Genomic DNA, 111623 nt, shown 5'->3' on the forward strand with positions numbered 1-111623 from the left:
CCGAGCCGCGCCGGGCCGGGCCCACCAAGGCCGCGAACAGGCCCGTCAGGCCGCGTCGAGCAGCCGGGCGACCTCCGTCATGGCCGGCCCCAGCGGCAGGTCGAGCCGGAGCGCGGCGAGTTCGTCGCCGCGCGTCGGCCCCTGGTTGACGATCGCGACCGGCAGCCGCGACCGGGCGGCGCGGCGCACGAAGCGCAGCCCGGACAGGACCGCCAGCGAGGAGCCGAGGACCACCAGCGAACTGGCCGCGTCGACCAGTTCGAAGCAGTGCTCGACCCGGGGCGGCGGGACGTTCTCGCCGAAGAAGACCACGTCGGGCTTGAGCACTCCGCCGCAGTCCGTGCAGGCGGCGACCCGGAAGCCGTCCACCACGGGCTCCGGCAGCCGCGCGTCGCCGTCGGGCCGCAGCTCCGCCCCGGTCGGCCGGAAGCCGTGGTTGAGCTCCTCCAGCCGCCGGTCCAGCTCGGCCCGGGCGCTGGAGCTGCGACAGTCGAGACAGACCACCCGGCGGAGTCCGCCGTGCAGCTCGACGGCCTCCCGGGTGCCGGCCGCGTGGTGGAGACCGTCCACGTTCTGGGTGATGACCGCCGCGACGTGCCCGGCCCGGCGCAGCCGTTCCACCGCGTGGTGTCCGGCGTTGGGCCGGGCTCCGGCGATCGCGGGCCAGCCGCTGTGGCTGCGGGCCCAGTAGCGGCGCCGGGCGTCGGCGCTGCCGGTGAATTCCTGGTACGTCATCGGGGTGCCGCTGCGGCGGCGGCCGGTGGCGCCGCGGTAGTCGGGGATCCCGGACTCGGTGGACAGGCCCGCCCCGCTGAGCACCACCGTGCCACGCCGCTCCAGCAGCCCTACCAGGGCTTCCAGCCGCTCCCCCGGTGGCACGGCGGCCCGTCCGCCCGGGTGTTCGAACGCGTCCATACCGTCGAGGTTAGACCGACGACGGCCCCCGGTTCCCCTCCCGGCCGGAGGGATCCTCGGCGGCGCCGGTGGCGAAGGCCGCGATCCGCTCCAGGGGCGGGTTCCAGCCCCGGGTGGTGTCCACGGCCAGGCAGGGGGCGTCCAGCTCGATCGGTGTCCAGGACTCGATCGGCCGCTCGCCGCGCGCGATGCGGCGCAGCAGTTCGCCGTCCGCGTGGACGGCACGGCCGGGCGTCCCGGCGGCCCGGCGGGCGATCCGCTCGCGGGCGGCCTCCGGGTCCACGGTGCACCGCACGATGCGCAGTTCGGCGAGGTCGGCGAGCGGCGTCAGCCCGGGCCGCCACAGCCGGTCCTGGTAGGCCGCCTCGGCCACCAGGTCCGTTCCCGCGCGCAGGTGCCGCTCGGCGGTGCGGAAGAACTCGTGCAGCGTCCGCCGGTCCAGGTCCTCGGCCGGCGCCTCCCCGGCGGCGGCCATCCGCTCCTTGATCTCGTCCCGGCAGACCGCCGGCCGGCCGAGCGCGTCGGCGAGGGCGTGCGCCAGCGTCGTCTTGCCCGCCCCGGGCGGGCCGCTCACGACGAGCAGGCGCGGGCGGCGGTCCGCGGCCGGGCGGCGGTCCGCGGCCGGAGTCCGGTCCGCGGCCGGGCGGCGGTTCACGGCCGGCGCGCCCAGGCGGAGATCATCGGGGCGGTGGCCAGGTCGAGCCGGCCGCCGGCGACGTTGGCCAGGTGGCGGTCGATCTCCTCGTCCGTAGCGAGCCCTTCCCGCACCAGCAGCCCGCGGATCTGCCGGACCGTCGCGTCCTCCAGGACCGCGCAGGCCGGCGAGGTGATCGGGAAGTAGGCGTCGGCCCGGACGTCGACGAGGCCGGCCTCGCGCAGCGCCCGGGGCAGCGTCCGCCCGTACGCGAGGTCGGCGCCGCGCCCGGCCATCAGGGTGCGGAAGCCCGACCGCAGCCGGTTGGCGAGGCGCTCGTCGGGCCCGGACTCGTCCGGGCAGAGCAGCGGCTGGAGGGCCGGGTCGGCGTCCTCCAGGAGCAGCCGGCCGCCGGGGCGCAGCGCCTGGACCATCCGGCGCAGGGCCTCGGCGCGGTCGGCGACGTGCACCAGGACCAGCCGGGCGTGCACCAGGTCGAAGCCGCCGGGCGGCGGCGGGTCGGCGGCCACGTCGTGGCGCAGCACCTCGATCACGCCGCCGGCGGCGGGGGCGGTCCAGGAGACGTCGATGTCGGTGGCGACCACCGTGCCGGTCGGGCCTACGCGTTCGGCGAGCCCGAGCGGCACCGAGGGGCCGCCCGCGCCGACCTCCCAGCAGCGCATGCCGGGGCCGATCCCGAGGGCGTCGACGTGCCGGAAGGTCACCGGGTCGAACAGCTCGGCGAGGGCGCGGAAGCGGATGCCCGCCTCCGACTGGCGGTTGTCCAGGAGGTAGCCGTGGTCGCTGTCGTGCTCAGCCATGCCGGAATTCTCGCAGGCGGCGGGGCCGCCGGGTGCTCCGGTCCCTCGGGGTCGCGGGGCCGGGTCGGTGAGCCGGCGTTCAAGCCGCCTCCGGAGACGGCGAGTTGGGGTTTATTGACGAAAAGTCAGCAAGTTCGTCCCATCGCCTTGACGGCGCACGGTCACGGCTGGACCGTAGGGAAACCGGAAACGCCGCGCGCTCCCCGGTCCCCACCGCTCGGGAGCCGCGAGAGGACGTCTTCTCGCCCCTCACCGAGGAAGAGGTTTTCCCATGCGCTTCAGCCGTCACCTCGCCGTCACCGCCGCCGCCGTCTGCGCGGCCGGCGCACTGGCCGCCGCCCCCGCCTCCGCGTCGCCGCAGCCCCTCGCCGCCGGTCCGGTGCTCACCACCGGGAGCGCGGGCGGTGCCGCCGTCGCCGTGGGCGACGCGCTCGCCGCGCCGCTCGCCACCGGCACCAAGGCCACCTTCTACTCGACCGCGACCAGCACCACCGGCGTCACCTGCGCCACGTCGCAGCTCTCGGCCTCGGTGCTGGGCAACCCGGCGGCGCCGGGCAGCGCGACCGCCTCGCTGACCGGGCTGACCTTCGGCTCGTGCACCGCCAACGTCACCGGGGTCACCTCGGTGCGCAGCCTGACGGTCGGCAACCTGCCGTACGGCGTCACCGTCTCCGACGCACCCGGCCTGCCGGTCACCCTCACCGGCGGGTCCGCCGGGACGATCCAGGCCACCGCCGTCCTGGACACCTGGTTCGGCACCATCACCTGTTCCTACCAGCTGAGCGGCGCCTTCACCGGCAACGCCGACAACGCCGCGCACAGCCTGGCGTTCCGCACCGAGCACTTCGCCAAGAGCGGCGGCTCGACGCTCTGCCCGGCCGACGGCTACTTCTCCGCGACGTACGGCCCGGTGGCCGACACCAGCCAGGCGGGCGGCCCGGCGGTCTTCGTCAACTGACCGCCCCGCGGGACCACCGGGGCGGGCGCGGCAAAGCCGCCGCGCCCACCCCGGTTCCCGTCGTCCGGCCCGCGACCGGCCGGCCGCTCAGGTCCCCGGCTCCCGGTGCCGCCACCGCACCGGGTCCACGGCCTCCGCCACGCCCGGTGCACCCGCCGCACCCGGTGCGGTCCGGGCCGACGGCCGGTGGGCGGCGGTGGAGAGCACCAGCAGCTCGTTCCCCCCGGGCCGGTACTCGTAGGACACCTGCTCCACCCGGCTCGGGACGCCGAGTTCGGCCAGTTCCCCGCGCAGCCGGTCCAGCCCCTGGTAGCGGACTCCCGTGTCGTACACCACGAGCGGGAAGATCCGGACCTCCCGGCGCGCCACCCGGGCGAGTTCCAGCAGGGCCGCCCGGTGGAAGTCCTCGTCCAGCCGGTTGCCGTAGGAGAACAGCAGGTGCGAGCTGAGCACCAGGTCGAAGGAGTCGTCGGCGAAGGGGAGTTGGGGCAGCGAGCCGGCCACGTAGCGCTCGGGTCGGGCGGCGATGTCGGCGCGGAAGGTACGGGCGTTGGCGGTCCACTGGCGGATCATGTCGTCCGCGTCGGCGTACCAGGACCGGTCCCAGCCCTCGGTCTCCTTCACCAGCAGCTCGCGTTTGAACGCGGTCTCCCGCTCCACCAGCAGACCCAGTTCCTCGCGGTGCTCGGCGTACTGGAGGTCGACGGCGACGGCGTCGACACCGCGCCGCCCGGCCTCGGCGACGAAGCTCGCCGCGCCGGCCGGGCAGTCCAGGATGCGCTGCTCCAGGTCCCGCTCCCCCAGCGCGAACATCGCCCGGTACTCCGCGAAGGAGCGTGCACTGACCAGCACGGCTCAACCCCGTCCGACGAACGGCATGGTGGTCGGCAGCACCACCAGGGACTGGATGGTGGTGTCCGGCGGCTGCGAGGCCATCAGCACCAGCGCCTCGGTGAAGCGGTCCACCGGGATGGTCGCCTCGACGGCCATGGTCCGGTCGGCCTGCATCGCGGCCGGCTGCGGGCCGCCGTCCACCGGGGTGACGTTGCCGACGTCGATCTGCCCGCAGGAGATGCCGTACGGCCGGCCGTCCAGGGCGAGCACCTTGGTGAGGCCGAGGACGGCGTGCTTGGCGGCGGTGTACGCGATCGAGTTGGGGCGCGGCACGTAGGCCGAGGGCGCGCCGTTGTTGATGATCCGTCCGCCCTGCGGGGACTGGGTGCTCATCACCCGGAAGGCCTCGCGGGCGCAGAGGAATCCGCCGGTGACGATGGTGTCCAGCACCCGGTTCCAGTCCTCGAACGGGGTCTCGGCGATCGGCCGGCGCGGGGCGGCGGCGCCCGCGTTGTTGAACAGCAGGTCCAGCCGGCCGTACCGGTCGAGGACGGTGTCGAAGAGCCGGGCGACCTCCTCCGGGCTGCGGATGTCGGTCGGGACGGGCAGCACCCGGTCGGCGGCCGGGCCGGCCAGGGCCGCGGTCCCCTCCAGCGCGTCCTTGCGGCGCCCGGCGACGACCACGGTCCAGCCGGCCGCCAGCAGGGCCAGCGCCGAGGCCCGGCCCAGCCCGCTGCCCCCGCCGGTGACGATCGCCACCCGTCCGTGCGGTGCGGTCACCGCACCGGGCTCTCCTCCGGTGGTCACGGCGCCCACTCCTCCCCCTCGTTCACCCAGACCCGCAGCATCCGCCGGGAGTACGGCCCGGGCTCGTCGACGAACGGCGAACGCCCGTGCAGCACCCGGCTGTTGCGGATGATCAGCAGGTCCCCGGCGGCCATCGGCAGCCCGAAGGCGATCTCCGGCCGGTAGAGCACCTCGTCCAGCACGCCGAGCGCCTCCCACTGATGGTCCGTCAGTTCCGGCCCGCCGCGGTCGGGCGAGGAACGGACGGTGCGGGTCTGGTAGTAGCAGCCGACCGTCCCGTCCTTGCGGTCGTACAGGATGGGGGTGACCACCACCTGCGGGCCGGCCCGGCCGCTGCGCTCGAAGGTCCACTCCTCGCGGAGCGTGGCCAGCGCGTCGGGCCGCTCCCGCTGGATCAGGTCGTGCACGTGCCGGGCGCTCGCCAGCTTGGTCAGCCCGCCGCCGTCGAAGGCGGGCCGCAGGCAGAGCAGGACCAGCAGGTCGCAGGTGTCGCAGTGGAAGCCGAGTTCGGTGTTGCCGTCACCGTCCTGGTCGTGCAGCACCGAGGTGAGGTCGCCGCGCCCGTTCTGCGGGACGATCCGGCCGAAGTCCCGCAGCAGGAAGGAGAGCACCTCGGTGATCTCCTGCTCCGGGAGGGCCGGATCCACCAGACCGCTCACATGGGTGATGCCGACCGAGTCGGCGGCGTTCCGGACGAACTCCCGCAGCCGGGCCCGCACCTCCCCGGCCGCGTCCCACCGCCCGGCCCGCGCGTCGGCCCAGAGCAGCCGCCGCTCCTGCTCCCCCAGCGGGAGCGACCAGAGCTCCCGCCGGGCGTCCAACTCCAGGCTGCTCCAGCCGATTTCGGTCACCGCATCCATGTCCTCTCCTCCCTACCGGCCGCCGGCCGCGACGGCCTTCGCCCACAACTCCAGGCCCTCGTCGATCTGTTCGGCCGTGACGACCAGCGCGGGGATCATCCGGACCACATTGAGGTGGATCCCGCACAGCAACAGCAGCAGCCCGTGCTCGGCCGCGGCCTGCTGGGCGCGCCGGGCCGCCTCCGGGTCCGGCGTGCCGTCGGGACGGCAGAACTCGCTGGCGGCCATCAGCCCGAGCCCGCGGACGTCGGCGATCCCGGGCGTCCCGGCGGCCACCGCCCGCAGCCCGGCCAGCAGCCGGACGCCCTGCTCGGCCGCGTTCTCGACCAGCCGCTCCTCGCGCAGCACGTCCAGGGTCGCCAGCGCGGCGGCGCAGGCCACCGGGTTTCCGCCGTAGGTGCCGCCCTGCGAGCCCGGCCAGGCGCGCCCCATCAGCTCGGTGGAAGCGGCGATCGCGGACAGCGGGAAGCCGCTGGCCAGCCCCTTGGCGGTGATCAGGACGTCGGGACGGACGCCGGCCCCGTCCGGGTGGGCGCTCTCGTGCTCGTGGGCCCAGAACCGGCCGGTACGGCCGAAGCCGGTCTGCACCTCGTCCACCACCAGCAGGATGCCGTGCCGGTCGGCCCGCTCGCGCAGCCCGGCCAGGAAGCCGGGCGGGGCCGGGACGTAGCCGCCCTCGCCGAGCACCGGCTCGACGAACACGGCGGCCGTCTCGGCGGGCGCGGAGACGGTGGCGAGCACCTCGTCCAGTCCGCGCAGGGCGTGCGCGACCGCCTCGTCCTCGGACAGGCCCAGCCGGAACGCGGCCGGGAAGGGCGCCACCGCGACCCCGGGCATCAGCGGGCCGATACCGGCCCGGAACCGGGTGCCGGCCGTGGTGAGCGAGGCCGCGCCCATGGTCCGGCCGTGGAAGGAGCCCTCGAAGACGATCACGTTCTGCCGTCCGGTGGCGTGCCGGGCGAGCCGCAGCGCGGCCTCCACCGCCTCGGTGCCGGCGGTGGCGTAGAACAGCGAGTCCAGCCCGGGCGGCAGCACCTCGCCGAGCCGCTCCGTGAGCGTGAGGAGCTGGTCGTGCAGCACGGTGGTGTACTGCCCGTGGATCAGCCGGCCGGCCTGCTCCCGGACGGCCTCGACCACCTTCGGGTGACAGTGGCCGGTGCTGGTCACCCCCACTCCGGAGGTGAAGTCGAGGTAGCTGCGGCCGGCGGCGTCGTAGAGGTGGAGTCCTTCGCCGCGTACGGCGACGACCGGGGTGGCCTGCTTGAGCGCCGGGGAGAGCTGGGACACGGGGCCTGCCTTCACGGGTTGGTCCTGCCTTCACGGATGTCGTCACGACGTCGGTCGCGACGTTCGTCACGGATGTCGTCACGGATGTCGTCACGGGTGGGTGGGATCGGGCCGACGCCCGGCAGGTAGCCGGCCTCGGCGGCCCAGGTGAGCGCGGCCGACCACCACTGCGGGGTCGGCGCGGCGAAGCGCACGCCCAGCCGGTCGAGCACCGCGGTGGTGTACGCGCTGTCCACCAGCACCCGGCGTTCCTCCTGCGCCGCCCACGCGGCGGCCACCCGGGCGGCCGTCGGGTGGCGGCGCTCGGCCCGGGCCAGGGCGGCCGCGAAGCCCTCCTCGTCGGTGAGCCGCACGGGGTGGCCGTGCCCGGCCAGCCACCGCACCAGCTCGTCGTGCGGGACGGCGTGCGGCGTCTCCACGTGGTACGCGCCGGGCGCGGCGTACGGGTCGAGGGCGATCGCGGCGATCCCGGCGGCCACCGTGTCCACGTACGAGAACGCGAAGGCGGTGTCCGGCCGGCTCGGCGCGGCGCCGGCCAGCAGGTAGCCGCGGATCAGCTGGTAGATCCGGTTGTCGCCGGCGTTGGCCTGGAACGCGCCGGTCCGGCTGTGCGCCGCGATGTGGCCGCTGCGGTGCAGGTGGGCGGTGTGCCCGCGGGCGGCCCAGGCCCGGACGGCCTGCTCGGCCCGGTACTTGGTCCGCTCGTACGGGGTGCGGAAGTACTGGCCGATCTCCAGGTCCGCCTCGCTGAAGCGGCGCGGCGGGCCGTCGACGCCGCCGGAGACGGCGAGCGTGGAGACGTGGTGGAGCCGGGCGTCCGGCGCGTTCTCCCCGAGCCAGTCGAGCAGCCGCCGCACCGCCGTGTGGTTGGTGCGCTCCAGCTCGTCGGGCGAGGCCACCAGCCGGACGTCCGCCGCCGCGTGCACCACCAGGTGGGTGCCCCGGGCGAGTTCCAGCCCGGCCGGGGAGAGGCCGAGGCCGTCCCGGTCGATGTCCCCGGCGAGCGCGCGGACGGGGCCGGCCGCCCCGGCACCGAGCCGCTTCAGCGCCTCGGCGTCGTCCGCGGCCCGCACCAGGCAGGTGACCTCGGCGCCGCGGCGGAGGAAGGCCTCCAGCAGGTGCCGCCCGAGGTAGCCGGTGGCGCCGGTGAGCAGCACCCGGGCGGGTTCGCCCACCCTCGCCCGGGCCGCCGGGGCGACGCCGGGGTGCAGCAGCTGGCCGGAGGTGGACAGCTGCGCCCGGACGACCGGTGCGGCCTCCGGGGCCCGTGCCTCGGCCGCCACCGCCCGGGCGAACCGCCCGGTGATCCGCTCGGCGGCGGAGTGTGGCAGGCCGGGCCGCCCGTACACCAGGTCGGCGACCAGCCGCTGCTCCACCACCCGTGCGGTGAGGCGCAGTTCGTACAGCGGGTCGCCCCCGGTACAGCGGGCCGTCCCGGCCTGTTCGGCGGCGACCGTCCAGTCCAGCGCGGGTTCCTCGGGCAGCCGGAAGGTGCCGAGGAAGTTGAAGCCGACGGCGGGCCGCCCGCCGGGCGCGTCCATCGGCCGGACGGGTGCCTCGCGCAGCCGCCGCGCCACGGCGTCCGGGGTGGCCCCGGCGTCCAGAGCGACATGCTTGACGGCGGTGAACCAGCCGACGGTGTCCAGGAATTCGCCCTCGTCGCCGACCGCGTCCCGGCCGTGGGTCTCGACCTCCACCGCGAGCCGGGGACGGCCGCTGTCGCCGGTGACGGCTGCGGCGAAGGCGGCCAGCAGCACGGCCTCCAGCCCGGACCCGGCGCCGTGCCGGGCGATCAGCCGGGCGGTGGCCGCCGGGTCGAGCGCCCAGCTGAGCGCGCCGGGCTCCTGGACCTCTCCGACGGCGGGCTCCCCTATGGCGAGTTCCCCGACGGCGGGCTCCCCGACCGCGGGCTCCCCGACCGCGGGCTCCCCGACGGCGGGCTCCCCGACCGCGGGCTCCTCGGCCTCCCCGGCGACCGGCTCGACGGCGGGAGACGCGGCCGCCGCCCAGGCGTAGAAGTCCGCCGTCGGCGGCAGATCGGCCGGCTTCCGGTCGAGCACCGCCCGGTACGCGTGCGCCAGGTCGTCCAGCAGGATCCGCCAGGACAGTCCGTCGACCACCAGGTGGTGCGCGATCAGCGCGAGCCGGTCGTCGGTGCCGGGCGGACCGGTGAACAGGTGGGCGCGCAGCAGCCGGCCGGCCGCCGGGTCGAGGCTGCGGTGGAGTTCGGTGCAGACCCCGGCGACGGTGTCGGCGATCTCCCCGGCCGAGCTCGGGATCCGGGAACAGGAGACCGGGTCGAGCCCGGCCACCTCCCGGAGCTCGCCGCAGCCGTCGGGGGTGACCGGGCGGCGCAGCGCCGGGTGCCGCTCCAGGACGGCCGCGACGGCCGCCGAGAGCGCTTCCGGGTCGACGGCGGTGCGGCAGCGCAGCAGCACGGACTGGTTCCAGTGCCGCGGCTCCCGCAGCGACCGCTGCCGGTACAACCAGCGCTGCGCCGGGGCGAGTCGGTAGCCGCCGGCGTCACCGCGCGGGGCGGGGACGGACGGCGCGGCCGGGACGGCGACCGCCGCCAGGCCCTCGGCCGTCGGGTGCCGGTAGAAGTCCTCGTAGGCGACCCGCAGGCCGGAGCGCCGCAGGAAGGCGATGGTGCGCATGGCGAGGATGGAGTCCCCGCCGAGGGCGAGCACGTCGGCGCGCGGCCCGACCGCGGGCAGGCCGAGGGCGCCCGCCCAGAACCGGGCGATCTCCCCGGCCGGGCCGCTCCCGGCGGTGCCGCTGGACTCCGCCCGGGCCTCGACGAGTTCGGCCGCCAGCTCGGCCAGCCGCTGCCGGTCGAGCTTGCCGTTCGGCCCGACCGGGAACTGCGGCAGCACCAGGATCGGCTGCGGCACGGAGTAGCCGGGCAGCCGGTCCCGCAGGTGCGCGCGCAGGTCCTCCAGCGTCTCCTCCCCCGCCGACCCCACCGAATCCGCCGAATCCGCCGACCCCGTCGGCCCTGCTGCCCCCTTCGGCCCCTCCGAGCCGTCGGCGCCTCCCAACAGCCTTACCACGCCGATCAGTTGGTTGCCGAGTGCGGTCTCCCGCAGCAGCGCCGCCGAGCGGGCGACGCCGGGGTGGCCGTCCATCGCCCGCTCGACCTCGGCGAGGTCCACCCGGTAGCCGCGGACCTTCACCTGGCGGTCCACCCGGCCCAGGAAGACCAGGTCGCCGTCCGCCCGCCGGCGGCACAGGTCCCCGGTGCGGTAGACGAGTCGGCCGTCGTGCCGGACGAAGCCGCGTGCGGTCTCGGCCGGCCGGCCGTAGTAGCCGGCGGTCACGCCCCGGCCCCCGATGAGCAGTTCGCCGACCGTGCCGTCCGGTACCGCCCGGCCGGCGCCGTCCACCACGGTCAGCAGCACCTCGCCGATCCCGGTGCCGATCGGCACGGTCGGCTCCTCGGCGGGCAGTTGGCCGGCGGAGGTGACGAGCAGGCAGGTGGCGCCGACGGTGGTCTCGGTCGGGCCGTAGTGGTTGGCCAGCCGCGCGGTGGTGCCACGGTCGAGCAGGGCGGCGGCCAGCGGACGGGGCAGCGGCTCGCCGCCGAGCAGCACGGTGTGCAGCGGCGGGGAGTCGGCCGGACGGCCCTCCAGCAGGGCGGTCAGGTGCGAGGGGGTGGTCTTCAGCACGTCCACCCGGGCCCGCCGCAGCGAGGCCCAGAAGGCCTCCGGGTCGCGCACCTCGCGGTCCGGCACGAGGTGCACCGAGCCGCCGGTGGCCAGGGCGAGCAGCCAGGCGGTGTGGCCGAGGTCGGCGGCCAGGGTGGTGACGTGCGCGGCGCACGGGGCGTCGGCCTCGGTGAGGCCGAGCCGCCCGGCCAGCGCCCGGGCGTAGTGCACGGCGTTGGCGTGGGTGACGGCCACCGCCTTGGGCTCGCCGCTCGACCCGGAGGTGAAGGAGAGGTAGGCGAGGTCCTCGCCCCGTACCTCGACGGTCGCCGACCGCGGCCCCGGCAGCGCCTCGACGGCCGGTGCGACCCCGACGCCGGTGCCCGGCGCCTGCCCGGTCCCGGTGCCCGGCGCCTCGGCGCCCTCGGTGCTCGGCGCCTCCGCGTCCTCGACGCCCGGCGTCCGTCCGGCCCCGACGTCCACCACCTCCCCGCCGAGCCCGCCCTCGGTGGCCAGCACCCGGGCCACCCGCACGGACGCCAGCCGCCGGGCCAGGTCGGCCGCCGACCAGTCCGGATCGGCCAGCACGGCCGCCGCGCCCGAGCGCAGCACCCCGTACAGCAGCACCAGCATCCGGGCGTCCCGGGGCCCGACCAGGGCGACCCGGTCGCCCCGGCCGGTGCCGGCGGCGGCCAGCCTTGCGGCGATCCGGCCGGCCGCGGCGTCGACCGTGCGGTAGTCGAAGCTGCGGACCCCGTCGCCCAGGGCGGGCCGGTCGGGGTGGGCCCGGGCGAGGTGCGCGAGCAGTTCGGGCAGCGAGCGGGCGCCGCGGACGGGGTCGGCCGCGTGGCCGCGGGACGCGGAGCGGAGGTGCTGCGTCGCGGGGGTCACGCCGACTCGCCCCCCGTCCGGCCCGCCCGGGCCGGCCCGGCGACCACCGCCGGGTCGCCCACCAGGTACCCGTCGAGCAGCGCCCGCTCGGGCAGCCGTCCGGCCAATTCCCAAGCCAGCATGCGGTGCAGGCCGTCGAGGTGGATCAGCCCGGACCGGACCGCGAGGTCCCCGTAGTCGGAGTGGTCGACCGGCGCGGTGCTGAGGAAGACGGGCGTGAACGGTGCCCACCGCAGCAGCCGCAGCTTGGCCGCGCAGACCGGGTTGGCGACGGCCCAGGCGGCTCCGCCGGCGCGGACCCGCTCGGCCGCCTCGGCCACCGTCAGCCCGGAGCGCGGCACCGTTTCGAGCTCCCCGCCCTCGCTGAGGTGCCAGGGCAGCACGACGCCCAGGACGTCCGCCCGGGAGAGCCGGATCCGCCACCAGCCGCCGGGGATGCGGTCGGCACGTTCGAGGTTCTCCTCGCCGTACATGTTGCTGTTCGCCTCGTGGGCCCGCTCCACCGGGTGGTCCCGCAGGTAGGCGTCGTGGACCTCGGGGAAGGCGACGGCGGTGACGATCTCCACGGCAGTGCTCCTCAGACGGTTCCGGTGTACTCGGTGCGGGCGTGTTCGCCGGCGGTGTACTCGGTGAAGTGCCGCTCGGCGAACAGCTCGGGCCACTGGCCGTCGGCCAGGTCCAGTTCGCGGGCCCGGGCGAGCATCTGTCGCCAATAGGGCTTCACCGGACGCCAGCGCGCCCCCACCTGGCAGTAGGAGGCGTCGACGAAGTACCGGGGGTGGCCCGGTCCTTCGGGCGCCGGTCTGCGGGTGTGGAACAGCGCCGAGTTGAGCAGCACCGTCGAGCCGGGCGGCAGCCGGTCGAGGACCACCTCGCCGGGCAGTTCCGCGGTGCCGTGGTGGGCGAAGGCGGACTTGCCGACGGTGCGCAGGTGCGAGCCGGGCAGCACGGCCAGGCTGCCGACCCGCTCGTCCAGTCCGCCGAGGTAGTGCAGCGCGTGGACCATCAGCAGCGACGGGTCGGAGCGGTCGTTGGGCTCGCAGTCGTGGTGCCAGGCCTTGCCCGGGATCCCCGGGTCCTGGCGGTCGCTGTGCAGGTGGTGGAAGACGAAGTCCGGCCCGAGCAGGCGGGTCAGGGTGCGCAGCAGCGGTGGGTGGGTGAGGAGTTCGCCGTGGGCGGGCAGTTCCAGTTCCAGCAGCGGGGGCGGTCCGTGGCGTAAGGGGTCGGCGCACGCGGCGATCGACCGGGCCCGCAGGCCCTCGTCCACCCACCGGTCGACCTCGGGGGCGAGCCGTTCGCGCAGCGCTTCCGGCAGCAGGCCGGGCAGGACCAGGTACCCGGACTCCAGGAACTGGCGGCGGTGCTCGGTGTCGAGGGCCTCACGCCCTCCGGAGTGCGGCGTCACCGAACCGATCCCCTCCTTCCGTCGGGCGGGCACACACAGGGTCGTGACGCCACAGGACGTGGCGCGGGCAGTGGAGGCACACGGTGTCGTCCAGACCTCGGGTGGCGGCGGTGCGTCCGTCACGGGCGTCTCGGCCGCCACAGCTGAATCGCGATCACCACGAAGAGGCATGCGTTGATCACGCAAAGTAGTCCGCCCCAGGAGTATGAACCTGTCATCGCGTCCACGACAAGGCCTATACCAGCTCGTGGACACCTTCCCGCCACCGTGCCGTTCAGCTCCGGCCACCAGTCGGCTCCCGTCCCACGGGGAACTCCGGGCCGTTCGCGCCCCGGTGATTCGCCGCCGTCACGGCGGATGCGGCACAGTGAGGTCATGAGCGACAGGAGTCACCCCGCCCCCGGACCGGTCAGGCGCCGCCCGGTCCAGCAGCGCAGCCTGGAGCGGTACGGCCGCATCCTGGACGCCTGCGCCGGGCTGCTGGACGAGGTCGGGGCGACCGCGCTCACCACCAAGGAAGTCGCCCAGCGCGCCCAGGTGCCGATCGGCACCCTCTACCAGTTCTTCGCCGGCAAGGAGGACCTGCTGGCCGCGCTCGCCACCCGCAACCTCGACCACTACCTCCAGCGCCTGGACGCCCGGCTGGCCGCCGCCGCGCCGGTCGGCCCCGCCCTCTTCACCGACCTGGCGGTGGAGGAGTTCGTGGCGATGAAGCGGGCGGTGCCGGGCTTCGGCCAGCTGGACTTCGGCCTGGCGGGCCCGGCCGTCCCCACCGGCGTCCAGGACGACCTGCACCTGCTGGACGCGGGCGTGGACAACAACACCGCCGTGGCGCTGCGGCTCCAGGCGCTCGGCGGCGAACTGTTCCGGGCGGGCGACCCGTCGGCCACCACGCTGGCCCTGCGGGTGGCCCTGGAAGCCGCCGACGCGGTGCTCAAGCTGGCCTTCCGGGAGGCCCCCGACGGCGATCCGGCGCTGATCGCCGAGTGCAAGCGGTTGGTCCGCGGCTACCTCGCGCAACAGTCCTCCGCCCGCTGAGGCAGGGCACCGCGCCCCTCGCGCGCCCCGTCCGCCCGAGGCGTTGCGCGCCCGCCGCACCCGCAGCACAGTGGATAGCGGGAACGGCCGTGGAGGCGGCCGGGCACACGACCCGAGGGAGCAGACCATGCAGGCAGCGGTAGGTGACCAGCTCCACATCCACAGCAGGTCGGTGGGCATGGTGGACCAGAAGGGCGAGATCGTCGAGGTGCGCGGCACCGACGGACAGCCGCCGTACATGGTCCGGTTCGAGGACGGCCACGAGGGTCTGATCTACCCGGGCCCCGACTGCAACATCGAGCGTCGCGAGGCGAACCTCTGACCGACACCCCCGTCACCCCGCCCCGCGCGAGGTGGTGAGGAGCGGTGTCCGCTCCCACGACCCCGCTGCCCGGGGCACTCGCCGGGCTCGCGCCACTGCTGGACCACTACGGGTACCTCGCGGTGGCGCTGCTCGTGCTGCTCGACAACTGCGGCATCCCGGTGCCCGGGCAGACCGTGCTGGTGCTGGCCTCGGTGTACGCCGGCGCCGGGCACCTCGACTTCGCCGCCGTCCTGCTGGTCGCGACCGGCGCCGCCGCGCTCGGCAACAGCCTCGGCTACCTGATCGGCCGCACCGGCGGCCGCGCCTTCGTCCACCGCTGGGGCCGCTACGTGCTGCTCACCCCGGCCCGGATGGACCGCGCCGAGGACTTCTTCGCCCGGCACGGCGGCAAGGTGGTCACGGTCGCCCGCTTCGTGGACGGGCTGCGCCAGTACAACGGGATCATCGCCGGGACCACGGAGATGCCCTGGCGCCGGTTCCTGCCGTTCAACCTGCTGGGCGCGGTGCTGTGGACGGCGGTCTGGGGCACCTTCGGCTACCTCGCCGGGGCCAACATCGGCGCGGTGTACCGCACGGCGCTGCGCTACCAGGTCTGGTTCGCGGTCGGGCTGGGCGTGCTGGTCGCGGCCGTCCTGCTGCGGCAGGTGCTGCGCCACCGGCGCCGGCGCCGCACGGGCGCAGGCACCGGCACGGGCACTGGCACAGGCACCGGCAAGGGCACCGGCAAGGGCACCGACACCGGCACCGGGCCCGAGTAGCCGCGGGTCAGCGCAGCGGGAACACCTCGAACGGCACCGCGAAGCGCGTCCCCAGCCGGCTGCCCGCGCCCCGGCCGAAGCCCTCCAGGAACTCCCGCGGCTCCGCCATCGCCCCGCCCAGCCCGGCCAGGTACGCCTTGTGCTCCTCCAGCGAGGCGACGCCCCGGTCGAAGTGCGCGGTGGTGTCCACCGCGTGCCCGGCGTCCGGCGAGGCCACCGCCCAGATCTGCCGCACGCCGTTCCACGGCTCGTGGCCCTCGGCCAGCAGCTCGCGGAACACCCAGCGGTTCCCGGCGTCCCGGACCCCGTCCAGGGTGGCCCGGCCGACCGCGATGTGGTCGGCCTGGTTGAGGAACTGCCCGCCGTAGGTGTCCCGGAAGTTGCTGGTGATCACGATGTCCGGCCGGTGCCTGCGCACCACCCGGGCGATGTCCCGGCGCAGCGGCAGCCCGTACTCCACGACCCCGTCCGGGTGTCCGAGGAACTCGACGGTGTCGACGCCGACCACGCGCGCCGAGGCGATCTGCTCGGCCTCGCGCAGCGGGCCGCACTCGGCCGGGTCCAGCGAGTCGATGCCCGCCTCGCCGCTGGTGACCATCGCATAGACGACCTTCTTGCCCTGCGAGGTCCAGCGGGCGACGGCCGCGGCCCCGCCGTACTCCATGTCGTCGGGGTGGGCGACGATCGCCAGCGCGGTCTGCCAGTCCTCGTCGACGGGCTCGAAGGGCTCGGGGGCCTGGTCGGTCATGCTGCTCGTTCCTCTCGGTGCGGCTCACGGTCGTACGGACGCACGACAGTCGCACGGCCGTACCACCCGTGACTCTAGAAGACCCGCTTCCCCAACGCCCCGTCAGACACCGTCGCCCCGGGTCGGCTTGCCCCTGACGCGGGCGTCAGGGGTTGGCTTCCGGGCGTCCCGCGGGAGGGGTCAGCTCGGGTCGGCGGCGAGCAGCGGATCGGCGGGGGCGGCGGAGGTGTCCTGGCCGGGCCAGCGGATCCGGGTGGCGCAGAGGGAGACGACGGCCGCCGAGGCGGCGACGGCGGCCATGCCCCAGAGCAGGCTGGTGGCGCCGGCGATGAAACCGATCACGGCGGGGCCGGCCAGCAGGCCGGTGGTGCCCATGGCGGCGACCAGCGAGAGGGCGTCGGCGCCCTGCCGGGCGGCGGCGACGTAGACGCACGGGGTCACCGCGGCCACTCCGAGGCCGACGCAGGCGAAGCCGAGCAGGGTCGGGACCACGCCGCCGACCGCCAGGGCCAGGGCGAGTCCGAGGCCGGCCAGCAGGCTGCCGGTGCGCACGATCCGGCCGTCGCCGAAGCGGGTGCGCCAGCCGTCCGCGAAGATCCGGGCGCAGACCATCATCACCGAGACCACCGCGATGCCCATCGGGGCGAGCCCGGCGCCGGCGTGCACGTAGTCCTTGAGGTAGAGCGCCGACCAGTCGTTCATGGCGCCCTCGGTGACGGTGCCGAACACCATCGCCAGGCCCATCCAGAGGGTCGCGACGGTCGGCAGCACGAAGCCGCGGCGCCGCTTCCTCTCCTCCGGTTCGGCGGATTCGGCCGGCCGGTCCGCCAGCAGCCCCGGCCGGGCCGCCACGACCAGCACCGCGAGCAGCGCGGCGGCCACCCCGAAGTGCACCGCCAGGGTGCCGGTGACGGAGGTGACGCCCGAGGCCAGCAGGGCGGCGAGCAGCGAACCGGCGCTGAAGGTGGCGTGCAGCCGGGACATCGTGGCCCGCTCGAAGCGGGCCTCCAGCGCGGCGCCCTGGGCGTTCATCGCGACGTTCAGGCAGCCGACCGCGACGCCGTCGAGGAACAGCACCAGCAGCATCACGGGGTAGTTCGGCACCACCGACAGGGCGAGCAGGATCACGCCGAGGGCGAGCGCGGACAGTACCGAGAGCAGGCGGGAGCCGAGCCGCCGGGTCAGCACCGCGACCAGGGGGAAGGACACCGCCGCGCCGATTCCGCAGGTCATCAGCAGCAGGCCGATCTGGGCCTCGCCCAGGTCGAGCCGGGCCTTGAGCGCGGGTACCCGGGAGACCCAGGTCGCGTACTGGAATCCGAGGACGAAGAACAGGGCGCCGATGGCCACTTGGGACCGGCGGAAGTCGTCGCGAACGGGGGACATCGGTATCAGCCCACTTCGGCTCTGGGGTACGGCCCGCGGATCGCGGTGGAGTGCGGCAGCGGCCGGACCGGGACGGCGTCCAGCGGCATCGCCATGTAGACCGCCCGGGTGCCGTAGCTCTCGGGCAGGTCGATCTCGGGCCGGGCGCGGTAGCCCAGCGGGGTCCACAGCACGTGCGAACCGCGGACGGCGACCAGCGAGGCGCTCCGGTAGCCGGCCGTCCGGGCGGTGTGCTCCAGGTGCCGCAGCAGCCGCAGGGACAGGCCCCGGCCGCGCAGGTCCTCGGAGATCACCAGGTCGTGGGCGTGCATGTTGGTCGGCCGCTCGCCCGCGTCGGCCCCGTCCTCGCCGCGGCCGAGGTCAGGGCAGCGGAACAGCGGGTACGGCAGGGCGAGCAGGTAGCCGCCGAGGCCGCCCGGGTGCTCCAGCACGAAGCAGGTGTCCGGCGAGGCCCGGTGCCGGGAGCGCAGCGCCTCGCGGCCCTCGGACAGGCCGCTGGCGGCGTAGGCGCGCTCCTCCAGCGCGACCACGGCGTCCCAGTCCTCCTCCCGGAGCAGCCGGATGCGGTACTCGCTCATCTCTCTCCTCCCTCGCGGCGCCCGCCGATGCAGCTGTACGGCAGTGGCGCGAAGCCGTTGAACCCCTGGGTGGCGTAGGCGGTGGCGTACGCGCCGCAGGAGTGGATCCAGACCGGTTCGCCGGAGCTGATCGCGCGCGGGACGCGCACCAGGCCGCCCTCCTGGGCGTACGCGTCGTCGCTGTCGCAGGTCGGGCCGGCCACCACGGCGTTGACGAACTGACCGCCGGGGTGGGTGGGGAACTCCAGCCGGTACTGGAGCTGGTCCATCTCGTACAGGCCGTTGAACTTGCCGCAGCTGAGGTAGAGCCAGTCCTCCCGGGTGCCGTCGGGGCGGTGGCGGGAGGTGAGCCGGGAGACGTGCGCGCGGATCGCGCCGTGGTCGGCGACCAGGTGCCGCCCGGGCTCCAGCAGGAACTCCAGCGGCCCGGCGTTGACGGCGCTCAGCCGCTCCATGCCCTCGCGGATCACCGCGAACATCTTGTCCAGCGGCGGGTCGAGCGGGCGTCCGCCGCGGTCGAGGACGCCGAGGGCGGGCAGGCCGCCGCCGAGGTTGATCCGGGTCGGGGTGATGCCACGCCAGTTGAGCGCCTCCAGTACGGCGGCCAGCGACTCGACGGCGGCGCTCCAGGCCTCGGCGGTCATCTGCTGGGAACCGACGTGCACCGACAGTCCGGACGGCACGAGCCCGGCGGTGCGGGCGGCGTCGAGCACCCGCACGGCGTCCTCGGGCGAGCAGCCGAACTTGTGACTCAGGCCCCACAGCGCGCCCTCGCCGGTGGTCGCGATGCGGCAGAACACCCGTGCGCCGGGGGCGTGTTCGGCGATCGCCGCGACGTCCTCCAGGCTGTCGGTGGCGAAGTCCCGCACGCCCAGCCGGTGGGCCTCGGCGATGTTGCGGTCGGACTTGACGGTGTTGCCGTAGTGGATCAGTTCGGGCGGCACGCCGGTGCGCAGCGCCTGGGCGATCTCCTGCGGGCTCGCCGCGTCGAAGCCCGAGCCGAGGGCGGCGAGGTGGTCCAGCACCTCGTCCACCGGGCAGGCCTTCATCGCGAAGCGGACGGCCACGCCGGGCAGTTCGGCGCGGAGCGCGGCGTACTGGCGGCCGATGCCGTCGAGGTCGTAGATGATCCGGTCGTCGGTGGCGGCGGCGAGTGCGGCGCGCAGCGCGGTGCGGTCGTGCTCGTCGGCGCGGCGCGTCTCGGTGTGCACCGCGGAGACGGCCGGGGCACGGTGGGCGGGCGGGTGGGCGGCGCTGTGGCCGCCGGCGCGGCCGCCGGGGTGGCCGGCCGCATGGCCGGTGGTGTGGCCGGTGGCATGGCTGGTGGTCTGGCGTATCACGTGGAGTTCCCCGTCCGGCTAGCGTGGCCGCCGGTCGACGGGGGTGGCCCTGCTCGCCCGCACCAGCGGGCCCCACGCGTCGATCAGCGCTGCGAAGTCCTCGATGTCCGTCTGCGCCTCGTCGAGCAGGCGTGCCCGCAGGGGCGCCAGGTGGTCCGCGAACTCGGCGTACTTTCCGCCGAGGCGTCGGTAGCAGCGGTCGAGTTCGGCGAGCCTGCGGTGGTTCTCCGCGCGGTCCGTCGCGGCGCTGCGACGGGCGGATTCGGCGATCGGTTCGGGGCGGACGCGGTGCTGTTCGTCCAGCAGGGCGCCGCCGGCCGCCTCCATCTCGGAGTAGACCGGGTAGAGGTAGAGCATGGAGAGCAGGAACTTGGCGTAGCGCAGCTGGTAGGCGGTGAAGCCGGGGCCGGTGCGCCGTTCCGGGGTGTGGTAGTTGACGATGTGGCGGTTGTGGGTGACGCCCGGCAGGGTCGCGTCGCGCACCAGGTGGTGCAGGAAGTAGTCGCTGCCAATGGTGTCGGTGGCGGGCGGCAGCGGCACCCGTTCGTAGACCTCGTGGTGGAGGCCGATGTTGCACATGTCGATGTGCCAGATGTCGGGCAGGTCGAGCACCGCGCGGTCGGCGGTGAAGGGCTCGGTGCCGCCTCCGGTGAAGGACTCGGCGACGAGTTCGCGCTTCTCCTCCTCGCTCGCGCCGGTGGGCGCCCAGAGCGCGACCACGTCGTGGTGGACCTCGGGGTCGAGTTCACGGATCTCGCCGACGTCGACGGAGAGTTCACCGACGAAGGAGGCGCCGACCAGTGCGACCGGCTTGTCCGCGTGCGCCGCGTCGAGGGTGTTCTCGGTGACGGCGGCGGCCGCGTCGGCGGCCTTCAGCCCGAGCGTGGCCAGCTCGTGCTCGATCGGGAACACCGGTTCGCCGTCGAGCAGTTGGTAGCGGCTGTCGGAGTCCCGGCGGTGCACCGACTCGCAGCCGAGCGCCGCGGCCAGCAGGAACGCCCGGTTGGTGCAGGCGCCGTAGGAGACGGCGTCGGGCAGCATCAGGCGCAGCAGCCGGTCCGGGTCGGCCGCGCCGGATGCGTCGATCACCTCGCGCAGGAAGGCGCGCTGGGCGTCCTCGTCCAGGTGGTGGACGACCACGCCGTCGACGGCCGGCAGGCCGGCGAGGGCCCCGGCGTGCCGGGCACGGTCCGCGGGCTCGGCGGAGTCCAGCACCAGCAGGTGCACCCGGACGCCGAACCGCCGTACGGCGTGGGCGGCTTCGGCGCCGATCGCGGTGATGGTGTCCGCGCAGGCGCGGTTGGTGGGCAGGGTCAGGCAGACGTCGCGCATTCCCGCTCCCCCGTGTCCCCGCATTCGTCGAACGGCTTGCTGCTCCAGGACCGCAGGCCGAGCAACTTCTCCCCCAGTTCGGTGAGTTCGGCGGTTCCGTAGCGCTGCGCCTCGGGCCGGTCGGCGTCGCCGACCAGCGTGCGGTTCCAGTCCGGCGTGCCGAGCGTGCGCCAGGACTCCACCCGGGAGCGGCGCAGCTTCTCGGACTCCTCCAGCGCGGGCATCATCGACAGGTACTGCACCGCGCGCACACCGCCCGCGGAGGTGTTGGGCGCCACGCCGTGGGCGAGCAGGCCGTTCCAGATCAGCAGGTCACCGGCCTCCAACTCGGGCCGTACGACCGGGAACTCGGCGCGGTCGACGTCCGGGCGGATCGGGTCGCGGTCGGCCGGCTGGGCGGCCCGCCACTCGTCGAAGCGGCGGAACAGCTCCGGGTCGCACTGGAAGCCGCCGTGGTCGGGGGCGGTGTCGTTGAGCGCGATGATGCCCTGGACGCGCTGCGGCAGCATGTCCCGGGTGGTGTCGACGTCCCAGTGCAGCTCGATGTCGAAGCCGCGGTCGGTGGGCTCGATCAGCGCGCGGTCGCGGTTGCGGACGTTCGGCGGGTTGAGGTTGAGCCGGTCGAGGGTGACCCAGAGCTCCTCGCAGTCCCACACGTCCACGAAGGCGTCGTAGACGCGCTGCGACTGGCGGCTGTCCCAGATGAGCTGGTGGTGGTAGGCCTCGACGAAGCCGTAGACGTGCAGGTGCCGGTCGAGTTCGTCGCGGTACTCGCGCTCGCGGTACCAGTCCTCGGGGCGGTCCGGCGACAGGCCCTGGAACTCCCAGGCGAAGTCGAGCAGTCGGCGCGCGGCCCCGGCCGGGATCGCCTGCTTCACCACCACGTAGCCGTAGGTCCGCCAGAACGCGTGGTCCTCCTCCGAGAGCACCCGCAGCGGGTGCTTCTTGCGGACCTCGCGCAGCGCGGTCGGGGCGAGGTAGCTCTCGGTGTCGGCACTGAAGTAGGGGCGCTGCGACGCGGCCCGGTACAGGTATTCCCCGTCGGGTCCGTCGGGGTGTTCGGCAGGGCTCGGCATGGGCAGTCACTCCATGGTTCGTAGTCGACGCAGCGCTTCCTCGCGGGCTCGATGCGGGCGCGGCGAGTCGACGGCCGGCCACCGGCCGCAACAGGAATTCGAGTGCGGCCCGGAGGGCCGTCCGCATACGGTCCTTCTCGCCACGGCCCGCGGGCGCGGAACAGCGCCACGTCAGGGGGCCAACTCTCCCGTCCGGCAAGGCACCTCACCCCGCATCAGCCTTTGCCGAACCGCGCTCCCCATACGTTGGACTAGACCAACTAATGGTGTCAACCCTTTCCTGCGGGTTACCGATTGGGAAATCAACGCAGCTCACGACGCCTCTCGGGGTTCGCTTTATGTTTCGGAGACTGACATAAGAGCGGGTATGTTTCTGGAATTGACATATTCGCGCGCACGGTGAACCGGTCGGGCCGGCCGTACGTTGGGCTCATGGCACCCGCGCTGACGGCTCCCCCGTGGCTGACCGAGGGTCTGCGGCCCCGGGCCGCGCCCGTCCCCTGGGCCGCGGTCGCCCGCGCGTCCGTCGCCCTCGCCGCCCCGCTCGCGGTGGGCACCGCCACCGGGCGGCCCGCCTACGGCGCACTGGTGTCGATGGGCGCGCTGTCCGGAGTCATCGGGGACACCGCCGACGCGTACCGGATGCGGGTCTACAACATCGCCGTGCCCCAGCTGTTCGGCGCCCTGGGGATGCTGCTCGGCACCCTGGTGTTCGGCGCCGGCTGGACGGCCGTCGCGACGGTGACCGTCGTCGCGCTGGTCTCCGGCATGATCTCCTCGATCGGCGCCGTCGCCTCCGTCTCCGGACTGCTCCTGCTGCTCAACGCGGTCGTCGGGGCCGGGCTGCCACTGCCCTCCCCCTGGTGGCTGCCGCCCGCCCTGCTGCTGCTCGGCGGCCTGGTGGTGCTCGCCCTGACCCTGCTCGCCTGGCCGCTGCGCGTGGGCGTCCCCGAGCGGGCGGTGGTGGCCGGCACCTACCGGGCGGTCGCCGACCTGTTGGAGGCGGCCGGCACACCGGAGTACGACGGACGCCGCCGCGAACTCACCCGGTCGCTCAACCAGTCCTACGACCTGCTGCTCGCCCGCCGGGCCCGCCGGCACGGCCGCTCACCCACCCTGGTACGGCTGCTCGCCCAGCTCAACGCGGTGATCCCGGTGGTCGAGGCGGCCTCGGCGGCCCACCTGCGCCCGCCCGAGTTCGGCCCGCTGGCCGCCGGCTACCCGGCCGCCGTGCGCGCACTGGCCGACGCCGTCGAGCAGAACCGCACCGGCCCGCCCCCGCCGCTCGGCCTGCCGGTCCCGGCCGGCCCGTCCACCCGCGCGCTGGTCCAGGCGATCGGGCACGCCGCCGTGGTCGTGCACGAGGCCGCACCCGACCCGTACGCCACCGGCGACCGGCTGGGCCGCCCCGCCGGGATCGAGGTCCGGGCCCGGCGGGCGACCAGGGCACTGCTGCTGTCCGGCGCCTCCTGGCGGTACGGGCTGCGGCTGGCACTGTGCATCGGGCTGGCACAGGTGCTGGTCTCGGTGATCGAGGTGCCCCGCTCGTACTGGGTGACGCTGACCGTGACCTTCGTGATGAAGCCCGACTTCGGCTCGGTGTTCTCCCGCGCGGTGCTGCGCGCGCTCGGCACCGCCGCCGGGCTGCTGATCGCCGTCCCGGTCCTGGCCGAGGTGCCGCACGGCTGGTGGGACGTCCCGGTGATGGCGGCACTGGCGGCCCTGATCCCGGCCCTGTCCGCCAAGGGGTACGCCTTCCAGACCGCGGCCATCACCCCGGTGATCCTGCTGCTCTCCGACCTGCTCAACCACCAGGGCTTCCACCTGGTGCCGCCCCGGCTCTACGACTCGCTGATCGGCTGCGGCATCGCGCTGCTGGTCGGCTACCTGCTGTGGCCGGACTCCTGGCACACCCGGATCGGCGACCGGCTCGCCGACGCCGTCCAGGACACCGCCTCGTACGTGTCGCTGGCCCTCGCCACCGCGCCCGGACGGGACGAACCGGCCCGCGCCCGCTACCGGCGCCGCCTCTACCGGGACCTGTCCACCGTGCGCAGCGAGTTCCAGCGGGCGCTCACCGAGCCGCCGCCGGTCGGCACCCGGGCGGAGGCCTGCTGGCCGGTGGTGATCGCGGTCGAGCGGATCGTGGACACCACCACCGCCACCCGGGTGCGGATCGAGCACGGCGCTCCGGTGCCGACCGCCGCCGAGGTCGCCACCGTCACCCGGGAGCTGACCGGCCTGGCCGAGGCGCTGCGCACCGGTGGGCCGCCGCCGCCGGCGGCGGAGCCGGACGCGCTGGCGCCGGACTGCGCGCTGGCCCGGCTCCACCACGAGGTGCGCGCCGCCCGGTCGGTGGTGGCGCCGATGCCCCGAACCCCCGAGCCGGCGCCCTGAGCGCGGCCGGTCCCGGAGCCGCAGCGTCCGGTCCCGGAGCCTCGGCGTTCGATCCCGGAGCCTCGGCATTCGATCCCGGAGCCTCGGCATTCGATCCCCGACCCGCGGGTTCGGTCCCGGGTCCGCCGGGTGCGCCCCGCCGGGTTCAGTCCTGGATCCGCCGCCAGGGCCGGTCCGCCTCCAGCGCGAAGGCCAGCTCCAGCAGCAGCCGCTCCTGCCCGTGCGCCGCCGACAGGTGCACCCCGACCGGGAGCCCGCCGGGCTCGGAGCCCGCCGGCAGCGCGATGCCCGGGCCGCCGGTCACGTTGTTGACCGGGGTGAAGGCGACGTAGCGCATCAGCCGGTCCATCAGCTCGTCGAAGTCCACGTTCGGGCTCAGGTACCCGATCGGCGGGGCGGTGTGGGCGAGCACCGGGGAGAGGATCACGTCGTGGTCGCGGAAGATCCGCGCGTACACGCCCTCGGCCCGGCGCAGCCGCCGCAGCACGCCGGGGGTCTGCGGGAACTCCGCCCGGAACCGGCGGCGCAGTCCGGTGGTCAGGCCGTCCAGCTTCCCGGCCCGGAAGCTCGGGTCGATCAGCAGCCGGCCGGTGGCGGCGATGGCCCAGGCGATGTAGCCCCAGTAGCTGACGAAGTCGCGGGAGAACTCCTCGCCGAAGGGCAGTGCGGTCGGCTCGACCAGGTGGCCCATCGCCTCCAGCCGGGCGGCGGTCTCCTCGACCACCTGCCGGGTCGGCCCGTCGGTCTTGGCGATCGGCGAGTCCACCACCAGGCCGATCCGCAGCCGCCGGTCACCCGGTCCCTCGACCAGGCCGAGCGGGGGCAGCCCGGGGTTGCCGCGGTGCCGCTCGGCGGCGGCGAAGAAGGCGGCGGTGTCGCGCACCGAGCGGGTCAGCACGCCGTCGGTGACCAGGTCGATCGGCAGTTTGCCGCTCTGGGCGTTGGTGACCAGCCGGCCCCGGGTGGGCTTGAGCCCGACCAGCCCGCAGCAGGCCGCCGGGATGCGGATCGAGCCGCCGCCGTCGTTGGCGTGCGCGATCGGCACCACGCCGGCGGCCACCAGGGCCGCCGCGCCGCCCGAGGAGGCGCCGGGCGAGTGCGAGGGCTTCCAGGGGTTGCGCACCGGCTGGGCGGTGGCGAACTCGGTGGAGGCGTTGAGGCCGAACTCGGGCAGTCTGGTCTTGCCGAGGACGGCCAGGCCGGTGGAGAGGAACTGGTCGGTGAAGCGCGCGTTGCGGCGGGCCGGGCGGGCGCGGTAGGCCTCGCTGCCCATCGCGGTCGGCAGGCCGCGCAGGTCCACGTTGTCCTTGAGGTAGGTCGGTACGCCCCAGAGCGGACCGCCGATCCCCTCCCGGCTGATCCGCGGTTTGTCGTACGAAGCATGGGCGACGGGCAGCAGCGCGCCGTCCACCCGCGCGGCCCGGTCGGCGGCCGCGCCGACCAGTTCCCTCGGGTTGACCGCGCCGGCCCGGACCAGCGCGGCGAGCGCCACCGCGTCGTGGGCGCCCAGGGCGTCGTCGGCGAACGCGTGGACCCGCTCGTCGGTCATCCGAACTCCCCACTCCCTGCCGGACGTTCCACCGTCCGACGATCGCACCGGTTGGTCGTACCTGCCCGGTTCTACTGACCGGTAATCTCGCAGGGCTTCGAGTGTAGGCACGGCCGGCGGCCGGCGCCCGACCGGGGTCGACCCCGACGGGTAAACGCTCCATCAAATCTTCGAGGGCGCACGACCGTTCGGCCCGCGCCCCCGCGTTCACCCCGTCCGCCCGTCCACGATCGTTTCGCCGCACGCCGCCGGGAAAGATCACGTTCGCGATTCGTCCCGGTCCTCCCGCCCCAACCAAGGTGACGCCCGTGCCGACCCCCTTCTTCCCGACCACCCGGTTCACCGCGGCCACCGCCCCCGGCGGCCTCCCGCTGCTCGGCCACGCCCCCGCCCTCCTCCACCACCCGCACGAGTTCGTCGCCGGCCTGCCCGCCCACGGCGACCTCGTCCGGCTGCGGCTCGGCCCGCTCCACGCGTACGTGGTCTGCCACCCCGAGCTGGTCCGCCGGCTGCTCGCCGACGACCGCACCTTCGACAAGGGCGGGCCCCTCCTCGACAAGGCCCGGGAGGTCCTCGGCAACGGCCTCGCCACCTGCCCCGCCGCCGCCCACCGGCGCCAGCGCCGCATGCTGCAGCCCGCGTTCCACCGCGACCGACTGCCCGGCTACGCCGCGCTGATGGCCGAGGAGATCGACGGCGCCACCGCCCGCTGGCGCGACGGCGACGTGATCGACGTCCCCACCGCGATGCACCGCCTCTCCACCGCCGTCACCGCCCGCTGCCTGTTCGCCGCGCACGAACGGGCCGGCACGCTGCCGGTGCGCCGCTCCATCGACGCCGTCACCCGCGGCGTCGGCCGTCGGGTGATGCTGCCGCTGCCCGGTGCCGACCGCCTCCCCACCCCCGGCAACCACCGCTTCCGCCGCGCCCGGCAGGACCTGCGGGAGATCACCCGGCGGCTGATCGCCGACCACCGCGCCGCCGGCACCGACCGGCACGACCTGCTCTCCACGCTGCTCGACGCCACGGACGAGGACGGCCGGGGCCTGACCGACGCCGAGGTCCACGAGCAGGTGGTCACCTTCCTGCTGGCCGGCACGGAGACCACCGCCGCCACCCTCTCCTGGGCCTGGACGCTGCTCGCCGCCAACCCGGCCGTCCGGATGCGGCTGCACGCCGAACTCGACACCGTCCTGGACGGCCGGCCCGCCCGCCACGAGGACCTGCCGGCCCTGCCGCTCACCGCCCGGATCGTCAGCGAGACCCTGCGGCTCTACCCGCCGCCCTGGATCCTCAGCCGCACCGCCACCGCCGACACCGAACTCGGCGGCCACCGCATCCCGGCCGGCGCCACCCTGCTCTACAGCCCCTACCTGCTGCACCGCCGGGCCGACCTCTTCCCCCGCCCCGACCGCTTCGACCCCGACCGCTGGCTCACCACCGCCCGCCCCGCACCCGGCACCTACGCGCCCTTCGGCCTCGGCGCCCGCCGCTGCATCGGCGACGTCTTCGGCACCACCGAGGCCGTCCTCGCCATCGCCACCATCGCCGCCCGCTGGACCATCGCCCCCACCCCCGGCCGGCCCGTCCGCCCCACCCGCGGCTCCTCCCTCACGCCCCGGCCCTTCACCGCGACACTCACCCGCCGGGTCCGCTGACCGGACGGCGACCGGGCTCCTACGCCGTCCGCGCCGGGTCCGCCGACCGGATCCCGACCCGGCTTCGGTACTGTCCCGGCGTGGCCGGCCGCACGGGCGCCGGCCGGAACCACGCCGCTCGACCGGGACGCCACCAGACCATGAACGCTCGAACCCCCTCGGGGCTCCTGACCGGGCTGCTGCGCGCCGCCCGGACGTACCCGCGCCGCTCGCCGCTGACCTTCGGCTACGTCGTCCTGCTCCTGCTCGGGCACGTCTGGGTCGAGAACCTGCTCGCCGCGGACCGCGCGGACGCGCTGCGCGACCACATCAGCACCAACCTCGACAACCTGCACGACCACCCGGTCAGCGCCCTGCTCGGCAGCGCGCTGCTCTTCGACGGCACCCTCACCGAGATCCTCTCCACCGGCTTCGGCAGCACCCTGATCACCCTGGGCCTCGGCGTCTGCTGCTGCCTCGCCTGGACCGAGCGCCGCTTCGGCGGCCTGCGCGCCGCCGCCGTGTTCCTCGGCGGGCACATCGGCGCCACCCTGATCACCGCCGCGGTGATCCTGCTCGCCCTGCGCCACGGCTGGTACCCGGAGAGCGTCCGCGGGGCCTCGGACTACGGCATCAGCTACGGCGCCCAGACCGTCCTCGCCCTCGCCACCCTCGCCGCGCCCCGCCGGGCCCGGCTGCCCTGGGCCGCCTTCGTCGTCGCCTGGCCGCTCTCCGGCGGCGACTGGCCCGGCCCCCTCCCGGGCTTCACCACCGTCGGGCACCTCCTCGCCGCCGCCCTCGGCTTCGCCCTGGCCGCCGCCGTGGCCCTCGGCGCCTCGCGGCGCCGGCGTGCCGGGGCCGAGCGGCCGGCGGACGCCCACCCGTGACCGTCCCCCGGCTCTCCAGGGCCTCCGGGTTCCACGGCCTGTCGGGGCCGGGGGCCCGTCGGTTCCAGCGCCTGTCGGTTCCAGCGCCTGTCGGTTCCAGCGCCTGTCGGGGCGGGGCCGGTGGCCCGGGCGGCGGTCAGCCGGGCGGGCGCCGGTCGGCGGCGATGGCGGTGAGCAGCCGCTCGATCTCCTCCAGCCGGCGCCGCAGGTCCTCGACGTCGCTCCGGGTGGCGCTCTGCTCGCCCGCCTTGAGGGAGACCAGCAGCTGTCCGTCCGGCTCCAGCCGGGCCCGGGCGACGTCGCCGACCTTGTCGCCGTTCTGGATCCGGATGGCGTGCTCCAGCTCGGACGGGCGCAGCGCCAGGCTGTGCAGCGCGCCGGCGACCAGCTTGCCGTCCTTCACCACCGTGGTGGGCCGGCCCTCCAGGATCCGGGCGGCCCTCGGATCGCGCGCGAGCCAGCGGGTGACGGCGGCGTTCACCGCGATCAGGGTCACCGCCCCGATCGCGCCGCCGAGCAGGCTGTTGTCATTGCCGATGATGGCGTTCTGCACCACGTTGGAGAGCAGGAAGACGACCACCATGTCGAAGGTGTTCAGCCCCGCCAGCCCGCGCTTCCCGGCGAGCCGGAACAGCACCAGGATCAGCACGTAGACGGCGATCGTGCGGAGGACCTTCTCCACGATCGGAATCTGGACGGCCATCAGGTCGTGCCACACTGCCCCGCTCCTCCCGCCTCGACGGCTGCGAACGGGGCAGACGCTACGCCACGGTCACCGCTTGGGCCTGCCGCGCCGGGCCGCCGCGCCCCGCCCGCCGGCCTTGGCTCCCCCGGCCTTCGGCGCCCCGGCCCGCTGCCCGCCGGACTTCTGGCCGCCCGCCTTCTGCGCACCGCCCTTCTGCCCGCCGGACCGCTGCGGCTGCGGCTTGCCCCGGCCCGCCGCCGCCTTCTTCGGCTGCGCCTCCGGAGCCGCCTGCCCGGCCCCGCGGCCGCGCGAACTGTTGACCGTGCGGCCGCGGACGATCCCGATGAACTCCTCCACCAGGTCCGTCGTCCGCTCCTGCGGCCAGGACAGCGCCACCTGGGACTGCGGCACGTCCGCCACCGGCCGGAAGGTGAGGTCCCGGCGGTGGTGCAGCCGGGCCAGGGACTGCGGCACCAGGAGCACGCCGACGTTCGCCGCGACCAGCTCGACCGCGTCCGCGGTGCTGTCCGGACGGGCGACGGCGGGGCGCCCGGGCAGGGTGTCGGCGGTGAGGCCCAGGGTGTCGTCGAGCGGGTGGAAGACCACCTCATCGGCCAGGTCCGCCACCGAGGCCTCCTCGGCGGCGGCGAGCCAGTGGTCCTTGGGGAAGACCACGACGGTGGTCTCGGTGTAGAGCGGGATCGCGCTCAGCACGTCCTTGTCGACCGGCAGCCGGACCAGCCCGGCGTCCGCGCCGCCCTCGCGGAGGGTCCGCTCGGCGTCGCCGGACTCGACCGCGAGGAGGTCCAGCGGCACGTCCGGGAGCCGCTCCTCCCAGACCCGGACCCATTTGCCGGGGGTCACGCCCGGGACGTACACGAGCCGGAAGGTCGGGTTCACCTGCATGTCTGTCACAGGGCAAGGCTACCGACCGTGACCGGGAGCGCCCGCGCACTCCCTTACCCTTGTCACCATGACATCGCTCAAGCAGAAGACCAGCCAGACCATGAAGCCGGCCACGGCGGCCAAGAAGCTGGGGATCTACCTCGACGCCGCGCCGACCGACTTCCAGGAGGGCGTGGTCTCCCGCGAGGAGCTGAACGCGCTGCAGGCCGAGCCGCCGCAGTGGCTCCAGGACCTGCGCAAGAACGGCCCGCACCCCCGCCCGGTGGTCGCCGCCCGGCTCGGCATCTCGATCTCCGGCCTGGCCCGCGGCGGCGTGACCGAGGCGCTGACCACCGAGCAGATCGAGGCCCTCCGGGCCGAGAACCCGCTCTGGCTCCAGCACGAGCGCGCCAACCAGGTGGACCTCCGCAAGGAGACCGCCCGGATCAAGGAGAAGCACGAGAAGGAGGCCGCCGAGGCCGCCGCCAAGGCCGCCAAGGAGGCGAAGGCCGCCCAGGCCCGCTGACCCGCCCTCCCCGGGCCCGGCACGGCGGCGCTCCGGCGCCGGCTGCCGGGCCCGTTCTCGTCGGGCCCGTTCTCGTCGGGCTCCGCTCGGCGAACCCCTAGAAGCGGACGGTCCGCAGGACGGAGTCCCCGCCCTTGAGCCCGGCCAGGTAGAGGGTGCGGCCGTCCGCGCCGAGCTGGACCTGGACGACGGAGTCCAGGCCGAAGCCGGTGACGGTCTCGCCGGGAACGGCCGCGCCGGTCACGGGGTCGTACGACAGCAGTGCGGACTGCGGGGTCCTCGCGCCGGTGAACACGTGGACCCGGCCGGAGTCCGGGCTCGTCCCGAGCAGCCGGGGGCCGTCGGCGAAGGCCCCGAGGCCGAAGGCGGACCGGAAGGTGTTCGTCTCCGGGTCCAGGATGTCGGCGGTGACGGTGCCGTAGTCGCGGTAGCCGCTCGCGTAGACGGTGCGGCCGTCGGCGGCGAGCACGATCTCCTCGGCGGAGCCGAAGTCCGCCACCGGGTCGACGACCTCCGGGGCGGCGCCCTCGACGTCCAGGTGGTAGAGGTTGTCCGCGGTGCCGACCCAGGCGTCGGTGGCGTCGGGGCCGAGCACCACCCGGCCGACGGTGTAGCCGGTGAGGGTCACGCCGCCGGTGAAGGTCCGGGTGGCGGGGTCGTAGGCGAGGACGCGGCCGGCCCGGCTGCCCAGGCGCACGCCCCAGGGGCCGTACTGGGACAGGTACACCCGGGTTCCGTCCGGGCTGACGGTCACCCCGTTCAGTGCGCCCTTGGTCATGGCCCCGGGGCGGGGCTGGTCGGGCGTGGCGACCCGGGCGAGCTGCTGTCCGGTCGCGGCGTCGAAGGTCAGCAGGTCCCAGTCGACGGTCACGTAGACCCGGCTGCCGTCCGGGCTGACGGTCGGACGGCCGACGCTGTCGAAGCCGGTGACGGTGAGCAGGTCGGTGCTCGCCCCGGTACGGGTGTCGATGCTGCGGACGACCCGGGCCGAGTGGCCGGGGTCGACGGCGTGGCCGACCACCGCGTAGACGCGGGTGCCGTCCGGGACGACGGCGAACGACTCGGCCGTGCCGCCGAACGCCAGGGTGTCCGCCGTCGGGACGGCCCGGGCCGCGCTGACCGGCGGGCCCTCGGGCGCCGCGGCCGCGGTCTCCGTCCCGGTCAGCAGCAGTGCCCCTGCCGCCGCCACCGCTCCAAGCCAACGCGCTTTGCGCACAAGCCTGTTCATGCTTCCCCTCCCGCCGGTCGGATCGCGGCCCTGCCGCGTCCGCGTCAGGCTACGACACGGCCCGTGGACGGCGGAGCGGTTCGGTCGCACTCGGCCCGGCTCCGTCCGAACACAGCCCCTTCACGGCATCGACAGAACCGGAACCGGCCATGGACGGCGGCCGGATCCGCCTCCGCCGCGGAAACGGTTCCGCACGCCCGGCGAAGGCTTCCCGCGCCGCACGTGGCGTCACCCCGACGGCCCCGCGGACACGGTAGGGTCCGCTGGCGCGGCACCGGCCCGTCCGGCGGCCGCCGCCCACGCCCACCCCCGAGGGAGGAACCCCGTGCCGGCTCCCGCCCGCCGCGCCCCGGCCATGGCCGCGGCCGTCCTGCTCGCCGCCGCAGCCGCAGGCTGCTCGCCCGGCGGCGACCACGCCGCCAAGGGGGCCAGGTCCGCCTCCGCCTCCGCCCCGGCCGCTGCGGGTGACGCCGCGGCGGCCGCCCCGCCGCTGGCCGCCGCGATCGTCACTGGCCCCGGCCCGAAGGCGAGTTACGACGTCCAGCCGCAGCCCGCGCCGGGCAGCTGCCACTACCGCTACACCGCGGACAAGCAGCCGCTGCCCGACACCTCCTGCACCCCGGGCGCGATCAGTCCGGCGGTGAACCAGGGCAACCTCAAGGACACCATCTGCAAGCAGGGCGGCTACACCTCGACCATCCGCCCGCCGTCGAACATCACGGGCAAGGAGAAGGCCGAGAACGCCAAGTCCTACGGCTACGACGGCCCGATGGGCGACGCCGAGTACGACCACCTGATCAGCCTCCAACTCGGCGGCGACCCCAACGACCCGCGCAACCTGTGGGTCCAGCCGCCCTCCCCCGGCCACGTCCCCGGCAAGGGCCCGAACAACCCCAAGGACTCGGTGGAGACCCACCTCCACACCGCGATCTGCAAGGGCCAGGTCACCCTGGCCGCCGCCCAGCAGGCGATCGCCACCGACTGGACGACCGCCGAGGCCAAGCTCGCCCTCCGCGCCGCGTCCAGCCCGACCTCCGAGCCCGACGCCGACGGGGACTGACCGGCTGCTCCCCGAAGCTCGGACTCAACGACCGAGCACCGCACCGCCGTTGAGTCCGATCACCTGACCGGTCAGGTACCCGGCGGCCGGGGAGGCGAGGTAGGCGACCGCCTCGGCCACATCGGCCGGGGTGCCCGCCCGACCGACCAGGGTGTCCGCGACCTTCCGGGCGTGGAACTCCTCGCTCCAGCCGGCCCCGAAGATCTCGGTGTCCTCGATGTAACCGGGCGCGAGCACGTTCACCGTGATCCCGTCCGGCCCCAACTGCCGGGCCAGACCGAACGCCCAGCCGTGCAGCGCGGCCTTGGCGGCGGCGTACGAGCCCGCCGAGTGCGGGCCCGCGCCACCGCGCTGGGCCGCGGCCGAACTGACCACCACCAGCCGGCCGCCGGGACGGCGCAGCCCGTCCTGGAGCGCGGTGGTCAGCAGCACGGCGGTGAGCAGGTTGCCGTCCAGGTCCCGCCGCCAGGACGCGGCCAGCGCGCCCAGACTGCCGTCGGCCGGCGGCGTGACGATCGCACCCGCGTTGTTCACCAGCACGTCCACCGGCCCGAGTCCGGTGATCCGGGCCGCCGCCGCCTCGACCGCCGCCGGGTCGGTCAGATCGGCCGCGACCGGCACGACCCGCCCCGGACCGGCGGTCCGCTCGATCTCCTCCCGGGCCTGCTCCAGCACGGCCGGCCTGCGGCCCAGGATCACCACCCGGTGCCCGTCCCCGGCCAGCCGCGCCGCGATCGCCCGGCCGATCCCGGTACCGCCACCGGACACCACTGCGAGCCGATCCACCGTCATCACTTCGTCCCCCGTTCGTCAACCGGCCGCACGCCGGTCGCGCCGACCCCGGATCGGGCCGCACACCCCCATCGTGGCAGCCCCGCGCCTTGGCCCCCACGCCGCACCCCGGTACCGTGACCGGGCACGTGGGGGGACGTGGGCGGGCGCATGGGCGGGACGGCACCGGGGGACGGTCGCAGTGGCACGGACGCGGACCAGGGGCATCAGGGGCCGGGGCGAGGAGGTGCCCGACACGGTGCTCGCCGCACTGATGGGCGGCCTGACGGCGGTGAGCGACGGGTGGCTGCTGGTGCACCTCCGGCGCGACGCCCGCACCGGGTGGGTGGAGCGCGAACTGCCGCAGGCAACCCTGGCCCTGCTCGGCTTCACCGCCCTCACGGCCCTGCTCGGCGCGACCCTCGCCAGCCGGAGGTCGACCCCGCACCGCCGCTGGCGCTGGGCGATGCTCAGCGCGCTCCTCGGTCATCTGCTGGCACTGGGGGCCCTGATCGGCTACCTCCTGTTCCACCCGCGGGGATTCGTCGTCTTCCTCCTCCCCTGAGGCCCGTTCCCGACGGCCCCTCAACCCCTCGAACGCCGGACCGGTGGAGTGGCCGCCCCTGGGCACCGCGCTACTGGTCGTGCCGGCGGGCACCCCCGTTGCCCCGATCCGCGCCACCGGCCTCCCAGGCCGTCAACCTCCCTGCCAGGTCGAGCAGTTCGGGTGCGCGGAGCACCCGCCCGCCGAACCCGGGCAGCTCGACGTGCAGCGGCCCGGTCCAGCGCTCCGGGATCGCCGCCAGGCCGTACCTGGCGCCGGCCAGGCCGCCGGTGACGGCGGCCACCGTGTCGGTGTCCCCGCCGAGGTCGATCGCGGCGCGCAGCGCCTGCTCGAAGCCCTCGGTGGTGCGCAGCGCCCAGACCGCCGAGCCGAGGCAGGGCCATACCGCGCCGTTGGCCTCGGTGGCGCGCTCCGGGTGCCAGTCGGGGGCGAGGACGGTGGCGTAGCGCTCCCGGTGGTCGGGGTCGACGTGGGCGAGGACGGCGGGGAGCTCGGCCAGCGGGTCGGCGCCGTGGAGCGCGAGCCGGACGAGCTCGTGGAAGATCGCCGAGCCCTCCCAGGCGGCCCCGTCCCCGTGGGTCAGCGCCGCGATGCGCCGGGCCGCGTCCATGGTGGCCCGCCGCCCGGCGCGGGCGAACGCGACGGCGGAGGTCGAGGCCCGCATCAGGGCGCCGTTGCCGGCGGCGCGCAGCGTGGTGTTGAAGTGGACGGCGGCGGCGAGGTCCCAGGGCAGGCCGCTGGTCAGGACGACTTCCGTCTGGATGCCGATGTCCCGGGGGTCGGCGGCGGCCCAGCGGCGGAACCGGTCGAAGACGTCCGGGAGGTCCAGGCTTCCCCGCTCGATCAGGGACTCGGCGACCAGGACGGCCATCTGGGTGTCGTCGGTGGCCTCGCCGAGCCCCCAGCCGCCGCCCGCCACCAGGTCACCGGGGGTGTCCGGGAAGCGGGCGGAGAAGGCGCCGGCCGGGCCGAACTCGTAGGGGGCGCCGAGGGCGTCGCCGACGGCGGCTCCGAGGACGGCCCCGGCGGCGCGCTCGTCGGGGCCGGTCATGCCACGGGCGGGACGACCGGCAGGTTGCGCTTGTGCTCGGTGCGGCGGTAGTGGCCGAGGACGGTGCGGAAGACGTCCTCGCTGACCGGCAGGCCCTCCAGGAAGTCGTCCAGTTCGTCGTAGCCGACCCCGAGGGCGTCCTCGTCGGGGCGGCCGGGGGCGAGGTTCTCCAGGTCCGCGGTCGGGACCTTCTTGACCAGCTCGGCCGGTGCGCCCAGCGCCTCGGCGATCGCCCGCACCTGCCTCTTGGTCAGGCCGGACAGCGGCATCACGTCGGCCGCGCCGTCGCCGAACTTGGTGAAGAAGCCGACGGCGGCCTCGGCGGCGTGGTCGGTGCCGACGACCAGCCCGCCCTTGGCGCCCGCCGCCGCGTACTGGACCACCATCCGCTGGCGGGCCTTGACGTTGCCGCCGACGAAGTCCTCGTGGCCGTGGTCGGTGTAGGTCAGGCCGGCGGCCTTCAGGGCGGCGAGCGCGCCGTCGGTGGCGGGCTTGACGTCGACGGTCAGCACCTCGTCGGCGCGGATGAAGCCGAGCGCGAGCTGGGCGTCCGCCTCGTCCGCCTGGACACCGTACGGCAGCCGCATCGCGGTGAAGGTCACCTCGCGGCCCTCGGCCCGCAGCCGCTCGACGGCGAGCTGGCAGAGCCGTCCGGCGGTGGTGGAGTCGACGCCGCCGCTGATGCCCAGCACCAGGCTGCGCGCGCCGCTGGTCCGCACCTGGTCGGCCAGGAACTCCACCCGGCGCTCGGCCTCCGTCGCGGGGTCCGGCACGGGCGCGACCCCGAGGGCACGGGCGATCTCCCGCTGGACGTCGGCGGGCAGGGGCTCGGTCATTCCGACTCCTCGGGACGGTGGTGGGTGGCGCGGTCACGAGGATACGACCACCGGCGATGCGGCCGTCACGGGCGGGGGGTCTCCCGCGGGCCGGCGGGCTCGCCCGGGCTGGGGGGCTCGCCCGGGCCGTCCGCGTTCGTGGGCCCGGGCGCATCCGTGGGCCCGGTCGCGGCCGCAGGCCCGTCGACGTCCGCCGGCCCGTCCGGCTTCCGCAGCGAGACCGGCCGCTCGGGGCCCGGCGCCGGGTGCGTCAGGATGTCGAGCACCACCGCGCCGTCCACCGTCTCCTGGGCCACCAGCTGCGCCGCCAGCTCGTCCAGGTGGTGCCGGTGCTCGGTGAGCAGGCCGAGGGCCCGCCGCTCGGCCTGGCGCAGCAGGCCGGCCACCGCCTCGTCCACGGCGCGCTGGGTCTGCTCGGAGTACGGGCGGCGCAGCAGGTCCTCGGGGTTGTCGCCGAGGTAGTGCGGGGTGCCGCTGGAGTAGCCGACCGGCCCGAGCTCCGGGGAGAGGCCGAATTCCCGGACCATCCGGGTGGCGACGGAGGTGGCGTTGGCGAGGTCGTTGGCGGCGCCCGTGGAGCCTTCGCCGAAGACCACCAGTTCCGCCGCGCGGCCGCCGAGCTGGACGGTGAGCAGGTCGGTCAGGTAGCCCTCGCTGTACAGGTGCCGCTCGGCCTCGGGCAGCTGCTCGGTGGCGCCGAGGGCGACGCCGGCCGGGAGGATGGTCACCTTGGCGACCGGGTCGGCGCGCTCGCACAGCGCGGCCATCAGCGCGTGCCCGGACTCGTGCACCGCGACGGCGTGCCGCTCCTCGGGCAGCAGCGCGTTGGAGGACTCCCGGCGGCCGAGCAGCACCCGGTCGCGGGCGGTGTCGAGGTCGTCGGCGGTGAGGGTGGCCCGGTCGGCGCGCACGGCGTTGATGGCGGCCTCGTTGACCAGGTTGGCGAGGTCGGCGCCGGAGAAGCCGGGGGTGCCGCGGGCGAGCCGTCCGAGGTCGACGTCCGGGGACAGGGTCTTGCCGCGGGAGTGCACGGCGAGGATGGCGGCCCGCTCGGCCTGGTTGGGCAGCGGGACGGTGACCTGCCGGTCGAAGCGGCCGGGGCGTGTCAGGGCCGGGTCGAGGGCGTCCGGGCGGTTGGTGGCGGCGATGACGACGATGCCGGTGCTCTGGTCGAAGCCGTCCATCTCGGCGAGCAGCTGGTTCAGGGTCTGCTCGCGCTCGTCGTTGCCGCCGAACCGGGTGCCGCCCGCGCGCCGGCCGCCGACGGCGTCGATCTCGTCGATGAAGATGATCGACGGTGCGCGTTTGCGGGCCTCGTCGAAGAGGTCGCGGACCCGGGAGGCGCCGACGCCGACGAACATCTCGACGAAGCCGGAGCCGGTCACCGAGAGGAAGGGCACCGAGGCCTCGCCGGCGACCGCCCGGGCGAGCAGGGTCTTGCCGGTGCCCGGCGGCCCGACCATGATCACCCCACGTGGCCCCTTGGCCCCGGCGGCGGCGTACCGCTCCGGGCTGCGCAGGAAGTCGACCACCTCGCTGACCTCCTGCTTCACCCCCTCGTACCCGGCCACGTCGGCGAACCCGGTGTCCGGCCGCTCGGCCTCGATGATCTTGGCCCGGGACCGCCCGATGGCACTCAGGCCGCCGCCCAGCGAGCGGGCGGCCATCCGGCCGGACCAGAGGAAGAGCGCACCGAAGATCAGCAGCGGCAGGAACAGCAGCAGGGTCGACCAGATCGAGCCGCTGCTGCTCCGGCTGCCGGTGACCGCCACGTGGTGGTCGGCGAGCGCGCCGCTGAGCTGGGAGGTGTCCAGGGCGGTGGGGATCTGGCTGGTGAAGTGGGTGCCGTCCTTGAGCGTGCCGCTCACCCCGCCGGTGTCGCTGACGTTCACGGTCTGCACCTGGCCGGAGTCCACCCGGCTCACGAAGTCGGAGTAGCCGTAGCGCGTGCCGGGCTTGCCGGAACTGGAGAAGAGCACCAGCAGGAGCAGCGTGACCAGCACCGCGACGGGCAGCAGCCAGCGGCGCCACGACGGCGGAGGCGGAACTTTGGCCGGACCGCCGGGGCCCTGGTTCCGGCCCTGACCGGGACCCTGACCGGGGCCCTGGTTCCGGCCCTGGCCGGGGCTCGGGCCTCGCGGCTGGCCCCAGCTCTGCCTCGGGCGCGGGCCCGGGTCGGAGCCGCGGTCGGCGCCGGGGCCCGGGTCGGAGCCGCGGTGGACGCCGGGGCCCGGGTCGGAGCCGCGGTGGACGCCGGGGCCGGGGCCGGGGCTGGACCCGGGACCAGGTGGAGTCGCGGAGTGACGGACAGCGCGCAGCCGGATTCGTACGATCATCCACGCTCACCGCCTCTCGGGGGGCCGAACAGCCTCCGCCCCTCCATGGTCGGACGGTCCGGGCCCGGACGGGAGCCCGAAGGGGGTGGCAACGGTCCACTCGGGGGAGAACGACCCGCTCGGCGCCACGGCCCGCAGCGCCGGATCGGGCTCGGGCGTCGGGCTCGGCGTCGGGCACGGGAGGCGGAATCGGGCACGCCGAAGGCCGGTCCGGTACGTGGGGGCGGGCCGTCGCGAACGGTTTGCGGAAGCCTGCCCGGCGCTTCCACCGCACCCGGCGAAGCCTTCGCCCGGCCGCTTTCTCGGCCGCTCCTCCGGGCGCGCTCAAAGATCCTCGGGCCGTGCGGAGTTGGCGATCGAGCCGCCCACCAGGACGATTCGTGACCTAGAGTAGCCGCATGGTCAACGAGGAACTGCCAGCCCTGCACAAGACGCCCGAGGCCGCCGTGGAACCCCGGGCCGGGGACAGCGACCGGGAGGCGGTGGCCGAGCAGTTGCGGGTCGCCGCCGGTGACGGCCGCATCGACCTCGGGGAATTGGAGGAGCGGCTCGACCGCACCTACGCCGCGCGGACATACGGCGAACTCGACATCCTGGTGGCCGACCTCGGCGGCCGGATGGAGGCCCGGGAGGTGTCCGCGGCGGAGGAGGTCCTCACGCTCCGGCCCCGGATGAACAACATGGTGCAGAGCGGCCGCTGGTCCGTGCCCCGCCGGATCGTCGCGGAGACCAAGATCTCGCTGCTCACGGTCGACTTCACCGAGGCCGTGTGCCCCCACAAGGAGATCACGGTCGAGGCGTCGACCGGCATGGGCCACATCCGGCTGATCGTCCCGCGCGGCTGGGGCGTACGGATCGACCCGTCGAGCACCAACACCGGAAACATCGTCAACAAGGCCGCCGAGCAGGCGGAGCCGGGCGCCCCGGTGCTGACCGTGATCGGCCACCCCCGGTCGGGGCCGATCAGGATCAAGCAGCGCCGCCGGGGCTGACGGGCCGGAGGCCGGGCCCGCGGCAGTCCTCCGTGCGGGCACCGAGGGGGCTCGGTGCGGGCACGGCGAGGGCGCGGCGCGGCCTCCGCCGGGGTGGCTCAGGAGAAGTCGAGCCCGCCCGTCCGGGTCCGCTTGAGCTCGAAGAACTTCGGGTACCCGGCCAGCAGCCGCACGCCCTCGAAGACCCGCAGGGCGTCCTCGCCGCGCGGGATGGCGCTCAGCACCGGGCCGAAGAAGGCGACTCCGTCCACGTGGATGGTCGGCGTGCCGACCTCCTCGCCGACCGGGTCCATGCCCTCATGGTGGCTCTTGCGCAGGGCCTCGTCGTACGCGGTGCTGTTCGCCGCCTCGGCCAGCTCCTCCGGCAGCCCCGCTGCCACGAGCGCCTCGCGGATGACGGCGTCGTCGGCCTCGCGGTCCTGGTCGTGCAGTCGGGTGCCGAGCTCGGTGTACAGCGCGCGCAGCACCTGCGGACCGTGCTGTTCGGCGGCGGCGATGCAGACCCGCACGGGGCCCCAGCCGGTGGTCATCAGGCGCTGGTAGCGCTCGGGCAGGTCGGTGCGGCCCTCGTTGAGGACGGACAGGCTCATCACCCGGAAGTTCAGGTCGAGTTCGCGCTGCCGATCGACCTCCAGGATCCACCGGGAGGTTATCCAGGCGAAGGGGCAGACGGGGTCGAAGTAGAAGTCGACCTTGACGGTGTCGCTGTCGGCCCGGTGGCCGTTGTCGAGGTGCTGGTCGAGCTGCTGGGCAAGCTGCTGGGCGGGCGCGCCGGTCGTCATATCGTTCGTCACATCGTTCGTCACACCGGAGAGGCTAGTGGACCGAGTGGACCACTCTCCAGAGCCAATCGACAGCTGCCACAGTGGGCCACTTCTCGCCGCCCGGCCGCTCAGCCGCACGTCGTCCCGTTCGCCGGCACCGTGCCGTCCAGGAGGTAGGCGTCCACGGTCTGCTTCAGGCACGGGTTGCCGGTGTTGTAGCCGCCGTGCCCCTCGCCCTGCAGGGTGACGGTGACGCCGACGCCCGCGCCGAGCTGCTCCGCCATCGTGCGGGCGCCCTCCACCGGGGTCGCCGGGTCGCCGGTGGTGCCGACCACCAGGACCGGGGCGGCGCCCGGCGCGGAGACGTCCGGGTGGGCGGCCCTGCCCGGGACGGGCCAGCCGGTGCAGGCGGTCAGGCCCCAGGCGGTGAAGGACCCGAACACCGGGGAGACGGCACGGAACTGCGGCAGCTGCTGCTGCACGTCCTGGTCGGAGTAGCGCTGCCGGGCGTCCACGCAGTTGATCGCCCGGTTCGCGGCGTTCAGGTTGGTGTAGTGCCCCTGCGCGTCTCGCCCGTTCAGCCCGTCGGCGAGCTGGAGCAGCGTGTCGCCGGTCCCCAGCTCCATCGCCTCGGTGAGCCCGGTGGCCAGCGCGGGCCAGGTCTCCTGGCTGTACAGGGCGGCCGCGATGCCGGTGACGGCCAGGCTCTCGGTGAGCTGCCGCCCCTGCTTGGTGGGCAGCGGCGACTGCGCCAGCTTCTGCATCAGTGCTTCGACCTTCGCGGTGCCGTCGTCGCCGCCCGCACCGGTCGGGCAGGCGGTCCCGGCCTGGGCGGCGCAGGCCTTCATGAAGTCGCCGAGGGCGAGCTGGAAGCCCTGGGCCTGGCCGAGCGCGGACTGCTGCGGGTCCTTGGTCGGGTCGACCACCGAGTCCAGCACCATCCGTCCGACCTGCTGCGGGAACAGGTGCGCGTAGACGCCGCCGAGCTGGGTGCCGTAGCTGATGCCGAAGTAGGAGAGCTTCTGGTCGCCCAGCACCTGCCGCATCAGGTCCAGGTCGCGCGCTGCGCTCTCGGTGTCCACGTACGGCAGCACCGCGCCGGAGTTGTGCTCGCAGGCGGCGGCGAAGCCCGCGTTGTCGGCGTCCAGGGCCTTCACCGCTTCGGGGGTTTCGGGGGTGCTGTCGGTGGCGGTGGCGGCGTCCATCGCCCGGTCGTCCAGGCATGTCACCCCGGCGCTGGCGCCGACTCCGCGCGGGTCGAAACTCACCAGGTCGTAGCGGGAGTTGAGGGAGCTGTAGCTCGCGGCGAGGGCGGGCAGGGTGGCCACGCCGGAGGCGCCGGGGCCACCGAAGTTGAACAGCAGCGAGCCGATCCGGTGCTCCTCGTCCTTGGCCCGGCTGCGGATCAGCGCGAGGTCGATCGTCGTACCGTCCGGCTTGCCGTGGTCCAGCGGGGTCTTGAGGGTGGCGCACTGCCAGTCCTCGGCGGCGGGCGCGGTGCCGCTGCCCTGGGCGCTGATGGGGGCGGAGCAGGCGTGCCAGTCCAGCTGTTGGGCGGCCGCTCCGGTGGCGGCGCCGGTCCCCGTCCCCGCGCCGCCGGCCGCGGAGGTGGGCGCGGGCTCGGCGGCGGAGGAGCCGTCGCCCCGGCAGCCGGTGGCGGCGGTGAGCAGCAGGGCGGCCAGGCCGAACGCTCCGGCGCCGCGGACGACGGTGTGCATGGGGTGGGTCCACCTCTCGGGTCGGCCGGGCACCCGGCACGCGGCCTCGGGCCGGCCGGACGCCCCGGCGCTCGGCGGGACGGCGTACGCCCGGCGCTCGGTTCGTCGACGCACCACAGACCCTAGGGGCCGGATCCCGCGGATGCCTGGTGGAACCGCCTGGACAGGGGCGTGCGCCGAACCGGATTCCACCGGCCGACCGGGTGAAGGACGGGGCCGCACGGCCCGGTTGCGGAGGCTCGCGACGACGGTGGGGGCGCGTCTTCCCCGGCCCCGTCCTGCCCTGGCCCTGCCGATCGGCAGGGCCAGGGCAGGGATCGCGCCTCGGGAACCTCCCGATCGGCACATGTGCGACGAGCAGCCGGCGCGCAAGGATGACGGCCATCGGGGCCCCGCCGGTGGGGCCCGGAAAGGAACCCTGCCGTGACCGCCCTGTTCCCGTCGCTCCCGCGCCTGCCGCTCCCGTTCCTGTCCCTCCCGCGTCTGCCCTTCCTGCCGCTGCCGTTCCCGCCGCTCCCGCGTCCGCCGTTCGCCCTGCCCTCCGTCTGCCGGGCCCTCCTCCGCGCCCGCGTCAACGCTTCGCGGGCCATCGGCGCCGCGGGTCGCCGGCGCGGCACCCCCTCAGCGCAGCGCCATGCCCGGGGTTCCCCGCACCGCGTACGCCGGCAGGCGCAACCCGCCGAGGGCGGCCCGGGGCAGGCTCAGCCCGAAGCGCCGCTCGACGGCACCGAGGGCGCGGCGGCGGGCGGCCCCTTCGGGCTCGCGCCCGGGGTCGCGGGGGGTCACGCCGTCGGCCTCCAGGACTCCGGCGGCGACCAGGTCCGGCACCAGCAGGTCCGGCTCCTGGCCCCAGCGCCAACGTTCCTCGCCCAGGCCGAAGCCGCACAGCACGGCGCCGTCCCGGGCGTAGTCGAGCAGGGCCGGCCGCTGCTCCGGCATCGGGCGGAAGTGCACCACCTCGACGCCGTCGCGCGCTATCTCGATGAGCAGTTCGCCGCCCGTGGAGTCGCCGTACTCGATCGCGAACGACCAGCCGGCGCACTCGCCGACCCGGATCACGCCGTCGCCGTCGTCACCGGGGCGGTAGACCTCGATGTCCAGGTCCCGGATCTCGGTGTCGCTGATCGGCTCGGTCGCGGTGGCCGGGTCGGCGCCCATCCGGCGGGCAAGCTCCTGGGGCGTGATCCCCCGGGCGAAGACGACGCCGCCGACCTCACCGTCCGGGTCGGGTCCGGCCGTTGACGGTCGGCCGGTCGACCGGCGTCCTGTTGACGGTCGACCCGTGGCCGGCCGGCCGATCTCGGCGAGCCATTGGATGCCGTCCCCGTCCTGTCCCACTCCCCCGTGCGTGCCGTCGGTCATGCCGCCCTCCCCTCGCGCATGGCCTGCGGTGACCGGGCGCGCAAGTGGGCACCCTAACCGACCCTGCCGACACCCGGCCGCCGGTCGCCGGATCAATGCCGGACCCGGCCGTGCGCGGGCCGACAACCACCCCTGTTCGATCGGAAGGAGGCCGATCCGGAATCGAACCCACCCGGCCCGCACCGCCGTTCACCGGGCGCCGCCGTTCACCCGGCCCGCACCGCTGTTCGCCCGGCACCTGCGCGGCCCGGCTCCCCGGACACTCACCCGGACCCGGCGGGCACCTTCCGGCCCACGCCTTCGAACAGCAGCTTCGCGGCCACCGTCGCCCCGTCGGTGCGGATGCCGCCGGCCACGGCCCCCGCCCGCGCCCGGGTCCCGGGCGCCAGGGCCGTACCGAGCGCGGCGGAGAGCGAGTCCACGGTCGGCGTCCGGTCGAGGTGGGCCGCGCCGATGCCCAACTCGGCGACCCGGCCGGCCCAGTACGGCTGGTCGGCGATCCGGGGGACGACCACCTGCGGCACGCCCGCCACGGCCGCGGTCGTCGTGGTGCCGGCGCCGCCGTGGTGGACGACGGCGGCCACCCTGCGGAACAGGGCCTGCTGGTTCACCTCGCCGACGACGTGACAGTCCTCGCCGTCGTCGATCGGGGCGAGCCCGGCCCAACCACGGGCGAGCAGCACCCGGCGGCCGTGCGCACGGCTCGCTTCGACGGCCACCCGCGCGATGCCCTCCGGGGCGTGCGCGGCCATGCTGCCGAAGCCGACGTACACGGGTGGTTCACCGGCGTCCAGGAACGCCTCCAGGTCGGCCGGGAGCGGGCGGTCGTCGGGGAGGATCCACGCCCCGGTCGGCACCACGTCGAGTTCCGTCATGCCCTCCGACGGGCACAGGGTCGGATCCGCCGCCAGCCACGGCCGCTCGGTGAAGACGTGGTCGCGGACGTTCTCCACCGGCGGCAGACCGATGGCCGCCCGGTGGTCGTTGAGCGCCTCCCGGTACAGCCCGTTGACCCGCTGGGCGTCCTGCTCCCAGAGTTTCCGGTAGTCGGTCTCGTCCTGCGGGGACGGCGTGCCCGGCCGCCGGCCGGGCCGGAAGTGCCGCGAGGGCAGTCCGAAGATGTGGAAGCAGGCCAGCACGTAGTGGAGGCCGAGCTTCTCCGCGACGTCCCGCGCCCCGGCCGGCATCAGGCCGGTCGCCAGCAGCACGTCGCAGCCCTCGGCCGCCGCGGTCAGCGTCTCGAACCTCGCGGCGACCAGCTCGCGGGCCAGCCGGAACGCGTCCTCCGCCGTCGGTGCCCCAGGACCGGCGACGATCGAGCGCACCGACGGGCCGAGCGGCACCAGCGGCACCCCGACCCTCGCCAACAGGGCCGCGAACTCCTCGTCCGGCGGCGCGCACACCCGTACGTCCGCGCCGAGCCCCCGCAGCGCCGCCGCCAGCCCCGCCAGCGGCTCGACATCCCCGCGCGATCCCCATGTCGTCATCAACACGCGCATTTCACGACTCCCGTTTCCGCAGGTCATGGCCTTACGGTCGGGATTCTGCGCCACAACGGGGGCCTTGCCGCAAGCCCCGGGTCACGCTGTAGCTTGATAGTGGCAGGGGGATCGGCTCTCCTCGCCGTTTCCTTTGGCCGCCCGGTCCCACCCGCTCCCCCGAACCGGCCGAACCGGCCGCACCGGCCGCACCGGCCGGCCACCCGCCATGAGCGGCGGCCAGGCGGGCAAGCAGGCGGGCAGGCGGCCAGACGGGCAAGCAGGCAGGAAAGCGGGCAGGCAGGGCGACCGGCAGCCCGGCACACCGCCGCGCGCTACACGCCACGCCGACGCATCAGCACCCCGTACAGCACCGCGGCCACCACCACACCCAGCGGCAAGGCCAGATCCACCCCGGCCAAGGACGCCAACGGACCCGTGTAGAGCGTGTCCACACCGAGCGCCGCTGCCGTGACGCCGCCCGCGAGGGCGATGGCGCCGGCCGGGTTGACACCGGCGCGGTACCAGAAGGGGCTGCCGGGGCTCTCGTCGCCGAGGGCGCGGCCGTCGTAGCGGTTGCGGCGCAGCAGGATGTCGGTGGCGTAGACGGCGGTGCTGGGGCCGAGGAGGACGACGGTCAGCTGGAGGACGTTGCTGACGGTGTCGAGGAAGTTGGAGACCAGCAGGGCGTACAGCGTCAGCGAGACCGCGACCGCGCCGTCCACCAGCACGCTGAGGGTGCGGCGGATGCGGATGCCGACGGCCTGGAGGGCGAGGCCGGCGCTGTAGGCGGTGAGGGCGTTGACCGCGATGGTGCCGACCACGAGGGAGAGCAGGAAGACGGGGTTGAACCACCCGGGCAGGATCTGCCGGAGGGCGGCCTGCGGGTCGGTCATGTCGACGGCGGTGGCACCGAGCACGCCGAGGCCGCCGACCACCACGCTGGGCAGGAAGCCGCCGAGGGCCGTCCAGCCGAGGACCGCGCGCGGGGCGGTGGTCGCGGGCAGGTAGCGGGAGAAGTCCGCGCTGGTGGTGTACGAGAGCGGGCCGGAGGCGATCAGGGTGAGGCCGGCCAGGGCGGCCGCCCAGAGCCGTCCGCCGGTGAGCGGTTCGGGCTGGCTCCAGGCGAGGTCGGCGTGGGTGACGATCGCGTAGCCGACCACCGCGAAAGCCGCCGTGAGGCCGAGGGTGATCGGCAGGTAGAGCCGGAGGATCACGGCGTGCCCGTACACGCTGATGGTGAGGGTCAGCACGACGATCGCGATCACGATGGTGATCTTGATCGGGGTGGTCGGGGTGATTCCCGCCTCCTCGGCGAGCGAGAAGGCGGCGACGGCGGCCGCGGCGAGGTTCAGCGCGAAGTAGCAGACCGAGATCATCCAGCCGGTGACGGCGTTGTTCACCCGGTTGCCCCGGATGCCGTACATGGCGCGGGTGATCACCTCGCTGGGCGCGCCGGCGGCCGGTCCGGAGACCGCGAGCAGGCCGGTGCCCAGCCAGAACAGGTTGCCGAGGACGACCACCGCGAAGGCCTGCCAGAGGTCGAGGCCGCTCAGGACGAGGGCGCCGCCGACCACCAGGTTGAGGTAGTTGACGCTGGCCGCGGCCCAGACCGGGAACAGTTCGCGGGCGCGCCCGCGCCGCTCGGTCTCGGGGATGTGGTCGATGCCGTGGACCTCGACCCGGCCGCCCCGTTCCTGCTGGGGCGGGGCGGCCGGGCGCGGGGGCAGGTCCGGGGAAGTGTGGGGGTGGTCCGGGAGCGTGGACGCCATTGGGGGCCCTCCGTGGGGGTGTCGTGCCCACCTGCTTGCTTATTGGTCGCACACTCAATAGCATCCGGAACATGACGTCAAGCGTTCAGCGCAAACGGGTTCGCAAGTCCCCCGAGGACCGCCGGGCGGAGATCGTCGGCGCCGCGGCCGAGGTCGCCCTCACCGAGGGACTGGAGTGCATCACCCTGCGCCGGATCGCCGAGCAACTCGACGTCCGGCCCGGCCTGATCAGCCACTACTTCCCCGCCGTCGAGGACCTCGTCGCCGAGGCCTTCGGCAGCGCCGCCACCGCGGAGCTGGAGGCACTGCTGCCCACCGAGCCGCCGGACGGGTCCGCGCTGCGACACCTGGCCCGCTTCTTCGCCCGCACCACCGGCCCGTCCTACGACGACATGAGCCGGCTCTGGCTCAACGCCCGCCACCTCAGCCGCTACCGCCCCGTCCTGCGCGAGCGCGTGCTCGACCAGGAGAACGGCTGGCGCGGCCGGCTCGGCGGTGTCATCGCCGCCGGGGTCGAACAGGGCGAATTCCGCACCGACGACCCGGTGCTGACGGCCGTTCGGATCCTCGTCGTGATCGACGGCCTGGCCGTCCACGCCAACACCGGGCTGCGCGACCACCCGTCCTCCGTCACCCGGCTCGCCGCCGCCACCGCCGAACGCGAACTGGGCCTGTCCGACGGCACGCTGAACCCCGCGGACACCACGAGCCCGACGGACGCGCCCGCCCCCACGCCCCCCGCTCCTGCCCCGGTCGCCGAGCAGTCCTGACCGAAGCCCCCGCACCCCCGCAACCCCACCCCGCCCCCACCCGCAGCACCGCTGGAGCCGAAGTGCGCACCTCCCTGGTCCTCCTCTCCGCCCGTCTGCTCGACCCCGCCTCGGGCGGCTTCCTCCCGCAGACCGCCCTCGCCGTCGTGGACGGCCGGATCGCCGCCCTCGGCGACGACCGCACCGTCCGCGAACTCGCCGACCCCACGACGACGGTGATCGACCTGAAGGGCGCCGTGGTCACCCCCGGCCTGGTGGACGGCCACCTGCATCCGGTCACCGGCGCCGAGCTCACCCACGGCCTGGACCTCTCCGCCTGCACCGACCTGGCCGGCGTCCGCGCCGCCCTCGCCGCCGAGGCCGCGCGCCTCGCCCCCGGAGCCTGGCTGCACGCCTGGGGTCTGGACCCGAACGTCTTCGGCGACCGTCCGGTGGGGTCCGCCGCCCTCGCGTCCGTCCTGGACGGCGTCCCGGCGCTGCTCCAGCTCTTCGACGCCCACTCGATGCTCGCCAGCCCGCGCGCCCTGGAGCTGGCCGGCGTGGACGGACCGCGCAGCTTCGACCAGGCCGCCGAGGTGGTCTGCGACGCCGAGGGCCGCCCCACCGGCCTGCTGCTGGAGGACGCCGCCTGCGAGCTGGTCGAGCGCGCCGCCCCCCGGCCCACCCGCGCCGAGCGCCGCGACCGCCTCGCCGTCGCGCTGCGCGCCATGGCCGCCACCGGCCTCACCGGCGGCCACGCGATGGACGCCAACGGCGACAGCCTCGACCTCTACGCCGACCTGGACGAGGCGGGCGAGCTGCCGCTGCGGCTGCGCGTCGCCCCCTGGTGCCAGCCCGGCGTGGACGCGGACGGGCTGCGCGCGCTGATCGCGCAGCAGGACCGGGGCGGTCGGCTCTGGCGGGTGGACGGCGTCAAGCTGTTCATGGACGGCACGATCGACAACGGGACGGCCTGGCTGGAGCGCCCGGACTGCCACGGCGAGTCCACCCACGCCTTCTGGCCGGACCCGGCTCACTACACCCACGTCGTCGGGGAGCTGCACCGCGCCGGGGTCCCGACCGCCACCCACGCGATCGGCGACGCCGCGGTCCGGCACGCGCTCGACTCGATCGAGAAGGCGACGACGAGCGGGCCGGCGAACGGGGGCACGACGCCCGGGACCTCCCCCGTGCGGCACCGGATCGAGCACATCGAGACCGTTCCGGACGCGGTGGTCCGGCGGTTCGCCGAGCTGGGCGTGGTCGCCTCCATGCAACCCACCCACTGCTGCGACTTCACCCGCGCCGACCACACCGACAACTGGTCCCGCCGCCTCGGCGAGGAGCGGGCCGACCGCGCGTGGCGCTGCCGCGACCTCTGGGACGCGGGCGCCACCGTCGTCCTCGGCTCGGACTGGCCGATCGCCCCCTACCCGCCGCTGGGCGTCATGGCGGGCGCCCGCCACCGCCGCCCCACCCGCGACCTGAGCCAGGCCCCGCACAACCCCGGCCAGGCGCTCACCGCTCTGGAGTCGCTGCTGGCGATGACCGCCAACGCCGCCCGCGCCGCCGGTGAGGAGCAGCTGGCGGGCCGGATCGCCGTCGGCCACCGCGCCGACCTCACCGTGTTCGCCGCCGACCCGCTCACCACCCCGGCCACCGAACTGGCGGACGTCCCCGTCCTGCTGACCGTCCTGGACGGCCGTCCCACCCACCGGTCCGCCTCGCTCTGAACCGGCCGTAGCCGGCGAACGCCCGGCGGCCCCGCCGTGCACCCCCGGGCGGGGGGCACGCGGGGCCGCCCGGGCCCGCGTCCGTGTCCGTGTCCGTGTCCGTGTCCATTCGTGCTGAACCGCGCAGCCCCCGCACTCCGTTGTCTTCCGCTTCCGTTGTCCGTACGGTGGTCCCGCGCTCCGACCCGCCCCGCCGGGAGCGCCGGACCTCCCGGGGGTTGTCCCCCCGCCGGATCCGGTGGTGTTCCCCAGCGCGTCGCCGCCCCTCGGTGATCGACGATTCGTTGGCCGGCATTCGTCGGCGAACCGTTCGCACCCATCGAACCGGCTGCCCGAACCGTCGAATTGACGGATCGGCGTGCCGGCGGATCGATGGTTCGAGGAACCGAGGAGCAGCCCGACATGACCGCACGCAGCGAGGAGCGCGGCAAGCGCATCGACCGACGCGCCCTGCTGACCGCCACCGCGGCCGCCGTGACCGCCACCCTGCTCGCCCCCGCGGCCCGCGCGGACCAGTCGACGAGCGCCGACCAGCCGGAGACGGCGAACCGGACTGACCGTCAGACCTCCACCGTGGTACGCGAACTGGGTGCGCTCGCCCACCCGTTGCGGTCCACCGAACCCGCCGGCCGGACCACCGACCTGCGGCCGCTGGGCACGATGATCGGCGACGCCACGGTGGTGGGGCTCGGCGAGGCCACGCACGGCGCGCACGAGTTCTTCACCTTGAAGCAGCGGGTGCTGCGCCACCTGGTCGAGGAGAAGGGGTTCACCACCTTCGCCCTGGAGACGAGCTGGTCCAGCGGCCTGCGGATCGACGACTACGTCCAGGGCCGCACCGGCGGTGACGCCCGGCAGCTGGTGAAGGACACGATGGGCACCTCGCCCTGGGAGCGCCAGGAGTTCGCCGACCTGATCGACTGGATGCGCGACCACAACCGTGAAAACCCGCTGCGCCCGGTCCACTTCCTCGGCGACGACCTGAACTTCCCCGCGATCGGCGACCAGCTCTTCGACCGGGTGACCGCCTACGTGCGCGAGGCCGCCCCCGGGTCGCTGCCGCGGCTGGAGCAGCTGTACGCCGGCCTGCGCCCCTTCGACGACGCCATCGGCTACGTCACCACGCGGCCGCTCGCCGAGCGGCGGCAGAACGCCGTCGTGGCGCAGCGGACGCTGGAGCTGGTCACCGCCGCCGGGCGCGCGGCCGGGGCCGGGGGCAAGGAGGACGAGGCGTACGCGTGGGCGCTGCAGCACGCCCGGAGCATCGCCCTGACCTTCGCCTTCAGCGCGGTGAACCTGGAGGACACCGCCGACGTGGCCGCGATGCAGCAGCTCCGCGACCGGGCGATGACCGACAACACCCTCTGGTGGCAGCGCCGCACCGGCGGGAAGGTGCTGCTGTCCGCGCACAACGGCCATGTCGGGTACCGGAGCAGCGACCCCGAGCTCTACCCCAGGACCCAGGGCGAGTACCTGCGCGACGCCCTCGGCACGGGCTACGTCGCCATCGGTCTCACCTTCGGCCGCGGCTCGTTCCTCACCAAGGACTCCCCGTTCGCCCCCGTCTGGAAGAAGGTCACCGTTCCCCCGGCCACCGCCGGAATGAACGAGTACGTCCTCGACCGGGTGCGCCCCCGCGACTACTACGTCGACCTGCGCTCCGCCCCGCCGGCCACCCGCTCCTGGCTGGACACCGCCCGCCCGACCTACGACGCCGGGACGGTGTTCCACAGCGACCCGCTGCCGCGGCTGGCGATCGGCCCGGCCTACGACGCGCTGGTCCACCTCCACGAGACCGGCGCGGCCCGCCTCCTCTGAGCGCCGGCTCCCGGTGTCGGTGGTCGCTGCTAGCGTGCCTCTCCGTCAGCACGGGTACGCGGGACGACGGACCGCACCATCGACGGGGAGGCACCAGCACGTGCGGGAAGTGACGCGTCACATTGTGGTCCAGCAGCGGATCCGCGACGCCCTGGGGGACGTCCGCGGCCGGGCGCTCGGCCACTGGTACGACCTTGAGGACAAGTTGACCATCGGGTCGGTCCGCGCGATGGGCGAGGAGCTGCTCGACCACGTCGCCGCCCTCTCCCTGGAGGACGGGGACCTCACCGGAGCCGACGCCCGCGCGGCCCTGTGGACGGCGGCCGAGTGCGCCCTCGGCGTGCTCCAGCTCGGCTGCTTCCCCCGGGGCGACTTCGACGTCCCCTTCCCGTACATCGGCAGGACGCTGGACAGCGAGGACGTCCGCTTCGGTCCGGTCGTGGACTTCGCGCCCACGGCCGCGACCTGGGTGGAGGCCTTCGCGATGTGCCTGATCGGCGGTCTGCTGCCGCACCGCGACCGCATGCTCGGCCCGCTGCTCGTCGAGGACTACGCGCCCGCGGTCCGGGACGGCCTGCCCCACTCGGACCTGACGTCCGTCTCCGAGCCCGCGGACCTGGCCGGGATGACGGCCCTCTGCTTGTACCTCTTCGTCGTGGAGACGGAGCGGCCGCCGTGGATCGCCCCCGGTCCCGTCCCGCTGCGCAAGCCGGACGCCGACGAGCGCGCGGCCGCCGCCCGGGGCCTGGACGCCGCGGCCGGGGCGGCGCCCGGCGGGCTGAGCCCGGACCAGCGGCTGCTGCGGGTCCTGCTGGACGACGACCGGGCCGCCTTCGAGGAGGCACTCGCCGCCCGCCTCGCCCTCCACCGCGACAGCACGCCCGCGACGGCCCGGCCCCGCACCCTGCTCCCGGTCGTCCCGATCGCCCTCGCCGCCCTCGCGGTCCAGGCGCACGGGTGGGAGCTGGGCATATCCTCCGGCTACCTCCCGGCGACGCTGGTCGGCGCGGGCTGACCGCTCCTCGGATCGGCCGGCCCGCACCGGCCCCGCCGACCCCGACAACCCGCACCGGCCCGCACCGGCCCGCACCGGCCCCGCGGCGCCGCTCAGCCCGCGAACCGCCCGTCCCGTGCCACCACCCGGCCCGCGCGGACCACCAGTTCGGGCCTCGGCAGGTCGATCACCACCTGCGGCAGGCACTCGCCCGTCACCAGCATGAAGTCGGCGGGCGAGCCGGCCGCCAGGGTGGCGGCCGGCAGGTCCAGCAGTTCGGCGCCGCCGTCGGCCGCCAGCGCGAAGCAGTCGGCCAGCTGCTCGTCGGTGCGGGCGTCGGTGGTCCAGCCGAGCAGGTGGGCGCGGTGCAGCATGTCGGCGTTGCCGTACGGGCTCCACGAGTCGCGCACGCCGTCCGAGCCGAGCCCGACCCGCACCCCGTGCGCCCGCAGCTCGCGGAACGGCAGCACCTGGTGGGCCGAGGGCGCCACGGTGGTGAGGCCGACGCCGGATTCGGCCAGCTCGGCGGCGAGGTCGGCGAGCGGGGCGCCGGTCAGTTCGGGGACGCAGAAGGCGTGGCTGACGACCACCCGTCCGGCCAGTCCGGCCGCCCTGGTCCGCGCGGCGATGTCGCGCAGCGGGCCGAGACCGCGCTCGCCCCGGTCGTGCAGGTGGATGTCGAGGCGCAGTCCGTGCTGTTCGGCCAGGCCGAACAGCAGCTCCAGCTGGGCGGGCCCCTCACCGTCGCCGCCCTCGGCCGGGGTGGCGTCGAAGCCCGCCGGGTCGATGCCGCCGACGGCGTCGACCAGTCCGCTCGCCGCCGCCTCCGCGAGCAGCGCGCCCGCGCCGGGCGTCCGCCGGACGCCGTGCTGCGGGAAGGCCACCAGCTGGACGTCCAGCGCGCCGGCCAGCCGCTCGCGCACCTCGGCGAGCCCGGTCACCCCGGCCAGGCCGTACGCGGGCGCCACGTCCACGTGGGCCCGCACGGCGCGGGTGCCGCGCGCCACGGCGTGGCTCAGCAGCCGGTGGGCGCGGTCGGCGAGCGGGGTGCGCTGGTGCCGGTGGAGGTCGACGTCGCCCCGGACGTACTCGGGCAGCGAGCCCGCCGGGCGCCGGCTGTACGAGGGCTCGCCCCAGGCGGTCTTGTCGGGGTGGATGTGCGCGTCCACCAGGGTGGGCAGCGCGATCCGGCCACCGCCCTCGACCACCTCCGGCACCGCCCCGTCCGGGACCCGCTCGGCCAGCAGGCCGTCCACGGCGACCAGGTCGACGGCCCGGTCGGCGCCGTACGGGCGGACGTCCCGGAAGACGGTGACGGAAGGCGTGGTCATGGGCTGCTCGCTCTCGCTCTGGTTCCCGAGGTGGTCCGGCGCCGTGGACGGATCCTGTCCGACAGGCAAAACGTCCTACCTTTCATTCAACAGTCTGTTTATCATCTCCGGGTCCCTGTCCCCCGTCCGGAGTCGCTCACGCATGTCCACGCCACCGCCCGCCGCCACACCCAGGCCGCACCCGCTGCACGTCCTGCGGGCCACCGTCTTCGCCATCGGCGCCCTGCTCCTCCTGGTCGGGGTGGGCGTACTGCTCCACCAACCGCTGCTGATCCCGCCATTGGCCGCCAGCGCCGCGCTGGTGCACGGAGCGCCCGCGCTGCCGATCTCGCAGCCGCGCAACCTGATCGGCGGCCAGCTGATGTCGGCCCTGATCGGCTTCGCCACCCTGGCCGTCACCGGCAGCACCACCTGGGGCGCGGCCGTGGCCGCCGGGCTCTCGCTGGGCGCGATGATGCTCACCCACCTCTCGCACTCCCCGGCCGCGGCCACCGCCGTGATCGTGGTCCTGCAGGCCCCGCACCCCGCGCCCTTCCTCCCGCTGCTCGTCCTGGCCACCGTGCTGCTGGTCGTCATCGGCCTGCTGCCCGGCAGGATCGGCAGGCACCCGGTCCGCTACCCGGTGTCCTGGTGACGGCCACGCCGAACCGACGGCCGCGACCGCGGCCACGGCCGCGGCGGGCCCTCACGACCCCAGGTACCTCAGCACCGCCAGCACCCGGCGGTGGTCGTCCGGTGCCTGCGGCAGGTCGAGCTTGGTGAAGATGCTCGCGATCCGCTTGGCCACCGTGGCCTCGGTGACCACCAGCCGGCGGGCGACGGCCGCGTTGGAACGGCCCTCCGCGATCAGCGCCAGCACCTCGCGCTCCTTGGGGCTCAGGCGCTGCAGCGGGTCGTGCCGGCGGGTCAGCAGTTGGCGGACCACCTCCGGGTCCACCACCGTCCCGCCCCCGGCCACGTCGGTGAGGGCGGCGACGAACTCCCGCACCTCGCCGATCCGGTCCTTGAGCAGGTAGCCGGTGCCCGCGCCCCGGTCGCCGGCGGAGATCAGCTCGGCGGTGTACCCCTGCGAGACGTACTGGCTGAGCACCAGGACGGGCAGCCGCGGATCCTCCTCGCGCAGCCGGCGGGCCGCGCGCAGTCCGTCGTCGGTGTTGTCCGGGGGCATCCGGACGTCGACGACCACCACGTCCGGCCGGTGCTCCCGGACCGCCTCGACCAGTGCCGGGGCGTCGCCGACGGCGGCCGCCACGGTGTGCCCGAACCGCTCCAGCAGGGAGACCAGGCCCTCCCGCAGGAGCACCGAGTCCTCCGCGACGACTAACCGAAGTGCAGGCACGGGATCTCCACTCGCAGGACGGTCGGCCCACCGGCCGGGGAACGCAGGCACAGGGTGCCGTCGATGACGGCGAGCCGGTCGCTGATGCCCAGCAGGCCCGTGCCGGCGGCCGGGTCGGCGCCGCCGGCCCCGTCGTCCCGGATCTCCAGCACCAGCCCGTCCGCCGCCGCACGGCCGTGCACCGAGGCGCGCCGGGCGCCGCTGTGCCGGACCACGTTCGCCAGCGCCTCGCAGACCACGAAGTAGGCGGCGGCCTCGACCGGGGCGGGCGGCCGCCCGGGCAGTGCGACGTCGACGTCCACCGGCACCGCCGAGCGGCCCGCGAGGTCCCGCACCGCCGGTTCCAGTCCCCGGTCGGTGAGGACCTGCGGATGGATGCCGTGGATCAGTTCGCGCAGTTCCCGCAGCGCCGTCCGCACCTCCTCCCGGGCCTCCCGGACCTGCCGGGCAGCGGCCGAGTCCTCGGGCAGGTCGAGACCGGCCAGGCCGAGCCTGACGGAGAGCGAGACCAGCCGCTGCTGGGCGCCGTCGTGCAGGTCGCGCTCGATCCGGCGCCGTTCCACCTCGTACGCGTCCACCAGTCGGGCCCGCGAGGCCACCACCCGGGTCAGCTCGTTCTCGGCGGGCTCCAGCACGGCCCGGGCGGTCACCGCCCGTACCCCCGCCCAGGCCGCCAGCGGGTAGGCCGCCACCGGGAGCAGCACGAGTCCGGCGAGCGGTCCGAGCCAGGAGGCGGTGGGGTTCGCGGTGGGCTGGAACGGGGCGGCCAGCAGGAACAGCGGGGTGCCGAGGCCCACCGCGACCAGTCCGAGGTCGATCCACCAGAGCAGCAGCAGGGAGACCAGCCCGTAGCCGAGGTCGCGCCGGGCCGCCGGCCCCCGGAACAGTTCGCGGGCACGTCCGCGCCGCCCCTCCGCCCCGCCCCGCGGCCCCGGCCCCGGACCCGGACCCGGACCCGGACCCGACGGTACAGACCCTGACGGTACCGACCCCGGCACCACCCGCCCCGACCGCACCCGCCCCGACGGCCCCGCCCCGGGCAGCACCAGCCGCAGCCGCCACCGCTCGTACCCGGTCACCGCCCGCCCCGCCAGGGCCAGCGGCGGCAGCACGACCGCCACCGCCAGGGGTCCCAGCCCGCCCCACAGCAGCACCGGCAGCGCCGCCAGCCCGGCGGCCGTCGCCCCCACCGCGGCTCCCGCGAGCAGGAAGCCCAGCGCGCGCCACGGCCACACGGAGCCGAGGAACGCCGACGGCCGCTGGGCCAGCGCCTCCAGGGTGTTGCGGACAGCGATCACCCTGCCGACCCTAGCCGCCGCCCACCGCCCGCCGCAGGGGTGCTGGCACTACCTCTGCTCTCGCCCCAACACCCCTGCGCTCCGCCACCGTTGACGGGTTGCCTGGGACCATGACGAACTCGACCGACACGGTCCTCCTGCGGGCCGTGACCAAGCAGTACGGCACCGGCGACCGCGCCGTCACCGCACTGGACGATGTGACCGTCGCCTTCCCGCGCGGCAGCTTCACCGCGGTGATGGGCCCCTCCGGCTCCGGAAAGTCGACGCTGCTGCACTGCGCGGCCGGCCTGGACCGGGTCTCCGACGGCACCGTGGTGATCGACGGCACCGAACTCGGCGGCCTGGACGAGACCCGGCTGACCCTGCTGCGCCGCGAGCGCCTCGGCTTCGTCTTCCAGTCCTTCAACCTGGTCTCCGCGCTGACCGCCGAACAGAACGTGGCCCTGCCGCTGCGGCTGGCCGGACGCCGCCCGGACCGGGCCGAACTCGCCACGGCACTCGCCGAGGTGGGGCTCGGCCACCGCGGCGGGCACCGGCCGAGCGAGCTGTCCGGCGGCGAGCAGCAGCGCGTCGCGATCGCCCGGGCGCTGATCACCCGGCCCGCCGTGCTGTTCGCCGACGAGCCGACCGGCGCCCTGGACACCCGTACCTCGCGCGAGGTCCTCACCCTGCTGCGCGGCATCGTCGACCGCCACCGGCAGACCGTGATCATGGTGACCCACGACCCGACCGCCGCCGGCTACGCCGACCGCGTCCTGCTGCTCGCCGACGGACGGATCGTGGAAGAGCTGCACGGCCGCAGCGGGGCCGCGGTCATCGCCGGCCGGATGGCCGCCCTGGAGGCCCCGGCATGCTGAGCCTCGCCACCGTCCGCGCCCGCTGGACGTCCCTCCTCGGCACCTTCGTCGCGCTCGGCCTGGGCGTGACGGTCCTGGCCATGACCGCCCTGGTGCTCACCTCGGCCGAACCGGAGGTGCCCCGACGCTACGCGGGCACCCGGGTCGTGGTGCAGAGCCCTGCCGTCGACCAGTCCGACGGCACCTTCACCCCCGGCCGGCCCTGGTCGCGGGAACGCACGCGGGAGCTGCTGCGCGCCCTGGCCGCCGTTCCGGGCGTGGACCGGGCCGTGCCGGACCGCGCCTTCTACGCCCAACCCGTGATCGACGGAAGGCCGGTGGGCGCCCCGGGCCCGGAACCGCGCGGCCGCAACTGGTCCGGCACCGCGTTCGGGCCCGAGCGGCTCGTCGCGGGCGGCCCGCCGGCCGACGAGCACCAGGTGGTACTGGACGCCTCGCTGGGCCTGGCGCCCGGCTCGCCGGTCACCCTGCTCACCGCCGCCGGGCCGGCCCGCTACACCGTGTCCGGCCTCGTCCCAGGAACTGCCCCCGGGACCGCCCCCGGGACCGTCGACCCGCCGTCCCTCTACCTGTCCGACCGCGCCGCCGAGGCGCTCGCCCCCGGGGTCCGGGTGATCGGCCTGGTCACCGCGCCGGGCGCCGACGTCCCGGCCGTCGCCGCGGCCGCGGCCTCCGCCGTGGGCGGCGACGGGACGGTGCTGCACGGCGCCGCGCTCACCGCCCTGGAGGACAGGAGCGCCGAGAAGACCCGCTGGATCGGCCTGCAGATCCTGACCGCGACGGCCGGGCTGACCGCCTTCGTCTCCGTCTTCGTGGTCGCCTCCACCTTCGCCTTCGTGATCGTCCAGCGGCGGCGCGAGTTCGGCCTGCTGCGCACCATCGGCGCCACCCCCCGTCAGATCGCGCGCACGGTGTACGCCGAGTCGCTCGGGGTGGGCGTCGCGGCCGGCGGCGCGGGCGTGCTGCTCGGCGCGCTGATGGCGCCCGCGCTGGGCGCGCTGATGGTCGAGGGCGGACTGGAGCCGGCCGGATTCACCGTACGGTTCGGGGCGCTGCCGCTGCTCGGCTCCTTCGCGCTGGGCCTGGTGGTCGCGCTGCTCGGGGTCTGGTCGGCCTCCCGCCGGGCGGCCCGGACGGCCCCGCTGGAGGCGCTGCGCGAGGCCGCCGTCGAACACCGGCCGATGACCCGCGGCCGGTGGATCGCCGGCGGGGTGTGCACCGCCCTCGGGCTCGGGCTGGTGGTGGTCGCGGCCGGCAGCGAGTCCGACAGCATGATCAACAACGCCCTTTACGCGGCCATGGCGCTGATCGTCGGGCTCATGCTGTTCGCACCCGCCGTCCTCCCGCCGATCGTCCGCGCGGTCTGCCGGCCGCTGTCCGGGCTGCGCGGCGCCACCGCCGCGGTGGCCCGGGAGAGTGCGGTGACCGCCGTCCGACGCACCGCCTCGACCGCCGCTCCGGTGCTGGTGACGGTGGGTTTCGCGGTGCTGATCGCCGGACTGTTCCAGCTGCGGGCCGGCGGCTACGCGCTGGAGGAGACCGTCCGGCAGCAGGCCACCTCGGTGGTCACCCCGCAGGGCACACCCGGGCTCTCCGACGCCGCCGTGGCCGCCGTACCGGGCGGTGCCTCGCTGCTGCCCACCCGGCTCTACGCCGGCGGCACCGACCACGTCGGCGCGGTGGGGATGAGCGAGGCCGCGTTCCGCGCGGCCCGAACCCGGATGACCGTCACCTCCGGCTCCCTGGACGGCCTGACCGGCGAGAACACCATGGTGGTCAAGGCCGGCACGGCCGCCTGGCTGGGCTGGACCACCGGCCACCGCGTCCCGGTCACCTTCGAGGACGGCAGTACCGTGGACGTCACGGTCGTCGCGGAGATCACCGACGGCTCCGCCACCGCGAGCGTGCTGCTGACCACCCGCACCGTCCGGGCGCACGACCCGTCGGCGCTCACCTCGGTCGTCCACACCGCCGGCGCCACCTCGTCGGCCGTCCTCGCCCCGCTCGGCGCCCGGGCGCTGAGCAGCGCCGAGTACGCCTCCCGCACCACCTCCGAGGACGACGCCCTGGTCCGGATCTTCCTGGTCGTCCTGATCGGCACGTCGCTCGGCTGCAGCAGCCTGGCCGTCGCCAACACCCTGCTGATGGCCACCGCCCAGCGGGCCGGGGACTTCACGGTGCTGCGGCTGTCCGGCGCGACCCGCCGTCAGGTGCTGCGGATCGTGGCCGCCGAGTCGACCCTGGTGGTCGGGATCGGTGCCGCGCTCGGCCTGCTGATCGCGGTGGTCACCCTGGCGGGCGTCCGCTCCGGCCTCTCCGCCCGGCTCGGCACCCGGGTCGACCTCGCCCTGCCCTGGTCGACCATGGCCCTCACCACCGGCCTCTGCCTGCTCCTGGCCCTGCTCGCCGGCGTGCTGCCGGCCCGGGCGGCACTGCGCCGGCCCGGCGCCCGACCGGCCGACTGACTGACTGACGACCGACTGACGGCCCACCACGCGGATCGGCTGCTCCCGGTCGTCCGTTCCGCCCGGCAGTTCGACCGGCAGCGGGCCCGGATCGTCCTGCACGGCGGCCCACCGGTCGCAGGCCGGATCCAGGAGGACCATCACCGGGACCGGCCACGACAGCCGTCAGCGGAACACGACCGGCGGCCCGGACCGGCGGCCGGTCCGGTCCGCCGGTCCGGTCGGCCCGTCCCGCCCCGCGGGTTCGGGATCAGCGCTCGGACCGGGCCCGGTCCCGCCGTTCGGGCCGGGCCCGGTCCCCCAGCTCGGCCAGCGCCTTGATGCCTTCGAGGGTGGCCGTCATGCCGGTGCGCAGCTCGTTCAGCCGGAAGTCGACGATCTTCTCCTCCAGTTCCGGCTTGGCGTCGATGACCAGGCTGGCGCCACTGCGGCCGGGGCCGATCACCACCGACTGGCGCAGCCGGGTGCCGTCGCCCTCGGGGGTCAGCTCGAAGCGCCACCGGGCCAGTGCCCCGCCGAGGTCGGACACCGGCTCGCCGTAGCGGCCGTCCGCGTCCATCACCCCCCAGGCGAAGACCCGGCGGCCGTCGGGCCCGGCCGGTCCCGTTCCGCCGGCCGGCCCGGTCAGCTCCGTCACCTCGGAGACCGTCCGCCAGTCGGGCATGCCCGCACGGGTGTTGTGCCCCTCGAAGCGGGCGCCCGGCGCGGGGCCGTCCGCTCCGTCCAGCCAGGCGACGCGGTGGAGTTCCGGACTGAGCCGGGCGGGCAGGCCGATGTCCGTCACCAGCTCCCACACCCGCTCCACCGGCGCCCCGACGAACACCTCGCACCGCGTACCCGGACCATCGGCGTACCGCATGCCCGTTCCCCCTCCCGTCGTACGTCACCGCGCACATCGTGAACGCGCGCACCGTGACCGTGCGCATCACCATGAACGGCAACCTGACCATCGATGTGCACACCGGCGCGCACATCGCCTTGCGCGGATGCGGGTCGACACCCGCCCGTGCCCCCGCCACGGCGTCCGGAACGCCGGCGAGGACAGCGGGCGGGTTGCCGCCCTGGGCCCTGGATCGATGATCGATCCCGCGGAACATCCAAGTCAATCCGCCGATTTACTGGGATACCCCCAAGCGATACCTTGGGTCCCCATGACCATCGACGACCTCCGCGTCTTCGCCGCGGTCTGCCGGGCCGGCTCGCTCAGCGCCGTCGCCCGCGACCTGAACCGCACCCAGTCCGCCGTCAGCCAGCACGTGAAGCGGCTCGAACGGGAGGTCGGCCTCGCCCTGATCGAGCGCCACCCGCGCGGGGTCGTCCCGACCAGGGCGGGGAGCCTGCTGCGCGCGGCGGTCGGCACCGGGCTCGGCAGCATCGACCAGGCGCTGCACCGGATCGCCGAACTCGCGCGCGGCGAGGGCGGATCCGTACGGATCACCACCGGGGCCACCAGCATCCGGCACTTCATGTCCGCGGCCGTGGTGGACTTCCGGCGGCGCTTTCCCCAGGTCAGTCTGGAGTTCCAGACGGAGGTCTCCAGTCGCAGCTGCCTGGAGTCGCTCAACGCCGGCCGGGCCGACCTCGCCTGGATCACCCTCGGCGTCCCGGCCCGGGGCATCGACCAGCGGCCGGTGGTCGACCTGCCCTGGGTGCTCGCGGTCGCGGCGGGCGACCCGCTCGCCGGCCGGGCCCGGATCTCGCCCGCCGACCTCCAGGACACCCGGCTGATCGGGCTGCCGCAGAACTCCGTCTCCCGCTCCCAGGTCGAGGCCTGGCTCGGCAAGTCGGGTGTCCGGCCGGTCTTCGACACCAGCGTCGCGGACTGGGACACCGCGATCCTGCTCGCCGAACTCGGCCTCGGCCACGCCGTCGTCCCCGCGCTCCCGCAGTGGCAGGGTCCCGGCCACCCCGGCCTGCGGCTGCTCCCGCTGCCCGACCTGCCCGCCCTCACCGCGGGCTGGGCCGTCCGGGACTGGGAGAACCTCGGCCCGCTCGCCCGCGCCTTCGCGGACACCGTCGCCGCCCACTGCGGCCGCGGAACCCCGCCGGCCGTCGGACCGGGGAGGGACTGACCCGGCGACCGGCCGCCGCTACCCCTCGTCCTGCCGGGCGGTCCAGTCCCCTGCCGACAGGACGCCTCCGTCCGGCATCCACACCCTGTCCCGGGAGGTCGCCGTCCGCAGCGGGGCGAAGTCTTCCGGCAGGACGTCCAGCAGGCTGCGCACGCGGTCCCCGCCCCGCACGGCGAGCGCCGCCTCGCAGCGCAACTGCCTCGGCAGCTCCGGCCGGTGGGTCAGCCCGTGCCACAGCGCCGGCCGCAGCCAGTGCCGTCCCTGCGGATCCGCATGGGCCCGCACCCACGCCCGGCCCAACCGCTGGGAGAGGCCGAGCCCTTCCGCCCGTTCCTGCAACCTCAGGAGGGTGGGGGTGTCGATCACCTTGACCTCGCCGGGGAGGTCCTCGTACCGGTCCATGGCTCCATGATGCCCGGCGCCGCCGTACGGGGCGCCGGGCGAGTGCCGCACGAAACTCCGTGGCCGCAGAAGCTCCGTGGCCGCAGCGGCTCAGCGGCCGTAGAAGGAGTGGCCGCGCCCGATCTCCGCGAAACCCCGGCGGCCGTACCACGCGCGCGGCCAGTCCGCCGCGTCCGCGAGCAGGAACAGCCGGGGGATGCCGGCTTCGGCCGCCAGCGCCAGGCCGGTCGCCAGCAGGGTGTCGCCGTGCCCCGCGCCGCGGTGCCGCGAGCCGGTCACCAGGTCCTCCAACTGGGCGAGCCCGGCGGACGGTTCGAGATAGAGGTCGCTCCAGGCCGCGACCTCGCCGGTCGGCATCCGCGCAGCCAGGAAGTGCACCCGCCCGGCACCGCGCAGCCGGGCGGCGCGGCGGTCGGTGAGCTGCCGGGCGAGCTCCTCGTCCTCGATCCATTCCCGCTGCTGACGCAGCACCGCCTCCCGCACCTCGTCCAACTCCACAGGGTGCGCGGCCGGTTCGGGATGCGTGCAGCCGTCCGTCGAGCGGGTGAGGATCACCTCGCCCTGCCGCTCCCACCCCGCTGCCGCCAGTACCGGGGCCGCTCGCCCGCCCGACTCCTGGTCCAGCACGGTGACGCGGTACCGGTCGCGCGGCCCCAGCCACCGGGCGGCCAGCCCGGGCAGCGCCGCCGGGTAGGTTCCCGGCCCCTCGACGATCAGTTGGTTGTGCTCCTCGGAGCGTCCGTACTCGGCGTTCCGGACAGCGAACACTCCGGGAAACTCCGGTAGTTCGATGACCTCCTGCGCCTGGCGGCGGGCGAAGGCGGCACGGAAGGCGGTCACGCGGGCGAGGAGATCCGACATTCCGTCATGATCGGCCCTCGACCGCCACCGGACAACGGATTTCCCGCACCCGCCTCAGGAGGCCGCGCCGGAGGACGAGCGGTCCAGGAAGCGCCGGATGCCGTCCCGGACGCCGTCGGTCGGCACGGTCGCCGCGAAGGCCGCCGCCTCCACCGCGAGGCCCTCGTCGATCGGCAGGTTGATGCCCCGGGTCACGGCCCGCAGGCAGGCGGCCACGGCGGTCGGCGCGTGCCGGACGATCCGCTCGGCCAAGTGCCGTGCGGTGTCCATCAGTTCACCGGCCGGGACGACCGAGTTGACCAGGCCGATCTCGGCGGCGCGGGCGGCCGGGATCGGGTCGCCGGTGAGGATCAGCTCCAGGCCGCGCTTGCGGCCGACGTGCCGCGGCAGCCGCTGCGATCCGCCGAAGGGCGGCGGGAAGCCGAGCGAGATCTCGGGCTTGGCGAAGCTCGCGTGCGCGGCCGCGACGGCCAGCGGGGCCGCCTCGGTGATCTCGCAACCACCGCCGTAGGCCAGGCCGTTGACGGCCACGACGACCGGCTTGGGGAACTCCTCGATCCGCCGGGTGAGGGTGTGCCCGCGCCGGACGAACTCGCGCAGCGCCCGCTCGGGCCCGCCGGCGACGCTGGCCGCCAGGGACGGGATGTCGGCCCCCGCGCTGAACGCCCGCTCGCCGGCGCCGGTGAGGATCACGGCGCGGACGGTGTCGTCGGCGTCGATCCGGTCGAGTTCGGCGAGCAGCGCGTCGATCGTCGGGTAGTCGAGGGCGTTGAGCTTCTCCTCCCGGTCGATGGTGAGGGTGACGAGGTGCCGGTCCCGCTCGCTGCGGATGGTCATGGGCGCGTGCTCCGTTCCTGGCCTCGCTGCTGGATGTGACGAGGCTAGGAACTCCCGGCCAGGACAATCCACTTATTGTCCTGGATACACTCGGGCACCCACCCGTGCGCACCCGTGCACGCCCGTGCCTCCACTCCCGGGAACGGCAGGTGACCCGTGCGACCGCCCTCCTACAAGGCCATCGTCGACGAGTACGCGACCGCCATCCGCTCCGGCGCGCTCCCGGCCGGCGCACGGTTGCCGACCCACCGCACCCTCGCCCGCGAACGGCGGATCGCCCTCGCCACCGCCACCCGGGTCTACGCCGAACTGGCCGCCGCCGGACTGGTGGTGGGCGAGCAGGGCCGCGGCACCTTCGTCCGGCTGCGCGCCGGCTACGACGGCCTCGAACCCTCCCGCGCCCTCCCGGTGCCCCGGGTGGCCGACCTCTCCTTCAACCAGCCGCTCACCCCCGGGCAGGGCGACCGGCTGCGGCAGGCCCTGCGCGCGCTCGCCTCCTCCGGCGACGCCGAAGCCCTGCTGCGCCAGCATCCGCCGGGCGGCCACCGGCACGACCGGGCCGCGGTGGCCACCCATCTGCTGGACCGCGGGATCGACACCGCACCCGGGAACGTCCTGCTCACCAGCGGGGCGCAGCAGGCCCTGGACTGCGTCCTGCGGACGCTCACCCGCCCCGGCGACGTCCTCGCCGTGGACGCCCTCGGCTACCCGGGCATCAAGCTGCTCGCCACCGCCCACGGGCTGGACCTGGCGCCCGTCCCGGTCACCGCCGCGGGCCCGGACCTCGACGCGCTCGACCGGCTCTGCCGCGCCCGGCCGGTGCGGGCGGTGTACACCCAGCCGACCGTCCACAACCCGCTCGGCTGGGTGCTCGGCCCGGAACAGCGCGAGCGCCTCGTCCGGCTCGCCGCCGACCACGGCTTCACCCTGATCGAGGACGGCACCTACGCCTTCCTGGAGGCCGCGCCGCCGCCACCCCTGCACGCCCTCGCCCCCGAGCGCACCTGCTATCTGGCCGGTCTCTCCAAGAGCGTGGCACCGGGCCTGCGGTTCGGCTTCGCCGTCCTGCCCGGCCACCTGCTCCGGGCCGCCACCACCGCCCTGCGCACGGCGGCCTGGGGTGCCCCGGGCCTGATCACCGCCCTCGCCACCGGCTGGCTCGCCGACGGTACGGTCGCCCGCCTGGAACGGGAACGCCGCGCGGACGCCGCCGCCCGCCAGGCCGTCGCCCGCACCGCCCTGGCCGGCCTGACCACCACCGCGCACCCCACCTCCTACATCCTCTGGCTCACCCTCGAACCCCATCAGCGCCCCGACCACGCGGCCGCCGCCCTGGCCGCCGAGGGCATCCTGGTCTCCACCGCCGACGCCTTCGCCACCACTCCCCACCACCCCAACGCCCTGCGCCTGGCCCTCGCCACACCTCCGCTCCCCGTCCTCCCCACCGCCCTCACCCGCCTCCGCACCACCCTCGACGCCATCGCCCCCTGACCGACTCCCCCCCGCCCCCACCACGCCGCACCACGAGCCGACGTGCCCGACGTCCCGCTCCCGCTTCTCCCTACTCCGCGCCCTCGACCGACCCGCGGGCGAAGCGGGCGCTCCACTCGGCGAGCAGGCTCCGCAGCGCGTCCGGGGCGAGCACCCGGAACTCGGCGCCGAGCGAGCCCAGGGCCATGGCGGGCCAGTCGAGCGAGTCGGCGGTCATCCGCAGCCGGCAGCGGTCCGGGGTGACGGGTTCCACGGTGGCCCAGCGGCCGACCCTGGCCCGGACGTGCTCCGCCGGCGACTCGATCAGGGCCTCCACCACGTGCGGCCTGGGTATGCCGTTGAGGCCCGCGCGGACGAACTCGGCCGCGTCCGCGGCCGGGAGGGTGCGCGGGGCGAAGCGGGCGCCGCTGCCGGAGGGGGCGGTGAGCCGGTCGAGGCGGAAGGTGCGCCAGTCGGCCCGGTCGAGGTCGTACGCGACCAGGTACCAGCGGCGGTTCAGGCAGACCAGCCGGTGCGGTTCGACGTGCCGTTGCGTGCCGCGCCCGTCGGCGGCCGTGTACGAGAACCGCACCCGCTCGTCGTCCCGGCAGGCGAGCGCCACCACCGTCAGGATGTCCGGGTCGACGCCCGCGCCCGGCGGCGTCCCCCAGTCCACCGGGACGGTCACCGCGCGCAGCGCCTCCACCCGCCGTCGCAGCCGGGCGGGCATCACCTGGACGACCTTCGCCAGCACCCGCACCGAGGCCTCGGCGACCCCCTCCACCGGGCTCTCGGCCGCCGCCTGCAGCCCGACCGCGAGGGCCACCGCCTCCTCGTCGTCGATCACCAGCGGCGGCAGCGCCGCGCCCGCCGCCAGCTGGTAGCCGCCGTCGACGCCGCGCTGCGCCTCGACGGGGTAGCCGAGTTCGCGCAGCCGGTCGATGTCGCGGCGCAGGGTGCGGACGGAGACGCCGAGCCGGTCGGCCAGTTCGTCGCCCGGCCAGTACCGGTGGGTCTGGAGCAGGGAGAGCAGTCGAAGCGTCCGGGTGCTGGTGTTCGCCATGCGTCGATTCTCCCCGGGATTCAGGACAGGAAGTGGCCGCAATGGTCCGTAGCGTTGTTCTTGTCCGAGGGAGCAGGACCCGAACGAAAGGCCTTGACGATGACCACGACCTCCACCGCCCAGAACCTGACCGGCGAGCGCGCCGACCTCCTGGCGGCCCTGGAGCAGCAGCGGCACTTCCTGCGCTTCACCACCCGCGACCTCACCGACGAGCAGGCCGGCCTGCGGACCTGTGCGAGCGAGCTCTGTCTGGGCGGCCTGATCAAGCACGTGACCAGCGTCGAGCGGCTCTGGGCGGAGTTCATCGTGCAGGGCCCGTCCGCGATGCCCGACTTCACCAAGTGGACGGAGGAGGACCTCGCCCGCCGCGCGGACGAGTTCCGGATGCTGCCCGGCGAGACGCTGGCCGGCGTCCTCGCGGACTACGCCGAGGTGGCCGGCCGCACCGACGAGCTGGTGGCGGTCCTCCCCGACCTGGACGCCACCCAGCCGCTGCCGAAGGCCCCCTGGTTCGAGGGGGACGCCCGGTGGTCGGCCCGCCGGGTGCTGCTGCACGTCGCCAACGAGACCGCCCAGCACGCCGGTCACGCCGACATCATCCGGGAGTCGCTGGACGGTGCGAAGAGCATGGGCTGAGCCCGGCCCGCGGCAGGGCGGCGGGGCCCTCGGCGACATCCGAACCCGACGGGCCCCGCCGCCGTCCTCAGGCCCGCCCGACGAAGGTGAACCCGGCCCCGTCGACCACGCCGCGGACCAGCGCCTCGTCCAGCGGCTGCGCGGAGGCCACGGTGACCCGGCCGCTCGGAGCGTCGGCACTGACGTCGGTGACGCCGGGCAGGACGGCGAGCCCGGCGCTGACCGTCTTCTCGCAGTGGCCGCAGCTCATGCCGTCGACGGCGAATACGGCGGTGGTGGACATGACGGCGCCTCCGATGGCGTTCCGGACGGGCGGGCTCGACCCGGGCGGATCGAACCCGACGCGTCGACTCCGACGAACCGACCCGGACGGGTCGACCCGCCCGCCCTACGACACCCGATTCCGACGCCGCCGCCCAGGGACACGCCGCCCGGGTGACACCATCGAGCGGTTCCGGGAACCGCCCGGGCCTCCCGTCCGACTGGGCCGTGCCGTGGCGCGCGCCACGTCCTGAACCGCCGCCGCGCCCCGTCCCGTTCCTCCAGGTACCACCCTTTCGCACGACCGGGCGACGGCCCGGCCGACGATCGGCGGCCGCGGCCCGCCGATCCCGTCCTGGAGCACCTCCGCCATGTCCACCCTGGCCCCGATCCACGACCGACCGGACACCACCGCCCTCCCGGTGACCCACGGCGCCCTGCGCGGCGAGTCCGCCCGCCTCACCGAGGCCTGTCGCGCGCACCCGGACGCGGCGGGAGCGGGCCGTTGAGGGCGCTCGCGCGGCTCCGCCGCCGCAAGCCCCGGCACGGCGCCCTCGCCCTCGCGCTGGCCGCGGCGCTGACCGCCGGGCTGCTCTGGTGGCAGCCGTGGAGCGACGGGGACGGGGACCGGCTGGCGTTCACGACCGCGTCCGGCGGCTCGGACCGCTTCGGCACCGGCGAGCGCCTGTACCGCTACAAGGTGCGGGTGGAGGACGGGATCGCGGAGAGCCCGGCGCAGTTCGCGGCCGAGGTGGACGCCGTCCTGGGCGATGTCCGGCGCGGTTGGGCGGCCGGCGGCACGGTCTCGTTCCAGCGGGTGCCCGCGGACCCGGTGGACTTCACCGTCTACCTGGCCACCCCGAGGTCCACCGACCGGATCTGCGGCCAGTACGGGCTGGACACCGGCGGCTGGGTGAACTGCGGCGTCACCCACCAGGTGGTCATCAACCTCAAGCGCTGGACCGAGCTGTCCGAGTTCTACCGGGGCCGGCCCGAGCTGTACCACGCGCTCGCCGTCAACCACGAGGTCGGCCACATCCTCGGCAACGGCCACGTCGACTGCCCCGGCCCGGGCGCCCCGGCGCCGGTGATGATGCAGCAGATCAAGGGGCTGCACGGCTGCGTCCCCAACGGCCTGCCGTACTCGGACTCCGGCACCCTGCTCACCGGCCCGCCCGTCCAGGCCCCCACGAACGCGCCGTGACCCGCCCGCGCCCGACCCCCGTACCGGGTCCGCGCCCGGAACACGGATAATCCTGGTCGGACCGGACGCCCCCGCACCGCGCGACCGCTCCCGCCCGTGTCCGCTGCCGGTCCCGGTGCTGTCCGCGGTCGGTGCCGGTGGAGGAGAAGCGTTGAACGGTGTGCCCGGCGGGGAGATCCTGGACTGGCCGGTGCTGCTGGAGGCCGCCGAGGCGGCCGCCCGGGCGACCGCGGGCCGGGGCCGGGTGGCGGACTACATCCCGGCCCTCGCCACCGCCGACCCGGAGGCCTTCGGCATGGCCGTCGCCACCGTCGACGGGGAGCTGCACGGCGTCGGTCAGTGGGAGCGGCCGTTCTCCGTCCAGAGCGTCTCGAAGCTGTTCTCGCTCGCCCTCGCGGTGGCGTACGGCGGCGACGCGCTCTGGCAGGGCGTCGGCCGCGAGCCGTCCGGCAACCCGTTCAACTCCCTGGTGCAGCTGGAGACCGAGCACGGCATCCCGCGCAACCCGTTCATCAACGCGGGCGCCCTGGTGGTCACCGACCGCCTCCAGACCATGACCGGCGACGCCTCGGGCGCGGTACGGGAGTTCCTGCGCCGCGAGTCCGGCAACCCGCTGCTCGACACCGACCCGGTGGTCGCCGCCTCGGAGGCCGAACACGGCCACCGCAACGCCGCGCTGGCCCACTTCATCGCCAGCCACGGCAACCTGCAGAACCCGGTCGAGACCGTGCTGGAGCACTACTACGCCCACTGCGCCGTGGCCACCAGCTGCCGCGACCTGGTGCTGGCCGGTTCCTTCCTCGCCCGCTACGGCGTGCGTGCCGACGGCACCCGGCTGATGTCCCGCAGCGAGACCAAGCGGATCAACGCCGTCCTGCTCACCTGCGGCACCTACGACGCGGCCGGCGAGTTCGCCTTCCGCGTGGGCCTGCCGGGCAAGAGCGGCGTCGGCGGCGGCATCCTCGCCATACTCCCCGGCCGCGCCGCCGTCTGCGCCTGGGGCCCGCGCCTGGACCAGGCCGGCAACTCCGTCGCCGCGGTGGCCGCCCTGGACACCCTGACCACCCTGTCCGGGTGCTCGGTGTTCTGAAAGCACGCAATCCGAAAGCACGCAAGGAGGGAACGCGGGCCCCGGCCGTCCGCACAGCGACCGGGACCCGCGGGTCCGGTGCGAGCGCCCCGCTCCCGGGGCGCTCGCCGCGAGGGGCCCTACTCCACCGTCACGCTCTTCGCCAGGTTGCGCGGCTTGTCCACGTCGCGGCCGAGGGCGACGGCGGCGTGGTAGGCCAGCAGCTGGAGCGGGATGTTGAGCAGCAGCGGGTCCAGTTCGGGCTCGCTCTTGGGCACCAGGATGCAGTGGTCCGCGAGCTTCTCCTCCGGCCGCCGGTGGGCGACGGCGATGATCCGCCCGGAGCGGGCCTTGATCTCGCCGAGCGTGGTCAGGTTCTTGTCCAGCAGCTCGTCGTCCGGAACCAGTGCCACGGTGGGCAGTTCGGGGCTGATCAGCGCCAGCGGGCCGTGCTTGAGCTCGCTCGCCGGGTAGGCCTCGGCGTGGACGTAGGAGATCTCCTTGAGCTTCTGCGCGCCCTCGCGGGCCACCGGGAAGCCGCGCACCCGGCCGATGAACATCATGCCGGTGGAGTCGGCGTACTCGGCGGCGAGCCGGGCGATGGCCTCGCTCTGCTCCAGCACCTCGCGGATCTGGTCCGGCAGCGCCTGGAGCGCCGAAACGATCCGGCGCCCGTCGGCGGGCGACAGGTCGTGGATGCGGCCGAAGTGCAGGGCGAGCAGCGCGAAGGCGACCACGGTGGAGGTGAACGCCTTGGTGGAGGCGACCGAGACCTCCGGACCGGCGTGCAGGTAGATACCGCCGTCACACTCTCGGGCGATAGCACTGCCCACGGTGTTGACGACGCCGAGCACCCGCCCGCCCTTGCGCTTGACCTCCTGGACGGCGGCCAGCGTGTCGTAGGTCTCGCCGGACTGGCTGACCGCCACGTACAGGGTGTCCGCCTCGATCACCGGGTTCCGGTAGCGGAACTCCGAGGCCGGCTCGCTGTGCGCGGGGATCCGGGCCAGCTCCTCGATCAGCTGCGCGCCCATCTCGCCCGCATAGTAGGCCGATCCGCAGCCGAGGATCTTCACCCGGCGGATCTCGCGCAGCTCCCGGGCGTCCAGGTTGAGGCCGCCGAGGTGCGCGGTGGCGAAGCGCTCGTCGAGCCGGCCGCTCAGGGTGCGCTCGACCGAGCCGGGCTGCTCGTGGATCTCCTTGAGCAGGAAGTGCTCGAAGCCGCCGGTGTCGTAGGAGTCGACCTCCCAGTCCACGGTGGACGGCTGGCGGTGCGTGGTGCGGGCGTCCGCGGTGAAGGTGCGGAAGCCGTCGGCCCGGACGGTGGCCAGCTCGCCGTCCTCCAGGTGGACGACCTGGCGGGTGTAGCGGACCAGCGCGGAGACGTCCGAGGCCGCGAACATCTCCTTCTCGCCGATGCCCAGCACGATCGGGCTGCCGTTGCGGGCGACCACGATCCGGTCCGGCCGCTCGCCGTCGAGCACCGCGATGCCGTAGGTGCCGACCACCCGGGCGAGCGCGGCCCGTACCGCGTCCTCCAGCTCGACGCCCTCGGCGACGTTCGCGGCGATCAGGTGGGCGAGCACCTCGGTGTCGGTCTCGGAGCGGAACACCGCGCCGTCGGCGGTGAGCTTGGCGCGCAGCTCGTCGGCGTTCTCGATGATGCCGTTGTGGACGACGGCGATCCGCTCGGCGTTGTCCAGGTGCGGGTGCGCGTTGGCGTCACTGGGGACGCCGTGGGTGGCCCAGCGGGTGTGGCCGATGCCGGTGGTGCCCTTGAACCGGGCCGGCACGGCGGCGGCCAGGTCGGCGACCCGCCCCTTCACCTTGCGGAGCTTGATCCCGCCGCTGCGCCCGGTGACGGCGACGCCGGCCGAGTCGTAGCCGCGGTACTCCAGCCGCGCCAGCCCCTCCAGCAGGAAGGGGGTCGCATCCTTGGGGCCGATGTAGGCCACGATTCCGCACATGCGTGGTCTCCTCTTCGAGGTCTTCAGAAGGTCGGGAACGACGGCTCAGCCGTAGACGATCCGCCGCAGCTGGCGGGCCGAGAGCTCCGGCGCCGAGACCCGGCGCTGCGGCAGTTCCTCGGCGAGCCGGGCGAAGATCCGCTCGTTGGTCAGTCCGCGCGCCTGGAGCTCGGTGTGGCGGCGGCGCACGTAGTCCTCGGTGCTCTCGGAGAAGTACGCCAGCACCTCCGCCACGACCCGCGCCGCCTCCCGGGGCCCGAGCGGGCTGGTCCGGGTGAGGTGGGCGAGGAGGTCTTCGTGGGGGTGGGGTGAGCTCGGCACGAGTGAGGAGCCTAGGTCGGCGGGCCCGTCTAAGCCAAAGTTTCTGCCCGAAATCGGGCAGACATTACGACTTTCAGACTGGATTCACTCCTTCTTCACATTCGACCGCCGAACGACCACCCGATCACCCCCGTTCCCGAAAGCCCCTTGAAGCGGCACCAACTCCGCACGTAGCGTGACCCCCTGAACACGAAGCGGAAGACCGGAGGCTTGCTGATGTGCGGGATCACCGGATGGGTCGCGTTCGAGCGCGACCTCACCGCCGAACGGGGTGTCCTCGACGCGATGACGGCCACCCAGGTCCGCCGCGGCCCGGACGCCGGCGGCGTCCACCTGGAGCCGCACGCCGCGCTCGGCCACCGCCGGCTCGCGGTGATCGACATCGAGGGCGGCGTCCAGCCGATGACGGCCGAGCACGACGGCCGGACGCTGGCCGTGCTCACCTACAGCGGCGAGGTCTACAACCACCGCGAACTGCGCGCCGAACTGGAGGCGGCCGGGCACCGCTTCCGCACCCGCAGCGACACCGAGGTCGTGCTGCGCGCCTACCTGGAATGGGGCGAGCACCTGGCCGAGCGGCTCAACGGCATGTTCGCCTTCGCGGTCTGGGACGTCCGGCGCGAGGAACTGCTGCTGGTCCGCGACCGGATGGGCGTCAAACCCCTGTACTACCACCGCACCCCGGACGGCGTGATCTTCGGCTCCGAGGTCAAGGCCCTGCTCGCCCACCCCGCCGTGCGCCCGGTGGTGGACCTGGACGGGCTGCGCGAACTGCTCGGCTACACCCGCACCCCCGGCCTCACCCCGTACCGGGACATCCACGAGGTCCGGCCCGGGCACGTCGTCCGGGTGCGCCGCGAGGGCCTGTCGGTCCGCCGCTACTGGGCGCTGGAGGCACGCGAGCACCGTGACAGCCTGGAGGCCACCGTCGCCACCGTCCGGGCCCTGCTGGACGACATCGTGCACCGCCAGCTGGAGGCGGACGTCCCGCTCTGCTCGCTGCTCTCCGGCGGCCTGGACTCCAGTGCCGTCACCGCCCTCGCCGCCCGGACGCTGGGCGCCGCCGGGGCCGGCCCGGTGCGCTCCTTCTCCGTCGGCTTCGCCGGGCAGAGCGAGACCTTCCACGCCAACGACGTCCGGCAGACCCAGGACGGCCCGTTCGCCCGGCTGCTCGCCGCGCACGTCGGCGCCGACCACAGCGTCGTCGAGCTGAACGCCGCCGACCTGACCGACCCGTCCCGGCGCTCCGTCGTGCTGCGCGCCCGTGACCTGCCCAACGGCGTCGGCGACATGGACACCTCGCTGCTGCTGCTCTTCCGGGGCGTGCGCCGCCACTCCACGGTCGCGCTGTCCGGCGAGTCCGCGGACGAGCTCTTCGGCGGCTACCGCTGGTTCCACGACCCGAAGACCGTCGCCGTCGAGGACTTCCCCTGGGCCCTCGGCCTCACCGGCATCGCCGGCGGCGGTGCCACCCCGCGCGAACACCTCCTGGACGCCGAACTGCTCCGCAAGCTCGACCTGGACGGCTACCGCAGGGCCCGCTACCGCGACGCGATCGCCGAGGTCCCGCACCTGCCGGCGGCGGATCCGGTGGAACGCCGGATGCGCGAGATCTCGTACCTCAACCTGACCCGCTTCGTCTGCATCCTGCTCGACCGCAAGGACCGGATGAGCATGGCCAACGGGCTGGAGGTGCGGGTGCCGTTCTGCGACCACCGGCTGGTCCAGTACGTCTTCAACGCCCCGTGGGCGATGAAGTCCTTCGACGGACGGGAGAAGAGCCTGCTGCGCGCCGCCGTCCGGGACGTGCTGCCGGACGCGGTCGCCCAGCGGCCGAAGAGCCCGTACCCGGTCACCACCGACCCGCACTACCCGGCGAAACTGCGCGCCGAACTCGCCCGGCTCGCCGCCGAGCGCACCTCCCCGGCCCTGGACCTGCTCGACCGGCGGCGCCTCGCCGACGCGCTCGCCCCGGACACCGACCCGCAGTCCGTCCGGCTGGCCGTCGACCTCGCACTGGACTTCGACGCCTGGCTGACGGACTACCAGGTGACGCTGGAGCTGTGAACGGGCGCAGCGCGGCGCCCCGACCACCGGGGCCGTGAGCGCCGGAGCCCCGGAACGGCGGCGCGAGGAGGACGCCGGAGCCCCCGAACGGCGGCACGCGGGGCACCGGGGCGCGGGTACCACCACTCGGACGGCGCAGTGACGCGCGCCCGCGCCCCCATACTCCGTCCGGGTGATTGTGAGGGGGAGCATCCCGCCGGTCCCGGCGGTCCGACCGTGCGATAGCGTCGCCGACACCTCCCGAATGGCGGGCGAATTCGCGGATTAACCGCTCATCTGCCGTCAGGATGGGAGCGAAACGTTCACCTCGATCCGCCGGGGGATCCCGTCATGCAGCCGCGAGTCTTCGCGATTCATACCGCCCTGCTCCTGGGCGTCCTGGGCCTGGGATCGGTGGCCGTCACCGACTGGTCGCCCGCGGCGTCCGGCGCGGCCCCCGCCGCCGTCGCCCCCGGGGCCCCCGCCACCGGCGCCCGGCCGGCCGCGGCCGGGCCGGCGAGCGCCACCCCGACCGGCGACCCCGCGGTGTGGACCCGCTCCACGCTGCGCAACAAGCTGATGGCCGAGATGGACGCCACCGACCCCGGCGTCGCCCTGGCCGACCTCGACAGGATCACCAAGGAGAAGCCGTACACCGTGCGCTTCTGCCACCCGATCGCGCACGAGCTCGGCCACGCGGCGGTCAAGCGCTTCAACGCCGACTTCCAGAAGGTCATCTCCTTCCCGCACGAGACCTGCGCGGCCGGCTACCTGCACGGCGCGGTCGAGGAGATGCTCAACGCCTCCGCCCAGCCCGAGACCGACCTGCTCAAGCTCTGCGCGCCCAAGAACAGCGGCCCCTGCATCCACGGCGTCGGCCACGGCACGATGTTCGTGGTCAAGCAGGACGTCGCCAAGGCCCGCGACCTGTGCAACAAGTTCCCCTCCGACCAGAACCGGATCCGCTGCTCCGAGGGCCTGTTCATGCAGCTCTTCGGCCCGGACGAGGAGGACGAGCAGGCCAAGGCCAACCTGCCCGCCGACAAGCTCGCCCAGGACCCGCTCTACCCGTGCAAGGACCAGCCGGCGCTGTTCCAGTCCGCCTGCTTCTTCTACGCCCCGACCTTCTTCCTGTCCTCGCACGACTACCCGAACCACCCCGAGATCTACGCCGAGGCCCTCAAGTGGTGCCTCAACGGCAAGGCGAGCGGCGGGGCGGTGGACTGCAGCCGCGGTGTCGGCTCGCGCACCATGAAGTACAACCTGGACCGCGAGGACTGGGCGGCCGAGCAGTGCGCCACCGCCGCCGACGGCTGGCAGCGCAAGGCCTGCGCCGAGGGCCTGGTCAGCTACTACACGGTCAACTACACCGACGGGGGCGCGGCCGGACGGCTCTGCGCCAAGATCACCAACAAGGAGATGCAGGGGTACTGCCGTTCGGCGAGCGGCCTGTCCGGCTCGCTGGACTGACGCCCCGGTCTCCCGACCGACACCCGGTCCCGGCATGAGGGCCCGCGCCGCACGGCGCGGGCCCTCATGCGTAAGATCGCCCGATCATCGCCTGATCAGGGTGCGCCAAGGACGCCGCGCCTCGCCCAGCCCGTCCCCCCGGCCTCCCTGGAGCACGCCATGACCACCGGAGACTTCCCCGGCACCGACTTCCCCGGCACCGACTTCCCCGGCACCGACCTCCCCGGCACCGACCTCCCCGGCACCGACTTCCGCCGCGCCGCCCACGCCACCGCCGACCTGGTCTCCGACTACCTCGCCGAACTGCCCGGCCGCCCGGTCTGGCAGCCCATGGACGAGACCGCCCGCCGGGCCCTGCTCGACGCCCCGCTGCCCACCGAGGGCCGCCCGCTCGACGAGCTGATCGGCGCCATCGGACGCGACGTCCTGCCGTACCCGATGGGCAACGGCAACCCGCGCTTCTTCGGCTGGGTCAACTCCGCCCCCGCCCCCGCCGGGGTGCTCGCCACCCTCGCCGCCTCCGCGATGAACCCCAGCTCGGCCGGCGGCGACCACGCCGACGTCCACCTGGAGCGCGCCGTGGTCCGCTGGACGGCCGAGCTGGTCGGCTTCCCGCACCCCGCCGGCGGCGGCCTGCTCACCTCCGGCACCTCGATGGCGACCATCGTCTGCCTCGCCGCCGCCCGCGACCGGGCCGCCCGGCGGGCCGGCCGGGACGTCCGCGAGGAGGGCCTGGCGGGCCTGCCGCCGCTGGTCGGCTACGTCACCGGCGAGACCCACTCCTGCGTCCGCAAGGCCGCCGAACTCCTCGGCCTCGGCAGCAGGCACCTGCGCACCGTGGCCTCCGGCCCCGACGGCCGGCTGGACACCGCCGACCTGCGGGCAGCCGTCGAGCGCGACCGCGCGGCCGGCCTGCTGCCCTTCCTGGTCGTCGCCTCGGCGGGCACCGTCGGCACCGGCGCGGTGGACGCGTTCGACCCGATCGCCGACCTCTGCGAGGAGCAGGGCCTCTGGCTGCACGTCGACGGCGCGTACGGCGCCTTCGGCCGGCTCGACCCGGCCATCGCCCACCGCTACGCCGGCCTGGAGCGGGCCGACTCGCTCGCCCTCGACCCGCACAAGTGGCTCGGCGTCCCGGTCGACTGCGGCTGCGCACTGGTCCGCGACGCCGAGGAGCTGCGCGGCACCTTCAGCCTCGTCCCGTCCTACCTGCGCGACGAGGCGGCCGGCGCGCTCGGCTGGTTCTCCGAGTACGGCACCGAGCAGACCCGTCCCTTCCGGGCCCTCAAGGTCTGGGCCACCATCGCCCACAAGGGCCGCGCCGGCCTCGCCCGGGACATCGCCCGGTGCACCGCGCTGGCCCGCCGGCTCGGCGAACTCGTCCAGGCCGACGAGGAGTTGGAGCTGCTCGCCGAGGTGCAGACCTCGATCGTGGCGTTCCGCCACCGCGCCCCCGGCCTGGACGAGGCCGCGCGCGACGCCCTCAACCGCGACCTCCCCGCCGCCGTCCAGCGGCGCGGCCGGGTCTTCGTCACCGGCGCCCGCCTCGGCAGCGCCGAGATGCTCCGCGCCTGCCTCCTCAACGCCGCCACGACGGAGGCCGACCTCCACCTCCTGCTCGCCGAGGTCAGGGCCGCGGCCCGCGAGCTGCTCGGGTAGGCCGCCGGACGCCGTCCGGCCTCCCGGGGCGGCCCCGCGCGTTCCTCCCGTAACAGCCCGGCGCGGACCGTAACCGGCTGGTCACGACGGATGCCCGACCGGGAAACACCGGTCGGGCACGGTGGCGGCATGGAGCATTCGAAGCCCTCTCCCCGCCGTGTCCCCGGTGCCCCCGACGCCGTCCGCGCCCCCGCCGGTCCCCGCGCCCGCCGCACCCGTCACTGGCGCCGTGACACCGTCGAACTCGCCGCCGTCTTCCTCTCCGTCACCGCCGCCGACCTGGTCGCGAAGGTCGTCGTCCACGGCCCCGAGGGCCCGGCCGTCCTCGTCGGCTCCGCCCTCGCCCTGCTCGCCGTCACCCTCCTGCACGCCTGGGTGTCCCCGCACGCCCCGCCCCCGACCACCCTCTGGCGCGTCCGCACCACCGTCCTCGCCCACACCCCCACCGCCCTCGCCGACCACCGGATCACCCTGCTCTCCCTCCACCCCCAGGAGCTCTTCCTCCGCACCGAGCACTCGGTGACCCCGGCCGTTCTGACGGCACTGCTGACCACCACCGGCCACACCCTCCAGGACGCGCCGACCCGCATCGCCTGAGCCGTCGCCTCAGTCCGGGCCAGGGTCGTTGGGGTGGGGTTCGAGCGGGGTCACCACGGCGGTCATCCACGGCCACATCGGAAGGCTGCCGAGCACCTCCGCGCGCAGTTGCGCCTCGTCCGCCGCCCGCCAGACGCCGAGGCTGCGCCGTTCGCCGACCGGGCGCCACAGCCTGGCCAGGTGGCCGGTGGCGGCCAGCTCACGGGCCCGGACGGCCTCGGCGGCGCGCCGCCGGTCGACCTCCTCCTCGGCGGTGCCCTCGGGTACGGCGGTGGTGATCTCGACCAGGAACTCCTTCACGGTCCTGCTCCCTTCTCGCCCCCACCCGCCCATCCTCGGCCCGGCACCCGCCCGCCGCCACGACCGGCCCGCCCCCGGTGGGCCGGTCGGGTGGTCGTGCCGGCGGCGGCCCGAGGAGGGCGGCCGCCGCCGGCGGCGGAATTCCGGGAGGTGTCAGCCCTGGTCGGCGGGCTGCACGACGCACACGGCGTTGCCGAGCATCGGTCCGAAGCCGCCGAGCAGCGCGCCGAGCACCTGGTGGCAGGCGGCGGCCTCCTCGGGCGTCTTGGGACCGTTGTGCTCGTTGGCGGCCGCGGCCGGCTGGGCGAGGGCGAGCGGCAGGGCGAGCAGCAGGGCGCAACAGGCCGTGGCCAGTGCGGAGTTCTTCACGGACCGGGGAGCGGACGGCGGACCGGATCGCGGAACGGACGACTGGACGGACGACTGGACGGACATCGGAAAGCCCCTTCGGTAGGGAGTCGGGATCGGCGGAAAGCCGAGCCATCCCTATCCGAAGGGGCTTCCCCGCTCACGGATCCTGGGCCGTCCGTGAGCGTGTCCACATCATCCGATCAGCGGTCCGGGAGCTCCCCGGGGACCGTCCGTTCCACCTCCCGGATCGCGGCGGCCAGCTCGCCCACCCCGTGCTCCCGCAGCACCCCGTAGTGGTCGCCGGCCAGGTCGACCACGGTGGGCGGGGCGGCCGAGTAGCCGGTGCTGCCCTCGATGAAGGAGTAGTCGTCGCCCGCGGCCTTGAAGACGGTCACCGGCGCGTCCAGCCGCCGCTCGGCGAGTTCGCGGAAGCTGTACTCGAACTCGTACGTCTCACCGACGATCCCGGTGATCCGCCGGATGAGCTCCTCGTCCAGCTCCGGCAGCATCCGGTGCACGGAGGCCACGAAGGTGGGCTCGTCCACCGTGTCGGCCAGGCAGCGCTCCAGCTCGGGGCCGCTGATCCGGCCGGTGAACACCCCGAACAGGATGGTCAGGTACCCCTGGTTCGCGTACGAGGCCTCGCGGCCCCACCGCTCGCCGTCGGCCCGGCGCACCTTCGGATTGCCCGGGCAGATCAGCAGCAGCCGCTCCACCCGCTGCCCGGCCCGCTCCAGCTGCCAGGCCGCCTCGAAGGCGACCCGGGCGCCGAAGGAGAAGCCCCACAGCGTGTACGGCCCCCGCGGCCGCACCCGGCGCAGCTCGGCGACGTCGGCGGCGGCCATCTCCCCGATGGTCGGGTACGGCGTCTCGCCCGGGTTGATGCCGTGCGCCTGGACGCCGTAGAAGGCCCGGTCCCCGCTCGCCTCCCGGCCGAGCAGCCGCAGGTTCATCGGGTAGCCGCCCAGTCCGGGCCAGCAGAACACCGCCCGGTCGGCCCCTCCCGGATGCAACCGGATCAGCCGCGAACCGGCGGCCGCTGCCCTGCCGGCGCCGTCCTCGCCGCAGGCCCGCTCGACGCGCGCGGCCAGTTCGCCCAGCCGGGGGCACTCGAAGAGCACCTGGAGCGGCAGGGCGATGCCGAACTCCCGGTTGATCCGGTGGACCAGGGCGACGGCGATCAGCGAGTTCCCGCCGGCGGCGAAGAACTCGTCCGTCACCGAGGCGTCCTCGTACCTCAGCGCCCGCCCCCAGGCCTCGGCCAGCCACCGCTCGTACCCGGTGGCCGGGGCGACGTACTCGCCGCGCACGTCGGCCGTGCGGACGGCCTCCGAGGCGGCCAGCGCCTTGAGGTCCACCTTGCCGTTCGCGGTGAGCGGCAGGGCGTCCGTCACCAGCACCCGGTTGGGCAGCATGTAGTCGGGCAGCAGGGTGGCCAGTTCGTCCTTGATGATCTCGGCCGGGCCCTTCATGTGGACGGTGTCCTCGTGCATGCCCTCGCTGCTGATCTGCTCCTCGCTCACCCTGCCGCCGAGGAAGAAGTACGACGGGCCGGGGGTGATGCCGAGGCCGGCCAGGATCTCGTCGATGCGCCGCGAAGCGGGCAGCGGGTGGCCGGACTTGGAGCTGTAGCCGGAGGACATGAAGCCCAGGGACAGGCCGTTGCGCTGGAGGCGGTGCAGCACCGCGCCGAGCGCGATGTACTCCAGCCACTCCTCCTCGGCGCGGCCGACGGCCGTGATGCCGAACGCGGCCCGGGCGTAGACGGCCTGGTTGATCGCGATCACGTGCCGGGATTCCACCACCTCGTCCGAGACGTGCGTCAACTCGCCCTCGGCGTACCGGTAGAGGCCGCCCGGCAGGCCGTCCACCCGGTCCTGGTGGGCCTGGACGTACAGCTCGGTGCGCTCGGCCCGGGCCGGGCCGCCGGCCCGGACGACCGCGAAGCCGCCCAGGTAGTGGTCCTCCTCGGCGACGTCCAGCCGGTCCTTGACGGCCGGGTCGGGGCCGAGCGGACGCACGTCCAGCCCGTACTCGGGCAGCACCTCCTCCAGGACGCCCAGCATGTGGCCGGTCTCGAACTCCAGCACCTCCCGGATGTTGTTGCGGTAGACGGGTTCGACGGCGCCGTGCTTCCCGGAGAAGTGCAGCCTCAGGTACGCCTCGGCCCGGGTTCCGGCCGGCCCGATCCGGACCAGGACGTGCTCCACCGGGTGGTAGTAGTACAGCCCGGCCGCGAGCCCGTCCAGGCCGCCGGTCTCCAGGTACAGCTGGGTCGCGTACAGCGCGCCGGGCGAGGCGTAGGCGTACTTGGGCAGCAGCCGCTCCTCACTGTGGAACTGGCCGAACCACCGCAGGACGCGGCCGAGTTCGGGCAGGCTCAGCAGCTCCGGGTCACGGCCGAAGGTGCCGGCCGGGCGCGGGGCGAGCAGCGCGGTGAGGTCGTCCCGGGTGACCGCGCCGCCGTCGTAGAAGCGGTAGGTCTTGCGGGCGAAGACCTCCCGGCGCTGGGCCGCGGTCTCCTTCCGGCCGGGCAGCTCGACCCGCTCGCGGCCCGCCAGCCGGTCCCGGTCGCGCAGGCCCGGGTCTGACAGCTGGGCCTTGACCTGGAGCTTGCTGGCCTTGGACTGGTGGTGGCCGCCGTGGACGCCCTGGTCCATCAGGACGGCCTCGCGCGGGTTGAGCTCGACGCAGGCGACCAGGTTCGGGTGCCCGGTGCGGCCGTCCCCGGTGACGACGGCGGCCGCACGGCGCACCCAGGTGTGCTCCTCGATCGCGCGGGCGATCTCGTCCAGCTCGACCCGGTACCCGCGCAGCTTGACCTGGTTGTCCACCCGGCCGGCGAACTGGAGGGTGCCGTCCGGGTTCCACCGCACGAGGTCGCCGGTGCGGTACAGCCGCTCGCCGGGGGCGAACGGGGAGCGGACGAACCGCTCCTCGGTCAGCTCCGGCCGGTTCAGGTAGCCGCGGGCCAGCTGGACGCCGCCGATGTACAGCTCGCCCACGCCGTCGGCGGCCACCGGCACCAGTTGCTCGTCGAGGACGTAGCACTCGGTGTCGGCCACCGGGCGCCCGATCGGCACCGATCCGGCGCCGTCGGCCGGATCGGCCGGGTCCACCAGGTGCGAGGTGGCGTTGATGGTGCATTCGGTCGGGCCGTACAGATTGACCAGGGCGGCCTGCGGCAGGGCCCGGCCCAGGTCGCGGGCGAGCCGCCGGGAGAGCGCCTCGCCGCCGGAGAACACCCTGGTCAGGCCGGTGCACCCGGCGAAGCCCTCGGTGTCCAGCAGCGCCCGGAGCAGGGTCGGCACGCACTGGAGCGCCGTCACCGCGTGCCGTCGGACGGCGGCGACCAGCGCCTCCGGGTCGCGGTGGAGGCCGGGGGTGCCGGCCACCACCCGGGCGCCGACCGCCGGGGCGAGGATCTCCCACTGCGCGGCGTCGAAGCTCATCGGGGTCTTCTGCAGCACGGTGACCCCGGGGTCGAGGTGGCCCGCGGAGTGCATCCAGTGCAGCTGGGAGACCACCGAGCGGTGCTCGATCATCACGCCCTTGGGCCGGCCGGTGCTGCCCGAGGTGTAGATCACATAGGCCAGCGACTCCGGTTCGACGGCCTCCGGCTCCTCCGCGTCCCGCGGCGGCGGGGCGTCCTCGACGGCGAGGACCGCCGTCCCGGCCGGGGCCAGCGCGGCCAGTCGCTCGCGCAGGTGCGCCTGGGTGAGCACGATCCTGGTGCCGCTGTCCTCGATCATGTAGCGGAGCCGGTCCTCGGGGTACTCGGGCGACAGCGGCAGGTAGCCGGCGCCGGCGTACAGCACGCCCCAGGCTCCGGCGACCAGCTCGACGGACGGCTCGACGTACAGGCCGACGCAGCCGTCCGGGCCGGCGCCCAGGCGGCGCAGCCGCTCGGCCAGCCGGCGGGCGGTCCCGACGAGCTCCTGGAAGGTGAGGCCGCCGCCGGCGCCGAGCACGGCCGGCGCGTCGGGCCGCAGGCGCGCCTGCCGGTCGAGCAGGCCGGTGAGCGCGGTGCCGGCCGGAGCGCGGCGGGCGTGCGGGACGACGGGGGTGGTGGCGGTGGTGGCGGCGGTGGTGTCGGTGGTGGTGGGGACGGACGGGGTGTCACGCATGGGAACGGCCTTCGGTACGTGGACGTACGGGGCCCGGCCTCCTGCTCACCAGGAGCACCGGGACGCAACCCACCGTCGGCCGCCCGCCGTCCCACCCGCATGAGGCACCGGCCGTGACCTGCGCCGACACCGTCCCGGCCGGGCGGCCCGCGGTCCCGGGCCGGGGCCCGCCCGGTCCCACCCCGCCGACCACGCCCCCGGGCATTCGCGCGTTCACGATCACGTAACCGAACGGAAGCGCACCGTCGGTAGCGTCGGCGGCATGAAGGCATCACGCACACGCCCCGAACGGCTCTGGCACCGGCCCTTCCGCAGGTCCGACCGCAGGTGCGCGGCGCCCGAGGGCCAGGCCACCCGGCTGCCCGCGCTCACCGGCGGACCGTACCGGACCGTCCGGCCGCACCCGCCCGCGACCCGCGCCGCCCGGACGCCGGACGCCCCGTCCCGGCTGTCCCTGCCGGACGGGACCGGGCTGCTGCTGCGCCCGGCCGGGCCGGCCGACCGGGAGGCGGCGCTGGCGATGCACGGCCGCTGCTCCCCCGTCTCGCTGCGGCAGCGCTACCACGGCCCGGTCCGCGACGCCGGCCGCTACCTGGACCACCTGCTGGACCCCCGGCACGGCCGCAGCTTCGCGGTGACCGCCCCGGACGGGCGGCTCGTCGCGCTCGGGCACCTGATGTGGGACGACGGCGAGGCCGAGCTGGCCGTCCTGGTCGAGGACGCCTGGCAGCGCCGCGGGCTGGGTCTGGCGCTGCTGCGGCGGCTGTCGGCGGCGGCCTGGTCAGCCGACGTGCGGACGGTGTACGCGGTGACCCACGGCACCAACAGCGGGCTGATCGCCGCGATGCGCCGGCTGGGCGCGCCGCTGGACTTCCGGGCCGAGGACGGCACCCTGGTGATCACCGCCACGTTGGCCGCCGGCGATCCGGCCGACTGTGCCCACCGTCCGGGCCACTGATCATTTCTTCACCAGATCCTTACCCGGGCACCTCGGGAACCCGGCGGTGCCCGTGGAGCGTCGTCAAGGAGTAGGGGCTCGGCCGGGGCCGAAGCCCCCTGGTCGCTCCGTACACCGCCCTCCTCGACGGGCCCTCAGCCGCACCCGCGAACGCGTCGCAGCAGGCGGCACGGGGTCCGGATCGTCCGGCCGGGCGACGGAGTCGGTAGGCTGACCCCCGTCCCCGCCGCCCGACGGCCCGTTATCCGGCCGCGAGCGGTGCCGCAGCAAGGAGGAACCACTGAGCATGGCAGGCACCGAATCGGAGCCCACAGGCGCACGCGACGCCTCGCTGCCGGCCCGCGCGAAGATCGCGGTGACCGCCGGGCGGGTCGCCGCCGCCGTGTCGCGCAAGGCCGGACGCGGGAGCGGCTCGGTGATCGGCGGCAAGGTCGCCCTCAGGCTCGACCCCGACCTGCTCGCCACCCTCGCCGACCACCTCGATGTCGTCCTGGTCAGCGCGACCAACGGCAAGACCACCACGACCCGCCTGATCGCCGAGGCGCTGCGCGCCGCCGGCCCGGTGGTCTCCAACGCCCTGGGCGCCAACATGCCCGCCGGCATCACCTCCGCCCTGGCCGGCGGCACGGACGCCCGCTTCGGCGTGATCGAGGTCGACGAGAAGTACCTGGCGATGGTCGCCCGCGACACCCGCCCCAAGGCGATCGCCCTGCTCAACCTCTCCCGCGACCAGCTCGACCGCGCCGCCGAGACCCGGATGATGGCCGAGAAGTGGCGTGAGGGCCTCCAGAACACCGAGGCCGTGGTCATCGCCAACGCCGACGACCCGCTGGTGACCTGGGCCGCCTCCTCCTGCAAGAAGGTGGTCTGGGTGGCCGCCGGACAGGCCTGGAAGGAGGACGCCTGGTCGTGCCCCGCCTGCGGCGGCGTGATGCAGCGCCCCGGCGACGACTGGTTCTGCCAGGACTGCGGCTTCCGCCGGCCCAACCCGCACTGGGCGCTCCAGGGCACCCACGTGATCGACCCGCAGCGCGGCGCCTGGCCGATCCAGCTCCAGCTGCCCGGCCGGGCCAACCTGGCCAACGCCACCAGCTCGGCCGCCGTCGCCGCCGTCTTCGGCGTCGCCCCGCAGGTCGCCCTGGAGCGGATGCGCTCGGTGGCCGCCGTGGCCGGCCGCTACGACGTGGTCCAGTACCAGGGCCGGGACATCCGCCTGCTGCTGGCCAAGAACCCGGCCGGCTGGCTGGAGACCTTCTCGCTGATCGACGGCCCGCCCGCCCCGGTGATCCTCTCCGTCAACGCCCTCGACGCCGACGGCACCGACACCTCCTGGCTGTGGGACGTCGACTACGAGCGCCTCGCCGGGCACCCGGTCTTCGTGATGGGCCAGCGCAAGCTGGACCTGGCCGTCCGCCTGGAGGTCGCCGGACTCCAGTTCCACGTGGTCGACACCCTGGAGCAGGCCGTCCGGATGGCCCCGCCCGGCCGGATCGAGGCCATCGCCAACTACACCGCCTTCCAGCAGCTGCGGAAGGTCGTGGCCGGCTGATGCCGCGCCCGCACACCAGTCTTTACGTGACGGAAGGCCTTCGAGGATGAGTGAGAGCAGCCTGCGCGTGGTCTGGGTCTACCCGGACCTGCTCAGCACCTACGGCGACCGGGGCAACGCCCTGGTCGTGGAGCGCCGGGCCCGCCAGCGCCACCTCAACGTGACCCGGATCGACGTCCGCTCCGACCAGGCGATCCCCACCAGCGGTGACATCTACCTGATCGGCGGCGGCGAGGACCGCCCGCAGCGCCTGGCCGCCGAGCGGCTGCGCGCCGACAGCGGCCTGGTGCGGGCCGCCGAGAACGGCGCGATCATCTTCGGCGTCTGCGCCGGCTTCCAGATCATGGGCCACGAGTTCATCAACGACCTCGGCGAGCGCGAGCCGGGCCTGGGCCTGCTCGACGTCTGGACCGCCCGCGGCGAGGGCGAGCGCTGCGTCGGCGACGTGCTCGCCGACGTCGACCCCCGGCTCGGTCTGCCGCAGCTGACCGGCTTCGAGAACCACCAGGGCGTCACGCATCTCGGCCAGGGCGTGCAGCCCTTCGCCACCGTCTCCGTCGGCCGGGGCAACGGCACCGGGGACGGCACCGAGGGCGCCTGGCGGGACACCGTGTTCGGCACCTACCTGCACGGCCCGGTGCTGGCCCGCAACCCCGCCGTGGCCGACATGCTGCTCAAGCTGGCGCTGGACGTCAACGCCCTGCCGCCGGCCGACACCACCTGGTACGACGCGCTGCGCGCCGAGCGCATCGCGGCCGCGACGCGCCCCCAGTAGTACGTCCGGTACGCCCCGGCCGGGTGCCCGCCATGCGGTCACCCGGTCCGCGGGTGGCCCCGGAAGTACCACAATGGGGCTGCCTACTGCACACCCTCCTCGGCAGCAGGCTGCAATTCCGCGCGGGGGCGCCGACGGCGCCGCTCCCGCGTCGGCTCCTGCCCGGCCGGACCAGGGGCCGTATGCTCGACTTCACGGCCGTTTTCGGGCGTTCTGTCCGGATCGGCCGGTCCTTCACCCCACGGCCACCTCCCCGCCATCGCGGCGTGGGAGCGCCCCGTTACGGTGACGGCTCGTCGTCCCAGCCTGTAGTCCGGCCGTTCCTCGGTTCTGCTCGGGAGTTGCAAAGCTAATGCGTATTGGAGTGCTGACCAGCGGCGGTGACTGCCCCGGCCTGAACGCGGTGATCCGCTCCGTGGTCCACCGGGGGGTGGTCGACCACGGCGACGAGATCATCGGGTTCGAGGACGGGTGGCGCGGATTCCTGGAGGGCCACCACCGCCCCCTGACCCTGGATTCGGTGAGCGGCATCCTGGCCCAGGGCGGCACCATCCTCGGTTCGTCCCGGGTCCAGCCGAGCCACCTGCGGGACGGCGTCGAGCGGGCCAAGCGGTACTGCTCCGACCTCGGCCTCGACGCGGTCATCCCGATCGGCGGCGAGGGCACCCTCAAGGCCGCCAAGCTGATGAGCGACGCGGGCCTGCCGATCGTCGGGGTGCCGAAGACCATCGACAACGACATCGCCGCCACCGACGTGACCTTCGGCTTCGACACCGCCGTCTCGGTGGCCACCGAGGCGCTGGACCGGCTGAAGACCACCGCCGAGTCCCACCAGCGGGTCATGGTCGTCGAGGTCATGGGCCGGCACACCGGCTGGATCGCGCTGAACGCGGGCATGGCGGCCGGCGCCCACGCCATCGTCGTCCCGGAACGCCCGTTCCACATCGACAAGCTCACCGATGTCGTCCGCGAGCGCTTCGACCGCCAGAAGAAGTTCGCCATCGTGGTCTGCGCCGAAGGCGCCAAGCCCGAGCCCGGCACCATGCACTGGGAGGAGGGCACCAAGGACATCTACGGCCACGAGCGGTTCACCGGCATCGCCACCCAGCTCTCCCGCGAACTGGAGCACCGCCTCGGCAAGGAGGCCCGCCCGGTGATCCTCGGCCACACCCAGCGCGGCGGCACCCCGACCGCCTACGACCGGGTGCTCGCCACCCGCTTCGGCTGGCACGCCGTCGAGGCCGTCCACAAGGGCGCCTTCGGGCACATCACCGCGCTGCAGGGCACCAACATCAACCTGGTGCCGCTGGCCGAGGCGGTCGCCGAACTGAAGACCGTGCCGCAGGACCGCTACCTGGAGGCCGAGACGGTCATCTGACCGCCCTCCGCCCCTCCCGAGGCCCCCGGACCGCGCCGTCCGGGGGCCTCGGCGCGTCCCGGGGACGGGCCGCCGCATCCGGCGGGCGTCCGCGGGCCCCGGCCGTTAGCGTGTCCGGCATGGAGATCCTCGCGTACGGAGTACAGGCCGACGAGCGGCCGCTGCTGGAGCAGGCCTTCGCCGGCCGGCACGGGCTGCGCTGCCTGGACGTGTTCCTCAACCGCGACACGGCCCCGCTCGCCGCCGGCTACCCCGCCGTCAGCAGCAGCGTCAACGACGTCCTCGACGCCGGTACCCTCGCCATCCTCGCCGCCGGCGGAACGAAGCTGATCGCCCAGCGCTCCACCGGCTTCAACAACATCGACCTCGACGCCGCCGCCGAACTCGGCCTCACCGTCGCCCGGGTCTCCCACTACAGCCCGTACTCAGTTGCCGAACACGCCTGGGCCCTCGCCCTCGCCGTCAACCGCCGCCTCACCCGCGCCGCCAACCGCTCCCGCGAGTTCGACTTCCGGCTCGACGGCCTGCTCGGCCGGGACATCCACGGCATGACGGTCGGCGTCATCGGCACCGGCAAGATCGGCGAATGCTTCGCCCGCATCGCCGCCGGCTTCGGCACCGAACTCCTCGGCTGGGACATCGCCCCCAACCCCGCCTGCCTCGACCTCGGCATGCACTACACCGAACTGCCCGAACTCCTCACCCGCGCCGACCTGGTGAGCCTCCACGTACCCCTGCTCCCGGCCACCCACCACCTGATCGACGGCGCCGCCCTCGCCCGGATGAAGGACGACGCCATCCTGATCAACTCCAGCCGCGGCGGCCTCGTCGACAGCGCCGCCCTCGTCGAGACCCTGCGCGCCGGACGCCTCTCCGGCGTCGGCCTCGACGTCTACGAGGAGGAGACCGGCGTCTTCTTCACCGACCGCTCCATCGAGGGCATCACCGACGACACCCTCGCCCGCCTCGTCACCTTCCCCCAGGTCCTCGTCACCAGCCACCAGGCCTACTTCACCCGCACCGCCGTCGGCCAGATCATCGACGCCACCGCCCGCAACATCGACGACCACGCCGCCGGCCGCACCAACGAGAACACCCTCGTCCCCAGGAAGTAGCCCACCGGAATCCGGAACGCGAGCTCCTCGGTCCGCAGTCGTACTCTCGTGCCCGCCGCGGGTGGTGACCCGTGTCACGGGAACCGGTGTCGCCGCTCGGACAAGGCATGACGTGAACCATCCACACTCCCGGCTCCGGGCCGGGAACCCCGAAGCGTTCCGCGACCTCTTCCGGGACCACGCCTCGTTGGTGTACCGCCACGCCGTGCGCGTGACCGGAAGCTGGGCACTCGCCGAGGACGTGGTCTCGCTGACCTTCCTCGAAGCCTGGCGCCTGCGCGGGAAACTCCGCGACGAGGGCGACAGTCCACGCCCCTGGCTCATGGGCATCGCCGTCAACGTGCTGCGCAACACGACGCGCGCCGCCCGCCGCCACGGCGCGGCCATGGCCCGCATGCCCGCGGCCGATCCGGTCCCCGACTTCGCCGACGAACTCGTCGGCCGCATGGCCGACTCCGAGCAACTCGCGGCCGCCCACAAGGCCTTGGGGCGCCTGCGGCGCTCGGAACGCGAGGTCTTCGCCCTCTGCGTCTGGTCCGGGCTCGGCTACGCGGAAGCGGCAGCCACCCTCGGCGTACCCGTCGGCACCGTACGCTCGCGCCTCTCCCGCGCCCGCACCCGACTGCGCGGACTCGCGGCCGAGGAACTGCGCGCCGCGAAGAAGAACACGGAACCGCTCCCGATCCCCGGACAAGTACAGGACAGCCGCAGCACTGCGGCCCGGCCGCACAAGGAGACGCACCGATGATCCGCAACTCGCGGCGGCGCACCGAACCGCTCGACCACGCGGAACTGGCCCGTCTGCTGCCGGCGCCGGCCGATCCCCAACTGGCGGCCAGCCGCCAGGACCTGCTCGAGGAGCACTTGATGAGCGAGATCCACCGGCCCGACCACGCCCCCGCGGCGTCCCCGGTACGGCGCCCGCTGCGCCGCACCGTCCTCTTCGCGGCGCCCGTCGCCGCGGCCGCGGCCCTGGCCGTGGTCGTCTCCCTGAGCAACTCGGCCGGCACCATTGCCTCCCCGAAGCCGGTCAAGGCCCCCGTCGTACAGATCGAGGAGGGGAGCACCGTCCAGCTCGCCTCGACGGTCCACGCGATCGCCGCCGCCGCGACGGCGCGCACCACGCCCCAGCCCGGGCCGGGCCAGTACATCTACATCAAGAGCCAGGTCTCCTTCATGGCCACCCGTCACAACGCGGACACCGGGGAGTCCGTCACCTGGGTCCAGCCGCTGCACGACCGCGAGGTGTGGAAGTCCCCCGACGGCACCAAGGGTTGGCTGGACGAGCCGGGCTACCAGGACAAGGGCGGCATCACGCTGGACACCAACGAGCCCCGCAAGCAGCTGTCCTACACGTGGCTGGCGGCCCAACCCGCCGACCCCGACGCGTTCCTGAAGTCCGTCTACTCGACGGTGAGCGGCACCCGGGACCACGACCAGCAGGCGTTCAACGAGATCGGCTCCATCATCCGCGAGCAGCTCGTCCCGTCCGGCCTCGCCGCCTCGCTCTACGAGGCCGCCGGCAAGATCCCGGGCGTCGTCGTGGTCGAGCACGCGCAGGACGCCTCCGGCCGCGACGGCATCGCGTTGGCGCGACTCGACCCCCAGACCGGCGAGCGATCGGAGTGGATCTTCGACCGGGACAGCCACCAGTACCTCGGCAGCCGTGGCGTGCAGGTCCGGGAGGTCAACGGCGTCAAGCCCGGCACCGTCGTGGAGCGCACGACCATCCTCACCCGGGCCGTCGTCGACGCGAAGAACCAGCGTCCCGGCGCCGGCCAGGCCACGGCCTGACGGTGCCACGCCGGGCGGGGCTGCCTACGCCCCTGTCGGTCAGGACCCGCTCAGGCCGAGCGCCTCGCGGTACCAGCCGGCGGCCTCCGGGAGGCGGGCCAGCGGGCCGGGGCCGGGCGGGCAGGCGGCGAGCCGCCAGATCCGTTCGCTGCGGTACCAGTGGTCGCGGGCGATCAGGCCGAACTGCCGCTCGGAGACCCGGCCGGGGGCGGCGGCCAGCAGCCGGCGGCACTCCTCCCACGGGACGGCCGGGCCGTCCGGGGCGGGCAGCAGGCCGAGGGCGGCCAGGGCGGCGATCAGGTCGCCGCCGCGGACCGGCCCGGGGTGCGAGGCGTGGTGGACGCCCGGCGGGGCGGCGTGCTCTTCCAGGGCGAGCGCGGTGATCAGCCGGGCCAGGTCGGTGCGGTCCACCAGGGAGAGCCGGGCGCTGCCGCCCTCCCAGCGGACCGGCACCCGGCGGACCAGCTCGGCCAGCGCGGGCACCACCCAGCGGTCGCCGGTGCCGGTCACCAGCCCGGGGCGCAGCACGTACCCGCCGGCCGCGAGCGCGTGGCGCTCGCCGAGCAGCCGGGTGCGGCTGGCCTCGGACACCGGGGCGGGCGGCACCTCGTCCACCTCGACGTCCGTGTGCGGGCCCTCGCCGTAGACCGCCGCCGTGGAGAGGTGGACGATCCGCCGCACCCCGGCGCGGGTGGCGGCCGCCATCAGGGCGGCGGTGCCCCGGTCGTTCACCGCCTCGCACTCCTCGGCGCCGCCGTCGACCCGGGAGGCGAGGTGCACCAGGGCCCCGGCGCCCGTGCAGAGCTCCGTGAGCGCGGCCGGGTCGGCGAGGTCGCCCGGTACCCAGGCGGTGCCGGGAGCGGCGTCCTGGGGCGGTGTGCGGGCCAGTGCCCGCACCGGGACGCCGCGCGCCGTGAGGGCCGCCAGCACGGCGGAGCCGATGAAGCCGGTCGCCCCGGTCAGTGCGACCGCGGGGCGCGCCGCGGATCCGTGTTCCGTCGCCATCTCCGAGCCTCCCTGCCGACCGGCCGGTCAGTCTAGCCAGCGGGCGCCCCCGTGGGGAGGCACCCGTACGGAGGGGGTGGGGGGATGGCCCGAGGTAAGGCCCACCTAGGCTGTAGACCAAGCAAAACGGGCGAACCGGACCCCCAGCGGGGACCACGAGGACGGAAAGCGGGACCCGCCGATGGGCGACGGAATGTCAGGCATGCACCACCACGGCGGGATGACCCGACTAGGCCCGTTCACCTTGTCCAACGTCTGGACCTGGTCGCCGGACTGGGTGTTCCTGCTCGGCGGCCTGGTCCTCCTGGGGCTGTACGCGGCGGGCGTGGTGCGGCTGTACCGGCGCGGCGACCGCTGGCCGATCGGCCGGATGGCGGGCTGGGCGATGGGTGTCGCCAGCCTGCTGCTGGTCACCTGCACCGGACTGAACGACTACGGCATGGTGCTGTTCAGCGCGCACATGATCCAGCACATGGTGCTCTCCATGCTGACGCCGATCCTGCTGCTGCTCGGCGCCCCGATCACGCTGGCGCTGCGGGCGCTGCGCCCGACCGGCAAGGGCCGTCCACGCGGGCCGCGCGAGCTGCTGGTGGCGCTGCTGCACAGCCGGTACGTCCGGATCGTCTCGCACCCGGCGTTCACCATCCCGATGTTCATCGCGAGCCTGTACGGGGTCTACTTCACCCCGTTGTTCGACTTCCTGATGCAGTACCGCCTCGGGCACATCTTCATGATGGTGCACTTCCTGCTCACCGGTCTGGCCTTCTTCTGGCCGATCATGGGCGTGGACCCGGGCCCGCACCGCCCCGGCCACGTAATGCGGATCATCGAGCTGTTCATGGGGATGCCGTTCCACGCCTTCTTCGGCGTGGCGGTGATGATGGCCGCCCACCCGCTGGTCACCACCTTCACCGTGGAGGGCGCGCCACCGGGGACGAACCTGCTGGAGGACCAGAAGCTGGCCGGCGGCATCACCTGGGCGTTCGGCGAGATCCCGACCGCGATCGTGCTGATCGCGCTGGTCTACCAGTGGATGGGCTCCGAGCAGCGGCAGGCCCGCCGCCGCGACCGCTCCGAGGAGCGCACCGGCGATGCCGAGCTGGAGGCGTACAACGCCTACCTGGCCTCCTTGCACAAGCGTGACCGGCGCCCGGGCACGGCCCCGGCCGCCCCGGTCACCGGCGCCGCCCCGGCGGCCGACGTCGGCTGAGCCCGCCGCCCGCCGCGGAACCCCTGTTCCCGGGAGCCCCCGTTCCGCCTCCGGAACGGGGGTTCCGCCGTTTCCGGGCGCCCGCGCAGCAGGGGCCCACGAGAGGCCGGAACGGCCGCGGGACAGGGGTTCCGCCGGGCCCCGGAACGGTCGTTCCGCCGCGGGCGTTCGAACGGATATGCACGTCCTGCTGTTCGTCGCCGTCCTGCTCTGCGGGTCCGCCCTGCTCTGGCCGCTCGGCTTCCTCGGCGTGGCGCTGTACCAGCGCCGTCGGCCCGCGCCGGCCGGCTCCGACTACCTGGTGGTCCTGGGCGCCGCGCTGGACGGCTGCGAGCCCGCTCCCCCGCTGGCGGCCCGGCTGGACGCCGCGCTGGAACGTTTCGCCGCCGAGGAGGCCGCCGGGTACGCCCCACTGGTCCTGGTGACCGGCGGGAAGGGCCCGCACGAGGAGTGCACCGAGGCCGCCGCGATGGCCCGCTACCTGACCGCCCGGGGCGTCCCGGCCGAGCGGATCCGACGCGAGGAGCGGGCCGTGAACACCGCCGAGAACCTGCGGTTCAGCGCCGCCCTGATGGCCGCCGAGCGCCCCGGCTACCGCTGCACGGTGGTCACCAACGGCTTCCACACCGTCCGCTCCGCGCTGGCCGCCCGCCGGGCGGGCGCCACCGCCGCCGTGCTCGGCGCGGACGGCCCGCTGGCCCACGGCCCGTACCTCCTGCTGCGCGAGGCCGTCGGCACCGCCCTCGCCCTGCTCGGCCGGGCGTGAACAGCGGTCCGGGCGTGAACACCGAACCGGCGATCCGGACGTGAACGCCGAGAGGCCCCGGGTCCGATGCGGACCCGGGGCCTCTCGTCAGCTCAGCTCGGCCGGGTTCAGCCGAGGTTGGCGAGCGCCTCGTTGAAGGTCTTGGACGGGCGCATCACGGCCGCGGCCTTGGCCGCGTCCGGCTGGTAGTAGCCGCCGAGGTCGACCGGCGAGCCCTGGACGGCGATCAGCTCGTCCACGATGGCCGACTCCTGCTCGGTCAGCGTCGCGGCCAGGCCGGCGAAGGCCTCGGCCAGCTCGGCGTCGGCGGTCTGCCCGGCCAGCTCCTGGGCCCAGTACATGGCCAGGTAGAAGTGGCTGCCGCGGTTGTCGATGCCACCGAGGCGGCGGCTCGGCGACTTGTCCTCGTTGAGGAAGGTGCCGGTGGCGCGGTCCAGGGTGTCGGCCAGCACCTGGGCGCGGGCGTTGTCGGTGGTGGTGGCCAGGTGCTCGAAGCTGGCGGCCAGCGCGAAGAACTCGCCCAGGCTGTCCCAGCGCAGGTAGTTCTCCTTGACCAGCTGCTGGACGTGCTTCGGGGCGGAGCCGCCGGCGCCGGTCTCGAAGAGGCCGCCGCCCGCCATCAGCGGGACGACCGACAGCATCTTGGCGCTGGTGCCCAGCTCCAGGATCGGGAACAGGTCGGTCAGGTAGTCGCGCAGCACGTTGCCGGTCACCGAGATGGTGTCCTCGCCGCGGCGGATGCGCTCCAGCGAGAACGTGGTGGCCTCGACCGGGGACTTGATCTCGATCTGCAGGCCGGTGGTGTCGTGCTCCGGCAGGTACTGCTTGACCTTCTCGATCAGCACCGCGTCGTGGGCGCGGTTCTCGTCCAGCCAGAACACCGCCGGGACGCCGGTGGCGCGGGCGCGGGTGACGGCCAGCTTGACCCAGTCCTGGATCGGCAGGTCCTTGGTCTGGCAGGCGCGGAAGATGTCGCCCGGCTGGACGGCCTGCTCCAGCACCACGTTGCCCTCGGCGTCGACGAGGCGGACGGTGCCCGCGGCGGCGATCTCGAAGGTCTTGTCGTGCGAGCCGTACTCCTCGGCCTTCTGGGCCATCAGGCCGACGTTCGGCACCGAGCCGATGGTCGCCGGGTCCAGGGCGCCGTGGGCGCGGCAGTCGTCGAGGACGGCCTGGTACACGCCGGAGTAGCTGCTGTCCGGCAGCACGGCGAGGGTGTCGGCCTCCTTGCCGTCCGGGCCCCACATGTGGCCGGAGGTGCGGATCATGGCCGGCATCGAGGCGTCGACGATGACGTCGCTCGGCACGTGCAGGTTGGTGATGCCCTTGTCGGAGTCGACCATGGCCAGGGCCGGGCCCTCGGCCAGCTCGGCCTCGAAGGAGGCCTTGATCTCGGCGCCCAGGTGCGGCACGTTGTCGAGGCCGGCCAGGATGCCGCCGAGGCCGTTGTTCGGGTTCAGACCGGCGGCGACCAGCACCTCGCCGTACTTGGCGAAGGTCTTCGGGAAGAAGGCGCGGACCACGTGGCCGAAGATGATCGGGTCGGAGACCTTCATCATGGTGGCCTTGAGGTGCACCGAGAACAGCACGCCCTCGGCCTTGGCGCGGGCGACCTGCGCGGCCAGGAACTCGTTCAGGGCGGCGGCCCGCATCACCGAGGCGTCGACGACCTCGCCGGCCAGCACCGGCACCTTCTCGCGCAGCACGGTGGTGGCGCCGTCCTCGCCCAGCAGCTCGATGCGCAGCGCACCGTCGGCGGCGATCACGGCGGACTTCTCGGTGGACCGGAAGTCGTTCTCACCCATGGTGGCGACGTTGGTCTTCGAGTCGGCCGTCCAGGCACCCATGCGGTGCGGGTGGGTCTTGGCGTAGTTCTTGACCGACTGCGGGGCGCGGCGGTCCGAGTTGCCCTCGCGCAGGACCGGGTTGACGGCGCTGCCCTTGACCTTGTCGTAGCGGGCGCGGACGTCCTTGTCCTCGTCGGTCTGCGGGTCGTCCGGGTAGTCCGGCAGGGCGTAGCCCTGGGCCTGCAGCTCGGCGACGGCGGCCTTGAGCTGCGGCACCGAGGCCGAGATGTTCGGCAGCTTGATGATGTTGGCGCTCGGGGTCTTGGCCAGCTCACCCAGCTCGGCCAGCGCGTCGCCGATCCGCTGCGCCTCGGTCAGACGCTCCGGGAAGCTCGCGATGATCCGCCCGGCCAGGGAGATGTCGCGGGTCTCCACGCGCACACCCGCGGTCGAGGCGTAGGCCTGGACCACCGGCAGGAACGAGTAGGTCGCCAGGGCCGGAGCCTCGTCGGTGTGCGTATAGATGATGGTCGAGTCAGTCATCGGTACTCCGCTTCACGTCTCCAACGTCTTGACGTCAAGATATCTCGTCACGGGCCTCCGGCTCCACCTCCCCCCGTTTCCGGTCGCGTTCCGGTCGCGTTCCGGTCCCGCACGGGTCCGGTCGGCGGGCGCCGCGGCGCTCGCGGCGGGGCGCTCCGGCAGCCGTGAGCGGGGCTCGGCGCAGGACTCGACGCAGGGCGCGGCGCAGGACGTGCCGGGGGCCGAACTCCACGGTGGTCCGGGTCGGCACGCACGGCAAGCGGAGCGCTCGACCGGTGGTTTGGTCCACTCGGGTGAGTCGGACGTCAGGAGTGCGTCAACGCACGACCCCATTCGGTCAACGGAGCGTCAGGACCGGCGCTCCCCGGGCCGGGCCGCCCTAGCGTCGAGGCAGTAGTTCCGGCAGGCACCACCACCCCACTCGGGAGCATCCGCATGGCCCGCGTCGTCTGGCACGTTCCGGTCACCGCCTCCGGCACCGGAAGCACCACCGCACTCCGCCTGTTCCGCCTGCGCGACGGCCGCCGCTGCGCGGTCGGATTCTCCAGCCCCGAGGCCCTCGTCGCCCTCCTCGGGCCCGACCAGGCCCACGCCGAACTCGGCGAGCCCGCCCTCCGTGACCTCACCGCCCCGCTCGGGATCGACACCCTGGTGCTGGACCCGCGGCTGGTCGCCCCCGCCGTCACCGCCCCGCCCGTCACCGCCCCGCCCGCCGCGCCGCTCACCCCGGCCCCGACCCCGACCGCCCCGACCCCGGCCCCGGCCACGGCCGCCCGGCTCCAGCGCCGGTGACCGCCCCGCTCCGACTGGTCCCGGACGGTCCGGATCCGGCGGTACGGGCCCAGCCGGCCCGCTCCCTGCACGCGATCGTCCGGATCAGCCACGGCCCCGTCCCGCTCGACTTCGACCGCCTCGCGGCGGAGTTCCCGGCCGTCCAGAGCGGCCTGGCCCTGGTCGGCGAGGCCGACCTCGAACTGCGCCTCGCCTGTACCGGCCCCGAGGAGTTACGGACGATCGCCGCCGCCCTGCACCGCGCGGGCGCCGCCAAGGTGCACATCGACCTCGTCCTGCGCGCCCTCACCCCGGCACCGGTCACCCTGCGCCCGGTGCCGTAGCGGTGCCGTGAGCGGCCCCGGTCCGGGCCGCCGGCCCGGTGCCCCGCTCCCCCGCCCGGGGGGCGGGGCGCCGGAGTGCGCTCACTCCTCCCCGGGCCGCGGATCCGGGTTGATCGCCTGGCCGTCGATGGGCTGGCCCCAGCCGTCCTCACCGGCCGCGTCGACGCAGTAGCCGCTGCCCTCGACGTGCCCGCCCGCGCTCCGGCACTGGTCCGCGGTGACGTCCCGGCGCCCGGTCGCCGCCGCCGGACCGGCGGCGGCGACCACGGCCCCGGCGGCGGTGGTGAGCAGGAGGACGGAGGCGGTCGCGGCGGCCACCCGGGCCGGGAGTGAGCTGTTCATGCGGACCACGACAGCACGCCGCCGGGCCCCCGGCGACCACAGGGCGCCCGCCCGGGTGGCCGCCCGCCCCGGCCACTCCCGCCCCGGCTACTCCCGCGCCAGCACGGCGATGGCCGCGAGCAGCAGCGCGGAGCCCGCCAGCAGGCCCACCGTCAGCGGCTCGCCGAGGAACAGCACGCCGATCACCGCCGCGGTCGCGGGCTCCAGCAGGACCAGCACCGCGGCCGTGGTGCTGGGCACGGTGGTCAGGCCGGTGAAGTACCAGCGGTAGGCGAACAGGGTGGGCACCGTGCCGAGGAAGAGCAGCGCGGGCACGGTCACCACCGGGTCGCCACCGGTCGGCAGGAGGCCGTGGAGGCCCTGGACGGCCGCGAGCGGGAGCAGGCAGAGCAGGCCGGTGGTGAAGGCGCCGGTGCCGGCCCGGGCCGAGCCGCCGCTGCGGGCCCAGAGGGTGAGGCCGCTCTGGCCGGCGCCCGCGAGGACGGCCAGCGCGACCCCGAGGGCCGGGCGCGGGCCCGCCGCCGGGGCGGCCACCAGGAGGGCGAGGCCGGCCAGGGCCAACGCCACCGCGGCCGCCGCCCGACGGGTCAGCCGCTCGCCGAGCAGCAGGTGGGCGCCGAGGCTGGTGAACACCGGCCCGGCGCCGATGGTGATCAGGGTGCCCAGTCCGAGGCCCGCCCAGCGCACCGAGCCGAAGTAGGCGCACTGGCTGACCGCGAGGCCGAGCCCGGTAAGCGCCGCGGCGCGCCACCGGGCGGCGCCCCGGTCGGCGCGGGGCCCGCGGCTCGGCAGCAGGGCCAGGCAGAGCGCGGCGACGCCGAAGCGCCAGCAGGAGACGCCCACCGGGCCGAGCCCGCCGGTGCGCATCAGCAGCGCGGACACGGCGCCGCCCACGCCCCAGGCGACGGCGGCGGCGGAAATGGACAGGAGGCCGTGCCGGAAGGGCACGGCGGTGTACGAGGGGGTCATGCGTCGGTACTCCACGATGAGGTGCCGGTTCGGGTCCGCTGGGAACGCGGGCGGCAGTCATCGCCCCGGCCGCAGGCAGGTCCCGTCGGGCCGGAGTGGGTGGAGTGGGCCGCCCGCTAGCGGGCCGGCGGGGGGAGGATCACAAGACGCACGGGGCCACCCTACGCCGCCCGGCCGCGGTGTTCGCGATCTTTTCCTCGCCCACGAACGGGACGTACGGTCGACCGGGCCGGGGGCTCCCGGTGGAACGCCCCACTCGACGAAGGAGCGGTACACGATGGACCAGCTGACGTACGACGAGGTCGAGGCCGCCGGGAAGCGGATCGCCGGGCGGGTGCGCCCGGTGGCGGTGGCGCCGGGGGACGACGGCGGGCGGACCTGGCTGGCCCTGGAGTTCCTCCAGCACACCGGCAGCTTCAAGGCCCGCGGCGCGCAGAACTTCCTGCTCGCGCACGCCGAGGCGGGCACCCTCCCGGACAGCGGGGTCACCATCGCCTCGGGCGGCAACGCCGGACTGGCCTGCGCCTGGGCGGCCCGTGAACTCGGCGTCCGGGCAACGGTGTTCCTGCCCGAGACGGCCTCCCCGGTGAAGCTGGCGCGGCTGCGCTCGTACGGCGCCGAGGTGCGGTTGGCGGGCCGGGAGTACGCGGATGCGCTGAGCGCCTGCGAGGAGTTCGCGGCCGGCAGCGGGGCGCTGTCCTCGCACGCGTACGACCACCCGCTGATCGCCGCCGGCGCCGGGACGGTGCTGGCGGAGATGCGCGCCGGGGTGCCCGAGCTGGACACCGTGGTGGTGTCGGTCGGTGGCGGCGGGCTGTTCGCCGGGGTGGCGGTGGCGGCCCGTGAGCACGGCGTCCGGGTGCTCGCCGTGGAGCCGTCGGGCAGCCGCGCGCTGAACGCCGCGCTGGAGGCGGGCCGCCCGGTGGACGTCCCGGTGGACTCCGTCGCCCAGGACGCGCTCGGGGCCCGCCGCGCCACCGTCCTCGCCGTGGACGCGGCCGCGCACGCGGGCGTCCGCTCGGTGCTGGTCGACGACGAGGCCATCGTGCGCGCCCGTCGGCAGCTCTGGGAGGACCGCCGGATCGCCGTCGAGTACGCGGCCGCCACGGCGCTCGCCGCCGCCGGCCTGGCCGAGGGCGAGCGGGTCGCCGTCCTGCTCTGCGGCGCCAACACCGACCCGTCCGATCTGGTGGATTAGCACCGCACCGCTGTACGGAGACCACTATTCCCATCATCGAAAGGACCGTCTATCATGCCGCCCCACTCGGCACTGATCGAATTCCGAGTGGGTCGATCGAATACGTAAGAGATCGGAGACAATGACGCCCCCTACCTGCAGGGATGTCCAGAAAAGAATGTAAACATTCAGTAATGAAATCTGTGCAGGGGGCCCTGAAAAGTCCTAGTGTGTGGCAACTCTCATCGCTCCGCCCACCCCGGAGCCCCCACCCACAGAGAGATCGTTCATGGCTTCCCTCAACCAGATCTCGCCGCCCGACCAGGGCACCGAATCCTCCTCCGGGACTCCCCACCGCTCACTGCGCCGCCACGTCGGGCTCATCGGCCTCATGTGGGCCTCGGTCGGCTCGATCATCGGCTCCGGCTGGCTGTTCGGCGCGAAGGAGGGCGTGATGGCGGCCGGACCGGCCGCCGTCCTTTCCTGGGGCATCGGCACGGTCGCGATCGTGCTGCTCGCGCTCGTGCACGCCGAGCTCGGCAGCATGTTCCCGGTCTCGGGCGGCACCGCGCGGTACCCGCACTACGCCTTCGGCGGCCTGGCCGGCATGTCCTTCGGCTGGTTCTCCTGGCTGCAGGCGGCCACCGTCGCGCCGATCGAGGTCGAGGCGATGATCGGCTACGCCCGGCACTGGTCCTGGGCGGGCGGCCTGCTCAACGACAACAACACCCTCACCGCCAGCGGCTTCGCCGTCTCCACCGTGCTCATGGCGGTGTTCGTCGCGGTGAACTTCCTCGGGGTGCGCGTCCTGGCCCGCACCAACAACATCGCCACCTGGCTGAAGATCTTCGTCCCGCTGCTCACCATCTTCGTGCTGGCCGCGACCAACTTCCACGGCTCCAACTTCACCTCGCACGGCTTCGCGCCGTTCGGCGCCCAGGGCGTGCTGGCGGCGATCAGCACCAGCGGCATCATCTTCGCCCTGCTCGGCTTCGAGCAGGCCATCCAGCTCGCCGGTGAGAGCCGCAACCCCAAGCGCGACATCCCCCGCGCCGTGCTCGGCTCGGTCGCCATCGGCAGCCTGATCTACACCCTGCTCCAGGTCGTCTTCATCGGCGCGCTGCCCGTCAGCTCCTTCGCCAACGGCTGGGACAAGCTCGACTTCCCCGGCATCGACGGCCCCTTCGCGGGCCTCGCCACCGTGGTCGGCCTCGGCTGGCTGGCGTGGGTGCTCTACATGGACGCCGTGATCTCCCCCGGCGGCAGCGGCCTGATCTACACCACCTCGACCTCGCGCATCTCCTACGGCCTGAGCCGCAACGGCTACGCCCCGCAGAGGTTCGAGGAGCTCGACAAGAACGGCGTGCCGTGGTTCGGCCTGGTCATCGCCTTCGTCACCGGCGTGATCTGCTTCCTGCCGTTCCCGAGCTGGCAGGAGCTGGTCGGCTTCATCACCTCCGCCAGCGTGCTGATGTACGCCGGCGCCCCGCTGGCCTTCGGCGCGATGCGCCGCCGCCTGCCCGCGCACGAGCGCCCCTACCGGCTGCCGGCGGGCGAGCTGATCTCCCCGGCCGCGTTCGTGGTCTCCAGCCTGATCATCTACTGGTCCGGCTGGCACACCCTCTCGCGCCTGGGCATCGCGATCGTGCTCGGCTACGTCCTGCTCGGCAGCTACGCCGCGTACGCGATCAAGAAGGGCCTGCCGAACGCGCCCCGGCTGAGCTGGAAGTCCGCCCAGTGGCTGCCGCCCTACCTGGTCGGCCTCGGCCTGATCTCCTGGCAGGGCAGCTTCGGGGACGGCACCGGCAACATCCCGATGTGGGCCGACATGGCCCTGGTGGCGGTGTTCTCCCTGGTCATCTACTACTGGGCGATCCGGGTGGCGCTGCCGACCGAGGCGATCGAACAGGAGATCGCCGACGTCGAGGTGGTCGACGAGGGCGGCCACTGACCGCCGACGACCGACAGGAAGGGCCCGCCGGCCGTGCGACCGGCGGGCCCTTCCGCGTCCTCAGAGGCTCAGCACGGTCCGCAGCGCCGTGGTGAGCTCGGCCTCCGCGTCCTGCGCCGGGCCGGGCGAGCGCCAGGCGACGAAGCCGTCCGGGCGGACCAGCACCGCTCCCCCCGGGCCGATGCCGTGCAGCGCGGCGAAGTCCGCCCCCGGCTCCGGCGCCAGGTCGTCCTCGGCGCCGTCGCCGATCCGGAAGCCGTCCAGCGGAACGGCCAGCCGGTCGGCCGCCCGCCTGCCGCCCGCCTGCCAGGCCCCGCCCTCGGGACCGGTGAGCAGCACCATCGCCTGCTCGTACAGGTCCAGCGTGGAGAGCTTCACGCCCGCGCGCCGCAGCCACTGGTGCGGGGCCCGGCTGCCCGGTTCGCCCGCCGACTCGAACTGCTCGGGGACCACCGGCCCGGACCGGTCCGCGCCGATCACCGCGCCCACCGGGTAGCGGTAGCCGAGCGCCACCGCCAGCACCCCGGCCTGCCGGCCCACACCCGGCGCCACCGCGTAACCCGGGTGGCTGTGCTCGGCGGACCGGGCCGAGGCCCGCTCGCCGGTCACCCGGGCCACCGGGAGGCGCTCCTGCCCGTACGTCTCCAGCAGCCGCGGCCCCGCCCAGCCGCACAGCACCGCGGCGACCTTCCAGGCCAGGTTGTGGGCGTCCTGGATGCCGGTGTTGGAACCGAACGCCCCGGTCGGGGACATCTCGTGGGCGGAGTCCCCGGCGAGGAAGACCCGCCCGGCGCCGTACCGCTCGGCCACCCGCTCGGCGGCGTGCCAGGGAGCCCGGCCGGTGACCTCGACGTCCAGCTCCGGCAGGCCGACGGCGGTGCGGATGTGCCGCTCGCAGCGCTCGTCGGTGAAGGCCTCCAGCGGCTCGCCGTGCTCGGGGTGCCAGGGCGCGTGGAAGACCCACTCCTCCTGGTTGTCCACCGGCAGCAGCGCGCCGTCCGCCTCCGGGTTGGTCAGGTAGCAGGCGATGAAGTGCCGGTCGCCGACCACCTCGGCCAGCCGCTTGGCCCGGAAGGTGATGCTGACGTTGTGGAACAGCTCGCCCTTGCCGGACCGGCCGATGCCCAGGCTCTCCCGGACCGGGCTGCGCGGACCGTCCGCGGCGATCAGGAAGTCCGAGCGCACCACCCGCTCCTCGCCGCTCTCCCGGCTGCGCAGCACCGAGGTGACGCCGTCCGCGTCCTGCTCGAAGGAGATCAGCTCGGTGCCGAACCGCAGGGCGCCGCCCAGCTCGCGGGCCGCCCGCCGCAGCACCGGCTCCAGGTCGTTCTGGCTGCACAGGCACCAGGAGCTGGGGCTGAACCGGGCCAGCCGGCCGCCCGGGTCGATCTCCCGGAACAGCCACTCCTGCTCGGCCCCGGTCAGCGAGGGCGCCTGGAGGATGCCGTGGTTGGGGGCCAGGATCGAGGCCGCCTCGCGGATCGCCGGCTCGATCCCGGCCACCCGGAACAGCTCCATGGTCCGCACGTTGTTGCCGCGCCCCCGCGGGTGGTGCGAGGTGTCGGCATGCTTCTCGACCAGCAGGTGCCGGACCCCGAGCCTGCCGAGGAAGAGTGAGGCCGACAGCCCGACCAGCGAGCCGCCCACGATCAGGACCGGCACCCGGTCGTCAATCTTCGGATTCATCGATTGCTCCGCCCTGTCAGGGGATTCCGCGGCCCGGCCACCGGGCCCGGCGCCGCCCTCGGCGGGCCCGCTCAGCCGGGGCCCCGCTCTTCCATCCCCCGCCGGAGGCGGCCCGTGCCGCCCCTTCGCCCGGATGGCCCGCAAATCTCGCGCCGCGCCCGGTGCGCCGCCCACGATCGACCTCAGGCCTGGCGCCGACTCGCCCGGCCGAACCCCCGTCGCACCGCCCTCCCAGGCCGGGGAGCACCCGCCGGGCACGGCCGACACGGCCCGCAGCGTGCGGCCCAGAGCAGAAAGTGGATCATGACAACTCTGTCCGAACCCCAGCCGAAGCAGCAGGACGAGGCCGACACCCGGCTGCGAGTGGTGCTGATGCTGGAGATCCAGGACGGCGCCCAGCAGCGCTTCCTCGACGTGTACGAGCAGTTGCGCCACCAGGTGGCCTCGGTCCCCGGCCACGTCAGCGACCAGCTGTGCCAGTCGATCAACGACCCGCGCCAGTGGCTGATCACCAGCGAGTGGAAGGACCAGGAGACCTTCCTGGAGTGGGTGGACAGCCCGGCCCACCGGGAGATGGTCAAGCCGATGCACGGCTGCGTCAGCGACAACTTCCGCTCGCTGCGCTACGCCGTGCTGCGCGAGACCTCCGCCGCCGGCTCCACCGGCACCCGGGCACCGATGGAGGTGCCGCCCGGGCTGCCGCGCACCACCCCGGCCGGGCACGTCGGCCCGCCCAAGGCCCCGCCGGGCCCGGACGGCGTGGTCCGCCACGCGCTGACCTTCACCGTCAAGCCCGGCAGCGAGCCCGAGGTGGCCCGCATCCTCTCCGGCTACGCCTCCCCCCGGGCCGAGGTCGACGAGCACACCCGGCTGCGCCGCACCTCGCTGTTCATGCTCGGCAACCGGGTGGTCCGCGCCGTCGAGGTGATCGGCAACCTCGGCGACGCGCTGCGCCACGTGGCGATGCAGCCCGAGGTGCGGGCCGTCGAGGAGGCGCTGAACCCGCACCTGGAGGAGGCCCGGCAGCTGGGCGACCCGCAGGCCGCCAGGGCGTTCTTCGCCAGGGCCGCGCTGCCCGCCCGGCACCAGGCGATCGCCAGCTCCCCCGCCTCCGCCCGGCTGCACCGGCACGCCGTCCTCTACCCGGTCCGTCCGGGCCGCGGACAGGACGTCGCCGAGCTGCTGGCCGAGCACGACAACCTGGCCACCGCCGACCCGACCGGACCGGTCGCGGCCGCCACCGTCTTCCACCGCGAGGACGTGGTGGTGCGCCTGGTCGACCTGCGGGTGCCGGCCGAGGCCGACCCGGCCGCCGCCCTCGGCGTGGCCGACGACCGGCAGGCCGCCGTGCTCGCCGGACTGCTGGACCTCGGACCGCAGGGCGACCTGCGCACCGCCACCGGGCTCGGCGCCTTCCTCGCCGCCCGCGCCATGAACCCGGTCACCGACCGCAGTTCCGCCGACCCGATCAACAACTGACGCTCCGTCACATCACGGGAGAACTCCATGACCACCCAGTCCCCACGGATCGTCAGCGTCCACGACGCACCGGAGAACCGCCGCCACGGCGCCGAGCTGCGCACCATGCTCACCCCGACCAGCTGCGGCGCGACCAGCGGCTTCATGGGCCTGGCGATCGTCAAGCCCGGCGAGCGGATCCGCGAGCACTACCACCCGTACTCCGAGGAGTTCGTGTTCGTCGTCTGCGGCGACCTGGAGGTGGACCTGGACGGCGAGCCCCATCCGCTCAAGCCGGACCACGGCCTGATGATCCCGATCAACATGCGCCACCGCTTCCGCAACGTCGGCGACACCGAGGCCCGGATGGTCTTCCACCTCGGCCCGCTCGCCCCGCGCCCCGACCTCGGCCACGTGAGCACCGAGGGGACCGCGGCGTCCGGACCGCCGGAACACGCCAAGGTGGGCTCGTGACCCGGCGCGTCGCCGTCACCGGGATCGGTGTGGTCGCCCCCGGCGGGGTCGGCGTCCCGGCGTTCTGGGACCTGCTGACGGCCGGCCGCACCGCGACCCGGGGCATCACGCTCTTCGACCCCACCGGGTTCCGCTCCCGGATCGCCGCCGAGGTCGACTTCGACCCGGCGGCCCACGGACTGGGCCCGGCGGACGTCCAACGGGCCGACCGCTACGTGCAGTTCGCGATGGTCGCGGCCGACGAGGCGATCGCCGACGCCGGCCTGGACCTGGCCGCCGAGGACCCGTGGCGGATCGCCGTCTCGCTCGGCACCGCCGTCGGCGGCACCACCCGGCTGGAGCACGACTACGCCCTGGTGAGCGCGGCCGGATCCCGCTGGGACGTGGACCCCGGGCAGGCCGAGCCACAGCTGCACCGGGCCTTCGCCCCCAGCACCCTGGCCTCCGCGGTGGCCGAGCGGACCGGCGCGCACGGCCCGGTGCAGACCGTGTCCACCGGCTGCACCTCCGGCCTGGACGCGATCGGCTACGGCTTCCAGGCGGTCGAGGAGGGGCGCGCCGACATCTGCGTCGCCGGCGCCTCCGACTCCCCGATCTCGCCGATCACCGTCGCCTGCTTCGACGCCATCAAGGCCACCAGCGAGCGCAACGACGACCCGCAGCACGCCTCCCGCCCCTTCGACGCCGGCCGGGACGGCTTCGTGCTCGGCGAGGGCGGCGCCGTCCTGGTCCTGGAGGAGCTGGAGCACGCCCGCCGCCGCGGCGCCCGGATCTACGGCGAGATCGGCGGCTTCGCCACCTTCGGCAACGCCTACCACATGACCGGCCTCACCAAGGAGGGGCTGGAGATGTCCCGGGCGATCGACCACGCGCTCGTCCACGCCCGGGTGGACCGCACCGAGGTGGACTACGTCAACGCGCACGGCTCGGGCACCAAGCAGAACGACCGGCACGAGACCGCCGCGGTCAAGCGCTCGCTGGGCGCGCACGCCTTCAGGACGCCGATGAGCTCGATCAAGTCGATGGTCGGGCACTCGCTCGGCGCGATCGGCGCCATCGAGGTCGTCGCCTGCACCCTGGCGCTCGCCCACGGCGTCGTGCCGCCGACCGCCAACTACGAGACTCCGGACCCGGAGTGCGACCTCGACTACGTGCCGCGCACCGCGCGCGAGCTGCCGCTGAGCCACATCCTCTCGGTCGGCAGCGGATTCGGCGGATTCCAGTCCGCCGTCGTGCTCAACAGAACGGGGTGAGTTCCATGACGTCACGTCAGCAGGGCCGCCGGGCGGTGGTCACCGGCCTCGGCGTGGTGGCACCGAACGGAGTCGGGGCCGACGCCTTCTGGAAGGCCACCAGGCAGGGCGTGAGCGTCCTCGACCGGATATCCCGCGAGGGCTGCACCGGGCTTCCGCTCCGGATCGCGGGCCAGGTGAACGGGTTCGATCCGCAGTCGGCGATCGACAACCGCTTCCTGGTGCAGACCGACCGTTTCACGCACTACGCGATGGCCGCCGCCGACCTCGCGGTGGCGGACGCCGGGTTCCGGCCCGACCCGGAACAGCCCTTCGCGATCGGCGTGGTGACCGCGGCCGGCTCCGGCGGCGGCGAGTTCGGCCAGCGCGAGCTCCAGCAACTCTGGGGCCAGGGGCCGAAGTTCGTCGGCCCTTACCAGTCCATCGCCTGGTTCTACGCGGCCAGCACCGGCCAGATCTCGATCCGCGGCGGCTACAAGGGCCCCTGCGGAGTGGTCGCCAGCGACGAGGCCGGCGGGCTGGACGCCCTCGCACACGCCGTCCGCGCGATCGAGCGCGGCACCGACGCGGTGGTGGCCGGCGCCGCCGAGGCGCCGCTGGCGCCGTACTCGATGGTCTGCCAGCTCGGCTACTCCGAACTCAGCCTGGCCGAGCAGGCCGAGCTGGCGTACCTGCCGTTCACCGCGCAGGCCTGCGGCTTCGCCCCCGCCGAGGGCGGCGCGATGCTGCTGCTGGAGGACGAGCAGGCGGCCCGCCTGCGCGGCGCCCGGGTCCGGGCGGTGCTGGCCGGGCACGGCGCCACCTTCACCGGCGCCTCCCGCTGGGCGGAGTCCCGGGAGGGGCTGGCGGCCGCCATCCGGATCGCGCTGGACGAGGCCCGGATCGCGCCCGAGGAGATCGACGTGGTCTTCGCGGACGCCCTCGGGGTGCCGGCCGCCGACCGGGCGGAGGCCCTGGCACTGGCCGACGCCCTCGGCCCGGCCGCCGAGCGCGTCCCGGTCACCGCACCCAAGACCGGTACGGGACGGGCCTATTGCGGCGCCCCGCTGCTCGACGTGACCGCCGCCGTGCTGGCCATGGAGGACGGCGTGCTGCCGCCCACCCCCAATGTCACCGAGGTCTGCCACGACCTCGCCCTGGTGACCGGCCGCGCCCGCCCGGCCGAGCTGAACACCGCCCTGGTGCTCAGCCGCGGGCTGATGGGCTCCAACTCCGCGCTGGTCGTCCGGCGCGTGCGGCCCTGAACCACCCACACCTTCGAAGGGACACCCCCGTGAGCAACACCCTCAGTTATCCGGAACTCGCCGAGCTGCTCAAGGCCCGGGCGGGCGTCGCCGTCGACCCGGGCGACCTGGCGCGGCCGGGCGCGGAGTTCGACACCTTCGGCGTCGACTCGCTCGGCCTGCTCGGCGTGGTCGGCGAGCTGGAGAACCGGCACGGCCTCAAGGTCACCTCGGGCGCCGAATCGGCCAAGACCCCCGCCGAGTTCCTGGAGCTGATCAACTCCTCCCTCGCCACGAAGGCTGGTGCCTGAGATGCCCGGACACACCGACAACGAGATCGTCATCGCCGCTCCGCTCGACCTGGTCTGGGAGATGACCAACGACCTGGAGAACTGGCCGCAGCTGTTCAGCGAGTACGCCTCGGTGGAGGTGCTGGACCGGCAGGACAGCCTCGTCCGGTTCCGGCTCACCATGCACCCCGACGAGAACGGCCAGGTGTGGAGCTGGGTCTCCGAGCGGGAGACCGACCGGGACGCGCTCTCGGTGCGCGCCCGCCGGGTCGAACCCGGCCCGTTCGAGTTCATGGAGATCCGCTGGGAGTACGCCGAGGTGCCGGCCGGCACCAGGATGCGCTGGATCCAGGACTTCGCGATGAAGCCGACCGCCCCGGTCGACGACGCCGGCATGACCGGCCACATCAACCGGAACTCGAAGATCCAGATGCAGCTGATCCGGGAGAAGGTCGAGAAGCGGGCGGCGGAGCTGTGACCGGCGTCCACCGGGCACTGATCGTCGCCCGGATGAAGCCCGAGGCCGCACCGGACATCGCCGAGGTGTTCGCCGAGTCCGACCAGGGCGAACTGCCGCACCTGATCGGCGTCACCGGCCGCAGCCTCTTCCAGTTCGGCGACGTCTACCTGCACCTGATCGAGGCCGACCGCCCGCCGGGCCCGGCCGTCGCCAAGGTCGTCGGGCACCCGGACTTCCGGACCGTCAGCGACCGCCTGACCGCCTACGTGCAGGCGTACGACCCGGCCACCTGGCGGGAGCCGAAGGACGCGATGGCGCGGGAGTTCTACCGCTGGGACCGCTGACCCGGCGCCTCCCCGATGGGCCCGCCCCCGGCCGTGCGCCGGGGGCGGGCCCACGCGTGCCCGGCCGCAGCGCCCCGGATCGGCCCGGAGCGGATCGGCCCGTCCCGGATCCGGCCGCCCCGGATTCACCCGGATCGCCCGGCCGTACGGGTGAACACTCCCGGGACTCCACCCGAAGGGCGCACGCTGCGTACCGGCGCTGCCACACTCCGGTGGCAGTCGGCCGCACGGTGGATGACCGTGGATCAGGCGCAACCCCCGCGAGTCCTCTTGCCCGGCACCGTGCCGGCAGTCGCGGTCCTGCGCACCGGAAGGATCATCCTCATGCGTTCTGCACGCACACTGCTCGCCGGGGCGGCCGTCGCCGCCATGATCACCGTCGGTACCCCCATGGCCTTCGCCGACGGTGCCGCCGACCAGGGCAAGAACCTGACCTGGCAGGAGAAGCAGGACAAGTCCGAGAAGACCTCCGACAACTCCAAGGCCACCGACGACAACAGGGGCGGTGCCGCCTCCGAGGAGCACAAGGGCGCCGACGAGCGCAAGGGCACCGACGAGCACAAGGGCACCGAGGAACACAAGGGCACCGACGAGCACAAGGGCACCGAGGCCAAGGACGAGGACCACAAGAGCCCGCACGGCGGCGTGCACACCGGCGGCGGCGGTCTCGCGCTGTCCGGCAGCGGGCTCGCCTCCGGCGCGGTGCTGCTGCTCGGCGGCCTCGGGGCGGGCGCGTACGCCCTGCGCCGCGGCCGCCGCACCACCGGCGCGGTCGCCTGACGCCGGGGCACCCTGCTTCCGCCGCCTCCGGGCGCCTCCCCGCGCGGGGCTGGCGCACCGGGGGCGGTGGGCCGTCGTGGAACAGGTCGAGCGGAGGACAGGAATGACGGGCGGTCCCGCCTCTGGAACACCCCGGCTGCTGCGCGCGGGGATGGGCGCGGCAGCGGTCGGGCTGCTGCTGATCTACAACTCGGTGGACACCGGCTCGGACGCCGGCGCGGAGGACGGCCGGCCCGCTCCCCCGGCGGCCGCCGCGCCGACCGTCCCCGGTCCCGCGGGCGCCGCGGACGCGGACGCGGCGCCGCAGACGCCGGCGCTCAAACGCGCCAAGCCGACCCGGCTGCGGATCCCGCAGATCGCCGTGGACGCGCCGTTCACCGAACTGGCCGTCAACCCGGCCGGCCAGCTCGACGCGCCACCACCGGACGACAAGAACCTGGTGGGCTGGTACCGGGACGGCGTCACCCCGGGGGAGCGCGGCAGCGCGGTCCTGGCCGGGCACGTGGACACCGCCAAGGGCCCGGCGGTGTTCCTGCTGCTGAGCTTCCTGCTGCCGGGCAACAAGGTCGAGGTGAGCCGCGCGGACGGGACGGTCGCGGTGTTCTCGGTCGACTCGGTGGAGACCTTCGCCAAGAACGCCTTCCCCGACGCCAAGGTGTACGGCAGGACCCCGGACGCCCAGCTCCGGCTGATCACCTGCGGCGGCACCTACGACAAGAAGCGGCGGGACTACCTCGACAACGTCGTGGTCTTCGCCCACCTGGAGTCCTCGCACCCGGGCTGACCCGCCCCGCCCCTGCCGGGAGCGCGACGACCGCCGGCCCCCTTCGCTCGGGGGCCGGCGGTCGCGCGTGCCGGTGGTCGTAACGTCGTACGGGCGTACTGTCGTACGGCGGCGGCTCAGCCGGTCACGAGGGCCTCGAAGGCGTGCAGGTAGGGGTTGACCGGGCGGACCGCGGTGACGGTCAGTCCGGCCTCCGCCATCAGCCCGACCATGCTCTCCTCGGAGTGCTTGGCACCGCCCACGTTGAGCATCAGCATCAGGTCCATCGCGGTGGTGAACCGCATCGAGGGGCTGTTGTCGACCAGGTTCTCCACCACCACGACACGGGCGCCGGAGCCGGCCGCCTTGACCACGTTGGCCAGGGTGCGGCGAGTGCTGTCGTCGTCCCACTCCAGGATGTTCTTGATGATGTAGAGGTCGGCGCGGACCGGGATCTCCATCCGGCAGTCGCCCGGCACCAGGCGGGCCCGGGCGGAGAAGGCGCCGCCGTCCTGGAGCCTCGGGTCGGCGCCCGCCACCACCTTGGGCAGGTCCAGCAGGGTGCCGTGCAACGCCGGGTGCTTCTCCAGCAGGCTGGCCAGCACGTGGCCCTGGCCGCCGCCGATGTCCGCCACCGAGTCGATGCCGGTGAGGTCCAGGTACTCGGCGAAGTCCTCGGCGGACTGCCGGCTGGAGGTGGTCATCGCCTTGTCGAAGACCTTCGCCGAGTCGCCCGCGTCGCTGTGCAGGTAGTCGAAGAACTCCTTGCCGAACAGCTCGGGGAAGACGTTGCGGCCGGAGCGCACGGCCTCGTCCAGCTTCGGCCAGGCCTCCCAGGTCCAGGGCTCGGTGCACCAGAGGGAGATGTAGCGCAGCGAGTTGGGGGCGTCCTCGCGCAGCAGCCGGGACATCTCGGTGTGCTCGAAGCGGTCGTCGCCGCTCGCCTCGAAGATGCCGTAGCAGGCGAGCGCGCGCATCAGGCGGCGCAGCTGGCGGGGCTCGGTGTCGAGTGCGACGGCGAGGTCGGTGACGGTGGTCGGGGTGTCGCCGAGCACGTCGGCGACACCGAGCCGGGCGGCCGCGCGGACGGCGGCGGCGCAGGCGGCGCCGAAGACGAGTTCGCGCAGGCGCATCGCGGCCTGGGGGCTGGTATGGGCGGGTGCGGTGGTCATGGCGGGTTCCTCGGGTCCTTGGGGGTTCCTGGGGCGGCGGGCGGCGAGGGGCGAGGGGCCGGCGGCGGGAGCGGGAGTGGGAGCGGGGAGCGACGGGCCGGCGGCCCGGGTGAGGGGGCGCCGGGGCTCAGCAGCGGCCGGCCGGCTCGGAGCGCTCGCAGGTGTTGCGGGCGAAGGTGTTGTCGGCGCCGGCGTCGCGGTCGGCGAGGTCGGCCGGACCGTTGCCGCTCAGTTCGTTGTCGGTGATCACGGCGCGGGCGTTGGAGACGCCGACGACGCTCCGGAAGAGGACGATGCCGCCGGAGAAGTCCGAGGTGCCCGTGTTGTCGCGGACCTCGTTCTCCGTCACCCGGGTGTCCTCGGTGCCGGTGAGCACGATGCCGGCGCCCTGGATGGCGCCCAGGCGCGGGTTGGCCGGGCAGAACTTGTTGTTGCCGACGACGGTGTTGCGCCGGACGTCGAGGTTCCCGGCGCGGGGCACGCCCTCGTCGCCGACCACGAAGACGCCGGCGCAGTTGCCGCTGATCCCGTTGTCCTGGACGGCCAGCCCGCGCAACCGGCGGACGGTGACGCCCACCCGGTTGCCGGTCAGCTCGTTGCCCTCGATGACGGTGCCGCCGGTGTCGGGCGAGCCGCCCTCGCGGTAGGCGTAGTTGGCGAGGAAGACGCCGGACTGGCCGTTGTCGGTCGAGCGGTTGCCGCGGATGACGGCCCGGGTGGACATCTCCTGGCTGATGCCCTGCTGGGCGTTGTCGTGGACGTAGGTGCCGCTGACGGTCAGACCGGTGGTGCCGCTGGCGTCGATGCCGTTCTTGCGGAAGCCGGTGACGGCGAGGCCGTGGACGGTGACGTCGGACAGCGGGTGCTCCTCGGTGCCGACCACGCAGATGCCGTGGCCGGCGGCGGCGCAGGCGTTCTCGGTGCCGTCCCCCGGGACGATCACGCTGTCCCGGCCGGCGCCGCGCAGGGTGATGCCGGGGGTGGTGATGCGGACGCTGCCCCGGTAGGTGCCGGGGAACAGCTGGACGGTGTCACCGGGCCGGGCGGCGTCGACCGCCCGCTGAATCGATTCTCCTGGCCGGACGTGGTGCAGCGGGAGGCCACCGTCGGCGCGGGCCGCGGGGGCGGCGGCCAGGGCGGCGAGGACGGTGGTCAGGGCGGTGGCGGCGGCGGTGGCCGCGGCGAGGTGGTGGACCCGTCGCGTGGACATGAGTGGTGACCTGTTTCTTTCGGCGCGCGCGGTGTTCGTGCGGGTGTCGTGGTCCCCCGCACGGGCCGGCGGTATGGGCTGACGCGCTGTGCGCGGGCGGTGACGGCCGGTGGGTGCGGCCGTGTCGACGGTACGGGCGGCCGGATGGGCCCGCCACCAGGGCTGGGCTGCGGGACTGACGGGGCGTCGACCGGAGGTGGGACGGCCCGGCGTGGCGCGGGGTGGTGGGGGTCGGGCGTGCCGTACGGCGGGTGGGCGGCGGCAGTCGTGGCGACGCGCCCGACCACGGGGGCGGTCGGGCGCGTCGGGCGCTTCGGCAGCGGGCTCGGCGGGCGCGTCGGCAGCGGGCGCTTCGGCAGCGGGCTCGGCGGGTGCTTCGGCAGCGGGCTCGGCGGCCCGGGGTCAGCCCGCGGCCGGGGCCTGCGGCCCGAGGCGGACGGGCAGCGCGGCGAGGTGCCAGGCGGCCGGGTTCGGTCCGCGCTCGACGGCCTCCGGGCCGACCGCGAGAGCCAGCCGCGGGTACGTCCGCAGCAGCGTGTCGAAGGCGACGACGGCCTCTTGGTGCGCCAGCACCGAGCCCAGGCACCGGTGGGTGCCGTGGCCGAAGCCCAGGTGCGCCTCGTGGTGCCCCGCGCGGTCC

General features: G+C 74.6%; 102 protein-coding genes (1 of these 102 running past the window's edge). 51 read left to right on the forward strand and 51 right to left on the reverse strand.

Features of this window, described 5'->3' with window-relative positions:
* Positions 1-45 precede the first annotated feature (45 nt).
* From ACGFSC_RS17245 to ACGFSC_RS17255, 3 genes are read right to left on the reverse strand one after another with little or no spacing between them, the layout of a single operon-like run.
* Positions 46-915, reverse strand: a complete 870-nt coding sequence (locus tag ACGFSC_RS17245; protein ID WP_359898526.1) for an NAD-dependent protein deacetylase — start codon at positions 913-915, stop codon at positions 46-48.
* 10 nt (positions 916-925) lie between these two features.
* A complete protein-coding gene (locus ACGFSC_RS17250; protein ID WP_359898525.1) occupies positions 926-1570 on the reverse strand; it encodes an AAA family ATPase in 645 nt (214 codons plus the stop codon).
* Complete coding sequence (locus ACGFSC_RS17255) at positions 1567-2370, reverse strand: methyltransferase domain-containing protein (protein WP_359898524.1); 804 nt, start codon at positions 2368-2370, stop codon at positions 1567-1569. Before ACGFSC_RS17255 ends, ACGFSC_RS17250 begins: the two co-directional genes overlap by 4 nt.
* A gap of 271 nt (positions 2371-2641) precedes the next feature.
* On the opposite strand from ACGFSC_RS17255, the gene ACGFSC_RS17260 reads away from it, so the two are divergent.
* The gene (locus tag ACGFSC_RS17260) at positions 2642-3328 is read left to right on the forward strand and encodes a Tat pathway signal sequence domain protein (protein ID WP_359898523.1); all 687 of its coding nucleotides are present in this window, start codon (positions 2642-2644) and stop codon (positions 3326-3328) included.
* Between the two features lie 87 nt (positions 3329-3415).
* On the opposite strand, the gene ACGFSC_RS17265 is transcribed toward ACGFSC_RS17260, so the two are convergent.
* From ACGFSC_RS17265 to ACGFSC_RS17295, 7 genes are read right to left on the reverse strand one after another with little or no spacing between them, the layout of a single operon-like run.
* A complete protein-coding gene (locus tag ACGFSC_RS17265) occupies positions 3416-4180 on the reverse strand; it encodes a methyltransferase domain-containing protein (protein WP_359898522.1) in 765 nt (254 codons plus the stop codon).
* Between the two features lie 3 nt (positions 4181-4183).
* On the reverse strand, positions 4184-4969 hold the full coding sequence (locus tag ACGFSC_RS17270) for an SDR family oxidoreductase (protein WP_359898521.1): 786 nt from the start codon (positions 4967-4969) through the stop codon (positions 4184-4186).
* A complete protein-coding gene (locus tag ACGFSC_RS17275; RefSeq protein WP_359898520.1) occupies positions 4966-5829 on the reverse strand; it encodes a TauD/TfdA family dioxygenase in 864 nt (287 codons plus the stop codon). Before ACGFSC_RS17275 ends, ACGFSC_RS17270 begins: the two co-directional genes overlap by 4 nt.
* Before the next feature lie 12 nt (positions 5830-5841).
* Positions 5842-7116, reverse strand: a complete 1275-nt coding sequence (locus ACGFSC_RS17280; RefSeq protein ID WP_359898538.1) for an aminotransferase class III-fold pyridoxal phosphate-dependent enzyme — start codon at positions 7114-7116, stop codon at positions 5842-5844.
* An 11-nt stretch (positions 7117-7127) separates the two neighbouring features.
* Positions 7128-11654: an AMP-binding protein gene (locus ACGFSC_RS17285; RefSeq protein ID WP_359898519.1), complete on the reverse strand. Its 4527-nt coding sequence runs from the start codon at positions 11652-11654 to the stop codon at positions 7128-7130.
* Positions 11651-12220, reverse strand: a complete 570-nt coding sequence (locus tag ACGFSC_RS17290) for a DUF6309 family protein (RefSeq protein ID WP_359898518.1) — start codon at positions 12218-12220, stop codon at positions 11651-11653. The genes ACGFSC_RS17285 and ACGFSC_RS17290 overlap by 4 nt, the downstream gene beginning before the upstream one ends.
* Before the next feature lie 11 nt (positions 12221-12231).
* Positions 12232-13059, reverse strand: a complete 828-nt coding sequence (locus ACGFSC_RS17295) for a phytanoyl-CoA dioxygenase family protein (protein WP_359898517.1) — start codon at positions 13057-13059, stop codon at positions 12232-12234.
* 375 nt (positions 13060-13434) lie between these two features.
* Between ACGFSC_RS17295 and ACGFSC_RS17300 the strand changes: the two genes are divergently transcribed.
* The 3 genes from ACGFSC_RS17300 (at position 13435) to ACGFSC_RS17310 (ending at position 15180) form a co-directional block, all read left to right on the forward strand.
* Positions 13435-14097 carry a TetR/AcrR family transcriptional regulator gene (locus ACGFSC_RS17300; RefSeq protein WP_359898516.1) on the forward strand — a complete coding sequence of 221 codons (663 nt, stop codon included), beginning with the start codon at positions 13435-13437 and terminating at the stop codon, positions 14095-14097.
* A gap of 127 nt (positions 14098-14224) precedes the next feature.
* A complete protein-coding gene (locus tag ACGFSC_RS17305) occupies positions 14225-14419 on the forward strand; it encodes a DUF1918 domain-containing protein (RefSeq protein WP_359898515.1) in 195 nt (64 codons plus the stop codon).
* A 44-nt stretch (positions 14420-14463) separates the two neighbouring features.
* A complete protein-coding gene (locus ACGFSC_RS17310; protein ID WP_359898514.1) occupies positions 14464-15180 on the forward strand; it encodes a DedA family protein in 717 nt (238 codons plus the stop codon).
* Between the two features lie 7 nt (positions 15181-15187).
* Here the strand turns inward: ACGFSC_RS17310 and ACGFSC_RS17315 are convergent, their stop codons facing one another.
* From ACGFSC_RS17315 to ACGFSC_RS17340, 6 genes are all read right to left on the reverse strand, one after another.
* The gene (locus tag ACGFSC_RS17315; RefSeq protein WP_359898513.1) at positions 15188-15928 is read right to left on the reverse strand and encodes a PIG-L deacetylase family protein; all 741 of its coding nucleotides are present in this window, start codon (positions 15926-15928) and stop codon (positions 15188-15190) included.
* Positions 15929-16108: 180 nt separating this feature from the next.
* The gene (locus ACGFSC_RS17320) at positions 16109-17314 is read right to left on the reverse strand and encodes an MFS transporter (RefSeq protein WP_359898512.1); all 1206 of its coding nucleotides are present in this window, start codon (positions 17312-17314) and stop codon (positions 16109-16111) included.
* A 5-nt stretch (positions 17315-17319) separates the two neighbouring features.
* Positions 17320-17892 (reverse strand): GNAT family N-acetyltransferase, encoded by a 573-nt coding sequence (locus tag ACGFSC_RS17325; protein WP_359898511.1) that lies wholly within the window; start codon positions 17890-17892, stop codon positions 17320-17322.
* Positions 17889-19058 carry a type III PLP-dependent enzyme gene (locus tag ACGFSC_RS17330; RefSeq protein ID WP_359898537.1) on the reverse strand — a complete coding sequence of 390 codons (1170 nt, stop codon included), beginning with the start codon at positions 19056-19058 and terminating at the stop codon, positions 17889-17891. The genes ACGFSC_RS17325 and ACGFSC_RS17330 overlap by 4 nt, the downstream gene beginning before the upstream one ends.
* A gap of 192 nt (positions 19059-19250) precedes the next feature.
* A complete protein-coding gene (locus ACGFSC_RS17335) occupies positions 19251-20564 on the reverse strand; it encodes a DUF6271 family protein (protein WP_359898510.1) in 1314 nt (437 codons plus the stop codon).
* Positions 20546-21640: a phytanoyl-CoA dioxygenase family protein gene (locus tag ACGFSC_RS17340; RefSeq protein ID WP_359898509.1), complete on the reverse strand. Its 1095-nt coding sequence runs from the start codon at positions 21638-21640 to the stop codon at positions 20546-20548. The genes ACGFSC_RS17335 and ACGFSC_RS17340 overlap by 19 nt, the downstream gene beginning before the upstream one ends.
* Before the next feature lie 432 nt (positions 21641-22072).
* Here ACGFSC_RS17340 and ACGFSC_RS17345 point away from each other — a divergent pair, with 432 nt between their 5' ends.
* On the forward strand, positions 22073-24037 hold the full coding sequence (locus ACGFSC_RS17345) for an FUSC family protein (protein ID WP_359898508.1): 1965 nt from the start codon (positions 22073-22075) through the stop codon (positions 24035-24037).
* A 145-nt stretch (positions 24038-24182) separates the two neighbouring features.
* On the opposite strand, the gene ACGFSC_RS17350 is transcribed toward ACGFSC_RS17345, so the two are convergent.
* Positions 24183-25586 carry an amidase gene (locus ACGFSC_RS17350; RefSeq protein ID WP_359898507.1) on the reverse strand — a complete coding sequence of 468 codons (1404 nt, stop codon included), beginning with the start codon at positions 25584-25586 and terminating at the stop codon, positions 24183-24185.
* Between the two features lie 308 nt (positions 25587-25894).
* On the opposite strand from ACGFSC_RS17350, the gene ACGFSC_RS17355 reads away from it, so the two are divergent.
* Positions 25895-27244: a cytochrome P450 gene (locus tag ACGFSC_RS17355; protein WP_359898506.1), complete on the forward strand. Its 1350-nt coding sequence runs from the start codon at positions 25895-25897 to the stop codon at positions 27242-27244.
* Positions 27245-27384: 140 nt separating this feature from the next.
* Positions 27385-28110: a rhomboid-like protein gene (locus ACGFSC_RS17360; RefSeq protein ID WP_359898505.1), complete on the forward strand. Its 726-nt coding sequence runs from the start codon at positions 27385-27387 to the stop codon at positions 28108-28110.
* A 136-nt stretch (positions 28111-28246) separates the two neighbouring features.
* On the opposite strand, the gene ACGFSC_RS17365 is transcribed toward ACGFSC_RS17360, so the two are convergent.
* Both ACGFSC_RS17365 and ACGFSC_RS17370 read right to left on the reverse strand, forming a co-directional pair.
* Positions 28247-28828 carry a YetF domain-containing protein gene (locus ACGFSC_RS17365; protein ID WP_359898504.1) on the reverse strand — a complete coding sequence of 194 codons (582 nt, stop codon included), beginning with the start codon at positions 28826-28828 and terminating at the stop codon, positions 28247-28249.
* A 54-nt stretch (positions 28829-28882) separates the two neighbouring features.
* Positions 28883-29710, reverse strand: coding sequence for a LysR family substrate-binding domain-containing protein (locus ACGFSC_RS17370; RefSeq protein WP_380348938.1), 828 nt, complete (start codon positions 29708-29710; stop codon positions 28883-28885).
* Between the two features lie 58 nt (positions 29711-29768).
* On the opposite strand from ACGFSC_RS17370, the gene ACGFSC_RS17375 reads away from it, so the two are divergent.
* Complete coding sequence (locus ACGFSC_RS17375; protein WP_359898503.1) at positions 29769-30206, forward strand: DUF5997 family protein; 438 nt, start codon at positions 29769-29771, stop codon at positions 30204-30206.
* Positions 30207-30303: 97 nt separating this feature from the next.
* On the opposite strand, the gene ACGFSC_RS17380 is transcribed toward ACGFSC_RS17375, so the two are convergent.
* Positions 30304-31434 carry a hypothetical protein gene (locus ACGFSC_RS17380; RefSeq protein ID WP_359898502.1) on the reverse strand — a complete coding sequence of 377 codons (1131 nt, stop codon included), beginning with the start codon at positions 31432-31434 and terminating at the stop codon, positions 30304-30306.
* A gap of 355 nt (positions 31435-31789) precedes the next feature.
* On the opposite strand from ACGFSC_RS17380, the gene ACGFSC_RS17385 reads away from it, so the two are divergent.
* Entirely contained in the window at positions 31790-32494 is a 705-nt protein-coding gene (locus ACGFSC_RS17385) for a hypothetical protein (protein ID WP_392863576.1), read from the forward strand.
* Between the two features lie 24 nt (positions 32495-32518).
* Here the strand turns inward: ACGFSC_RS17385 and ACGFSC_RS17390 are convergent, their stop codons facing one another.
* Positions 32519-33286 (reverse strand): SDR family oxidoreductase, encoded by a 768-nt coding sequence (locus ACGFSC_RS17390; RefSeq protein ID WP_359898500.1) that lies wholly within the window; start codon positions 33284-33286, stop codon positions 32519-32521.
* 181 nt (positions 33287-33467) lie between these two features.
* On the opposite strand from ACGFSC_RS17390, the gene ACGFSC_RS17395 reads away from it, so the two are divergent.
* Entirely contained in the window at positions 33468-33830 is a 363-nt protein-coding gene (locus ACGFSC_RS17395; RefSeq protein WP_359898499.1) for a hypothetical protein, read from the forward strand.
* Positions 33831-33900: 70 nt separating this feature from the next.
* Here the strand turns inward: ACGFSC_RS17395 and ACGFSC_RS17400 are convergent, their stop codons facing one another.
* From ACGFSC_RS17400 to ftsH, 3 genes are all read right to left on the reverse strand, one after another.
* Entirely contained in the window at positions 33901-34881 is a 981-nt protein-coding gene (locus ACGFSC_RS17400; protein ID WP_359898498.1) for an ADP-ribosylglycohydrolase family protein, read from the reverse strand.
* Positions 34878-35717 (reverse strand): ammonia-dependent NAD(+) synthetase, encoded by an 840-nt coding sequence (gene nadE / locus ACGFSC_RS17405; RefSeq protein WP_359898497.1) that lies wholly within the window; start codon positions 35715-35717, stop codon positions 34878-34880. The genes ACGFSC_RS17400 and nadE overlap by 4 nt, the downstream gene beginning before the upstream one ends.
* Before the next feature lie 65 nt (positions 35718-35782).
* The gene (ftsH, locus tag ACGFSC_RS17410; protein WP_359898496.1) at positions 35783-38053 is read right to left on the reverse strand and encodes an ATP-dependent zinc metalloprotease FtsH; all 2271 of its coding nucleotides are present in this window, start codon (positions 38051-38053) and stop codon (positions 35783-35785) included.
* Between the two features lie 398 nt (positions 38054-38451).
* Here ftsH and ACGFSC_RS17415 point away from each other — a divergent pair, with 398 nt between their 5' ends.
* Positions 38452-39045, forward strand: coding sequence for a DUF1707 domain-containing protein (locus ACGFSC_RS17415; RefSeq protein WP_359898495.1), 594 nt, complete (start codon positions 38452-38454; stop codon positions 39043-39045).
* A 98-nt stretch (positions 39046-39143) separates the two neighbouring features.
* On the opposite strand, the gene ACGFSC_RS17420 is transcribed toward ACGFSC_RS17415, so the two are convergent.
* The 5 genes from ACGFSC_RS17420 to ACGFSC_RS17440 all read right to left on the reverse strand — a co-directional run bounded on the left by ACGFSC_RS17420 (position 39144) and on the right by ACGFSC_RS17440 (position 46139).
* On the reverse strand, positions 39144-39851 hold the full coding sequence (locus ACGFSC_RS17420; RefSeq protein ID WP_359898494.1) for a DsbA family protein: 708 nt from the start codon (positions 39849-39851) through the stop codon (positions 39144-39146).
* Positions 39852-39937: 86 nt separating this feature from the next.
* Positions 39938-41527, reverse strand: coding sequence for an alpha/beta hydrolase (locus tag ACGFSC_RS17425; RefSeq protein ID WP_359898493.1), 1590 nt, complete (start codon positions 41525-41527; stop codon positions 39938-39940).
* A gap of 621 nt (positions 41528-42148) precedes the next feature.
* A complete protein-coding gene (locus ACGFSC_RS17430) occupies positions 42149-42889 on the reverse strand; it encodes a DUF6461 domain-containing protein (RefSeq protein WP_359898492.1) in 741 nt (246 codons plus the stop codon).
* A 263-nt stretch (positions 42890-43152) separates the two neighbouring features.
* Positions 43153-44388, reverse strand: a complete 1236-nt coding sequence (locus ACGFSC_RS17435; protein WP_359898491.1) for a glycosyltransferase — start codon at positions 44386-44388, stop codon at positions 43153-43155.
* A 314-nt stretch (positions 44389-44702) separates the two neighbouring features.
* Positions 44703-46139, reverse strand: a complete 1437-nt coding sequence (locus ACGFSC_RS17440; RefSeq protein WP_359898490.1) for a cytosine permease — start codon at positions 46137-46139, stop codon at positions 44703-44705.
* Between the two features lie 71 nt (positions 46140-46210).
* On the opposite strand from ACGFSC_RS17440, the gene ACGFSC_RS17445 reads away from it, so the two are divergent.
* The 4 genes from ACGFSC_RS17445 to ACGFSC_RS17460 all read left to right on the forward strand — a co-directional run bounded on the left by ACGFSC_RS17445 (position 46211) and on the right by ACGFSC_RS17460 (position 51454).
* A complete protein-coding gene (locus ACGFSC_RS17445) occupies positions 46211-46909 on the forward strand; it encodes a TetR family transcriptional regulator C-terminal domain-containing protein (RefSeq protein ID WP_359898489.1) in 699 nt (232 codons plus the stop codon).
* 62 nt (positions 46910-46971) lie between these two features.
* Complete coding sequence (locus ACGFSC_RS17450; protein ID WP_359898488.1) at positions 46972-48621, forward strand: amidohydrolase; 1650 nt, start codon at positions 46972-46974, stop codon at positions 48619-48621.
* A gap of 402 nt (positions 48622-49023) precedes the next feature.
* Positions 49024-50439 (forward strand): erythromycin esterase family protein, encoded by a 1416-nt coding sequence (locus ACGFSC_RS17455; RefSeq protein WP_359898487.1) that lies wholly within the window; start codon positions 49024-49026, stop codon positions 50437-50439.
* Between the two features lie 109 nt (positions 50440-50548).
* Entirely contained in the window at positions 50549-51454 is a 906-nt protein-coding gene (locus tag ACGFSC_RS17460; RefSeq protein ID WP_359898486.1) for an immunity 49 family protein, read from the forward strand.
* Between the two features lie 92 nt (positions 51455-51546).
* On the opposite strand, the gene ACGFSC_RS17465 is transcribed toward ACGFSC_RS17460, so the two are convergent.
* Positions 51547-52764: an amidohydrolase gene (locus tag ACGFSC_RS17465; protein ID WP_359898485.1), complete on the reverse strand. Its 1218-nt coding sequence runs from the start codon at positions 52762-52764 to the stop codon at positions 51547-51549.
* A gap of 142 nt (positions 52765-52906) precedes the next feature.
* On the opposite strand from ACGFSC_RS17465, the gene ACGFSC_RS17470 reads away from it, so the two are divergent.
* Positions 52907-53398 (forward strand): HPP family protein, encoded by a 492-nt coding sequence (locus ACGFSC_RS17470; RefSeq protein WP_359898484.1) that lies wholly within the window; start codon positions 52907-52909, stop codon positions 53396-53398.
* Between the two features lie 51 nt (positions 53399-53449).
* Here ACGFSC_RS17470 and ACGFSC_RS17475 read toward each other — a convergent pair whose 3' ends face one another.
* Together ACGFSC_RS17475 and ACGFSC_RS17480 are read right to left on the reverse strand one after the other, a co-directional pair.
* Positions 53450-54103, reverse strand: coding sequence for a response regulator transcription factor (locus ACGFSC_RS17475; RefSeq protein ID WP_359898483.1), 654 nt, complete (start codon positions 54101-54103; stop codon positions 53450-53452).
* Positions 54085-55401, reverse strand: a complete 1317-nt coding sequence (locus ACGFSC_RS17480) for a histidine kinase (RefSeq protein ID WP_359898482.1) — start codon at positions 55399-55401, stop codon at positions 54085-54087. The genes ACGFSC_RS17475 and ACGFSC_RS17480 overlap by 19 nt, the downstream gene beginning before the upstream one ends.
* A 110-nt stretch (positions 55402-55511) precedes the next feature.
* Here ACGFSC_RS17480 and ACGFSC_RS17485 point away from each other — a divergent pair, with 110 nt between their 5' ends.
* Complete coding sequence (locus ACGFSC_RS17485) at positions 55512-56258, forward strand: ABC transporter ATP-binding protein (RefSeq protein ID WP_359898481.1); 747 nt, start codon at positions 55512-55514, stop codon at positions 56256-56258.
* Positions 56252-58723, forward strand: a complete 2472-nt coding sequence (locus tag ACGFSC_RS17490; RefSeq protein WP_359898480.1) for an FtsX-like permease family protein — start codon at positions 56252-56254, stop codon at positions 58721-58723. The genes ACGFSC_RS17485 and ACGFSC_RS17490 overlap by 7 nt, the downstream gene beginning before the upstream one ends.
* A gap of 250 nt (positions 58724-58973) precedes the next feature.
* On the opposite strand, the gene ACGFSC_RS17495 is transcribed toward ACGFSC_RS17490, so the two are convergent.
* The gene (locus ACGFSC_RS17495) at positions 58974-59582 is read right to left on the reverse strand and encodes an SRPBCC family protein (protein WP_359898479.1); all 609 of its coding nucleotides are present in this window, start codon (positions 59580-59582) and stop codon (positions 58974-58976) included.
* A gap of 38 nt (positions 59583-59620) precedes the next feature.
* Here ACGFSC_RS17495 and ACGFSC_RS17500 point away from each other — a divergent pair, with 38 nt between their 5' ends.
* Both ACGFSC_RS17500 and ACGFSC_RS17505 read left to right on the forward strand, forming a co-directional pair.
* Positions 59621-59803: a hypothetical protein gene (locus ACGFSC_RS17500; RefSeq protein WP_359898478.1), complete on the forward strand. Its 183-nt coding sequence runs from the start codon at positions 59621-59623 to the stop codon at positions 59801-59803.
* Between the two features lie 71 nt (positions 59804-59874).
* On the forward strand, positions 59875-60795 hold the full coding sequence (locus tag ACGFSC_RS17505; RefSeq protein WP_359898477.1) for a LysR family transcriptional regulator: 921 nt from the start codon (positions 59875-59877) through the stop codon (positions 60793-60795).
* A gap of 18 nt (positions 60796-60813) precedes the next feature.
* On the opposite strand, the gene ACGFSC_RS17510 is transcribed toward ACGFSC_RS17505, so the two are convergent.
* The 3 genes from ACGFSC_RS17510 to ACGFSC_RS17520 all read right to left on the reverse strand — a co-directional run bounded on the left by ACGFSC_RS17510 (position 60814) and on the right by ACGFSC_RS17520 (position 62895).
* The gene (locus ACGFSC_RS17510; protein WP_359898476.1) at positions 60814-61197 is read right to left on the reverse strand and encodes a hypothetical protein; all 384 of its coding nucleotides are present in this window, start codon (positions 61195-61197) and stop codon (positions 60814-60816) included.
* Positions 61198-61287: 90 nt separating this feature from the next.
* The gene (locus tag ACGFSC_RS17515) at positions 61288-62058 is read right to left on the reverse strand and encodes a GNAT family N-acetyltransferase (RefSeq protein WP_359898475.1); all 771 of its coding nucleotides are present in this window, start codon (positions 62056-62058) and stop codon (positions 61288-61290) included.
* A 54-nt stretch (positions 62059-62112) separates the two neighbouring features.
* Positions 62113-62895 (reverse strand): crotonase/enoyl-CoA hydratase family protein, encoded by a 783-nt coding sequence (locus ACGFSC_RS17520; RefSeq protein WP_359898474.1) that lies wholly within the window; start codon positions 62893-62895, stop codon positions 62113-62115.
* Between the two features lie 156 nt (positions 62896-63051).
* On the opposite strand from ACGFSC_RS17520, the gene ACGFSC_RS17525 reads away from it, so the two are divergent.
* Entirely contained in the window at positions 63052-64386 is a 1335-nt protein-coding gene (locus ACGFSC_RS17525; protein ID WP_359898473.1) for a PLP-dependent aminotransferase family protein, read from the forward strand.
* A 70-nt stretch (positions 64387-64456) separates the two neighbouring features.
* Here ACGFSC_RS17525 and ACGFSC_RS17530 read toward each other — a convergent pair whose 3' ends face one another.
* Positions 64457-65428 carry a YafY family protein gene (locus ACGFSC_RS17530; RefSeq protein WP_359898472.1) on the reverse strand — a complete coding sequence of 324 codons (972 nt, stop codon included), beginning with the start codon at positions 65426-65428 and terminating at the stop codon, positions 64457-64459.
* A 99-nt stretch (positions 65429-65527) separates the two neighbouring features.
* On the opposite strand from ACGFSC_RS17530, the gene ACGFSC_RS17535 reads away from it, so the two are divergent.
* Entirely contained in the window at positions 65528-66064 is a 537-nt protein-coding gene (locus tag ACGFSC_RS17535) for a DinB family protein (RefSeq protein WP_359898471.1), read from the forward strand.
* 67 nt (positions 66065-66131) lie between these two features.
* Here the strand turns inward: ACGFSC_RS17535 and ACGFSC_RS17540 are convergent, their stop codons facing one another.
* Positions 66132-66347, reverse strand: a complete 216-nt coding sequence (locus ACGFSC_RS17540; protein ID WP_359898470.1) for a heavy-metal-associated domain-containing protein — start codon at positions 66345-66347, stop codon at positions 66132-66134.
* A 349-nt stretch (positions 66348-66696) separates the two neighbouring features.
* Between ACGFSC_RS17540 and ACGFSC_RS17545 the strand changes: the two genes are divergently transcribed.
* From ACGFSC_RS17545 to ACGFSC_RS17555, 3 genes are all read left to right on the forward strand, one after another.
* Complete coding sequence (locus ACGFSC_RS17545; RefSeq protein ID WP_359898469.1) at positions 66697-66834, forward strand: hypothetical protein; 138 nt, start codon at positions 66697-66699, stop codon at positions 66832-66834.
* A complete protein-coding gene (locus ACGFSC_RS17550) occupies positions 66831-67529 on the forward strand; it encodes a DUF3152 domain-containing protein (protein WP_359898468.1) in 699 nt (232 codons plus the stop codon). Before ACGFSC_RS17545 ends, ACGFSC_RS17550 begins: the two co-directional genes overlap by 4 nt.
* 178 nt (positions 67530-67707) lie before the next feature.
* Positions 67708-68619: a glutaminase gene (locus tag ACGFSC_RS17555; protein ID WP_359898535.1), complete on the forward strand. Its 912-nt coding sequence runs from the start codon at positions 67708-67710 to the stop codon at positions 68617-68619.
* A 119-nt stretch (positions 68620-68738) separates the two neighbouring features.
* Here ACGFSC_RS17555 and glmS read toward each other — a convergent pair whose 3' ends face one another.
* Both glmS and ACGFSC_RS17565 read right to left on the reverse strand, forming a co-directional pair.
* Entirely contained in the window at positions 68739-70565 is a 1827-nt protein-coding gene (glmS, locus tag ACGFSC_RS17560) for a glutamine--fructose-6-phosphate transaminase (isomerizing) (protein WP_359898467.1), read from the reverse strand.
* Between the two features lie 45 nt (positions 70566-70610).
* Positions 70611-70886 carry a hypothetical protein gene (locus ACGFSC_RS17565; protein ID WP_359898466.1) on the reverse strand — a complete coding sequence of 92 codons (276 nt, stop codon included), beginning with the start codon at positions 70884-70886 and terminating at the stop codon, positions 70611-70613.
* 216 nt (positions 70887-71102) lie between these two features.
* Here ACGFSC_RS17565 and asnB point away from each other — a divergent pair, with 216 nt between their 5' ends.
* The 4 genes from asnB (at position 71103) to ACGFSC_RS17585 (ending at position 76658) form a co-directional block, all read left to right on the forward strand.
* On the forward strand, positions 71103-72953 hold the full coding sequence (gene asnB / locus ACGFSC_RS17570; RefSeq protein ID WP_359898465.1) for an asparagine synthase (glutamine-hydrolyzing): 1851 nt from the start codon (positions 71103-71105) through the stop codon (positions 72951-72953).
* A 330-nt stretch (positions 72954-73283) separates the two neighbouring features.
* A complete protein-coding gene (locus ACGFSC_RS17575; RefSeq protein ID WP_359898464.1) occupies positions 73284-74402 on the forward strand; it encodes a hypothetical protein in 1119 nt (372 codons plus the stop codon).
* Between the two features lie 159 nt (positions 74403-74561).
* Complete coding sequence (locus tag ACGFSC_RS17580) at positions 74562-76061, forward strand: pyridoxal-dependent decarboxylase (protein ID WP_359898463.1); 1500 nt, start codon at positions 74562-74564, stop codon at positions 76059-76061.
* A 129-nt stretch (positions 76062-76190) separates the two neighbouring features.
* Positions 76191-76658 (forward strand): hypothetical protein, encoded by a 468-nt coding sequence (locus tag ACGFSC_RS17585; protein ID WP_359898462.1) that lies wholly within the window; start codon positions 76191-76193, stop codon positions 76656-76658.
* A gap of 9 nt (positions 76659-76667) precedes the next feature.
* Here ACGFSC_RS17585 and ACGFSC_RS17590 read toward each other — a convergent pair whose 3' ends face one another.
* The 3 genes from ACGFSC_RS17590 to ACGFSC_RS17600 all read right to left on the reverse strand — a co-directional run bounded on the left by ACGFSC_RS17590 (position 76668) and on the right by ACGFSC_RS17600 (position 81436).
* Positions 76668-76958 carry a muconolactone Delta-isomerase family protein gene (locus ACGFSC_RS17590; protein ID WP_359898461.1) on the reverse strand — a complete coding sequence of 97 codons (291 nt, stop codon included), beginning with the start codon at positions 76956-76958 and terminating at the stop codon, positions 76668-76670.
* 153 nt (positions 76959-77111) lie between these two features.
* On the reverse strand, positions 77112-77327 hold the full coding sequence (locus ACGFSC_RS17595; RefSeq protein ID WP_359898460.1) for a hypothetical protein: 216 nt from the start codon (positions 77325-77327) through the stop codon (positions 77112-77114).
* Between the two features lie 182 nt (positions 77328-77509).
* A complete protein-coding gene (locus ACGFSC_RS17600; RefSeq protein ID WP_359898459.1) occupies positions 77510-81436 on the reverse strand; it encodes an amino acid adenylation domain-containing protein in 3927 nt (1308 codons plus the stop codon).
* Between the two features lie 262 nt (positions 81437-81698).
* Here ACGFSC_RS17600 and ACGFSC_RS17605 point away from each other — a divergent pair, with 262 nt between their 5' ends.
* From ACGFSC_RS17605 to ACGFSC_RS17635, 7 genes are all read left to right on the forward strand, one after another.
* Entirely contained in the window at positions 81699-82394 is a 696-nt protein-coding gene (locus ACGFSC_RS17605) for a GNAT family N-acetyltransferase (RefSeq protein WP_359898458.1), read from the forward strand.
* Between the two features lie 286 nt (positions 82395-82680).
* Positions 82681-83943: a MurT ligase domain-containing protein gene (locus tag ACGFSC_RS17610; RefSeq protein ID WP_359898457.1), complete on the forward strand. Its 1263-nt coding sequence runs from the start codon at positions 82681-82683 to the stop codon at positions 83941-83943.
* Positions 83944-83989: 46 nt separating this feature from the next.
* Positions 83990-84718, forward strand: coding sequence for a glutamine amidotransferase (locus tag ACGFSC_RS17615; RefSeq protein WP_359898456.1), 729 nt, complete (start codon positions 83990-83992; stop codon positions 84716-84718).
* Positions 84719-85070: 352 nt separating this feature from the next.
* A complete protein-coding gene (locus ACGFSC_RS17620; protein ID WP_359898455.1) occupies positions 85071-86096 on the forward strand; it encodes a 6-phosphofructokinase in 1026 nt (341 codons plus the stop codon).
* 119 nt (positions 86097-86215) lie between these two features.
* Entirely contained in the window at positions 86216-87211 is a 996-nt protein-coding gene (locus ACGFSC_RS17625) for a 2-hydroxyacid dehydrogenase (protein ID WP_359898454.1), read from the forward strand.
* Between the two features lie 112 nt (positions 87212-87323).
* Positions 87324-87959 (forward strand): RNA polymerase sigma factor, encoded by a 636-nt coding sequence (locus ACGFSC_RS17630; RefSeq protein WP_359898453.1) that lies wholly within the window; start codon positions 87324-87326, stop codon positions 87957-87959.
* A complete protein-coding gene (locus tag ACGFSC_RS17635; protein WP_359898452.1) occupies positions 87956-89005 on the forward strand; it encodes a CU044_5270 family protein in 1050 nt (349 codons plus the stop codon). Before ACGFSC_RS17630 ends, ACGFSC_RS17635 begins: the two co-directional genes overlap by 4 nt.
* A gap of 39 nt (positions 89006-89044) precedes the next feature.
* On the opposite strand, the gene ACGFSC_RS17640 is transcribed toward ACGFSC_RS17635, so the two are convergent.
* Positions 89045-90010, reverse strand: coding sequence for an NAD(P)-dependent oxidoreductase (locus tag ACGFSC_RS17640; RefSeq protein WP_359898451.1), 966 nt, complete (start codon positions 90008-90010; stop codon positions 89045-89047).
* 202 nt (positions 90011-90212) lie between these two features.
* On the opposite strand from ACGFSC_RS17640, the gene ACGFSC_RS17645 reads away from it, so the two are divergent.
* Together ACGFSC_RS17645 and ACGFSC_RS17650 are read left to right on the forward strand one after the other, a co-directional pair.
* Complete coding sequence (locus ACGFSC_RS17645) at positions 90213-91220, forward strand: cytochrome c oxidase assembly protein (protein ID WP_359898450.1); 1008 nt, start codon at positions 90213-90215, stop codon at positions 91218-91220.
* Between the two features lie 178 nt (positions 91221-91398).
* A complete protein-coding gene (locus tag ACGFSC_RS17650; protein ID WP_359898449.1) occupies positions 91399-91986 on the forward strand; it encodes a YdcF family protein in 588 nt (195 codons plus the stop codon).
* A 107-nt stretch (positions 91987-92093) separates the two neighbouring features.
* On the opposite strand, the gene ACGFSC_RS17655 is transcribed toward ACGFSC_RS17650, so the two are convergent.
* Positions 92094-94316, reverse strand: coding sequence for an NADP-dependent isocitrate dehydrogenase (locus tag ACGFSC_RS17655; RefSeq protein ID WP_359898448.1), 2223 nt, complete (start codon positions 94314-94316; stop codon positions 92094-92096).
* Positions 94317-94751: 435 nt separating this feature from the next.
* Between ACGFSC_RS17655 and ACGFSC_RS17660 the strand changes: the two genes are divergently transcribed.
* Both ACGFSC_RS17660 and ACGFSC_RS17665 read left to right on the forward strand, forming a co-directional pair.
* A complete protein-coding gene (locus tag ACGFSC_RS17660; RefSeq protein ID WP_359898447.1) occupies positions 94752-95108 on the forward strand; it encodes an SAV_915 family protein in 357 nt (118 codons plus the stop codon).
* Entirely contained in the window at positions 95105-95431 is a 327-nt protein-coding gene (locus ACGFSC_RS17665; RefSeq protein ID WP_359898446.1) for a hypothetical protein, read from the forward strand. The genes ACGFSC_RS17660 and ACGFSC_RS17665 overlap by 4 nt, the downstream gene beginning before the upstream one ends.
* An 81-nt stretch (positions 95432-95512) precedes the next feature.
* On the opposite strand, the gene ACGFSC_RS17670 is transcribed toward ACGFSC_RS17665, so the two are convergent.
* Positions 95513-95773 carry a hypothetical protein gene (locus tag ACGFSC_RS17670; RefSeq protein ID WP_387688066.1) on the reverse strand — a complete coding sequence of 87 codons (261 nt, stop codon included), beginning with the start codon at positions 95771-95773 and terminating at the stop codon, positions 95513-95515.
* An 87-nt stretch (positions 95774-95860) separates the two neighbouring features.
* Positions 95861-96742 (reverse strand): DMT family transporter, encoded by an 882-nt coding sequence (locus ACGFSC_RS17675; protein ID WP_359912311.1) that lies wholly within the window; start codon positions 96740-96742, stop codon positions 95861-95863.
* A 277-nt stretch (positions 96743-97019) separates the two neighbouring features.
* Between ACGFSC_RS17675 and ACGFSC_RS17680 the strand changes: the two genes are divergently transcribed.
* Positions 97020-97940 carry a serine/threonine dehydratase gene (locus tag ACGFSC_RS17680; RefSeq protein WP_359912314.1) on the forward strand — a complete coding sequence of 307 codons (921 nt, stop codon included), beginning with the start codon at positions 97020-97022 and terminating at the stop codon, positions 97938-97940.
* A 268-nt stretch (positions 97941-98208) separates the two neighbouring features.
* On the forward strand, positions 98209-99870 hold the full coding sequence (locus tag ACGFSC_RS17685) for an APC family permease (protein ID WP_359912317.1): 1662 nt from the start codon (positions 98209-98211) through the stop codon (positions 99868-99870).
* A gap of 60 nt (positions 99871-99930) precedes the next feature.
* Here the strand turns inward: ACGFSC_RS17685 and ACGFSC_RS17690 are convergent, their stop codons facing one another.
* The gene (locus ACGFSC_RS17690) at positions 99931-101556 is read right to left on the reverse strand and encodes an FAD-dependent monooxygenase (protein WP_359912319.1); all 1626 of its coding nucleotides are present in this window, start codon (positions 101554-101556) and stop codon (positions 99931-99933) included.
* Positions 101557-101859: 303 nt separating this feature from the next.
* Here ACGFSC_RS17690 and ACGFSC_RS17695 point away from each other — a divergent pair, with 303 nt between their 5' ends.
* The 9 genes from ACGFSC_RS17695 (at position 101860) to ACGFSC_RS17735 (ending at position 108622) form a co-directional block, all read left to right on the forward strand.
* Positions 101860-103035: a SchA/CurD-like domain-containing protein gene (locus ACGFSC_RS17695; protein WP_359912321.1), complete on the forward strand. Its 1176-nt coding sequence runs from the start codon at positions 101860-101862 to the stop codon at positions 103033-103035.
* Between the two features lie 27 nt (positions 103036-103062).
* A complete protein-coding gene (locus ACGFSC_RS17700; RefSeq protein ID WP_359912324.1) occupies positions 103063-103488 on the forward strand; it encodes a cupin domain-containing protein in 426 nt (141 codons plus the stop codon).
* Complete coding sequence (locus ACGFSC_RS17705) at positions 103485-104741, forward strand: beta-ketoacyl-[acyl-carrier-protein] synthase family protein (protein ID WP_359912327.1); 1257 nt, start codon at positions 103485-103487, stop codon at positions 104739-104741. Before ACGFSC_RS17700 ends, ACGFSC_RS17705 begins: the two co-directional genes overlap by 4 nt.
* A gap of 5 nt (positions 104742-104746) precedes the next feature.
* Positions 104747-105985, forward strand: coding sequence for a beta-ketoacyl synthase N-terminal-like domain-containing protein (locus ACGFSC_RS17710; RefSeq protein ID WP_359912330.1), 1239 nt, complete (start codon positions 104747-104749; stop codon positions 105983-105985).
* Positions 105986-106014: 29 nt separating this feature from the next.
* Entirely contained in the window at positions 106015-106275 is a 261-nt protein-coding gene (locus tag ACGFSC_RS17715; protein WP_359912333.1) for an acyl carrier protein, read from the forward strand.
* 1 nt (position 106276) lies between these two features.
* Positions 106277-106732: an SRPBCC family protein gene (locus tag ACGFSC_RS17720; RefSeq protein WP_359912336.1), complete on the forward strand. Its 456-nt coding sequence runs from the start codon at positions 106277-106279 to the stop codon at positions 106730-106732.
* On the forward strand, positions 106729-107058 hold the full coding sequence (locus ACGFSC_RS17725) for a TcmI family type II polyketide cyclase (RefSeq protein WP_359912339.1): 330 nt from the start codon (positions 106729-106731) through the stop codon (positions 107056-107058). Before ACGFSC_RS17720 ends, ACGFSC_RS17725 begins: the two co-directional genes overlap by 4 nt.
* A gap of 324 nt (positions 107059-107382) precedes the next feature.
* Positions 107383-107838, forward strand: a complete 456-nt coding sequence (locus tag ACGFSC_RS17730; RefSeq protein ID WP_359912342.1) for a hypothetical protein — start codon at positions 107383-107385, stop codon at positions 107836-107838.
* A 103-nt stretch (positions 107839-107941) separates the two neighbouring features.
* On the forward strand, positions 107942-108622 hold the full coding sequence (locus ACGFSC_RS17735) for a class F sortase (protein ID WP_359912345.1): 681 nt from the start codon (positions 107942-107944) through the stop codon (positions 108620-108622).
* 116 nt (positions 108623-108738) lie between these two features.
* On the opposite strand, the gene ACGFSC_RS17740 is transcribed toward ACGFSC_RS17735, so the two are convergent.
* The 3 genes from ACGFSC_RS17740 to ACGFSC_RS17750 form a co-directional block, all read right to left on the reverse strand.
* Complete coding sequence (locus ACGFSC_RS17740) at positions 108739-109773, reverse strand: methyltransferase (protein WP_359912348.1); 1035 nt, start codon at positions 109771-109773, stop codon at positions 108739-108741.
* Between the two features lie 127 nt (positions 109774-109900).
* Positions 109901-110983: a right-handed parallel beta-helix repeat-containing protein gene (locus ACGFSC_RS17745; RefSeq protein ID WP_359912351.1), complete on the reverse strand. Its 1083-nt coding sequence runs from the start codon at positions 110981-110983 to the stop codon at positions 109901-109903.
* 402 nt (positions 110984-111385) lie between these two features.
* A protein-coding gene (locus ACGFSC_RS17750) for a cytochrome P450 (protein ID WP_359912354.1) crosses the window boundary here: on the reverse strand, positions 111386-111623 show its final stretch. The gene runs 1181 nt beyond the window's last position; only the last 238 of its 1419 coding nucleotides appear in the window; the start codon falls outside the window, past its right edge — the gene reads right to left on this strand; its stop codon occupies positions 111386-111388.

The organism is Kitasatospora sp. NPDC048715 (assembly GCF_043198905.1).
Lineage (GTDB): Bacteria > Actinomycetota > Actinomycetes > Streptomycetales > Streptomycetaceae > Kitasatospora > Kitasatospora lactacystinica.

What these genes read in the sequence shown, in the direction of transcription:
- ACGFSC_RS17360 (WP_359898505.1), top strand. Translation starts at nt 27,385, where the DNA reads ATGAACGCTCGAACCCCCTCGGGGCTCCTGACCGGGCTGCTGCGCGCC.
- ACGFSC_RS17730 (WP_359912342.1), top strand. Translation starts at nt 107,383, where the DNA reads ATGCGTTCTGCACGCACACTGCTCGCCGGGGCGGCCGTCGCCGCCATG.
- ACGFSC_RS17350 (WP_359898507.1), bottom strand. Translation starts at nt 25,586, where the DNA reads ATGACCGACGAGCGGGTCCACGCGTTCGCCGACGACGCCCTGGGCGCC.
- ACGFSC_RS17445 (WP_359898489.1), top strand. Translation starts at nt 46,211, where the DNA reads ATGACGTCAAGCGTTCAGCGCAAACGGGTTCGCAAGTCCCCCGAGGAC.
- ACGFSC_RS17260 (WP_359898523.1), top strand. Translation starts at nt 2,642, where the DNA reads ATGCGCTTCAGCCGTCACCTCGCCGTCACCGCCGCCGCCGTCTGCGCG.
- ACGFSC_RS17315 (WP_359898513.1), bottom strand. Translation starts at nt 15,928, where the DNA reads ATGACCGACCAGGCCCCCGAGCCCTTCGAGCCCGTCGACGAGGACTGG.
- ACGFSC_RS17335 (WP_359898510.1), bottom strand. Translation starts at nt 20,564, where the DNA reads ATGCGCGACGTCTGCCTGACCCTGCCCACCAACCGCGCCTGCGCGGAC.
- ACGFSC_RS17245 (WP_359898526.1), bottom strand. Translation starts at nt 915, where the DNA reads ATGGACGCGTTCGAACACCCGGGCGGACGGGCCGCCGTGCCACCGGGG.
- ACGFSC_RS17575 (WP_359898464.1), top strand. Translation starts at nt 73,284, where the DNA reads ATGCAGCCGCGAGTCTTCGCGATTCATACCGCCCTGCTCCTGGGCGTC.
- ACGFSC_RS17740 (WP_359912348.1), bottom strand. Translation starts at nt 109,773, where the DNA reads ATGACCACCGCACCCGCCCATACCAGCCCCCAGGCCGCGATGCGCCTG.
- ACGFSC_RS17455 (WP_359898487.1), top strand. Translation starts at nt 49,024, where the DNA reads ATGACCGCACGCAGCGAGGAGCGCGGCAAGCGCATCGACCGACGCGCC.
- ACGFSC_RS17625 (WP_359898454.1), top strand. Translation starts at nt 86,216, where the DNA reads ATGGAGATCCTCGCGTACGGAGTACAGGCCGACGAGCGGCCGCTGCTG.
- ACGFSC_RS17670 (WP_387688066.1), bottom strand. Translation starts at nt 95,773, where the DNA reads ATGAACAGCTCACTCCCGGCCCGGGTGGCCGCCGCGACCGCCTCCGTC.
- ACGFSC_RS17645 (WP_359898450.1), top strand. Translation starts at nt 90,213, where the DNA reads ATGCACCACCACGGCGGGATGACCCGACTAGGCCCGTTCACCTTGTCC.
- ACGFSC_RS17390 (WP_359898500.1), bottom strand. Translation starts at nt 33,286, where the DNA reads ATGACGGTGGATCGGCTCGCAGTGGTGTCCGGTGGCGGTACCGGGATC.
- ACGFSC_RS17490 (WP_359898480.1), top strand. Translation starts at nt 56,252, where the DNA reads ATGCTGAGCCTCGCCACCGTCCGCGCCCGCTGGACGTCCCTCCTCGGC.
- ACGFSC_RS17440 (WP_359898490.1), bottom strand. Translation starts at nt 46,139, where the DNA reads ATGGCGTCCACGCTCCCGGACCACCCCCACACTTCCCCGGACCTGCCC.
- ACGFSC_RS17745 (WP_359912351.1), bottom strand. Translation starts at nt 110,983, where the DNA reads ATGTCCACGCGACGGGTCCACCACCTCGCCGCGGCCACCGCCGCCGCC.
- ACGFSC_RS17650 (WP_359898449.1), top strand. Translation starts at nt 91,399, where the DNA reads ATGCACGTCCTGCTGTTCGTCGCCGTCCTGCTCTGCGGGTCCGCCCTG.
- ACGFSC_RS17605 (WP_359898458.1), top strand. Translation starts at nt 81,699, where the DNA reads ATGAAGGCATCACGCACACGCCCCGAACGGCTCTGGCACCGGCCCTTC.
- ACGFSC_RS17495 (WP_359898479.1), bottom strand. Translation starts at nt 59,582, where the DNA reads ATGCGGTACGCCGATGGTCCGGGTACGCGGTGCGAGGTGTTCGTCGGG.
- ACGFSC_RS17435 (WP_359898491.1), bottom strand. Translation starts at nt 44,388, where the DNA reads ATGCGCGTGTTGATGACGACATGGGGATCGCGCGGGGATGTCGAGCCG.
- ACGFSC_RS17585 (WP_359898462.1), top strand. Translation starts at nt 76,191, where the DNA reads ATGGAGCATTCGAAGCCCTCTCCCCGCCGTGTCCCCGGTGCCCCCGAC.
- ACGFSC_RS17520 (WP_359898474.1), bottom strand. Translation starts at nt 62,895, where the DNA reads ATGACCATCCGCAGCGAGCGGGACCGGCACCTCGTCACCCTCACCATC.
- ACGFSC_RS17615 (WP_359898456.1), top strand. Translation starts at nt 83,990, where the DNA reads ATGAGTGAGAGCAGCCTGCGCGTGGTCTGGGTCTACCCGGACCTGCTC.
- ACGFSC_RS17580 (WP_359898463.1), top strand. Translation starts at nt 74,562, where the DNA reads ATGACCACCGGAGACTTCCCCGGCACCGACTTCCCCGGCACCGACTTC.
- ACGFSC_RS17690 (WP_359912319.1), bottom strand. Translation starts at nt 101,556, where the DNA reads ATGAATCCGAAGATTGACGACCGGGTGCCGGTCCTGATCGTGGGCGGC.
- asnB (WP_359898465.1), top strand. Translation starts at nt 71,103, where the DNA reads ATGTGCGGGATCACCGGATGGGTCGCGTTCGAGCGCGACCTCACCGCC.
- ACGFSC_RS17485 (WP_359898481.1), top strand. Translation starts at nt 55,512, where the DNA reads ATGACGAACTCGACCGACACGGTCCTCCTGCGGGCCGTGACCAAGCAG.
- ACGFSC_RS17685 (WP_359912317.1), top strand. Translation starts at nt 98,209, where the DNA reads ATGGCTTCCCTCAACCAGATCTCGCCGCCCGACCAGGGCACCGAATCC.
- ACGFSC_RS17535 (WP_359898471.1), top strand. Translation starts at nt 65,528, where the DNA reads ATGACCACGACCTCCACCGCCCAGAACCTGACCGGCGAGCGCGCCGAC.
- ACGFSC_RS17545 (WP_359898469.1), top strand. Translation starts at nt 66,697, where the DNA reads ATGTCCACCCTGGCCCCGATCCACGACCGACCGGACACCACCGCCCTC.
- ACGFSC_RS17425 (WP_359898493.1), bottom strand. Translation starts at nt 41,527, where the DNA reads ATGCACACCGTCGTCCGCGGCGCCGGAGCGTTCGGCCTGGCCGCCCTG.
- nadE (WP_359898497.1), bottom strand. Translation starts at nt 35,717, where the DNA reads ATGACCGAGCCCCTGCCCGCCGACGTCCAGCGGGAGATCGCCCGTGCC.
- ACGFSC_RS17620 (WP_359898455.1), top strand. Translation starts at nt 85,071, where the DNA reads ATGCGTATTGGAGTGCTGACCAGCGGCGGTGACTGCCCCGGCCTGAAC.
- ACGFSC_RS17385 (WP_392863576.1), top strand. Translation starts at nt 31,790, where the DNA reads ATGGCCGCGGCCGTCCTGCTCGCCGCCGCAGCCGCAGGCTGCTCGCCC.
- ACGFSC_RS17695 (WP_359912321.1), top strand. Translation starts at nt 101,860, where the DNA reads ATGACAACTCTGTCCGAACCCCAGCCGAAGCAGCAGGACGAGGCCGAC.
- ACGFSC_RS17300 (WP_359898516.1), top strand. Translation starts at nt 13,435, where the DNA reads ATGAGCGACAGGAGTCACCCCGCCCCCGGACCGGTCAGGCGCCGCCCG.
- ACGFSC_RS17655 (WP_359898448.1), bottom strand. Translation starts at nt 94,316, where the DNA reads ATGACTGACTCGACCATCATCTATACGCACACCGACGAGGCTCCGGCC.
- ACGFSC_RS17660 (WP_359898447.1), top strand. Translation starts at nt 94,752, where the DNA reads ATGGCCCGCGTCGTCTGGCACGTTCCGGTCACCGCCTCCGGCACCGGA.
- ACGFSC_RS17540 (WP_359898470.1), bottom strand. Translation starts at nt 66,347, where the DNA reads ATGTCCACCACCGCCGTATTCGCCGTCGACGGCATGAGCTGCGGCCAC.
- ACGFSC_RS17470 (WP_359898484.1), top strand. Translation starts at nt 52,907, where the DNA reads ATGTCCACGCCACCGCCCGCCGCCACACCCAGGCCGCACCCGCTGCAC.
- ACGFSC_RS17510 (WP_359898476.1), bottom strand. Translation starts at nt 61,197, where the DNA reads ATGGACCGGTACGAGGACCTCCCCGGCGAGGTCAAGGTGATCGACACC.
- ACGFSC_RS17325 (WP_359898511.1), bottom strand. Translation starts at nt 17,892, where the DNA reads ATGAGCGAGTACCGCATCCGGCTGCTCCGGGAGGAGGACTGGGACGCC.
- ACGFSC_RS17320 (WP_359898512.1), bottom strand. Translation starts at nt 17,314, where the DNA reads ATGTCCCCCGTTCGCGACGACTTCCGCCGGTCCCAAGTGGCCATCGGC.
- ACGFSC_RS17465 (WP_359898485.1), bottom strand. Translation starts at nt 52,764, where the DNA reads ATGACCACGCCTTCCGTCACCGTCTTCCGGGACGTCCGCCCGTACGGC.
- ACGFSC_RS17735 (WP_359912345.1), top strand. Translation starts at nt 107,942, where the DNA reads ATGACGGGCGGTCCCGCCTCTGGAACACCCCGGCTGCTGCGCGCGGGG.
- ACGFSC_RS17720 (WP_359912336.1), top strand. Translation starts at nt 106,277, where the DNA reads ATGCCCGGACACACCGACAACGAGATCGTCATCGCCGCTCCGCTCGAC.
- ACGFSC_RS17640 (WP_359898451.1), bottom strand. Translation starts at nt 90,010, where the DNA reads ATGGCGACGGAACACGGATCCGCGGCGCGCCCCGCGGTCGCACTGACC.
- ACGFSC_RS17675 (WP_359912311.1), bottom strand. Translation starts at nt 96,742, where the DNA reads ATGACCCCCTCGTACACCGCCGTGCCCTTCCGGCACGGCCTCCTGTCC.
- ACGFSC_RS17345 (WP_359898508.1), top strand. Translation starts at nt 22,073, where the DNA reads ATGGCACCCGCGCTGACGGCTCCCCCGTGGCTGACCGAGGGTCTGCGG.
- ACGFSC_RS17415 (WP_359898495.1), top strand. Translation starts at nt 38,452, where the DNA reads ATGGTCAACGAGGAACTGCCAGCCCTGCACAAGACGCCCGAGGCCGCC.
- ACGFSC_RS17380 (WP_359898502.1), bottom strand. Translation starts at nt 31,434, where the DNA reads ATGAACAGGCTTGTGCGCAAAGCGCGTTGGCTTGGAGCGGTGGCGGCG.
- ACGFSC_RS17710 (WP_359912330.1), top strand. Translation starts at nt 104,747, where the DNA reads ATGACGTCACGTCAGCAGGGCCGCCGGGCGGTGGTCACCGGCCTCGGC.
- ACGFSC_RS17375 (WP_359898503.1), top strand. Translation starts at nt 29,769, where the DNA reads ATGACATCGCTCAAGCAGAAGACCAGCCAGACCATGAAGCCGGCCACG.
- ACGFSC_RS17700 (WP_359912324.1), top strand. Translation starts at nt 103,063, where the DNA reads ATGACCACCCAGTCCCCACGGATCGTCAGCGTCCACGACGCACCGGAG.
- ACGFSC_RS17600 (WP_359898459.1), bottom strand. Translation starts at nt 81,436, where the DNA reads ATGCGTGACACCCCGTCCGTCCCCACCACCACCGACACCACCGCCGCC.
- ACGFSC_RS17515 (WP_359898475.1), bottom strand. Translation starts at nt 62,058, where the DNA reads ATGTCGGATCTCCTCGCCCGCGTGACCGCCTTCCGTGCCGCCTTCGCC.
- ACGFSC_RS17305 (WP_359898515.1), top strand. Translation starts at nt 14,225, where the DNA reads ATGCAGGCAGCGGTAGGTGACCAGCTCCACATCCACAGCAGGTCGGTG.
- ACGFSC_RS17400 (WP_359898498.1), bottom strand. Translation starts at nt 34,881, where the DNA reads ATGACCGGCCCCGACGAGCGCGCCGCCGGGGCCGTCCTCGGAGCCGCC.
- ACGFSC_RS17635 (WP_359898452.1), top strand. Translation starts at nt 87,956, where the DNA reads ATGATCCGCAACTCGCGGCGGCGCACCGAACCGCTCGACCACGCGGAA.
- ACGFSC_RS17275 (WP_359898520.1), bottom strand. Translation starts at nt 5,829, where the DNA reads ATGGATGCGGTGACCGAAATCGGCTGGAGCAGCCTGGAGTTGGACGCC.
- ACGFSC_RS17680 (WP_359912314.1), top strand. Translation starts at nt 97,020, where the DNA reads ATGGACCAGCTGACGTACGACGAGGTCGAGGCCGCCGGGAAGCGGATC.
- ACGFSC_RS17610 (WP_359898457.1), top strand. Translation starts at nt 82,681, where the DNA reads ATGGCAGGCACCGAATCGGAGCCCACAGGCGCACGCGACGCCTCGCTG.
- glmS (WP_359898467.1), bottom strand. Translation starts at nt 70,565, where the DNA reads ATGTGCGGAATCGTGGCCTACATCGGCCCCAAGGATGCGACCCCCTTC.
- ACGFSC_RS17255 (WP_359898524.1), bottom strand. Translation starts at nt 2,370, where the DNA reads ATGGCTGAGCACGACAGCGACCACGGCTACCTCCTGGACAACCGCCAG.
- ACGFSC_RS17530 (WP_359898472.1), bottom strand. Translation starts at nt 65,428, where the DNA reads ATGGCGAACACCAGCACCCGGACGCTTCGACTGCTCTCCCTGCTCCAG.
- ftsH (WP_359898496.1), bottom strand. Translation starts at nt 38,053, where the DNA reads ATGATCGTACGAATCCGGCTGCGCGCTGTCCGTCACTCCGCGACTCCA.
- ACGFSC_RS17430 (WP_359898492.1), bottom strand. Translation starts at nt 42,889, where the DNA reads ATGACCGACGGCACGCACGGGGGAGTGGGACAGGACGGGGACGGCATC.
- ACGFSC_RS17505 (WP_359898477.1), top strand. Translation starts at nt 59,875, where the DNA reads ATGACCATCGACGACCTCCGCGTCTTCGCCGCGGTCTGCCGGGCCGGC.
- ACGFSC_RS17340 (WP_359898509.1), bottom strand. Translation starts at nt 21,640, where the DNA reads ATGCCGAGCCCTGCCGAACACCCCGACGGACCCGACGGGGAATACCTG.